The organism is Paenalicyclobacillus ferrooxydans (assembly GCF_001399675.1).
GTDB classification, from domain to species: Bacteria; Bacillota; Bacilli; order Alicyclobacillales; family Alicyclobacillaceae; genus Alicyclobacillus_B; species Alicyclobacillus_B ferrooxydans.
The window spans coordinates 1-96,587 of sequence record NZ_LJCO01000046.1; the positions used below are offsets into that span (position 1 = coordinate 1).

General features: G+C 52.0%; 89 protein-coding genes, 4 tRNA genes and 1 riboswitch. Of the genes, 30 read left to right on the forward strand and 63 right to left on the reverse strand.

What is annotated here, in order from left to right:
• Positions 1-146: 146 nt before the first annotated feature.
• The 9 genes from sdhB to gltX all read right to left on the reverse strand — a co-directional run bounded on the left by sdhB (position 147) and on the right by gltX (position 9,380).
• The gene (gene sdhB / locus AN477_RS10815; protein WP_054969180.1) at positions 147-917 is read right to left on the reverse strand and encodes a succinate dehydrogenase iron-sulfur subunit; all 771 of its coding nucleotides are present in this window, start codon (positions 915-917) and stop codon (positions 147-149) included.
• Positions 914-2,671: a succinate dehydrogenase flavoprotein subunit gene (sdhA, locus tag AN477_RS10820; RefSeq protein WP_054969181.1), complete on the reverse strand. Its 1,758-nt coding sequence runs from the start codon at positions 2,669-2,671 to the stop codon at positions 914-916. Before sdhA ends, sdhB begins: the two co-directional genes overlap by 4 nt.
• Positions 2,672-2,684: 13 nt before the next feature.
• On the reverse strand, positions 2,685-3,308 hold the full coding sequence (locus AN477_RS10825; protein WP_054969182.1) for a succinate dehydrogenase cytochrome b558 subunit: 624 nt from the start codon (positions 3,306-3,308) through the stop codon (positions 2,685-2,687).
• A gap of 219 nt (positions 3,309-3,527) precedes the next feature.
• A complete protein-coding gene (gene uvrC, locus AN477_RS10830) occupies positions 3,528-5,303 on the reverse strand; it encodes an excinuclease ABC subunit UvrC (RefSeq protein WP_054969183.1) in 1,776 nt (591 codons plus the stop codon).
• A gap of 59 nt (positions 5,304-5,362) precedes the next feature.
• Complete coding sequence (locus tag AN477_RS10835) at positions 5,363-7,348, reverse strand: RNA polymerase sigma factor (RefSeq protein WP_054969184.1); 1,986 nt, start codon at positions 7,346-7,348, stop codon at positions 5,363-5,365.
• A 200-nt stretch (positions 7,349-7,548) separates the two neighbouring features.
• A tRNA-Lys gene (locus AN477_RS10840) sits at positions 7,549-7,624 on the reverse strand.
• Positions 7,625-7,627: 3 nt separating this feature from the next.
• Positions 7,628-7,702 (reverse strand) — tRNA-Glu (locus AN477_RS10845).
• Between the two features lie 2 nt (positions 7,703-7,704).
• Positions 7,705-7,778: transfer RNA gene (locus AN477_RS10850), tRNA-Gln, on the reverse strand.
• 93 nt (positions 7,779-7,871) lie between these two features.
• Positions 7,872-9,380: a glutamate--tRNA ligase gene (gene gltX, locus AN477_RS10855; RefSeq protein ID WP_054969185.1), complete on the reverse strand. Its 1,509-nt coding sequence runs from the start codon at positions 9,378-9,380 to the stop codon at positions 7,872-7,874.
• Between the two features lie 131 nt (positions 9,381-9,511).
• Between gltX and AN477_RS10860 the strand changes: the two genes are divergently transcribed.
• Positions 9,512-9,868, forward strand: a complete 357-nt coding sequence (locus AN477_RS10860) for a hypothetical protein (RefSeq protein ID WP_054969186.1) — start codon at positions 9,512-9,514, stop codon at positions 9,866-9,868.
• A gap of 216 nt (positions 9,869-10,084) precedes the next feature.
• Here AN477_RS10860 and hisC read toward each other — a convergent pair whose 3' ends face one another.
• From hisC to AN477_RS10885, 5 genes are all read right to left on the reverse strand, one after another.
• Positions 10,085-11,194, reverse strand: coding sequence for a histidinol-phosphate transaminase (hisC, locus tag AN477_RS10865; RefSeq protein ID WP_054969187.1), 1,110 nt, complete (start codon positions 11,192-11,194; stop codon positions 10,085-10,087).
• 160 nt (positions 11,195-11,354) lie between these two features.
• A complete protein-coding gene (locus AN477_RS10870) occupies positions 11,355-11,969 on the reverse strand; it encodes a DUF502 domain-containing protein (protein ID WP_054969188.1) in 615 nt (204 codons plus the stop codon).
• A 14-nt stretch (positions 11,970-11,983) separates the two neighbouring features.
• Complete coding sequence (gene cax / locus AN477_RS10875) at positions 11,984-13,054, reverse strand: calcium/proton exchanger (RefSeq protein WP_083486174.1); 1,071 nt, start codon at positions 13,052-13,054, stop codon at positions 11,984-11,986.
• Positions 13,055-13,079: 25 nt separating this feature from the next.
• The gene (locus AN477_RS10880; RefSeq protein WP_054969190.1) at positions 13,080-13,343 is read right to left on the reverse strand and encodes a hypothetical protein; all 264 of its coding nucleotides are present in this window, start codon (positions 13,341-13,343) and stop codon (positions 13,080-13,082) included.
• Between the two features lie 90 nt (positions 13,344-13,433).
• Positions 13,434-13,658, reverse strand: a complete 225-nt coding sequence (locus AN477_RS10885) for a hypothetical protein (protein WP_054969191.1) — start codon at positions 13,656-13,658, stop codon at positions 13,434-13,436.
• Positions 13,659-13,974: 316 nt separating this feature from the next.
• On the opposite strand from AN477_RS10885, the gene AN477_RS10890 reads away from it, so the two are divergent.
• Positions 13,975-15,180, forward strand: a complete 1,206-nt coding sequence (locus tag AN477_RS10890; protein WP_054969192.1) for an LCP family protein — start codon at positions 13,975-13,977, stop codon at positions 15,178-15,180.
• Between the two features lie 70 nt (positions 15,181-15,250).
• Here the strand turns inward: AN477_RS10890 and AN477_RS10895 are convergent, their stop codons facing one another.
• The 13 genes from AN477_RS10895 to AN477_RS10960 form a co-directional block, all read right to left on the reverse strand.
• Positions 15,251-16,495 (reverse strand): Nramp family divalent metal transporter, encoded by a 1,245-nt coding sequence (locus tag AN477_RS10895; protein WP_054969193.1) that lies wholly within the window; start codon positions 16,493-16,495, stop codon positions 15,251-15,253.
• A gap of 10 nt (positions 16,496-16,505) precedes the next feature.
• Positions 16,506-17,819 carry a magnesium transporter MgtE N-terminal domain-containing protein gene (locus AN477_RS10900; RefSeq protein WP_211265997.1) on the reverse strand — a complete coding sequence of 438 codons (1,314 nt, stop codon included), beginning with the start codon at positions 17,817-17,819 and terminating at the stop codon, positions 16,506-16,508.
• Positions 17,820-18,463: 644 nt separating this feature from the next.
• Positions 18,464-18,868 (reverse strand): hypothetical protein, encoded by a 405-nt coding sequence (locus AN477_RS10910; protein WP_054969195.1) that lies wholly within the window; start codon positions 18,866-18,868, stop codon positions 18,464-18,466.
• 214 nt (positions 18,869-19,082) lie between these two features.
• Positions 19,083-19,349 carry a hypothetical protein gene (locus AN477_RS10915; RefSeq protein ID WP_054969196.1) on the reverse strand — a complete coding sequence of 89 codons (267 nt, stop codon included), beginning with the start codon at positions 19,347-19,349 and terminating at the stop codon, positions 19,083-19,085.
• Between the two features lie 65 nt (positions 19,350-19,414).
• Positions 19,415-19,936 carry a D-glycero-alpha-D-manno-heptose-1,7-bisphosphate 7-phosphatase gene (locus AN477_RS10920; protein WP_054969197.1) on the reverse strand — a complete coding sequence of 174 codons (522 nt, stop codon included), beginning with the start codon at positions 19,934-19,936 and terminating at the stop codon, positions 19,415-19,417.
• Positions 19,933-20,805, reverse strand: coding sequence for an NAD(P)-dependent oxidoreductase (locus tag AN477_RS10925; RefSeq protein WP_054969198.1), 873 nt, complete (start codon positions 20,803-20,805; stop codon positions 19,933-19,935). The genes AN477_RS10920 and AN477_RS10925 overlap by 4 nt, the downstream gene beginning before the upstream one ends.
• A gap of 6 nt (positions 20,806-20,811) precedes the next feature.
• Complete coding sequence (locus AN477_RS10930; RefSeq protein WP_054969199.1) at positions 20,812-21,261, reverse strand: MarR family winged helix-turn-helix transcriptional regulator; 450 nt, start codon at positions 21,259-21,261, stop codon at positions 20,812-20,814.
• Positions 21,262-21,558: 297 nt separating this feature from the next.
• Positions 21,559-22,287 (reverse strand): pseudouridine synthase, encoded by a 729-nt coding sequence (locus tag AN477_RS10935; RefSeq protein WP_054969200.1) that lies wholly within the window; start codon positions 22,285-22,287, stop codon positions 21,559-21,561.
• A gap of 232 nt (positions 22,288-22,519) precedes the next feature.
• On the reverse strand, positions 22,520-22,744 hold the full coding sequence (locus AN477_RS10940) for a YozQ family protein (protein WP_245631790.1): 225 nt from the start codon (positions 22,742-22,744) through the stop codon (positions 22,520-22,522).
• 226 nt (positions 22,745-22,970) lie between these two features.
• On the reverse strand, positions 22,971-26,198 hold the full coding sequence (locus AN477_RS10945) for an adenosylcobalamin-dependent ribonucleoside-diphosphate reductase (RefSeq protein ID WP_157061910.1): 3,228 nt from the start codon (positions 26,196-26,198) through the stop codon (positions 22,971-22,973).
• Positions 26,199-26,223: 25 nt separating this feature from the next.
• Entirely contained in the window at positions 26,224-26,703 is a 480-nt protein-coding gene (nrdR, locus tag AN477_RS10950) for a transcriptional regulator NrdR (RefSeq protein ID WP_054969203.1), read from the reverse strand.
• A 242-nt stretch (positions 26,704-26,945) separates the two neighbouring features.
• Positions 26,946-27,761: an HAD-IIA family hydrolase gene (locus AN477_RS10955; protein WP_054969204.1), complete on the reverse strand. Its 816-nt coding sequence runs from the start codon at positions 27,759-27,761 to the stop codon at positions 26,946-26,948.
• On the reverse strand, positions 27,758-28,348 hold the full coding sequence (locus AN477_RS10960; protein ID WP_054969205.1) for a cob(I)yrinic acid a,c-diamide adenosyltransferase: 591 nt from the start codon (positions 28,346-28,348) through the stop codon (positions 27,758-27,760). The genes AN477_RS10955 and AN477_RS10960 overlap by 4 nt, the downstream gene beginning before the upstream one ends.
• 219 nt (positions 28,349-28,567) lie before the next feature.
• On the opposite strand from AN477_RS10960, the gene AN477_RS10965 reads away from it, so the two are divergent.
• The gene (locus AN477_RS10965) at positions 28,568-29,455 is read left to right on the forward strand and encodes an MBL fold metallo-hydrolase (protein ID WP_054969206.1); all 888 of its coding nucleotides are present in this window, start codon (positions 28,568-28,570) and stop codon (positions 29,453-29,455) included.
• A gap of 63 nt (positions 29,456-29,518) precedes the next feature.
• Here AN477_RS10965 and AN477_RS10970 read toward each other — a convergent pair whose 3' ends face one another.
• Complete coding sequence (locus tag AN477_RS10970; RefSeq protein ID WP_054969207.1) at positions 29,519-30,235, reverse strand: NUDIX hydrolase; 717 nt, start codon at positions 30,233-30,235, stop codon at positions 29,519-29,521.
• A 111-nt stretch (positions 30,236-30,346) separates the two neighbouring features.
• Here AN477_RS10970 and AN477_RS10975 point away from each other — a divergent pair, with 111 nt between their 5' ends.
• Positions 30,347-31,027: a hypothetical protein gene (locus AN477_RS10975; protein ID WP_054969208.1), complete on the forward strand. Its 681-nt coding sequence runs from the start codon at positions 30,347-30,349 to the stop codon at positions 31,025-31,027.
• Between the two features lie 66 nt (positions 31,028-31,093).
• On the opposite strand, the gene dapF is transcribed toward AN477_RS10975, so the two are convergent.
• The gene (gene dapF, locus AN477_RS10980; protein ID WP_211265998.1) at positions 31,094-31,951 is read right to left on the reverse strand and encodes a diaminopimelate epimerase; all 858 of its coding nucleotides are present in this window, start codon (positions 31,949-31,951) and stop codon (positions 31,094-31,096) included.
• Between the two features lie 274 nt (positions 31,952-32,225).
• On the opposite strand from dapF, the gene AN477_RS10985 reads away from it, so the two are divergent.
• Positions 32,226-32,312, forward strand: a tRNA-Leu gene (locus AN477_RS10985).
• Between the two features lie 187 nt (positions 32,313-32,499).
• Here AN477_RS10985 and AN477_RS10990 read toward each other — a convergent pair.
• The gene (locus AN477_RS10990) at positions 32,500-32,946 is read right to left on the reverse strand and encodes a hypothetical protein (protein ID WP_054969209.1); all 447 of its coding nucleotides are present in this window, start codon (positions 32,944-32,946) and stop codon (positions 32,500-32,502) included.
• A gap of 124 nt (positions 32,947-33,070) precedes the next feature.
• Entirely contained in the window at positions 33,071-33,217 is a 147-nt protein-coding gene (locus AN477_RS24475) for a hypothetical protein (RefSeq protein ID WP_157061911.1), read from the reverse strand.
• A gap of 275 nt (positions 33,218-33,492) precedes the next feature.
• Here AN477_RS24475 and AN477_RS10995 point away from each other — a divergent pair, with 275 nt between their 5' ends.
• The 3 genes from AN477_RS10995 (at position 33,493) to AN477_RS24480 (ending at position 34,588) form a co-directional block, all read left to right on the forward strand.
• Positions 33,493-33,906, forward strand: coding sequence for a Fur family transcriptional regulator (locus tag AN477_RS10995; RefSeq protein ID WP_054969210.1), 414 nt, complete (start codon positions 33,493-33,495; stop codon positions 33,904-33,906).
• Positions 33,907-34,001: 95 nt separating this feature from the next.
• Positions 34,002-34,196 (forward strand): hypothetical protein, encoded by a 195-nt coding sequence (locus tag AN477_RS11000; protein ID WP_054969211.1) that lies wholly within the window; start codon positions 34,002-34,004, stop codon positions 34,194-34,196.
• 245 nt (positions 34,197-34,441) lie between these two features.
• The gene (locus tag AN477_RS24480; RefSeq protein WP_157061912.1) at positions 34,442-34,588 is read left to right on the forward strand and encodes a hypothetical protein; all 147 of its coding nucleotides are present in this window, start codon (positions 34,442-34,444) and stop codon (positions 34,586-34,588) included.
• A 138-nt stretch (positions 34,589-34,726) separates the two neighbouring features.
• Here the strand turns inward: AN477_RS24480 and AN477_RS11005 are convergent, their stop codons facing one another.
• Entirely contained in the window at positions 34,727-35,572 is an 846-nt protein-coding gene (locus tag AN477_RS11005) for a C40 family peptidase (protein WP_054969212.1), read from the reverse strand.
• Positions 35,573-35,699, reverse strand: a riboswitch (cyclic di-AMP (ydaO/yuaA leader).
• A gap of 294 nt (positions 35,700-35,993) precedes the next feature.
• Here AN477_RS11005 and AN477_RS11010 point away from each other — a divergent pair.
• The 4 genes from AN477_RS11010 (at position 35,994) to AN477_RS11025 (ending at position 38,990) form a co-directional block, all read left to right on the forward strand.
• The gene (locus tag AN477_RS11010) at positions 35,994-36,692 is read left to right on the forward strand and encodes a CoA transferase subunit A (RefSeq protein WP_054969213.1); all 699 of its coding nucleotides are present in this window, start codon (positions 35,994-35,996) and stop codon (positions 36,690-36,692) included.
• A 77-nt stretch (positions 36,693-36,769) separates the two neighbouring features.
• Complete coding sequence (locus AN477_RS11015) at positions 36,770-37,444, forward strand: CoA transferase subunit B (protein WP_054969214.1); 675 nt, start codon at positions 36,770-36,772, stop codon at positions 37,442-37,444.
• Between the two features lies 1 nt (position 37,445).
• Positions 37,446-38,402 (forward strand): LysO family transporter, encoded by a 957-nt coding sequence (locus tag AN477_RS11020; RefSeq protein WP_054969215.1) that lies wholly within the window; start codon positions 37,446-37,448, stop codon positions 38,400-38,402.
• Between the two features lie 108 nt (positions 38,403-38,510).
• Positions 38,511-38,990: a flavin reductase family protein gene (locus AN477_RS11025; protein ID WP_054969216.1), complete on the forward strand. Its 480-nt coding sequence runs from the start codon at positions 38,511-38,513 to the stop codon at positions 38,988-38,990.
• 156 nt (positions 38,991-39,146) lie between these two features.
• Here AN477_RS11025 and AN477_RS11030 read toward each other — a convergent pair whose 3' ends face one another.
• The 3 genes from AN477_RS11030 to AN477_RS11040 are packed head-to-tail and all read right to left on the reverse strand — an operon-like array spanning position 39,147 to position 42,539.
• Positions 39,147-40,331: a DUF4129 domain-containing protein gene (locus AN477_RS11030; protein ID WP_054969217.1), complete on the reverse strand. Its 1,185-nt coding sequence runs from the start codon at positions 40,329-40,331 to the stop codon at positions 39,147-39,149.
• Positions 40,328-41,497, reverse strand: coding sequence for a DUF58 domain-containing protein (locus AN477_RS11035; RefSeq protein ID WP_054969218.1), 1,170 nt, complete (start codon positions 41,495-41,497; stop codon positions 40,328-40,330). The genes AN477_RS11030 and AN477_RS11035 overlap by 4 nt, the downstream gene beginning before the upstream one ends.
• A gap of 1 nt (position 41,498) precedes the next feature.
• Positions 41,499-42,539: an AAA family ATPase gene (locus AN477_RS11040; protein ID WP_245631791.1), complete on the reverse strand. Its 1,041-nt coding sequence runs from the start codon at positions 42,537-42,539 to the stop codon at positions 41,499-41,501.
• 263 nt (positions 42,540-42,802) lie between these two features.
• Here AN477_RS11040 and AN477_RS24485 point away from each other — a divergent pair, with 263 nt between their 5' ends.
• A complete protein-coding gene (locus AN477_RS24485; RefSeq protein WP_054969219.1) occupies positions 42,803-43,558 on the forward strand; it encodes a M48 family metallopeptidase in 756 nt (251 codons plus the stop codon).
• A 63-nt stretch (positions 43,559-43,621) separates the two neighbouring features.
• On the opposite strand, the gene AN477_RS11050 is transcribed toward AN477_RS24485, so the two are convergent.
• From AN477_RS11050 to menB, 6 genes are all read right to left on the reverse strand, one after another.
• Positions 43,622-44,209: a TlpA family protein disulfide reductase gene (locus tag AN477_RS11050; RefSeq protein ID WP_054969220.1), complete on the reverse strand. Its 588-nt coding sequence runs from the start codon at positions 44,207-44,209 to the stop codon at positions 43,622-43,624.
• Positions 44,210-44,316: 107 nt separating this feature from the next.
• On the reverse strand, positions 44,317-45,258 hold the full coding sequence (menH, locus tag AN477_RS11055; RefSeq protein ID WP_054969221.1) for a 2-succinyl-6-hydroxy-2,4-cyclohexadiene-1-carboxylate synthase: 942 nt from the start codon (positions 45,256-45,258) through the stop codon (positions 44,317-44,319).
• Between the two features lie 16 nt (positions 45,259-45,274).
• Complete coding sequence (menD, locus tag AN477_RS11060; RefSeq protein ID WP_054969222.1) at positions 45,275-47,068, reverse strand: 2-succinyl-5-enolpyruvyl-6-hydroxy-3-cyclohexene-1-carboxylic-acid synthase; 1,794 nt, start codon at positions 47,066-47,068, stop codon at positions 45,275-45,277.
• Positions 47,068-48,693: an isochorismate synthase gene (locus tag AN477_RS11065; protein WP_054969223.1), complete on the reverse strand. Its 1,626-nt coding sequence runs from the start codon at positions 48,691-48,693 to the stop codon at positions 47,068-47,070. The genes menD and AN477_RS11065 overlap by 1 nt, the downstream gene beginning before the upstream one ends.
• Entirely contained in the window at positions 48,675-50,222 is a 1,548-nt protein-coding gene (gene menE, locus AN477_RS11070; protein WP_083486181.1) for an o-succinylbenzoate--CoA ligase, read from the reverse strand. Before menE ends, AN477_RS11065 begins: the two co-directional genes overlap by 19 nt.
• A 216-nt stretch (positions 50,223-50,438) precedes the next feature.
• Positions 50,439-51,257, reverse strand: coding sequence for a 1,4-dihydroxy-2-naphthoyl-CoA synthase (menB, locus tag AN477_RS11075; protein ID WP_054969224.1), 819 nt, complete (start codon positions 51,255-51,257; stop codon positions 50,439-50,441).
• A gap of 379 nt (positions 51,258-51,636) precedes the next feature.
• Here menB and AN477_RS11080 point away from each other — a divergent pair, with 379 nt between their 5' ends.
• A complete protein-coding gene (locus tag AN477_RS11080; RefSeq protein ID WP_083486182.1) occupies positions 51,637-52,548 on the forward strand; it encodes a 1,4-dihydroxy-2-naphthoate polyprenyltransferase in 912 nt (303 codons plus the stop codon).
• A 105-nt stretch (positions 52,549-52,653) separates the two neighbouring features.
• On the opposite strand, the gene AN477_RS11085 is transcribed toward AN477_RS11080, so the two are convergent.
• Entirely contained in the window at positions 52,654-55,461 is a 2,808-nt protein-coding gene (locus tag AN477_RS11085; protein ID WP_054969226.1) for a peptidoglycan-binding protein, read from the reverse strand.
• A gap of 347 nt (positions 55,462-55,808) precedes the next feature.
• A complete protein-coding gene (locus tag AN477_RS11090) occupies positions 55,809-57,917 on the reverse strand; it encodes a thioredoxin domain-containing protein (RefSeq protein ID WP_054969227.1) in 2,109 nt (702 codons plus the stop codon).
• Positions 57,918-58,199: 282 nt separating this feature from the next.
• On the opposite strand from AN477_RS11090, the gene AN477_RS11100 reads away from it, so the two are divergent.
• The gene (locus tag AN477_RS11100; protein WP_054969229.1) at positions 58,200-58,880 is read left to right on the forward strand and encodes a response regulator transcription factor; all 681 of its coding nucleotides are present in this window, start codon (positions 58,200-58,202) and stop codon (positions 58,878-58,880) included.
• Complete coding sequence (locus AN477_RS11105; protein WP_054969230.1) at positions 58,877-60,142, forward strand: sensor histidine kinase; 1,266 nt, start codon at positions 58,877-58,879, stop codon at positions 60,140-60,142. Before AN477_RS11100 ends, AN477_RS11105 begins: the two co-directional genes overlap by 4 nt.
• A 190-nt stretch (positions 60,143-60,332) precedes the next feature.
• Here the strand turns inward: AN477_RS11105 and AN477_RS11110 are convergent, their stop codons facing one another.
• On the reverse strand, positions 60,333-60,890 hold the full coding sequence (locus AN477_RS11110) for a hypothetical protein (protein ID WP_054969231.1): 558 nt from the start codon (positions 60,888-60,890) through the stop codon (positions 60,333-60,335).
• A gap of 336 nt (positions 60,891-61,226) precedes the next feature.
• Here AN477_RS11110 and AN477_RS11115 point away from each other — a divergent pair, with 336 nt between their 5' ends.
• From AN477_RS11115 to AN477_RS11145, 7 genes are all read left to right on the forward strand, one after another.
• The gene (locus tag AN477_RS11115; RefSeq protein WP_054969232.1) at positions 61,227-62,852 is read left to right on the forward strand and encodes a spore germination protein; all 1,626 of its coding nucleotides are present in this window, start codon (positions 61,227-61,229) and stop codon (positions 62,850-62,852) included.
• A gap of 2 nt (positions 62,853-62,854) precedes the next feature.
• A complete protein-coding gene (locus tag AN477_RS11120) occupies positions 62,855-63,952 on the forward strand; it encodes a GerAB/ArcD/ProY family transporter (RefSeq protein ID WP_083486184.1) in 1,098 nt (365 codons plus the stop codon).
• A complete protein-coding gene (locus tag AN477_RS11125) occupies positions 63,949-65,175 on the forward strand; it encodes a Ger(x)C family spore germination protein (protein WP_054969233.1) in 1,227 nt (408 codons plus the stop codon). The genes AN477_RS11120 and AN477_RS11125 overlap by 4 nt, the downstream gene beginning before the upstream one ends.
• 180 nt (positions 65,176-65,355) lie before the next feature.
• Positions 65,356-65,589 (forward strand): CLC_0170 family protein, encoded by a 234-nt coding sequence (locus AN477_RS11130; RefSeq protein WP_054969234.1) that lies wholly within the window; start codon positions 65,356-65,358, stop codon positions 65,587-65,589.
• Between the two features lie 111 nt (positions 65,590-65,700).
• Positions 65,701-67,329: an MATE family efflux transporter gene (locus AN477_RS11135; RefSeq protein WP_054969235.1), complete on the forward strand. Its 1,629-nt coding sequence runs from the start codon at positions 65,701-65,703 to the stop codon at positions 67,327-67,329.
• 232 nt (positions 67,330-67,561) lie between these two features.
• Positions 67,562-68,557 carry a DMT family transporter gene (locus AN477_RS11140; RefSeq protein ID WP_054969236.1) on the forward strand — a complete coding sequence of 332 codons (996 nt, stop codon included), beginning with the start codon at positions 67,562-67,564 and terminating at the stop codon, positions 68,555-68,557.
• 130 nt (positions 68,558-68,687) lie between these two features.
• A complete protein-coding gene (locus tag AN477_RS11145) occupies positions 68,688-68,960 on the forward strand; it encodes a DUF1292 domain-containing protein (protein ID WP_054969237.1) in 273 nt (90 codons plus the stop codon).
• Positions 68,961-69,189: 229 nt separating this feature from the next.
• Here the strand turns inward: AN477_RS11145 and AN477_RS11150 are convergent, their stop codons facing one another.
• Both AN477_RS11150 and cbpB read right to left on the reverse strand, forming a co-directional pair.
• A complete protein-coding gene (locus tag AN477_RS11150) occupies positions 69,190-69,939 on the reverse strand; it encodes an NAD-dependent protein deacylase (RefSeq protein WP_245631792.1) in 750 nt (249 codons plus the stop codon).
• Positions 69,940-70,023: 84 nt separating this feature from the next.
• Positions 70,024-70,479 (reverse strand): cyclic-di-AMP-binding protein CbpB, encoded by a 456-nt coding sequence (gene cbpB / locus AN477_RS11155; protein WP_054969238.1) that lies wholly within the window; start codon positions 70,477-70,479, stop codon positions 70,024-70,026.
• A gap of 127 nt (positions 70,480-70,606) precedes the next feature.
• Between cbpB and AN477_RS11160 the strand changes: the two genes are divergently transcribed.
• From AN477_RS11160 to AN477_RS11175, 4 genes are all read left to right on the forward strand, one after another.
• Complete coding sequence (locus tag AN477_RS11160; RefSeq protein WP_054969239.1) at positions 70,607-72,364, forward strand: ABC transporter ATP-binding protein; 1,758 nt, start codon at positions 70,607-70,609, stop codon at positions 72,362-72,364.
• 17 nt (positions 72,365-72,381) lie between these two features.
• The gene (locus AN477_RS11165) at positions 72,382-74,151 is read left to right on the forward strand and encodes an ABC transporter ATP-binding protein (RefSeq protein WP_054969264.1); all 1,770 of its coding nucleotides are present in this window, start codon (positions 72,382-72,384) and stop codon (positions 74,149-74,151) included.
• A 393-nt stretch (positions 74,152-74,544) separates the two neighbouring features.
• Positions 74,545-76,875: an ATP-dependent Clp protease ATP-binding subunit gene (locus tag AN477_RS11170; RefSeq protein WP_054969240.1), complete on the forward strand. Its 2,331-nt coding sequence runs from the start codon at positions 74,545-74,547 to the stop codon at positions 76,873-76,875.
• An 851-nt stretch (positions 76,876-77,726) separates the two neighbouring features.
• Entirely contained in the window at positions 77,727-78,503 is a 777-nt protein-coding gene (locus tag AN477_RS11175; protein ID WP_054969241.1) for a hypothetical protein, read from the forward strand.
• A gap of 103 nt (positions 78,504-78,606) precedes the next feature.
• On the opposite strand, the gene AN477_RS25015 is transcribed toward AN477_RS11175, so the two are convergent.
• From AN477_RS25015 to ric, 8 genes are all read right to left on the reverse strand, one after another.
• Positions 78,607-78,747 carry a hypothetical protein gene (locus tag AN477_RS25015; protein WP_169787879.1) on the reverse strand — a complete coding sequence of 47 codons (141 nt, stop codon included), beginning with the start codon at positions 78,745-78,747 and terminating at the stop codon, positions 78,607-78,609.
• Between the two features lie 417 nt (positions 78,748-79,164).
• Positions 79,165-79,551: a DUF302 domain-containing protein gene (locus AN477_RS11180; RefSeq protein WP_054969242.1), complete on the reverse strand. Its 387-nt coding sequence runs from the start codon at positions 79,549-79,551 to the stop codon at positions 79,165-79,167.
• A gap of 134 nt (positions 79,552-79,685) precedes the next feature.
• Entirely contained in the window at positions 79,686-80,999 is a 1,314-nt protein-coding gene (locus AN477_RS11185) for an MFS transporter (RefSeq protein ID WP_054969243.1), read from the reverse strand.
• A 92-nt stretch (positions 81,000-81,091) separates the two neighbouring features.
• Positions 81,092-81,217 carry a hypothetical protein gene (locus tag AN477_RS25685; RefSeq protein WP_281176334.1) on the reverse strand — a complete coding sequence of 42 codons (126 nt, stop codon included), beginning with the start codon at positions 81,215-81,217 and terminating at the stop codon, positions 81,092-81,094.
• Between the two features lie 131 nt (positions 81,218-81,348).
• Entirely contained in the window at positions 81,349-82,347 is a 999-nt protein-coding gene (locus AN477_RS11190; protein WP_054969244.1) for an SDR family oxidoreductase, read from the reverse strand.
• A gap of 52 nt (positions 82,348-82,399) precedes the next feature.
• Entirely contained in the window at positions 82,400-83,347 is a 948-nt protein-coding gene (locus tag AN477_RS11195) for a GNAT family N-acetyltransferase (RefSeq protein WP_054969245.1), read from the reverse strand.
• 13 nt (positions 83,348-83,360) lie between these two features.
• A complete protein-coding gene (locus AN477_RS23785) occupies positions 83,361-84,743 on the reverse strand; it encodes a GNAT family N-acetyltransferase (RefSeq protein WP_083486188.1) in 1,383 nt (460 codons plus the stop codon).
• A gap of 183 nt (positions 84,744-84,926) precedes the next feature.
• The gene (gene ric / locus AN477_RS11205) at positions 84,927-85,667 is read right to left on the reverse strand and encodes an iron-sulfur cluster repair di-iron protein (RefSeq protein WP_054969246.1); all 741 of its coding nucleotides are present in this window, start codon (positions 85,665-85,667) and stop codon (positions 84,927-84,929) included.
• 217 nt (positions 85,668-85,884) lie between these two features.
• Between ric and AN477_RS11210 the strand changes: the two genes are divergently transcribed.
• Entirely contained in the window at positions 85,885-86,157 is a 273-nt protein-coding gene (locus tag AN477_RS11210) for a hypothetical protein (protein WP_054969247.1), read from the forward strand.
• On the forward strand, positions 86,123-87,622 hold the full coding sequence (locus AN477_RS11215) for an MFS transporter (RefSeq protein ID WP_157061918.1): 1,500 nt from the start codon (positions 86,123-86,125) through the stop codon (positions 87,620-87,622). Before AN477_RS11210 ends, AN477_RS11215 begins: the two co-directional genes overlap by 35 nt.
• On the opposite strand, the gene AN477_RS11220 is transcribed toward AN477_RS11215, so the two are convergent.
• From AN477_RS11220 to AN477_RS11245, 6 genes are all read right to left on the reverse strand, one after another.
• Positions 87,570-88,034 (reverse strand): GNAT family N-acetyltransferase, encoded by a 465-nt coding sequence (locus AN477_RS11220; RefSeq protein ID WP_245631793.1) that lies wholly within the window; start codon positions 88,032-88,034, stop codon positions 87,570-87,572. The two genes, AN477_RS11215 and AN477_RS11220, sit on opposite strands and share 53 nt — an antisense overlap.
• A 108-nt stretch (positions 88,035-88,142) precedes the next feature.
• Entirely contained in the window at positions 88,143-88,862 is a 720-nt protein-coding gene (locus tag AN477_RS11225) for a Type 1 glutamine amidotransferase-like domain-containing protein (protein ID WP_054969250.1), read from the reverse strand.
• Between the two features lie 127 nt (positions 88,863-88,989).
• Positions 88,990-89,448: a DinB family protein gene (locus tag AN477_RS11230; RefSeq protein WP_054969251.1), complete on the reverse strand. Its 459-nt coding sequence runs from the start codon at positions 89,446-89,448 to the stop codon at positions 88,990-88,992.
• A 126-nt stretch (positions 89,449-89,574) separates the two neighbouring features.
• Positions 89,575-90,840: an MFS transporter gene (locus AN477_RS11235; RefSeq protein ID WP_054969252.1), complete on the reverse strand. Its 1,266-nt coding sequence runs from the start codon at positions 90,838-90,840 to the stop codon at positions 89,575-89,577.
• A 110-nt stretch (positions 90,841-90,950) separates the two neighbouring features.
• Positions 90,951-92,330, reverse strand: coding sequence for a purine-cytosine permease family protein (locus AN477_RS11240; RefSeq protein ID WP_054969266.1), 1,380 nt, complete (start codon positions 92,328-92,330; stop codon positions 90,951-90,953).
• Between the two features lie 133 nt (positions 92,331-92,463).
• Complete coding sequence (locus AN477_RS11245; RefSeq protein ID WP_054969253.1) at positions 92,464-92,997, reverse strand: transcription repressor NadR; 534 nt, start codon at positions 92,995-92,997, stop codon at positions 92,464-92,466.
• Between the two features lie 160 nt (positions 92,998-93,157).
• On the opposite strand from AN477_RS11245, the gene AN477_RS11250 reads away from it, so the two are divergent.
• Positions 93,158-93,412 (forward strand): DUF2164 domain-containing protein, encoded by a 255-nt coding sequence (locus AN477_RS11250; RefSeq protein ID WP_054969254.1) that lies wholly within the window; start codon positions 93,158-93,160, stop codon positions 93,410-93,412.
• A gap of 53 nt (positions 93,413-93,465) precedes the next feature.
• On the opposite strand, the gene AN477_RS25485 is transcribed toward AN477_RS11250, so the two are convergent.
• From AN477_RS25485 to AN477_RS11265, 3 genes are all read right to left on the reverse strand, one after another.
• Positions 93,466-94,575, reverse strand: a complete 1,110-nt coding sequence (locus tag AN477_RS25485; protein ID WP_054969255.1) for a hypothetical protein — start codon at positions 94,573-94,575, stop codon at positions 93,466-93,468.
• Positions 94,576-94,698: 123 nt separating this feature from the next.
• The gene (locus AN477_RS11260; RefSeq protein ID WP_054969256.1) at positions 94,699-95,421 is read right to left on the reverse strand and encodes an alkaline phosphatase family protein; all 723 of its coding nucleotides are present in this window, start codon (positions 95,419-95,421) and stop codon (positions 94,699-94,701) included.
• 137 nt (positions 95,422-95,558) lie between these two features.
• Complete coding sequence (locus AN477_RS11265; protein ID WP_054969257.1) at positions 95,559-96,158, reverse strand: class I SAM-dependent methyltransferase; 600 nt, start codon at positions 96,156-96,158, stop codon at positions 95,559-95,561.
• Positions 96,159-96,587: the final 429 nt, after the last annotated feature.

Sequence of the window (96,587 nt, forward strand, 5' to 3'; positions counted from 1 at the left end):
CCCCCAACCCCCAACCCCCATCCACCCATCCACCCAAGCCCTCGTCGAAAAGCAAAAAAAACAGCCGGGCATGCTGCCCGGCTGATCCACTTTCTCTTTTATATCCAATAGGAGTTGCTCTGTCTGCTCGCAAACTGGGATACTCCTTACTTGCGTAGCCAAGCTCCCATCGCATGATACGTGACCTGACGGTTCATCGCTGCAATCGACGTTGTGAGCGGAATACCCTTTGGGCAAACCTCGACGCAGTTCTGCGCATTGCCGCATTCGTGAATGCCGCCTTCGCCCATCAGGGCTTCGAGGCGCTCTTCGCGGTGCATCTTTCCAGTCGGATGTTCGTTGAATAGACGGGCTTGGGAGATAGCAAATGCGCCGACGAACGACGTGCGCTCATTGACATTCGGACAGGCTTCAACGCATGCTCCGCAGGTAAAGCAACGTGACAGCTCGTACGCCCATTGGCGATCTTTCTCCGCCATGCGTGGTCCTGGTCCCAGATCATAGGTCCCATCAATCGGCACCCATGCCTTGACCTTTTTCAACGCGTCAAACATACGGCTGCGGTCCACGACGAGATCGCGGATAACCGGAAACGTCCTTGCAGGACGCAGGCGAATCGGCTGTTCGAGTTGGTCAACCAGGGCGGTGCACGCCTGACGAGGCTTGCCGTTGATGACCATCATACACGCTCCGCAGATTTCCTCGAGGCAATTCATCTCCCACGTGACAGGAGCCACTGCTTTCCCGTTTTTATCTATTGGGTTGCGCTGAATCTCCATTAAGCAAGCAATCACGTTCATTCCATTCACGTACGGAACGACGAATTCCTGTGTGTATGGCTGACTGTTTGGATTGTCCTGACGCTCGATAATCAGATGGACCGTTTTCTTTGCAACTTCGACTGCTGTTGCACTCACGATACACTCGCCTCCTTAGCGACAGCATAGTTCCGCTTCCGTGGAGGAATCAGTGAGACGTCAACTTCTTCGTACTCGATTTTCGGACCTTCCGGTGTCCAAGATGCCTTTGTCGTCTTCAGGAACCGTTCGTCATCACGTTCCGGAAAATCTGGTTTATAGTGTGCCCCACGACTCTCATCGCGAAGCAACGCGCCGACCGTGATGGCTTCAGCCATTTGAAGCATGTTCCACAGGTGGCGCGTGAACTGTGCCATCTGGTTCTCCCAGCGTGACTTGTCCGCCATGCCGATGTTGTGGTAGCGGTCCATCAACTCTCGAATCTTAACCTGGGTCTCCTTCAAACGGTCGTTGTAACGGACGACAGTGACGTTGTCCGTCATCAACTTACCAAGCTCGCGGTGGAGCTGGTATGGGTTTTCGTTACCTTCCATGCGCAACAGCGCATCAAACTTTTCTTCTTCTTCCTTGACGCGGCCTTCATAAAGCGCGGCCGGGAGGTCGTCACAGGAACGCTTGACACCCTTGATGTAATTGACCGCATTCGGTCCCGCAATCATACCACCGTAAATGCAGGACAAGAGGGAGTTGGCTCCGAGACGGTTTGCCCCGTGGAATTGGAACTCCGCTTCGCCGGCAGCGAAGAGACCCGGGATATTGGTCATCTGGTTCATATCGACCCAGAGACCACCCATGCTGTAGTGCATGCCTGGGAAGATACGCATTGGAACTTTGCGCGGGTCATCACCAACGAACTTCTCGTAAATGTCTAAGATGTTGCCGAGTTTGACATTCAGCACATCCGCCGGCATATGAGACAGATCCAAATAGACCTGGTTCTCACCGTTGACTCCAAGGCCCATTTCCACGCAAACTTTGAAAATCGCTCGAGTCGCGACGTCACGCGGGACCAGGTTGCCGTATTCAGGGTACATCTCTTCGAGGAAGTACCACGGCTTTCCGTCCTTGTATGTCCAGACTCGTCCACCTTCGCCGCGAGCCGATTCGGACATCAAGCGAAGTTTGTCGTCGCCCGGAATCGCCGTCGGGTGAACCTGGATCATCTCAGGGTTTCCGTAATACACGCCTTGTTGATACAGGATCGATGCGGCCGATCCGGTGTTGATCATGGAATTTGTGCTCTTCCCGAAAATCATGCCGATGCCGCCGGTGCAAATGACAACCGCATCTGCACGGAACGATTTAATCTCCATGGAGCGGAGGTCCTGGGCAACAATGCCGCGACACACCCCGTCTTCATCTACGATGGCCCCGAGAAAATCCCAGCCTTCGTACTTTTGTACCAACCCCGACACCTCGTGGCGGCGGACCTGTTCATCTAACGCATAAAGCAATTGCTGACCTGTCGAAGCGCCTGCAAATGCCGTCCTGTGATGCTTTGTTCCACCGAAACGACGGAAGTCAAGGAGTCCTTCGGGTGTGCGGTTGAACATGACACCCATGCGATCAAGCAAGTGAATGATGCCAGGGGCTGCTTCACACATGCCTAGGACTTGTCGTTGGTTTGCAAGAAAGTCCCCACCGTAGATGGTGTCGTCAAAGTGCTCCCACGGTGAATCACCCTCACCCTTGGTGTTGACCGCGCCGTTAATGCCGCCTTGAGCACAGACTGAGTGTGAACGTTTGACTGGGACGAGTGAGAAAAGGTCAACCGAAGTTCCGGCTTCCGCAATTTTGATAGTGGTCATGAGACCGGCTAAGCCGCCTCCGACAACAATGATGCGTTGGCTCATGTGCGTTCCCTCCTCATGCCGCGTGTGTGAATGCGATTAGTGCGTCCACGCCAATGCCGGCCAAAGCAATAAAAACGATCATCGTAACGTACGCAGTCACACGCTGGGCTCTGGCACCCACCGTAATCCCCCAGTGGACGCAGAATGACCAGAGGCCATTGGAAAAGTGGAATGTAGCTGCTACAACACCGACGATCATGAACCAGAAATAGGCAGGATTGCTCACCAATTGGTGAACCATTTCGAATGTTGGTGCCTTACCGGAAAAACGAGTGGTCCACAGGTGGTAAATAATGAACACGAATGTGATGATGCCCGTGATGCGTTGGATCACAAACAACACATTGCGCGTCCAAGAGTACTGCCCCGCGTTATAACCCGATGTGAACGCAACATAAAGGCCGTATACACCGTGATAAATCAGAGGCAAGAAGATAAAAAAGAATTCGATGAAGTGTAGGAGCGGGATATGCTGAATGGTATCAACAGCATTGTTGTATGATACCGCCCCATTTGGTGTTGTCGCCATGGCGTTCGTGAACAAATGCTCCAGAAGAAACAATCCTACTGGAATCACGCCAGCCAAGGTGTGTAAACGGCGTAGCAAAAAATCTGAACTCTGCTGTGCTTGCGCCACGCGTCTGCCTCCCTTCGATATGCCACCTGCTCCGAATGAATTACATATGTAACGGCAGTCGTTGTCCGACTGCCATCCGAGTAGGGACTCGTTTTCCATTACAAATTGTAATGGTTGCATTTCACAGCGTCAAGAAAGGAAACTTGTAACACAAAAGAGCCGCAAGAGCGGCTCCGCTAGAAAGGATAGTTCATCCGGGTAGAATTGTCTATAGTATGTTTAAGCCTTGAGAGAAAGATGCTCCTGAATGGACTTTGCGAGGTTTTCACTGAGACCCAGGTCGCGGAACGCTTCAAGGTCAGCCTCTCGCATCGCTTTCAGAGACCCGAAGTGGCTCAATAGCTTTTTACGCCGGGCAGGGCCAATGCCGGGAATGTCGTCGAGGACGGACGCCAAGCCGGTCTTTTTACGTGTCTGCCGATGAAAGGTAATGGCGTATCTGTGCACTTCATCTTGAACGCGTTCAAGCAAATAGAAGGCTTGCGAATGTCGATCAATAGACACAGGTGTCCCCTCGTGCATGAAAAACAACTGACTGGTCTTGTGTCGTTGGTCCTTGGCAAGCCCGCAGACGGGTACATCGAGATCGAGCTCATTTTCAAGCACGTCGAGTACAGCCTCCAAATGTGCTTTCCCCCCGTCCACGACAACGAGGTCAGGCAATGGAAGTTTGTCGCGAAGAACACGCGTGTAGCGCCGACGTACGACTTCACGCATCGACTCGTAGTCATCAGGGCCCTTCACACCGTTAATCTTGTACTTACGGTATTCAGAACGGGCAGGTTGACCGTCGACAAACGAAATCATAGCAGCAACAGGGTCAGTCCCCTGTATATTGGAGTTATCAAACGCCTCAATACGAGACGGCGCAGGAATTCCAAGAATCTCGCCTAACTGAATCACAGCGCCAAGCGTCCTGTCCATATCCCGTTCCATCAATCGAAGCCGTTCGGTCAGAGCAAGCTTGGCGTTTTCATTCGCCAAATCGACGAGTTGACGTTTGAGTCCTCGTACGGGGTGCAAACACTTGGCCTGCAGCCACTCCTGCAAGGTTTGACTTTCGACGCCTGAGGGCAGCAACACTTCGCGTGGAACATCTGCATGCTGATAATAAAACTGCTCGACATATGACATGAAGTCTTCAGCAGGTTCGCCATAGTGCCGCATGACATTGACGGAACGCTCAATCAGTTTGCCGCCCCTGACATAGAACACCTGGATGCACAGAAGTCCCTTGTTGGCCGCAAATCCGAATACATCTCGGTCGATATCGTCCGTGACAGTGACCTTCTGCTGCTCCATGACGCGTTCGATGTGGTGGATCAAATCTCGCAGCTCTTTGGCCCGTTCGAAATTCAGCCGTTCAGCTTCCTGCTCCATCTGGACCTGCAACTGCTTGACGATTTCCTTATGTCCGCCGCTGAGAAAATGTGAAATTTCCGCAACAATTTCATCGTAGGTCTCCTGTTGCACCGTAAACTCACAGGGCGCCAAGCACTGTCCGATATGGTAATACAAGCAAACCTTCTTTTTCAGCTTTTTGCACTTGCGAAGTGGATAGAGACGCTCGAGCAGTTTTTTCGTCTCACTGGCTGACGTTGCGTTCGGGTATGGCCCAAAATACTTCGCCTTGTCCTTCTTCACTTTTCTTACAATTTCAATTTTCGGGTGAACCTCGTGTGTAATCTTGATATATGGATAAGCCTTATCATCCCGCAGCATGATGTTGTACTGAGGAGTGTGTTGTTTAATCAGATTGCACTCGAGCACAAGAGCTTCAACCACCGTGTCTGTGACGATGTACTCGAAGTCCTGAATATTTGATACGAGCAGTTGTGTTTTTCGGTCATGCGAGCCCGTAAAGTATGACCGCACACGATTTTTCAGCACCTTCGCTTTACCAACATAGATAATGCGGCCGCTTCGGTCTTTCATCATATAGACACCTGGCTGAGCAGGAAGTAAGGATAACTTATTTTTCAACGTCTCATTCATGCAGTCACCCCCTTTTGGGCCACTTTAGCAATCCTATGATGCGATGATTATGGCAGGGATCACTTTACGGACGCAACCACCAGTTGCAGTTGTTTCTGCGTGTCCTGAATCCACGCCACGTGATTGCCGTACCCTCCAAACCAGGCTACCGGTTGCGCTAGATTCAGCGCTGGGGACTGAGCCGCTGTGTCTCCTGTCAGAGGGGACATAAGCACCTGCCATTTAGTGTAAACCGTTGTTCCTACTCCTTGGTTCGGTGTGGTCTCTGCCCACCAGAAATCCGCAGTGTTTCCCGCAAGGGCATAGTGAGCCTGACCGTCCACAGGCGGACCCACAAATCGAGTCAGGTCACCATTCCAGGACATCAGATACCACGTCGTATTGGGTGCATTGGCATCAGAGGGCTGCCCTGCAATGCCCATAAACATAATTCCCGATGAGAACACTGATGGGTCTTGCATGAGACCAAACGGGGCTGGAACTTGAGTTGGCGTTCCCAAGGCGTGCAGGGGTTCTGTACCGGATAACTGGTAGACCTCAACAGGAAGTCCAACCACGCTCTGACCCGAACTCAGGGAGCTTGACGTGCCTCCATTCGAACGTCCGCCCGTACCGTTCCTGTTCCCCGTCCCAGATTTTGCGGACGTGCCGGAGTGGACAGTCGATTCCCCTGGCGGTTGTGTCAGTGAGTTCGTTACTGCTCGCTGAATGATGACACGACCATCTCCAACTGCGGAGACAAAGATCTGAGCCGAACCCGTGGCAGTCGAGCTGCCAAACGTCTTAACAAGGTTTGACTGTCCAGTTGGGAGGTACAACAGGTATAACTGGCCCACTGTCGCTCTTGACTGATCCGACATCCAATTCACCGAAGCGACCGCCCAGTGACCGGTTACGTCAAATCGCCACCCGACGACTTTCCAGTCAGCTGAAGCCCCAGTGCCCTTGCCTGTAGACCGAACGATCGGCGGAACCATGTCAATGGCAGCCACCGGCGCCTTTGTCACTGTCGTGAAATCTTGCCCCTTATCCGCATAGGTCAAGTAGCGAACTTGAATCGAGGGCCACGCATCCACAGACTCTTCCAGCTTCGGGAGATACATGCCTGATCCGGTCAACACAACGTGATCAAGGGACGAAGCCTCTGGTAAGCTCGTCAACTTAAACTGCGCATCTGTTGAGACAGGCAAGCCGGCTAACGCGCTTGGCAGCCCCGTTAAGGTCCCGCTCACGGAAGCTGCGGTCGGAGCTGCAGTGCGCGGCGGGAGTATCCCGCGCACGCCGACGTCCACCGCGAGCAGTGAAGCGAGGCCAGTCAACACAGCAGCATAAGTGAGCCACCTCGGCCCACGATGTCGCCGCTCTGCTTTCATCTCTTGGATTGTTGCTGCAACGATCTTACGGATGCGAGAATACAGTGCTTCAGAGACGCGAAGGTCGGCTGTACATTCCGATAATCTATCATAGACCGACATTAGATCGGATAACTGCACCTGTTTTGGTGCTTGCTCGGCCATCGCAGGATCTATTTCCACAACCGCCGACCGCAGCCGTGACTGCACGACTCGTCGTGGGAGCAAGAGTATTCGGGTGATATCTGCCAGATCAAGTCCAGCGACGGTCGCCAGAAGCAGGGGAATTCGCAAGTCTGCTGGAAGTCGTCGAATGCGATCTGCGATGTGTAGAGCATCTCCGCTGCATGTTCCGGCTTTCAGTTCTTGAGATGGCACTGCCGACGTGTCAGCTCTGACTTCAGCATCGTCGTTTGACGCCCCCGGTGCTGGTTTGTTTTGCGTGATTTGAAACTCGTCACTTCGACAAGCGGTAACAACGCCGCCAAACACAGCATTCTTGTCTGTCAGATACACGTGCGAAATATCCATCCTTCGATAGGTCTGAGCGAAGGAGCGTACAGTTAAACGCTCAGCTTGTTCCATCGAGTTCGTGTACAAAAACGCGTAACGAAGCACGTGTTCTGCATACGTATCAACCCAGGTTGCAATTGTACGGAATCTCTTATCGTCGGTCCGCTGCGTGTGATCCAAGCCTGTCCCTCCGCTGATATGTCGACACTCATCGTTAACTCTATAATCGTTAACTCTATATTAGAAGACAACCACACAAATCGAAACCTCTTCGTTGCAAATGACGTGAATTGTTTTCGATCCGATGCTTAGTTCACCACAGCTACATCGTAAAACACAAAGAGACGGCTTCACCACGAAGCCGTCTCTTTGTTTCACCTTGGTGGGTCATGAAGGAATCGAACCTTCAACCTGCCGATTAAGAGTCGGATGCTCTGCCAATTGAGCTAATGACCCAAATGGTGACCCTACGGGGATTCGAACCCCGATTACCGCCGTGAGAGGGCGGCGTCCTAACCATTAGACGATAGGGCCGCTGGCTGCCGAACTAGGATTCGAACCTAGACTAACTGATTCAGAGTCAGTCGTGCTACCATTACACCATTCGGCATCCCACTGACAATAGGTGATTATACAGGCCAAACAGCTGATTGTCAACGCCTCTTCCCCACCTATTATCAGCAAACACATTATTGTTGTCTGTTTACTTGGTCGTTTCCAGGGCAAAGGCACCCGCTTCGATTTTTCCTGCAGTTTCCCGCAGACGTGCCTGACAAACTTCTCGGCCGAGGAGCGCCATCACATCGAACAACCCCGGCCCAATTGTCACGCCAGTAAGAGCAAGACGTGATGGATGAATCAGTTCCCCGGTCTTCAGCCCCAGTTCATGAATCAACTTGCGGTACACTTCTTCAATCCGAGGTACGATGAACGGATGAACATCCCCAAGCACATCTGCCGCCGTACGCAAATGTGTCGACACATCTTGTCTCGAGAAGTGTTTCCGGACTCCCTTTATATCGAAGTCACGAACCCTATCAAAGTAACAGTTCAAACTCGCCACAAGTTCTTCAAAGGACTTGGACCTTTCTTGCATTGCTCCAGCAAGGGTGCGAACCCAAGTCAATTGCTCTCTCGTCATGGCTTCATGAACCCACCCGCGTGCTTCCAGCAAAGGCCAGATGGAGTCCAATAGGACGTCGAGTGACATATGGCGCAGGTAATGTGCATTTAACCATTCCAACTTTTTGATGTCGTAGACTGCCGCGTGCCTGGCAACCCGCTCCAAATCAAACACCGACACTGCTTCGTCGCGCGTCAGGAGCTCTTTGTCATCCCCTGGTGAAAAGCCGAGCAACAACAGATAGTTAACGAGCGCCTCCGGCAGTATGCCTTGCTGGCGATATTCCTCAACACTCGTGGCACCATGTCTCTTGCTGAGCTTGCTTCTATCCGGTGCAAGAATCATCGGCACATGCGCAAACAGCGGCACAGGAAAGCCGAGGGCTGTAAAAAGCGCCACATGCCTCGGCGTATTCGAAAGGTGTTCCTCAGCGCGAATGACATGGGTAATCGCCATCAGCGCATCGTCGACGCAACTGGCAAAATGATAGGTCGGCGTGTCGTCAGCCTTCCATACAATAAAATCATCGAGCTCAGTATTTTGGAATTCTACATCACCCCGAATGATATCGTGAACGACAGTTGTTCCTGCGGTCGGGGACTGAATGCGATAGGCAGGACGCTCTCCTCGTTCAATCCGGGCACGGCGCTCGTCGTTTGATAGATGCCTGCAACGTCCGGAATACCGCGGGGTCTCCCCTCGTTTCTGTGCATCTTCTCTTTGTGCCGCCAGCTCCTCTTGCGTGCAGAAACACGGATACACCTTGTCTTCTGCAATCAACCTCTCTAATTGTGCCCGATAGATGTGCTGGCGTTCTGACTGGCGGTACGGTCCATACGGACCGCCGATTTCTGGTCCTTCATCCCAGTCGATGTTCAGCCAGCGAAAACTCTCCAAAATTTGCCGATACGAGTCCTCTGTAGATCGCTGTTTATCTGTGTCGTCAATCCTGAGCACAAACACGCCCTGATGCTTTCGTGCAAAGAGCCAGTTAAAATACGCCGTCCGCGCACCGCCAATATGTAAAGAGCCGGTTGGACTCGGTGCGAAGCGCACACGAACCGGTGACTGCACCACTTTATCTGCCATAAGAAATTCTCCCTTCTTGGGACATTTTATCTATCTATGCCTCCGCCCTCAAGGGTCGATAGGGATAGCACGCACAACTCTGTCGAACAATACACCTGCAGTGACTCAACCTGACATGGAGGTGAGCGCCAATGTCATCCGAATCAGACAACCGAAACCACGACATATCCGACACAGGAGGCGAGCACGGTATCTCCAGTGTCAATTCTGGCGGTTATGACCCTGGTCCCATTACTGACGATGGAGAGAACGCTGAGCTTTCATATGTAAAAGCTGCACGCAGCGACATCCTGTTCGAGGAATTCCCCGACGGACCCTATGGTTCGCCGCGGAACGAAAAGCTCGGAAAGTCGACCCCGTGGCAAAAAGGGGATCGAGCGATGTCCGCCTATCGCGATCAGAACCCGGTCGACTCTGACCGAAAAACACCACCAGATGAACCCTCTGCAAATGGCGCACCGCGAGGGACAATTGAAGGTCAAAACTAACCCCATACCCCTGCAGGTGAACCGGTTATCTCTTCATAATGACACTTGTCCTCACATCAAAATCGACGACAGACAACAACACCACAGAGGACTGCCTGGGGATGCCTGGCAGTCCTCTGTTTGATGTCGAATCCCTTTGTGATTTCTAATGACTAGTGGTCTCTCGCGCGCGTTCGCTGCCCCGGACGACGAGTTTAACGTTTATGCAGTTTCCGTTCAGACGCTGGCAAACTCCTTGAGGACAGAACCCAGTTCATTTAGGCAGAACTCGTTTTCCTCCAGGGTTCCGAACGTGATGCGTACATACTCAGCAAGTCCCGCGAAACCTGCCCGTACCATGACACCTCGTTCCATTAGTCGCCTAGTGGTCTCTACACCATCTCCCGTTCGGAGCAATACAAAGTTTGCTTCTGTCGGAATCGCGACTAGACCCTCTACGTCAGCAAAACGCGAGAACTGCTCGCGGCTTGCCTGCACTAACTGACGGGACGCTTCGACGTGTGCCGAGTCCTTCAGTGCCGCTGCGGCTGCCCGCTGGGCAACGCGGTTGACGTTAAATGGTTCCCGCACCCTGTGCACGTATCCCCACAAATCCGCGCTCGCGAGTCCGTAGCCGACACGAAGCCCCGCCAGTCCGTACATCTTCGAAAATGTGTGTAAGGCGACAACACGTGGGTCAGACAGCAACTCAGCGTTATCAACGACCCGGTCTCGGCGTTCAGTGAAGTCGTTGTACGCAAGGTCAACAACCACAATGACATGTTCCGGCAGTTGACGAAGCAACCATAATGCATCGGAGTGTCTTAGATATGTCCCTGTCGGATTATTCGGTGAACACAGGTACAATAACTTGGTGCGCGGTGTCACTGCCTCAGCGAGGGCCTTCACGTCGTATTCAAACCCAGGACCGAGTGGAACCTCTTTGACTTGTGCCTGCATAATGAACGCACCAAACTGGTACTGGGAAAACGAAGGTGCGGGTACAACAACCTCGTCGCCTGGATTCAGAAACGTCTCAGAAATGAGCTTGATGATGTCATCCGACCCGTTCCCGACCAGCACCTGACTGGCGTCTACGCTGTGAAACCCTGCAATCTCATCACGAAGAAACTGACTTCCTCCGTCCGGATAGTGGTGCAACTGTCCCAACTCACGCTGAATGGCTTCAAGTGCAAGCGGTGATGGACCCAGTGCGTTCTCATTCGCGTTCAGTTTGATGACACGTTTTAATCCGTATCGGCGTCTTAACTCATCATCTGTAAGTCCCGGAACGTATGGCTGAATACGGTCAATACCAGGACGAACCTGATTTTGAAATGTGGTCACGACCTTCCCCCCCCGGGCTTCACGTTCCCTGCTCAACTCTGCTTCACCATACCAGGACGAATGTCCCATTGGCGGTACAACTATACCGTGGATTCTACCATAATCAGGAGGGGGCAACAATGGGCAGACACACCAACTTCCTTCACACAACCTGCACGACTTATGAGTCGGAGGATTGATCTTTTACCTTCGCGTTCCGACCATTTCCAAGACCAGCCGAGAGCGAGAACTTGATGGCCTCCTCGACCGTAAGGCCGCACGGACGAACCTGATCTCTGCGTACAATCGCCGTGATGCCCGCAAATTGAAACGCATTTGGAATGTAAACGGCGATGTGGTCCCCATCGGGATCGACTTGTGGAGACAAGTTCTCGGTAGTCACAAAGCCGAGCATCAACGCCCGGTCGTCTGGCCACGCCACCAAGACAGTCTGTCGAAATCCGCGCCGGTGCCCGAGAAGGTTGTTCACAATCTCCTTAAACATCGAATACAAGGATTTGACGATGGGAATTCGTTCAAACAACGCGTCCATCATCACAAACAGTTGGTGGCTTATGTACAACTTCGTGAGAAAACCGACCAAAGTAATGGCGATAACCACCAGCAAAAATCCCGCACCAGGCAGATTCGCCCCTACAAGATGATCAAACTCCGGGCCAAACCAGCTGTCGACAATGTTGAAAACGGATACAACAACCCAAATGACGAGAGCAAACGGCAGAACCGTAACGAGCCCAATTCCGAAATGCTTAGCAATCTGCCGTAAGAACGCCATGTACTCCCCTCCCTTTACGTTAAACCCTTCAACATGAAAAACCCGACAGCCATCACAAAATACGCTCCTAATGCAAGCGCGCCTTCGAGCCAATTGGACTCCCCATCCAGCATTAACACCACAACGAGCAAGACGGCTGCGCCCATGCTCATCAACTCTGGCCAAGAAAACAAAAGTGACATTGGTTGCCCGATCGCGTAACTCACGAGCAGCAGCACGGGGGCAACAAACATTGCCACTTGAAGCGTACTGCCAACCGCGATTTCCGTCGACAGTTCCATCTTGTTTTTCCATGCCATCCAAACCGCCGAGGCGTGTTCCGCAGCGTTACCAACAATGGCAATCACAATCACGCCCATAAAGACGTCCGACCAACCTAGCCGATGACCGACGACCTTCACCGCCCCCACCAGCCATTCACTCTCGAAAGCAACCATCACGGTTGTAATCACTAAAGACACAACAGCAACCCATAAGCTGAGTGGGGGTTGTTCGTGCCCTTCGCCTGCATCGTGAACCGTTTCAAACAGATACCGGTGTGTATACAGGGAGAATAACAGCCCGGACAAGTACAACACCAGAGCCACAACAGCTGCAACAAAGGAGACTACCTTTCCCACGGACGGATCCGTTTTAGCCGATGCTGCAAACGCCGCCGGCAAAACAAATGTGACTCCGACACTCAACCACAACATCGCAGATTGACTCCGGGCTGCCTTCACATTGAAACGCTGAATCGGGTGCCGAATGCCACCAATGAGAAAACTGATACCAAGGACAAACAACAGGTTGCCGAGAATCGAGCCCGTTATGGACGCTTTAACCAGAGTCTGTAATCCCTCTCGCAGCGCGATGATTCCGATAATGAGTTCAACGGCATTTCCAAATGTGGCGGATAGCAATCCTCCCACGCGCGGACCTGCGTAAATCGCCAAGGTTTCAGTTGCTTGACCCATCCACCCGGCCACTGGGATAATGGCGATGCCCGTAAGAAAAAAAGAAAAGACGGGCGGTAAATGAGTCAAATCACCCACGAGGCTGCCGGCGAAGAAGACGACACTTAAAGGAACAAACCATTTCAGCAACCTGCAACCCTCCATGACTTAGGGTCTACCGCGTAAACAAGGAGTACCCACGTTTGCGCAGACTTCGAACAGCATACCCAGACAAGAGAGCTCCAATCAGCCCAACGAAGAACAATATCCACTCCGGCCATGTCATCCTGGCAGCGGCTCTGATCATCAGGTAGATTGAAAATACGATATATATCACAGGAGAAACCCATCCTCGTCGGAAAACCATGTTAATCGCAACACCGAACCCGAACGTTGCAACAATCGCAAGGATATCTAACAGCAGCCAGAATGTAACCACCCGTCTTCTCCTCCTCAAACTGCACAAGGCCATAGAAAACAATTGCAAACTACCCTGCTGCCAAATACGCTGGAGAGTTAATTTGCTTCATTAATACTGCTTCCACTCATCAGGGTCGTGAACTTCCGGGGATTTCATCCGCCGCAGCCAACGAGATATATAGCGAACACCAAGCACTAAAGCACAGATTACAATCAACCCAATTGCAATCCATCTCGCCGGAGCCCAGTGCCAGTGTGTGTACACCCAACTCCCCACAGACCATGCTCCAATGGCAAAAGCAGCGAACATCCAATCTGGGAGCAATTGATTCATAACACGCCTCCTACGGTCGGACTGTTCAGCCGTTATCATTACCTGTCTACATCCGTATCATTATACCATTCGGTACGAACGCTGTCCTTGCGACCATTTTCGTTCCATATTCGATTAGATGCAAAATTCCACTAGATGCCGAATTCGACGAGCCGCGCCTTAGATTCTCGTAGATGCCGATTACGCTTTCGATAGAATTGGAAGACATGTACAATCAATGCGTATTCGACTGAATGTGACAGGATTCCACATTGCATCGTATAGTGTCCAATTTTGGAGGAACACTAACGGGACAGTGCTACAGGAGTTGAGCTGTTTGGCAGGACGACACGCACGTAAGCAATCACCCGAATCAATGAGGTTAAAACGGCACAAAGCGGTTCGGATTGGCATCCCCACTACTCTAGGCGCCCTTCTCATTCTCGGGGGGGCCGCTTACTACCGGCTGAATCGACCGCTCACACATGACGTTCAATATCCCGCATACACCACACCATCCAACACAACAACGAATGCCATAACGACACCCGTCGCACCACCGGAGCCCAGTCGGCAGACGGTCCTGGTGATTGGTACAGATACCCGTCCTGGTGAGACCGGTGGAAACACTGACGTCCTGATTTTAGCCAGTATCGATCCAAAGAACAAGCGCATTGAGTTACTCTCCGTCCCTCGCGACACAAAAGTCACGTACCCAAACGGTTCGTCTGCAAAGATCAACGAGGGACTGATGCTCGGTGGACCCACGCTGACTAAGTCCGTGGTTTCACAATTAACCGGGCAGCACATTGACAATTATGCACTTACGCACTTTGGCGGTTTAGTCCAAATCATCAATACAATCGGTGGAATCACCCTGAATGTGCCGGAACGTATGTACTATAATACAGGCGATACGGAATACAACATCATTAACTTGCACCCTGGTGTTCAGACTTTAAATGGTGCTCAGGCACTCGGCTTTGTACGGTTTCGACACGATGCACTCGGCGATATTGGTCGTACCCAACGGCAGCAGGAGTTTTTGCAAGCTTTGTCGGACAAACTGTTGCAGCCGCAAAACATCACGAAACTCCCCACGCTTGTGAGAGAGTTCTGGGGCACGATGGATACAGATATGTCCACGCTGAACGTCTTGCAGTTGGCAGCAAACGCCAACACGTACCGCGGATATCAAATTATCCACGAAACTCTCCCAGGATCTTTTCACAATCCTGACCCAAAAATCAGAAACGACGTAAGTTATTGGATTGTAAACCCGCTCGAAGCAAAATACATGGCAACGCAGTTCTTCGAGAACGGACTGATTCAAAAAAACCCCGTCCAAGACCCGAGTGTCACCGAGAACTGGAAAACGCCGTCAGAACCTGCAAATAAAAGAGTAAATGGTTTGGATAATGGAACCACTAACGGAAACAGCTTCCCATCGGATCCAAAAACACAATCTGCACCCACGGCAGATATAAACGAAGGAAAAAGAGCGAGTATCGGTTGGCAGAAGACCACTGATGCCCGCTCTTGATAGCCGCTCTGGTCAGAATTCTCAAGAGCTCGTCCACGTGCCTGGAACAAACCGGCAATGACCAGTTACCCTACAGAGAAAGGCCAATCAGAACCAGTGACAGCGATACCAATACCACGATGGTGGCCCACCCTATGACGTTCATCCAACGTTTGTTCGTGTACTTACCCATGATTTCTCGGTTGTTCACCAACAACATCATGCTGATCAGAACCACTGGCAACAAAATTCCGTTTACTTGTTGAGACCAAAGTGTAATCGTGATGAGCGGTGCGTGGGGAATGAGGATGATCCCTGCACCAAGAGCCAAAATGACCGTGTATAGTATGTAAAATTGTGGTGCTTCTTTCCACTTCCGTTCAATACCTGCTTCGAATCCAAATGCCTCGCAGACGTAAAAAGCCGTCGCTACAGGCAATATCGTCGCTGAAAACACAGATGCGACAAAGAGTCCGACTGCGAAAATCTGTGATGCCATTGCACCAGCCAGGGGCTTGAGCGCCATTGCGGCGTCCTTGGCATCATGAATAGGGGTTCCATGCCCATGCACAAATAAAGTCGAGCCACATGCAACCATGATAAAAAACGCCACTGCAACGGTTGCAACACAACCGACGACGACGTCAATGAGCGTGTATTTGTAGTCCTCAATCCGAAGTTTTTTCTCGATGACAGCCGATTGCATGTAGAATTGCATCCACGGTGCAATGGTCGTACCGACCAGGCCAATGACTAAGGAAACAGAATTCAGCGTCACAGGAAAGTGCGGATGCACCGTTGCGCTCCCTATGGCACCCCACTGTGGTTTTCCAGCAATAGCTGAGACCACATAGGACAGCAAGGCAGCACTAAAAACAAGAAAGATTTTTTCCGCAACTCCATATGAACCCTTGACGACGAGCAACCATACGGCAAACGCCACAATGGGAATTGAAATATACTTGCTGACGTGGAAAATTTGCATGCTTCCGGCCACGCCAGCAAATTCCGTCATTGTATTGCCAACATCAGCAACCAGTAATCCCACGAAGATGAAAAACGTAATTTTCACTCCGGCGTTCTCCCGAATGAGATCAGCCAGCCCTTTTCCGGTGACAATTCCCATGCGCGCATTCATTTCTTGAACGATTAACAAAACAAAAAACGAGGGAATTAACGTCCAGATCAAGTTGTAGCCATAAGTCGCACCTGCAACGGAGTACGTTGTAATGCCTCCGGCATCGTTGTCCACGCTGCCGGTAATAATACCGGGTCCGACCAGCGCAAAAAAGAACAAGATCCGTCCGATGAACGATCGACGCGTCAATGATGACATAACTTCCCCCCTAGAACCGACCTTTGCGCGTCCGTCTCAAAGTGTGCATCACGTCGTTGACGGTAACCACCCCAACCAACTGTTGCGTTTTATCCACCACCGGCACCGCGAGAAGGTTGTATTTGTCGACAATGTCAAAAAGAACGTCAGTATCGTCTGTGTCGTGCACAAAAATGATGTTTTGATTCGTAAAGCTGCCTAACGTCGCTGTTGGTTCTGCAATAATTAAGTCTCTCAAGGAAACGGTCCCAATCAATCGGTTTGAGTTATCGACGACATAGAGGTAGTACACTCTATCCCCATCCGGTTTCAATTGGCGTAAGGATGAGATTACCTCCTGCGCCTCTACAGTTTCGGAGAAGCACAGGTGGTCGGTTGTCATGATACTCCCAACACTGTCCTCATCATATTGTAGAAGGGTCTGAATCGCATCCGATGATTCCTGATGCATAGCATCAAGGATTTCGCTGGCTCGGGCATTCTCCAATTCGTCAAGAATGTCTGCAGCCTCGTCGGATGGGAGTTTTTCCAGGATGGCTGCAGCTTCGCGGACGGTCATCTGTTCTAAGACAGCGACTTGTGCTTCAGACTCTAATTCTTCTAGAACATTTAATTTGGTTTCTTCATCTAAGGACGTAAACATGTCAAGTTGGGACTTCATATCTAAGTCCTCTAGGATGTCAGCCAAGTCCGAGGGATGCATTGTGGCCAGTTTTGTCAAATCCTTAGACAATCGAATGTCGCGTTGACCAAAGTGAACGGTCTCTATCTCATCCCACAACAACAGATTTGAGGGAATGGACACATCGAACGGCTGCAGCATTCGTTTCACCGGTTTGGCCACGCCCAACCGGCGTAACAGACCTTCAATGCCGACGTCGACTGCGACTACGAATGTTCCTCCGGACAGCATTGCCAAACGTACGTCATTCACTCGAACCAGTTTGCGGCCGTCGATGTCAATGAGCTGTTTGTCCAAAACATGCTTCTTCAGCATAAACGTGCCATCCATTTGCAAGATGACCGGCGAAACATTCTTACACGTGATTCGATATTGAGCGTTCACCTTCTCAATCGTCACAGCATCAAATCCGATTTGCATCGAGTCGTGTCCACGACCAACTTGAACGGCGATGACCTTTGGACGCAGGGCATTTGCGTCCACGACCAAATCCTGCAGTCGCCCAACAGATCTTCCGTTCTCGTCATAGACGCGATTGTGAAGAAGGCGGCTCAGATAAAAGGTGAATATCATCAAGTCTCTCAGCTCTTCCTTGAACTGTCGTCTGACACGAGCCCATGAACCCGCAGTGAACTGGTACAATCACGACTCCAGTCATAAACCGTTCCGATGTCTGGTTACCATTGTTCCACACAAGCAGAGAATTAATTGTAACAAAGGCCTTTAGGGACATACAAATCCCAAGACAGTTGTCGGCATATTTTATACTAGGTACGGATGAAGTGTGTCTTTCGGCGTAGTCGTTGTCAAGTAGCATGACTAATGCAAACCAGTATGAGCCAGGAACTCTCGTTGTTAAGGGGAGTCTGGAACAAATGCAAGGTTCCGTTTATGTTTGAAGAAACATACGTTTCGGGGCATGCAAATCGAATAGGTGGTCTGAACACCGTACTGGTTTTCGACAAAAATACGGTCCTCAGCTATCTCTAGTAAATACAAGTGATTCTGTGTGAGGAAGTCGTGAATCGCATCCTCTCGGCTATCCATAACCATCTCACCATAAATCGTAGTCTCATAGGGGGCAGTAAGTCCGTCAATGATTGAAAAGCGATAGACGGCCACCGGTTCTTAGGTCTCCACACGAAGGATAGACATCGGTAATTTTCCCAACACGGAACGCATCCGCCCCTCCCTGTTCACGAAGCAAGACACGACGTATTATGCCTGAACTGCGTGTTTCTATGCGCTTTGTCAGGGACCACGAAGGATCCGTCTGGTTGCTGCACTCAAGACAAACATGTCTGCAACAGCTGTCTCTCGCTTTCCTTCAGGTGTACATAAACATACCCGCCATCAATCGCTGACCAAGCCGCAACGTTGACATTGGTATCCGTCAATTCGTCTGGATTCGGCGACGCGACGAGGATGATGTCCGTGCCACCGATAATCGAATTCAGAACTTTTGCATCTCTCCTCGTGTCAAACGTTAAGTTCACCGCTCTGGGGTGATGGAAGCCTTCTTCTGTAATCCACACGGTAAGATGACATCTGCCGGCATGTGAGTCATGTTTGACATCAATTGATGTTCGAATGTGTTCAAACAGAGGATTCATCGCTGACACTTCCATCACTCCAAATATCGCAAATAGTTCGCGGTTACCCTCACGAACGAGTTTCATCGAGAATGCCATATTTTCAATCTCCTCTGAATGCGCCCTTGTGCTGACAAGCGTGGGTCTAACAGAAGGACTGCCCAAACTTCTAAATAGTTCACTGAGCGGCCAATGTTTTGATGTTGAACGCATCCATGCGGACGAATGAACGAGGAGGAATGCATCTGTCTGAAGCATCTGTCTGAAGCGCCTGCGTCAGGGGATATACGACAGTTTCGAGGAGCCATGTGGATTACCACCAAAATCCCTGAAAATCTTGCATCGACCAGGCGTCTATCCACTCAGGAGACACGCTAGGAACCGGATAATAGGGGGAAAGTACCGGGTATGCAGACCAGAACCATCCCGGGGCATCCGGATCGGGATGCGACGCCCCGTCTGTCCGATGGATCAGATACCCGGTGTGCTTGGAAGACCCTCCTTGCGGCACGAAATCCAGTACAGTTACGCGGCGCAGACACCAATCCCAGAGTTGGTCTAGATCTCCATCAACTCGCATCGCAAAAATCCCCCTTGTCAATGTCAGACTGGGGCCGTATTCGACCTGATGTATCTTATGAAACCCTACTCTGATGGTGAGTCTGCCTGCAGAATCCAATCCACCACACCCGTCAACGTGGTTGTTTGATAGTCCGCTGACGTGGGTGCAGTACCAATAAATACGGTTTTCATGCCAACACGCTTTCCAGCTTCAATGTCGGTCTCACGGTCTCCAACCATATAACTGTCCGCGAAAGAAAATCCCCAGTGGTCCTGAAGCCTGACCAACATTCCAGGATTGGGTTTACGGCAATCACACCCCGCATCGGGGGCGTGCGTACAAGCCGCTATTTCGTCAACACGAGACCCTTCACTGTTCAGCTTTTTCAGCATGGTCCGGTGAATATCGACAAGCCCTTGTTCCGACAGATATCCGAGACCGACTCCGCCCTGGTTGGTAGCAATGCACACGAGATATCCGGCATCGTTTAAACGTCGGATTGACGCTGCGGCATCGGGAAACAGGATGAGTTGTTCTGGGAGGTTGACAGGCTTTTTGTTGTTGTTAATGACCCCGTCCCGATCAAAAACAACGGCTCTCTTCACGCTTCACTCCCCGCAAGTCTTGACGTCTCCCGAAATACGCCTGCCATGTCCTGCTCCGCAAGGTCATTCGCAAGAGCAGACAGGTAGACCTGCAGTGTGTTCGACAGTGTCGGCGTTGCAGCGGAAATCGAGCGTGCGAATTGGCTGGTAAGCCCCATGTCCTTTGCCATGTGTTTGAGTGCAAACGACTGTGGGAACTCATTGTCACGCCACATCGGCGTTTTCGCAGCCAAGATGGGGGCCCACATTCCTGTTTGCTTTAAAACTTCCAGATATTTCATACGATCTAGACCGGACTTGTCAGCGATGGCCATGCATTCGCTGACTGCCTCCACGACCGTACCGAGATAAGCATTGACGAGTAACTTCATACCTGCCCCACTGCTGACAGGACCTAAATAAAACGCCTCTTTACCCATGGCTAGGAACAAAGGCTTGAGCCGTTCGTACGTGCTCTCCATCCCACCTACCATGAACACCAATGTTCCGTCTCGAGCCGGCCCAACCGATCCCGACACCGGAGCATCAACCCACTCCAGCCCCAAGTCAGCCAAACGGAGCGCGAAGTTTTTCGTTTCCTCGACCCCAATCGTGCTCATGTTTACTACAACTGTACCCCGGTCTACTTGAGCAGCAACGTTGCCGCTCCCAAACAGCACATCTTCCACCGCTGCGCCGTCCGATACCATGATACATACCACAGTTGCGCCCTCAACTGTCGTTGCGACGGAATCTGCCACCTTTGCAGCACCTACGTCCGGCAATTTTGGCGTTCGATTATATGCGGTAACGTGAAAGCCCTTCTCGGCAGCGTTTCGAGCCATCGGTACGCCCATGGTACCAAGACCAATCCAAGCAATTTTCTCCACAGTTCTTCACCTCTGTCCATCCATTTCAAGTTCTACGATGTCCACAACTCTGCCAATGATGCGCACGAACTCCTTTGCATCGTGATCTCCGAGGCGTGTCAGGATCAACTTGATTTTGTCACTGCGGGTTTGCCGTATTTTTTGGAAGACAGCGCGCCCTTCATCGGTGATTTGGATATGCACCACGCGTCTGTCGTCCTGCGATCTGGTTCTCTGTACCAACCCTTCCTTGACCAGTTCATCACATACTTGCGTTACAGCACCCGGACTCAGCCCTGACGCTCGAGCGATATCTGATGCCTTTGCCTGCTCTGAATGCATAAGAAGACGCAGGATAAACAGTTGACTTGCAGTGAGTCCGGAGTCCTTCCCAGGATAGTGCATTTTCATGATTTGCTGTAGACGTGACATAACTTCTTCAAATGACTCAAATTGTTCATTCATTGAAGACTCCATACGCCCCACCTCCTCTGTGAGTATTCTAGGAGTCATTTTAGCAATTTAAACATTTTTGCGCCATACAGGCCCTGATAAGAGTACAGCTTGTCCATGAAAAGTCACGAACCATCATTCCCCGAAAAATAAGATTATTCCCGTCGTTTAGACAAGCCAATCAGAAATTCGACATCAAAGCAGAGTTTTTCGTCAAGTTCTGACGGGCGAAGTCTACACAAATCAAACAAATACATACAATTGTCGATTGTCGTTCGCGACTCGATGTTTCCTCATTGAACTTAGCCTGCGCAGATGTACCTAGCGTTGCCGCAGCAACTGCAGTTCTTCGTCGGTCAGTTCACGGTACGTTCCTGTCGGAAGGTCGTTGTCTAACTCCAAGGCCCCCATACGAATTCGCTGAAGGTAAATCACCTTTTTCCCGACAGCTTCGAACATGCGCTTTACCTGATGGAACTTCCCTTCAAAGATAGTTAACTCAATCTGACTATATGGTTCGTCTCTTTGGAGAATCGTAAGCTCACCTGGCAAGCATTCATACCCATCATCCAGTGTAACTCCCTCCGAAAATGCCTCCACGTCAGAATCGTTTACCTCGCCGAGGACCTTGGCATAATAGGTCTTTGGAACATGACGCTTCGGAGATAGGAGCTCATGCGTCAGTTGACCGTCATTAGTCAAGATCAGGAGTCCCTCGGTATCCTTGTCCAGTCTGCCAACCGGAAACGGGTTAAATGCCTGGTCTTCCGGTTCAAGCAACGAGACCACGGTCTCCTCCCTTGCATCCTCTGTAGCCGAGACAAGACCTGCCGGCTTGTTCATCATCAGATAGATGTGTTCGCGGTAAACCACCCGCTCCCCGTCTACCTCTACAAGGTCGGTCGATGGAGTAACGTGTATACTCGTATCGCGGACCGGCGTTCCGTTGACAAAAACTCTCCCTTGGCGCGCCATTTCCTTAATGTCTTTCCGCGTTCCGAGCCCCATGTTACCAAGCAATCGGTCCAGCCGCATTGATTTTTCGCTCATCTGCTCCGCCTCATTTCAATTCGATTCTGCATTCCACGCTACGGTGAACTTCGAACTATTTTACACGGTCGAACTCATCTCGTCAGCTTTATCATATATGGAATCCAAGAAGTATAGTTGAGAGCCATGAGGCGATCATGATTTTTTAGAGAGCCGGGTCAACCACATTCGGTTGACCCGGCCTCGTGTCCATCGAAGCTTGAGTGTTGGGACGCCTGTCACTATCTGCTTGTTATGGCTTCGTTCGATCCGATGCCTGTCGGCGATTCATCGAGTTCTCTCTGACAGCACCGTTCTCTAAAAAGGTGATACCATCACTGGTCCCTGCCATGTAAACGTCGCTCACCTGCTCATGCGTAGTCGCCAAGGCTTCGGACAAATCCTTATCGTCTTCATAGTTACTAGGGTGAAACATCGCGTCTGCCAATTCCGACGTATCTGGGTTCAGGGAATCCATCTTTTGCACCTCCACGAGTGACAACCTGAATGGGAGCATCGATCCCATTCCTACCCCGTAAGGTGTCCTGTCCGGTGAGTTATGATTCTAGCTCCTTGTCTGCTCAACGTCTGACCCGCAGATAAAATTCGGCTATGTACATCTGTACATAGCCGAATAACTTAAAACGAAACATTTCTTTCGTGTAGACCGTCACCTTCGAGCGACGAAATTCAAAGTACCCGGACTAACACTTGCTGTATCCACATGCCTCACATTCGTAACATCCACCCGTGTGAACCAGAGACAGTTGATGACAGTTCGGACAGAGGTCCTTCGCAAGAGTGAAGGTCCGCAGTACCGGGGTCTCCCGCGGCTTCTCATCTACCTTGGCCACCGTTGCGGTCTCCTGACCGGATGCCCACTCTTGAAACGCACTCTTTCTCATCGGGAACGTCTCCGAATGTTCAATCAGAGCCTTGGCGATAGCGTCAGGCACGGACGTGATACGTTGTGCGCCAAATCCCACTGAACTTGACCCGCCGATCCCAGAGAAGTGACGTACAAGCTCGGCTTCCTTGTTCGGATTGCGAGAGTCTCGCAGATAGAGCGTAATCGCGCGGCCGAGCGCTTCATTGGACGCATACACGTCACTTCCGGCTTTGCCGATGTTGACGAACATCTCAAGCGCTACGTGCTCGTCAGGGTCATCGTTGATGGTGATGTACGCTTTTCCAAGCGGCGTGTTCTTACGGTATGTCGCTCCGTACAGCACATCCGGACGATCGCGCTTGATATACCCACCTTCTGCACGAGCAGCCGTTTCGAGCACACTGTTGACCGCGCTCACCTCGTTCACTACGGGTTCTGCCTCTGCAACTGTCTTCCCCTTCTCCTCAGTCTCCTCGCTCTCCTGTTTCAAAGAGAGTACCTGTTCTGAGCGAGACCCGTCGCGGTAGATGGTGACGCCCTTACATCCGAGTTCGTAAGCGAGGTCGTACAGTTCTTTGGTGTTCTCTACGGTGTATGAATTTGGTGCGTTACAGGTCTTCGAGATCGAGCTGTCGATCCACCTCTGCAATGCCCCTTGGACGCGAACGTGATCTTCCGGCGACAGTTCCATTGCGGTCACAAAGTACTCAGGGAGAGCAACACCCTCATGTGTATCAAGGTATTCCTGGACAATCGTCGCGTTCTCTTCAAACATACCAAGCCGGCTGTTTCGGAAATAGGACCAAGCATAGTACGGTTCACAACCCGTCGAGCAGCCGACCATCGTCCCCGTCGTGCCGGTTGGTGCAATGGTCATCGTCGTCACGTTGCGCACGCCGTGAGCCGCAATTGCCTCAGTCACGTGCGGACGGACAGCGGCCATTTGACGCATATAACCGGACTGCAAGAACTTATCGGCTTCAAACCTCGGGAACGGACCGTTCTCTTTGGCCAGTTCGACAGATTCCAAGTAGCTCCACTCTGCCATCATACCCATCAGCACATCAATGAGTTTCACACTGTCTTCTGAACCATAACGAATCCCACAGTAGAGAAGGAGATCATGGAGTCCCATGATGCCCAGACCAACACGACGTTCGCTCATCTGATTGATGCGGTTTTCTTCAAATGGATAATAGGTCGCATCAATGACCGCGTCCTGAAAACGAATGCCGCTGCGTGTGGTTTCCTCCAGCTCTTCCCACTTGATGTGGTGCAGCAGAAACTCTGCCTGCTCAGCATCAAATTTGTCTGTGAGCAACTGACGAATGTAATTCTCTTTGTCAGGGTCCGCAAATTGCAGCGTATCTGTACTGTCTGCGAATCCAACCGCGAAACGGCTCAACACGACTGCACCCAGGTTGCAGATTCCGTTTGCAGGAAGCGGCTGTTCACCGCATGGATTGGTAGCAACAAGTGGATTAAAATAATATGAGTTCGACATCTGGTTGGCTCGTCCAAGGAATACAACCCCTGGTTCTGCCGATTTCCAGGCAGACAAAACGAGTTCATCCCAAAGCACAGATGCAGGCAATTCCTCCGTCACTGTGAACGGTTCATCAGCGGCCGTCCACGCGTCAAAATCTCCATGAAACTCGGCGATTTTATGTTCTGGAACAAATCCAATTGACCAGTTCTCATCATTTTGTTTCGCTTCCATAAAACGTTCCGATACACCCACCGAGATGTTCGCACCGGTAATTACGCCATCCACTTGCTTGCAGCGGATGAACTTGAGGATATCTGCATGACGGTCGTTCAAAATCAACATCAACGCGCCGCGGCGTGAGCCCCCTTGCAACGTCAGTTGGCAACCGACACTCATGATTTCTCCAACACCGACTGGCCCAAAACCATCGCCAAACACCTGATTGCCTTTGTCGTACAACAATCCCCATGAATACGCTCCCGAGCTTCGTCCATTGACACCACGTACATAGCTGTAGCGCGGGCGAAGTGACGACAGCACCATGGACACCCGCTTGCCCTCACGCATGCGTTCCCACATATCCCCGAGAGTCGTCGCGATAGTACTCCGTTGGTCTCCTGGGTAAAGTACAGGTCCGACGATATCTGTTAACACGATAGCTCCGCTGCTTAAAATCTGGTCGTAGATCGTCCGGGCTGAAACCGGATCGGACCATACAACGGGCAAACCGGACTCCATCCAGTTCTCAATCTGACCATTCCACACTTCGTCATATTTTTCAGTAGACGTATCCGGGAATGCAAAGCGCCAGTCCGCTTCCTCTTCGACAGCACGCAGGAACGACTGCGACATCCGCACGACCTTTGTACTGTGAGGATAATCAGTAGCGAGAAAATCAACCAGGTCAGCATGCCATACGTCAAGAACCAAGTGCAGTGCTGTCTTCCGATTTTCATCAGAAGCCGGAATATAGGTTCCTTGTGGCGGAATCCGCGACAAGTTCATACCAACGCCGCCGCTGCGCGCCTGAATTTCCAAGGTTTGTCCAAACGAATCTGCATAATCCCTCAGAGAGGGACCAACGCTTGGAATCACAAAACAGTTGTAACTCGTCGTCTGCATTCCCGTTCCCATAGAGGCATTGATTCTTCCGCCCGGGACATAGCGCCAATGACTTTGAAGTTCGTAGAATCGGTCTTCCCAAAGTGCCGGATTGTGTGTGACGGTCGCAGCTCCTCTTGCAACACGTTTCCACATCTCACGCGGACTCGTTTCGAGAAGGACGTCAATTTGTGTAAAGGGCAGCGTCTCTTCTGTCCCGTCTTTTAACTGTACAATCGCCGTTTGGTTTTCCGGAGATAATTGCACAATCCTTGCAAGCTCATGATATGCCCGCTTTTTGTCTAACACGGCAACGACCAGGGAGCCAACCTGAAGAGACTCTTTCTTCACGTCTTTCAGCAGATACCTGTCGGCGACGATGCGCTCTCCAGTCGCTCCTAAAAAGTCTTCTTCAGTAAACGGGAGCATACTCTCATGAAGTGTTTGTTCCATCCACAACGCCTCACTTATGTAGGACTTACGCCGAGCCTTTGTCAGACGTTTCAGTCAACAAGGACAAGACCTCTTTTGCCAAAGTCTCAACGTCCCGGAATTCCCGGTATACACTTGCAAACCGCACATAAGCAACCCCATCGAGCTCGCGCAGGGCGTCCATCACCAGTTCCCCAATGATCGAAGAAGGTACTTCCTGCTCAAAGTCGATTCTCAGTCTCTGCGCAATCCCCTCGACTACTCGCTCGACTTGTTCCGTGGAGATGGGCCTTTTCTCACAAGCCTTCATCACACCTCGGTACAACTTATCATAGGAAAACTCTTCCCTCTTGGCATCCTTCTTGATGACCATCAGGGGACGCTGCTCTACCCGTTCGTAGGTCGTAAAGCGCCGCTGGCATGCCTCATTGACACACTCACGCCGCCTCCGAATGGTTGTCCCGTCTTCACTGGTCCTAGATTCCATGACACGTGAATTATCCGTGTGACAATATGGACAATACAAGCCGATTCACTCCCGCCGCGACCCGAATAACTATATTTAGTGTGCTGTGTGGTTGCATGGACGATTATACACACTATATATATGGCTATCAACCCTTTTGAAGATTGCTAGAAAAGCCCTCATTTCGCCCCAAATGGCAATCACAGCAAGGGTTTTCAGACAACTTCTGAGTAGATTCGACAGCGGTAAATATTATTCGACACAACCTTATTTTTGGAAAACACAGGATTGTAAATTGGGCGTCACAGGAACAGGTCCTCCACAGAATTGACGGCCTCGTCCGGCTCTTCCATCGGGCTGTCCGATTGGGCTAGCCTTCTGTTGGCAGCTACCCCTGTCTCCACCAAAATGGTATAAACGCCAAACTGACGTCCGCAGCGAATATCCGTGTCTGGATTGTCTCCGACCAAAAAGGCATCCTCGCGTGAAATCCCGAAGCGTTCCAGTGCGTAACCAACAAAGTCCGGATTCGGTTTACCGGCCACGTAAGGATGCACTCTCGAGGCAGCCTCAACAAACACACCCAAAGCACCGTTACCGGGCATAAATCCGTCTTCGGTTGGAAGTTGGACATCCCCGTTTGTCAGGATAAAGGAACCCAATTCCGCGGTTTTTTGACTGAACAATGCGAACTCACGATAGGTCACGTCAGGATCAAGTCCGACGATCGCAGCCTTGACGAGACCCAATCGGTCCCTGACCTTCGGGTGCCGCACTGAAAGAGGGCGATGCCCTGCCTCACGCAGCGCTTCGTGAAGTCCTTCCTGTCCAATGTACAGAACATAAGAATCCCCATCTGGTGCCCCAACCCGATTGGCAGCTGCTTGAGCAGAAGTCACGACTTCGTGAGGCATAGCCGTGATGCCCAGCCTCTCTAAATGCTTGACGACCGCCACAGGAGTTCGCGTTGCATTGTTCGTAAAGAAAACCGGTTGGATGTCTTCGTCGCGCAGTCGCGCTACGAACTCTGGTGCACCAGGAATGACCCTCGAGCCTCGATAAAGGGTGCCATCGAGATCGATCAGGGCAAGTTTCCAGTCTATATCGCGGTGGTTCATAACTCCGTTGCTCCTCCCCACGGATCCGGCTTCACGCCCGCAAAGTCTACAGTGTCCTCAGGTGTCGCTGTACGAAAATTGACAGTTCTTGCCGCGACGAACAAAAAGTCAGAGAGGCGATTGAGGTACTTTGATGCAACAGGTGCCCCGTGTTGGGTATCCTGCAGGGTAACCAGACTTCGTTCAGCACGTCGAGTGACCGTTCTTGCAAAATGGAAGGTTGCACCTGCTGCGTGGCCTCCAGGAAGGATAAACTGTGTAAGCGGCGGGTTGTCTTTATCCAACGTGTCAATCATCGACTCCAGCAACGTAACATCGTCATCAGTGACATAAAAGGTGTCCCGCTTGTCTTCTGGGGTCGCAAGGTCTCGGCCGACATCAAACAGGTCTCTTTGGATGCGGCGGCACATGCGGCGCAAGTCTTCAAAGCGTTCACCTTCAGGCAATGCAGCAACTGCAAGACCGATACAAGAGTTTGCTTCATCGACGTTCCCATAAGCTTCAACCTTTGGGTCATCCTTACGAATTCTGCGCCCATAAATCAGACTCGTTTGGCCTTGGTCTCCACCTCGTGTATAGATACGCACGCGTTCCCCACTCCTTTGTTCTCAAAGCTTGCAAATAGACTAGCTGTACGCAGATCTCCAGTACGAAGAGCTCCAGCGAAAAGATGTCCTCCGTTCGTGATTAAACTGTCCATCCATCTTACGCACTGGAAGATTTACACACGCAAAGATGTGCGTGGTACGATAGATATAATCCGTTGAGTCGGTCTCTCGGATGGCAATGGATAGGGAGGTATTGTCATGAATGATCCGTTAACGGTTCACATGCATCGACTGAGCGACCATGTTGTGCAACTCCGGATCCCGACCCCAACCTTGCCCCCAAGCTTTGAGACAAATACTTACATCATCCATAGCGGTTCGCAAGCGATTTGGGTTGACGCTGGCACCACAGATACCAATCTGCTTCAACAGGCTCTCACCATCCTCATCCAACTCGGCAATCCGCGAGTTGTCGCTATCGCGGCGACACACTATCACCGCGATCATACGCATGGTTTGCCGTATATTCAAGCACATACAAAGGCACCCATTTATGTTCATGAAGCGGATTATAAAGCGCTTCGGGCGGAACTGAGAGCCGTCACCAACCAGGAACTTGAAATCGCAACCATCCCGGCGGCGTTCCAATTAGAGGGGCTTCGCGTTGAGGTCGATCACGTTCCGGGTCATACCAGAGGCCACATCCATCTGCGCATTCCGACAGACGGTGTCATCCTCGTTGGAGACCATCTTGCTGGTGACGGTTCCGTGTGGATTGGCCCGCCAGACGGCAACATGGACGACTATTACGAAGCCTTGGACCAGATTCGCAGCAGCAACTGCTCCATTGCAGGTCCGGGACATGGGCAAGCCTTAAACGACGCATCGGAGGCGGCGCTGCAACTCAAACAACGCCGTCTTGGCCGTGAAGAACAGATTGTTCAACTCCTTGCCAAGGGACCGAAAGACGTCGATGGACTCGTTAAGGACATCTATCAAGATACTCTGCCTGCTGCGGCCAAATGGGTGGCAGACCGCACCGTCATTGCACACCTCGAACGGCTCGTGCGGCTCGGCAGAATCCTTGAAGACAAAAGCAATCTGTCTGAAGCCCCGCGTTACAAGGCCGCGGGAGAGTTTTCCTGACAAAAACCGGGTCGTTTGTCAGTGTTGGCTCCCAAATTCATAGCACACAGTTCAAGTGCCGTATTACAACGCTGGAGGCCCCGGTACTTTCAAGTCAGCAAAACACGCATCAACCTTTGGATAGCGACCGAGGCCCTCCAGCATGGCAATGGTCGGTGGTACAGCTGCAAGCTTGCCCTCAGCAATCTGACTGACAACGGACCTTGCCTCGACCCACTGCGCCCAATCATTCTCGTCCAAATTGACGGACGGCGTTAAGCGGGGTTTGTTCATGTGATATAAAAAGAAACGAGTATCGAACCTCGCAGGCATAGCCGGCGGCGTTACCCAGCGGCCCACAAACCGCAGCCGCGACAGATCGAGCTTAAGTCCCTGTTCGTGTAACCAATCTTCATACCTCAGTTCTGATTTCAAAAGCCGTTGTTGGTCGAACAGGGTCAATCTGCGCTCATCAAGTCTCTCGCCGCTCTTACACAACGCGCACGCAAAGCCTACCTCTTCAGCGCACTCGCGCAGTGCCGCAAAGGCATACGCATTGTCATCGGGCTGTTCCTGCGCGATCACGGCAAAACCGTTGCTTGCACCCGCAAACTGCCAGTCTCCCTCGTCCAGAGAGCCTCCTGGAAATGCGATGTGCCCTGGCAAGAAGCGCATCTTCAGTGAGCGTTTCAATGTAAGTACTTCAATGCCCCTTGCCCCATCTCGTACCAACAGCATTGTACCTGCGGGCCGAATGACAACCGGTTTCGTTGTGCGGTTATGAGCATCCTGTGCAGTCAATTTGTGGCCCTCCTCGTAACACTCGTAATAAATCGTTCATGGTCAGCAGACTGTTACCTGTGTCATTCCTCCGGTATAATAAATCGGACATTGACTTGGAGGAATGCAGTAATGCAAGTTGCAGAAAGAACATTCGGACCCTATCAATTTTGGATTGACTTTCTCAGGTTGTGTATGGGTGAACGCGTTATCAAGGACAACCTGGACATCCCGTTTGACAAGGCCGTAGTGCGTTCCAGATACGCTGCCCTGTGGGCGAGCACGCTGACAGCCTATGCTGCTGCCATCACCTATCTGCACCGAGATGGGCTGCCTAAGTGGTTGATGACACAATCCACAAGTCTCCGAGCCGTTCTCTTAGTAATCATCGCTCTAGTGCTCGCGGGAGTTTCAGGGACTGTTGGATATGGAGTGTTACGCCTGTACACGCTGGTGACACACAACCTGACTACCAATCTATTTAAGGTCCGCGGGCAGCGACTGCGACTTCTGTCAGTCGAAACGACATTACTCAGCCTCGTGCTGCCGATAGCAGCCGGGTGGGTCCTTCAGTTATATTCTCTAGTCCTCGGCTGGGCAGTTATGCTTATCGCCATCCTTTACGGACTCATCCTTCTTTCCCGAATCTACAACGTTATCTTCCATATCCATCGCTTGCGCGGTCTGTATGTGCTCGTGGGCGGCACACTCGTGACGTGGTTCGTCCTCTCCATCGGAGCCCTTGCGATTGCCGTCGCGGCGGCTGTCGTCGGGTTCCTGATTCTGCTTGTGCTGCGTGCGTTCCACCACTAGGCATCTCCAATCTCAGTTCAGCCGAAAACATAACAAACCCGCCACAGCGCGCGGGTTTGTTAATACTTAGCCGTGTATTCCATGCCACCTGTAAACGCCAGAGAACACGTGTTTCGCCTCGCCAGTCATCCAGATCTGACTGTCTCGGATCTCGATATCGAGATCGCCACCAAGAAGATGAACCCGAACCGTTTCGTCAAGAAGGCCCTTGTGGACCCCTGCTGCTACACTGGCGCAGGCCCCTGTGCCACACGCATAAGTGATCCCACTGCCACGTTCCCATACCCGAAAGTCTAGTTCACTTCGGCTTATCGGCGTAACGAATTCGACGTTAATCCGTTCAGGAAACCACGGATGGTGTTCAACGACAGGGCCGACAGTTGCAACGTCTGTGTTTTTCGCATCCTCGACAAAGGCAACGAAGTGCGGATTTCCTACAGAGACCACGGTCCCACGCAATACCAAATCGTCTGTCTGAATCTGAACCTCTTCACCTTCAGCGCTCGGACCAGAAAAGGGAATCGTCTTCGTTCCCAAACGGACAGGTCCCATGTTCACAGTAACACGCTCGACCGCTCCCTCCGAATTCGGATAAACTTCAGCAGCAAACACGCCTCCTTTGGTTTCAATCGAAAACGACGGACCAGAAACCAGTTTCTGCTCATACGCGTATTTTGCAACACAGCGTAGCCCATTCCCGCAGTTTTCAGCTTCCGAGCCGTCGGCATTAAACACCCGCATCCGGACGTTTGCGACATTCGACGGCCCAATCAGTATCATCCCGTCCGATCCGATGCCTTTGCGTACGTCACTGATGTCTATCGCCAACTGAGCGAACTGTTCGTGCAGGTCAGCAACTTCCTGCTCCTCTACATAAATATAGTTGTTGCCGAGTGCGTGCATCTTTGTGACACGCAAGTCCATGTGAAGCTCATCCTCTCCAAAACCTTATAAACGGAGTCTACCACAATCGTTCACGTGTTTTTCCAACCATTACGAAGTAAGAAACAGACCATTAAGTAAATGAAGTAAATGAAGTAAGAAACAAACCATTACGAAGTAAGAACGGAATCGTCGCAAGGTAAGAGCGAACCTGCAAATCCAGTTCAACAATGAAGTCCATTTATGTGTTGCACATCTGCGAGCCCCCTGCTATAATGGCTCTTGTCGCCGCACAACGGCACAGCGAACATCATATGCGGTCATGGCGGAATTGGCAGACGCGCAAGATTCAGGTTCTTGTGGGTGCAAGCCCGTGGAGGTTCAAGTCCTCTTGACCGCACCATCGATTTGGTGTAAAGCCCCTCTTTTGAGGGGCTTTCGTCGTCTACAGACGAGTTGAGAAATGACATGTGTTGTGTAGTCTAGCAGTCTCTAGAGCGAAGACCAAGAACGCCCACCGCGGTGCTTCAACGGCAAGGTTTGATCAAAAAAAAACCGCCCCTCTGAGGGACGGTTTTTTTAAACTTCACTCACATTTCCTTTAGAGGAACCAATGCCAGAACAGGGATGGTCGTTGCCGGTGTACCACCTGGGTTTCCGTCGCTCACATAGAGGACGTACTTCTTACCTGTGGTAGAAGTCAGGACTAATCCTGGCTGTTTCGCAGGAGTTGTAAGGTAATACAGCAATGACGTTGTAGAACTTGCCAAGAATGTCGGCTGTTGCTCAACAACGACATGAGAATTCCCTACAACGTCCCGTTGCGCCACAATGTCGCGGCCCGCGCCAATGTCGAGGTTGGCGGACATCACGTTGCCTGCAACAACGTTCTGCCCTGCCGCAACATCGCGAATCGCTGTTACATCGCGACCCGCGCCGACATCCTCTCCTGCCGATACAATTTTACCGGCGACTTCATTTTGAGAGGCAATGACGCTGCCCGTTACCAATAGATCCCCATTTACGGTCTGTGCCATGCAGTATCTCCCCTTTCATAGGTTGTACTACATGACATGTAATTGGGACTAGTTCTGTGATGGACAAGTGGTCCTTTTTGGAGCCTGTTTTTTCGGGCCCCACCATCCTCGCATAAATAAGGCCTTATTGTCCGTACTGCCGGGACGATGATTGTTGTTGTTTTTTTTGTGAGTCAGCAAACATCTTGACAGACCATCCAACGAGACCGCACAAACTGAGAATCGCTGGAAAACTGATGGCAAGCTTCTCTCCACGCGTTGCCTCATCCATAGGTACATCCCTCCTGCTCCTTAGGATGCACCGCAAGCACAAAGATACACTTGGCCCAAACCGCACGGCGCTGCCAATTTGATACAGTATTTGTCCATCCAATGTCCTTACAAAGCGTACTCATCAGTTAGACAAGTGACGGGGACGAGCGTTTTCCGGATCGTCGATGTAACTGGTTGACATTGCACGTGCGCCGTCCTAACCTTTTATAGAGAGCCTTTGTTGTGCGTGCTTGATTCGACGCCTCGGACAACCCCGAGAGGCAGGTGAAATAAATGGATGAACTGTTGCAGCGGCTGCGGAGTGAAGGTTTCCGCATGACCCAAGAACGTCTCGCCCTGTTACAGCAGTTTCGCGACATCGGGAGAATTGTCACCCCGGCAGAGATGCATCAAATTGCACAGGAACGTGGTGTAAGCGTCGGTTTGACCACTGTGTATCGTCTCTTTGAAGCTCTGACCAAAGTTGGTGCGACTGTGCCTTTTCTCGTTGACGGCACAATTTACTATACATTTTGCGATGCTGATCATCATCATCATGTCATCTGCATGCGTTGCCATCGGCTAACAGAGGTACGCGGTTGCCCAACCTATGATGGTCTGCCTGCAAACTGGGAAGTACAGGGGCACCGCGTGGACTGGTTTGGGGTTTGCCCAGAATGCCAGACAGACATGCAACAAGCACACTGACACACGTGTGGTACAAACGGTTAAGGTCGTATAAACCGTATCAATCAGGCCAACCTACGGGATGGAAATGAGCCGGTAAACAAGGGGGCCTGTCAATGAAAAACTCTCACCGTACACCTGGGTATTCTTATCGCCGCAGCGGGATCACCGATTTGAAGGCATCTACAGAGGCAAACATGGAGCAATATGACGTGCATGGGGATGCGTTGAATGGCGCTCCCGACCGCATTCCGAACAAAGAGGATGCAAAGCGCGCCGGAGACTTTCCGAAAAGGTCTCCACTCGGTTAACATATAAAACACGCAGATGGCTGCTGAAAACTGCTTTGGCGCAGGCCGAAGCAGTTCTTTCTTTGAACTCCCACGCTCATCCATAGCTCATTCATCATTTCAGAGACCAGTACGGACAAGTACATGAGAATTTGACACAACCTTCACATTTTCTCCATTCCAGTCACTTCACCGACATGGTAAAATGGGTAGTACAGATGGACTACACGAATAGTCGTGTTGACACTGGAAAAGGAGTGTAAGGAATGAAGGAGAACGTCACAAAGACACCCCGAAATCCCATCGCGACCTTCAACAAGGCATGGCAAATCGCGGAACGCGTTGGAACTGCATTTGCTTTAATTATGGTTGCTGGCACAATCGGATTGGTATCATTGCACGTCTGGGCCTAAATTTTTTTCTACGTATCCTGGCTGATGTAATCGTCGACCTGCCGGTGAAGAAGACACCCACTTTCCGTGTGAATACTTGTCAGGCAAACATAGAATGAGAAAGAGGCCCTGCTGTGGCGGGGCCTCTTTCTCATTGACTCAGATGTGCCTGGCACCGATATAGTGTGCACCCCAATAGGCGGACGAAAGGGAGTCAATTCGAACGCCGCGATCCTCTGCGTTGATAAACTCACCATTTCCAACGTAAATCCCGACATGGGATGCTCCCCCGCCATCCGTGTTAAAGAAGACCAAGTCCCCGATATCCGGATAGCGAGCAGGTGCTGGACCACCTTCATCATACTGTGCGTAACTGGTCCTGCCGATGTGGATCCCAAAGTGGCCGTACACAAACTGCACATAACCCGAGCAATCAAAACCGGAAGTTGACTCTCCGCCCCAACGATAAGGTGTACCAATGAACTCTTTGGCAAAACTGACGATGTTCAAACCAAGCACTTCTTGGCCAATGCCTGCTGCAGAACTGACACCGCGCGAACTGTGGGTACCCACGTATCCGGCAAACACTTTTAGTTTTTGACCAATGTGCAGGATACTTCTTGATGTGAGTCCGTTCAATTTCAGTGTCTCTGCGACAGAAGCATTATAGCGGCTTGCAATGCCAGAGATGGTATCGCCAGACTTTACCGTGACCACAACGATTCGCCGGGAAGATCGGGAAGATGTCGAATACAGTGCAGTTGACGATTTTCGGTGTTCTGAAGTTGATGTTCCAGGAATCTGTAACTTTTCCCCCACTCGAATCGTCGAACTATGTAGACCGTTGACTTGCTCCAAAGAGTTGACGCTGACGTGGTATGTCTCTGCAATCCCCCACAGGGTATCCCCAGACTTGACCTGCGCCGTGGTGGATGCAAAGGCAACCGTTGGTACGAACATGCACACAGCGAGAGAGACGGCAGCAAGTCCAATATAGGATTTCACACCATTGCCCCTTTGTTCCTGCGGGGTTAGTTGACGGGCTAGGGATTGGGCTCTCCCATCTGAAATTCAGATTCGCCCCAAAAATGCGTCCCCCGCCTCCATTTCTGGAGTTCGGAATTTTTGTCCAGTACAACCAACATTATAAAAGACCCCCTTTTTCGACAGCAACCCCTATCTAGTAATATTGTGTCTATTTTTCATATAATATGTCGACGAAACCTTCTTGCGATTCTATCAAAATACTCCGCCTATTTTCGATAACACACGTCGCCGCCTGCAAGTCCAGAAAACGCTTGCAATGCATTCATATTTTGTGCAGTAATGAGTTTGTAGTCATACAGATGTACACACCTCTCACCTGCTCTATTGCAGTCGCGGCGCAGGTCTACGGAGAATCAAAATTGCACAGGGAGGGAGTTAGATGAACAAGGTTTACCCATCAGCAGCAGAGGCCGTCCGCGATATCGCAGACGGATCGACCCTATTGGTCGGCGGGTTCGGTCTTGTTGGTATTCCTGAAAACCTGATTGCGGCGATACAGGCACGAGGTACGAAGAACCTCACTTGTGTCAGTAACAACTGTGGCGTGGACGATTGGGGTCTCGGCTTACTTTTGCAAAATCACCAAATTCGAAAAATGGTTTCGTCTTATGTCGGCGAGAATAAGAACTTTGAGCGTCAATACTTAAGCGGCGAGCTTGAGGTTGAGTTGGTCCCGCAAGGCACGCTCGCAGAACGCATCCGCGCTGGCGGTGCTGGTATTGGCGGATTCTATACTCCTGCAGGCGTTGGTACCCCAATTGCAGAAGGAAAAGAAGTCCGAACCTTTGACGGCCGCGAGTACCTGCTTGAACTGCCCATCCGAGGAGATTTCTCCCTTATCAAAGGCTGGAAAGCAGACACGCTTGGCAACGTCATCTACCGGAAAACAGCCCGAAACTTCAATCCGATGATAGCCGCTGCCGGAAAGGTTACGATTGTCGAAGTGGAAGAGATTGTTGAGCCCGGCATGCTCGATGCAGATCAGATTCATACCCCCGGTATCTACGTACAGCGCGTCGTGTTAGGGACACAGTACCAAAAGCGGATCGAGCGCAGGACAACCCGAAAGCGTACGTAAAACACTTCACCCGTACGATGACTCATACACGTAAGGCAAGTCACGCAACGAGACTCATATGGAAGGGAGCGAGTCAGATGCCACTTTCACGCGAACAGATTGTGCAGCGTGCAGCGCTTGAAATTCAGGATGGGATGTACGTCAACCTTGGCATTGGCATGCCCACGCTCGTCGCAAATTATATCCCGGAAGATGTACACATTATGTTGCATTCGGAGAACGGATTGCTCGGTACTGGACCGTACCCGTACGATGGTGAAGAAGACCCGGACCTCATTAATGCGGGTAAAGAAACGGTTACAGTCCTCCCGGGTGCTGCCTTCTTTGACAGTGCTGAATCTTTCGCCATGATCCGCGGCGGCCATATTGATATCGCCATCCTTGGGGCAATGGAAGTTGCACAAAATGGCGATCTTGCCAACTGGATGATCCCAGGAAAAATGGTTAAGGGCATGGGCGGCGCAATGGACCTGGTACACGGTGCAAAACGCGTCATCGTAACGATGGAACATGTGAACAAGCAAAAAGAACCGAAGATCCTGGAGACTTGCTCCCTGCCTCTGACTGGCAAACAGGTAGTCAATCGCATCATTACTGACTACGCCGTGATGGATGTCACGAACGAGGGCCTTGTTATCCGCGAAATTGCAGACGGTCATACACTCGAAGAGGTTCGCGAACTGACGGGAGCTCAGCTCATTGTTCCGGAGTCTGGTGTGCGTACAATCGCCACGCGACGCGAAGACGTCTGATATGTGGTGGTTTGTTTTAACCTTCATTGGAGGTTTGGCCGTCGGCAGACGCAACTGGTTGCCGACGGCTTTGTTGCGTCGCACGCATTGGCTGGTTTCCTCCTGTCTGGCAGTGCTTGTCTTCGTGCTTGGCTACGACCTCGGTTCCAACCGCCACTTAGTCGCGGCCCTGCCGGTTCTCGGCTATCGAGCCTGTATCATTGCCGTCTTATCGATGGCAGGTTCTGTTTTGTTTGGCATGCTCACAGCTCGCTGGCTATGGCAAGACAGCGCAGACACACACCAGGTCCAAAGTGTGGACCCTGTCGCCAATTTAGAAGCGGATCCTCCAGTCACACCCAGGGTTACAGCTGCGATTCTGCGGCTTCCTGGCCTCATTATCGGCATGCTGATTATTGGTGCGCTCTTAGGTTTTCGGACCGATGGTTCGATCCGGATCCCAAATGGATGGCAAAATGCCGTCTTTGCACTGATGCTGCTTGGAATCGGCCTTGAAATCGGAACCGATCCGCGGTTTTGGACACATATTCAAAAGGCGAGTTGGCGAATGTTCATCTTTCCCGTAAATGCTGTCTTCGGCAGCCTGCTCGGAGGTCTCCTCGCAACGGTACTGGTTCACGGCCGCCTACTGGACAACCTTGCTGCGGCAGCGGGTCTCGGCTGGTACTCGCTCGCCGCCGTGCTAGTCAATCAACTGTCAGGTCCAGAGTCAGGCACCATCGCTTTTCTCTCCAATGTCATTCGAGAGGTACTAGGGTTCCTCGCGATCCCGCTCTTAAACCGATGGATGTGGACACCAGGCGCCATAGCTCTCGGTGCAGCAACCACGATGGACACGACTCTGCCGCTGTTTCGCAGGGCTGGAGCGTCTACTGCAGGAGTTGTGTACGCTTTTGTCAACGGTGTGTTGGTTTCTGCACTGGTGCCGCTCTTAATCCCTTTGGTACTGAAGCTCTAGTGTACCAACTGCGTGGGTGAAGACGTTCATTTTCTGTTACAATAGATTTTGATTTGCTGAGGCGTGTGACCCAGACTGGAGACAACACGCGTTAAAGGAGGTCACGGCATGCCCGTAACTGAAGAACAATTTCGCCATGCACTGGGACGATTCGCCAGCGGCGTCACGATTGTAACAACAGCCTATAAAGATCAACTGAATGGTCTAACCGTATCCGCATTTTGTTCAGTCTCGTTGAACCCGCCTTATATTCTGATTTGCGTCGATAAAGGGTCTTCAGCAAACCCTGCGATTCAAGGGGCGAAAGCCTTTGCCGTGAATATCCTTACCGATGCACAAAGCCATCTCTCGAATCATTTTGCACGAAGAACTGACGATAAGTTCAGCGGGGTCTCTTACCGTCTCGGCCAACTCGGGATGCCCTTGTTGGATGATACCCTTGGCTATTTGGAATGTACGATTGCACAGCAAGTGGATGCCGGAGACCACTATATCTACATCGGGCAAGTCGAGCACGCAAGCGTAGATTCGTCTGCAGTTCCACTCATGTATTACAATGGAAGCTACCGCCAACTCACAGAGAAATAACACCGGCCTCGGCGTTATTAAACTGAAGGTTGTTGCACAACTGACGGTTATCGTAAACAAACGGCGCCCGGGTTTCATCCCTCGGCGCCGCTTTACAATTTAGTATCGCATGACCTTGTCAACGCATGATTTGATTCCCACACTTGACGAGTTCCTTCACGATTCGCTGTTTCTGTCACTTGACCTCCCGTAGCGAACGCGCTCGTAGGCACGGGTCAGTCCGCCCTTCCATCGCGTGGAATGCCCCTCCCGCGCTAACTTCTCCAGCCTTTCTTCGAACTCAGCAGGTGTCTCGCTGAGTTCAATCGGGTGCCCTGCTTTATCCTCCATATCAAGCCACTGCTGATACTCTCGTCGCACTGGATTGTCCGTTTCAACAAAACTGCGGTGTGGCGTGGAATGAAGCCGCCCTCGTCGGATCGTCACTGTACCATCGGTGGTTTTGTCGTCCACCTGGTCAAGCTGCTTTCTCGACAAGCGCCAGACAAGCACGACTGCAGCCACAAAGGCAATGACGTAGAACACCTTGAGAATCCAGGCAAATGAATGTCCGGATGCAGTGGGATGTTGCTGATGGGCGAGAGAGTTAAGCAATTGGCTCTTCCGATTCTGCTGTTGCAGTCCCTTAGCCAGTAAATGTTTCGGCAACAGCGCATTGAGAAGGTAGAGAAACGGCAGGCTGATGACTGCCCCGCCGCCAGCGAGTGCCAAAAGCAACCAATACCGCAACCTCGGGCCAAACCACAGTGCTGCAATTGTCCCGGCCAAGATGATGGCAAAGTTCCCTTTGGCACCTTGCGAGTTTGTTTCTGCGCGCTCTGCCTTCCACATCGCATAAATCCGCATCGCCAGCCCGACAATCATCACAAAAACGAGCCACTCACGGATGCCGCCGTTCATCCGCACCATCAGCATGAAGAGTGTGGAAATCGCAATCCCTATCAGCTCAAACACAAACGACGAACGGTTCTCCTCGATGAGGGACACGGCACTGACCAAGCGGTGCAACCGGTACACGATGCTGAGGATCAACAACGGGTAGGCCCACAAGTCCGCCGGATGGGCTGAGTCGGTCAGCCAGGGCACTTCAGCGACCGACGTACAGACCAGTGCGGTCACATAAACGAACCGCACGCCGACTCCCCGGTCCACCAGCAACCCAAGGATAAGTAAAGTGATGAGCACAAACACAAACGGCAATAACCAACCGGACGGGCTGGTCTGGCTTGTGTCTAAAACCGTAGTGTAGAGGACATATGGGACGGGAATGACGAGCAACATCAGAAGCCAACGCTGCCGTCTCGATGCCATTTGGCGATAGGTCTGCGTCGGTGCACTCATACCCCTGTCACTTCCCTCTGCTGATGAAACCATTCACCATTCGGTGAAATCGCTGCTCCTGCGGCTGACCGGAGGGTATCGTCAGAATGACTCGTAAACAGGCTGCGCTGGACGCCCCCAAGTGCTGGCAGGGTTGCGTTGGCTGGGGCCACCACGTACAGATGACGTTCCTTCGCGACCCTGGCAAGGAGGCTCCCTTGAGCCTCTGTTAGAAATGCGGTAAAAATGACGAGAGGTGCGTCCTTTGGCATGTAAGCCAAACACTGCTTAAACATTCCTTCGAAGTCCCCGTTGGTATACGGAAGCATTGCGCCTGTAATGTACTTGATAGCCCCTGCGTGCTGCCTTCCATACCACTGTTTCTTTGAGCTTCCAGGGTGAATGGCATTGGACGCAAAGTACATGGGCACCCTGTCGCGTTCATTTTCTTCCGTAAATACCCTCAACACAGCGCATAATTCATCAAATAACTCGGTCTTTGTTCCAAGCCAGTGTGGACTGATAAACTGGCCATCCAGGATAATGCCTACGGATATGTCCGTTGAAGATGAGAACTGTTTTGTCATCCACGATCCGGTGCGTGCGCTCGCTTGCCAGGCGATGTGTTTAAATGCGTCTCCTGGCGCGTAAGACCGTATGCCGCGCAGTAATACTTCATCAGGCAGTAACCAACGGACCCGCTCAATCTCTCCGTTCAAATCCCGCATCGCTTGTGTCGACTGACTCCCCGACAAACGTTCTGGAAAGACAATCACCGCACCGTGAATTTCGCGTCGGACGAACAGCTCTTTCAGCCCAAATCCCTCGTTCAGGCGCAGTACAACCTCCCGATGATGCAAATCCTGGAGACCTCGGCTCCAGCCGTAGCAATGTACATCAAAGGTCACTTCCTGCCGCATCAGCAAAAAGGTCGACCTAGTGATGCCATACACCTTCCGGTTTGCCTCTGCAGATAAGCCAACCGGTAATTCAAGCGAGAGCGACACATTCGGACAAGGCAGCCACGATCGATTCAGAACCCTTACGTGAATCAAAACAGGTTCCCCAATTTCGAGTGCATTCTTAGCCAGGGTCACATCGACTTCAATCCGGCTGTGCACGACACGAAACCAAATGGCAGGCCAGAACCACACGACTAACGCCAGGATGAGGGGAAAGTACAGCATCTCACTCGTGTGCCCCGTATTCGATTTCGGTCGGCACGGCGACGTAATGTAAAACATCATTCAAAATGTCATCAACCTGCGACCCGTTCACGCCATCGTCCGCATTCCAACCTGAACGGAGCACCATCCGGTGCCGCATGACTGGAAGCCAGGCTTCTTTGACATCGTCAGGAAGGATATAGTCACGTCCGGATAAAAGGGCAAGTGCCTGACAAAACGAAGTTAAATACAGCACTGACCTAGGGCTTGCCCCAAGTGCAATCTCATCATGTACCCGGGAAGCCCTGCACAACTCCACAATGTAGTGAATCAGATCTTCCGCAACGTAGATATTTCGGGTCACCGTTCGAGCCTCTAAAACCTTTTGAACGTTTAGCACGGCTTTTGGATCAATCGGCAACCGCAATCGAATTCTCCGGACCATTTCCAGCTCATCTTCGAGGCTCACATAACCGAGTCTCAATTGGACTAGAAAGCGGTCAAGCTGTGCCTCCGGTAAGGGAAATACCCCTTGCGACTCAAGCGGGTTTGCCGTCGCCATCACGAAAAAAGGTGCGTCGAGCCTGCGTGTTACGCCATCGACCGTCACCTGCTGCTCACTCATCGCTTCAAGCAATGCAGACTGAGTTCGAGGTGTCGCACGATTGACTTCGTCCATCAGTAAAACTTGTGTGAAAACCGGTCCTGCTCGAAATTCAAATTCAGCCTTGTCGGGACGAAACACCATCGTGCCCACAAGCTCACTGGGAAGCAAATCTGGTGTCCCCTGTACGCGTGTAAAATGCAGACCCATCACCTTTGCCATCGTAGCCGCCAAGGTGGTCTTTCCTGTACCTGGCACGTCCTCAAAAAGTACATGCCCTCCAGCCAAACAGGCCGCTAGAGCGTGCCTCAACACTTTGTCCTGGCCAACGATAATCCGCTGCATTTCTTCAATCGCTGCTGTCAGGCCGTCAATGACGTCCGCTGTCTTTAATGCGCTGCTCATGGTCTCCAACCGATTCCCTCCAACCACGTCACCTGTCACGTCTTCTTGTTTCACACCGCGTCGTCTATGTATCCTTGCCTTCGGCCAAGTACGAACAGTGTACCACGTGTCCCTGTCCCGAGGGGGTTACCACACGGAAGCATCAGCCAGAAATTCAGAATAAACTGATTCACCTCAGAACCCGTCGATTCGGATATGATGTAAAACAGGGTAGTCCCCTCCCCCCAAGGCAGACAAATAACGGTTACCGTCAACGTTCAGCAGGAGTCCGTTACTATTTTTGTCTAGTTTACCAAATTTTTGTGGAGTTGAGCGCATTGTTCGACAGAATTCCGAAAGACGTCCGAATTAAAGACATCCCGGTCGCTATCGAGATCATACCGAGTACCCGTCGAAAGAAGACGGTTTCCATGGAAGTCTACCCGTCTCGAGTGATTCTGCGCGTGCCCCATTCTCTATCGAAGACCGCTATCTATGAATTCGTAGAGAAACGCCAAAAATGGCTCGTCCAAAAGTGGCAAGAGATTCAACACCGTACGACCAGTGAAATGCCAAGTGGTGGTGTACGGAGATTACCGCCAAGACAGGTCTTTGTACATGGCCGAGGATACGAGCTGAGCCACGTCACCAACACAGAATCAAACCGCATCCGCGTCCAACAGAACGGCAGCGTCATTGAGATTACACAGCCTGCGGCAATCCCCGGTGAGGACCTGACCAGTCAGACGCGAATGACCATCATTACCTGGCTGAAGCAAGAAGCAAGGCGCGATTTCCTTGACCGCTTGCAACGATGGTCACGCACGATGGGTGTGTCGTATCAGGATTTTCGACTCAAGGACCAAAAGACACGATGGGGTAGTTGCAGTTCGGCGGGGAATATCAATTTAAACTGGCGACTGATTCAGGCTCCTGAGTGGGTCATTGACTACGTCGTCATCCACGAACTTGCCCATCTCACTGAGTTAAATCACTCGCCTGCGTTCTGGCGAATCGTCAGGAATTTCTGCCCAAACTATGAGGACGCAAAGATGTGGTTGAAGTCCAATGCCGCGAATCTCCTGGCGTGGTGAAGCCAGCACGTGCGGCCGCCGCCCCTCCCCCTTTCTGATTCGCGACTGACTTACGGGACACAGCTACACGCCTTTGGTCTGGACAGCTTGTTGAAACAGACTCTGCATCTGAGATTTTGTCAGGATGCCAACATGCACGGCTTCAATCTTACCCGCCGGGCTGATGAGAAAGGTGGTTGGAAAACCGACGAGTTGGTATTGGGACAGGAATGCCCCCTGTTTGTCCAACAAAATAGGAAACGTCAGATGATAGTCCGAAACAAACTGTTTGGCCCCGGATACACTGTCTTCTGCTGTCATATCAATCCCGATGACACTCACCTTACCCTCATATTGTTTGGCAAGTGATGCAAGATCGGGGGCTTCTTGCTTACAAGGCCCACACCAAGAGGCAAACGCATTTAGGATAATCGGCTTTGACCCGAGCAGGTCCTTCAGTGAAACTGTTGCTTGTCCGTTCAGCTTAGTCAATGAGAAATCAGGTGCATCAGCGCCGACAGATATGCCCGTGGTCGTTGCAGTATCTCCGGAGGTCTGATTTGCCGCTTTGAGCGTAGATGCATTTGCGGCGTTCCCATGCGTACCGCAACCGGTAGCCAGGAGTATTGCCAGTCCAACTCCGGTCCAAGACAGATAGAGCTTTTTCGTCACCTTGTCACCCACCTTAGTAATCACATACTGTCGCATGTTCCCCACTCGCCAGACGATGTCTCATGGTTCAGGGACAATCACATACCGCTTCTGTGCCTATCACATGCCTATTGCTCGCCGTCATCACCGAACATGGTGCCATGAGTTGAAAAGTGCGAGTCCTCTTCTCGATCAGTATGCGCATCTAGAAACGTAAGTACAATTTCCAGATATGCAGTCGGTTGTTCCAAGTGGACGTCATGGCCGGCGTCTGGAACCTCCTGATGCTCTCCGGACGGCAGAAGCGACAGCATTCGACGAGCCAGCGCTTGAAACTTCGGGTCATCTTGACCTGTGATGAGTAATGTTGGCAGCCGCATCTCCGGTAACTCTCTCCACACCGGCGCCTGAGCTCCAGTTCCCATATGGCGAAGGCTCGCGCAAAGCCCAGATGCCGAGTGTGAGAAGCGGATGTTCCGTTGCTTTTTCCGAACTTCCTCGGGTAGTCGTTGTTGCGTCGCAAACAAGGGCATGGTACTCCACTCATGCACAAAGGCAGTCAAGCCAACTGCTTCGATATGGTCAGCGAGCGCATTGTCGGCTTCGGCCCGACTCGTCCGCTCATCAGGGTTCTCAAGCCCCGGCGATCCGCTTTCCACAATCAACGTATCAAGCCTGGCAGAGGCTTTGGCCGCCATGGTAAGGGCAACTCGCGCACCCATCGAATACCCAATCACAGAGAACGTCGGAAATCCCAACTCGCGCATCATCCGGAACAAGCTGAAAGCGACTGTGTCCATGGACCACGATTGACTCTTGCCGACAACGGACGCACCGTGCCCGGGCAAGTCTGGTCGAACAACCGTGTACCTTTGCCGCAGCCACTTTGCTGCCTCATCCCAGCTCTGATGGCTGCCTGTAAACCCGTGTAATAAGAGCACAGGGGGACCTGCTCCTTCGATGCGCACGTAATAGCCAAGGCGCCCGGTCATAATGCGGCCCGTGACCACATCTTCGTTCCGCTGATCGTTTGCGACGAGCAACTGTTTCGGTTCCCCATACCTGGCCAAAGCTGCACCTCCTACCCTACATCTCGATCTCCCGCACAAGTTGCCGAATCCATCTCCTGCGTCGCGTACTTTCGTGTGCGGACGTTCGAAGTTCCACGACAGCGACACCCTCCGTTTGCATGGCCGCAAACAGATGGTTGGAAAATGTCGTCCAATCTGATGCCGTGAGGAACAGTCCGTCGTACATCTCCACCGCTGATCTGAAATCTAGACCGTGCGGAGTTTGGAAGTAATCAAACGTCTCTCTTACCTCGGCCTGTGGCAGTCCCGTAAAAATGCCTCCACCGTCATTGTGAACTAAAATAATAGACAGGGGAAGTTTTTCTCTCATGACGGCCAATAGTCCGTTCAGATCATGGTAAAACGACACGTCACCGAGAACAAGGATGGTCCTTTCTCGATAGGCTGCGGCCGTTCCGGCAGCACTCGAGACAATGCCGTCGATGCCGCTCACACCTCGATTGCCAAACACGCGCAGCTGACACTTCGCACCACATCGAGCTAGGAAAAAACCATCCATGTCGCGAATGGGCATACTGTTTCCGACAAAGACATTGGCCCCTGCAACCAGGTGCGGTGCGAGCTCCAACCACAGTCTCCCCTCAAACGGCAACGAGGCCTGCTGCTCCGTTGCATCACCGTCGAAGAAGGATGCGTTGGCTGCTTCCTGCACCAATGCGCGCACACGCTGATTGTAAGTCTCCCAGCGTTGCAACCACCCGCCGTCGAAAGCGTTTTGGGTTGGTTGTTCCAACAACCGGTCGATCAACCGTGTCGGGTCCGAAATCACCACATCGGTTGCACTGACGCTGGCATCCATCCACTCTGGACCCTCTGAGCACACCACCTGTCGGGCTTCAACGAGTGAACCGAGGTACTGCAGCAACCCCTTACTCGTCGGCGTCCTGCCAAACCGAAGAATCAAATCGGGTTGTGGCAACGCGTTAAAATCTGGTCCGATAAACCAGTCATACGTATCCACAATCTCCACCCTGTCCGAGGCTGAGAGATGTGTGCGTACCTGAGACAGCGGATCGGCAAGAATCGGCGCTTGGATTTTCGATGCCAATCGCAGAACAGCCCCTGCCACATCCACTCCCTCTTGCGGTCCTGCGACGATGAGCGGACGCTTGGCGGCATCAATTAGACTGGCAATGCCTAAAACGACGGAGGCTGCGGGCTCAAGTTCTGCAACCCCAAGTAAAGACAGCCCGAGAGGGCCTCTTTGCAGTTTATCCGCGCCTGCTGTTTCCTGATTGTTCGGTATCCGCGCACTCGGAATCAAGGGTTCTCGAAACGGCCAGTTTATATGAACGGGCCCTTGCGGCTGTGACATCGCCACAGCCGCAGCCCTCCAAGCCGTCGCCGCTGCGTGCCTGTGGATGGTCTTCGTGTCTTCCGGAACGGGCATCTGGACAGACCACTTCACATGCGTGCCAAACATCTCTATCTGCGGCACAGTTTGATTTGCCCCTACGTGGTACAGCTCGGGCGGTCGATCCGATGTCAACACCAACAATGGGACCCGGCTCTGCAAGGCTTCCATCACGGCCGGATGATAATTGGCTGCCGCAGTGCCTGACGTACATACCAGCAACACAGGCTGAGCCAACCGTCGTGCCAAGCCGAGGGCGAAGAACGCGGATGAGCGTTCATCGAGAAGTGTGTGCAACTGAAAACCGCCATGGGTTGCGGCGGAGATGGTGACAGGCGTAGAACGTGATCCCGGTGAGATACAGATGTGTCGGACGCCGAACTGCCACAACTCATCAATAAACGTGTGAACAACAGAAAGGTTCGCATTCTCCATCAGTCGAGTCCCTCCTCAAAGGGAGTGTTACCTACGCTAGCGCGGTCTGAGGAGGTAAGCGCACCCTCCATGGGGCGCAGCTTCAACTCAGTTTCCCGCCACTCTGACGCCGGGTTCGAATCGCCCATGATCCCCGCTCCGGCGTACAACGTCGCCGCCCTTCCGACAATCAGTGCAGACCGAATCGCCACGCACATCTCTCCGTCTCCATTTCCTTGCAGAATCCCTAGGCATCCGGCGTACCACCCCCGATCCATAAGCTCTCGTTCACGTATCAGAGAGATTGCCGTGTCTCGGGGAGTCCCGGCGACGGCGGGTGTCGGGTGCAGTTTGGCAGCAAGATCGAGCATGGTGACACCAGAATCAAGCACGGCCTCGATTGGGGTATGCAGGTGTTGTACGTTCGCCAGTTTGCGGATCTGCGGTTGATTTGGATGCGTGATTTCTGAACTGAAATCCGACAGCCGCTGTTCAATCCACTCCAACACAACTTGGTGTTCCTTGCGGTCTTTCGAACTTTGCAACAACGCGTCTGCCAATTTTGCATCCTCCTGGTCAGATGCACCACGCGCCGTCGTGCCGGCAAGGCAGTCGACATTTGCCACATGATTCTCGACCCGAACCAAGCGCTCAGGGCTGGCTCCTACAAAACACGAGGAATTGAAACAGACCGCAAACACAAAACTGTCAGGATAGTGAACCATCAGTTCTCGAATGACTCGACCAGGCTGATAAACGCGCGACGCATGGACCGTTCGATGCCGCGCCAAGACAAGCTTGTGGTACGCGCCGCTCTGGATTTCCGCAGCAGTTTGCGCTACCGCATCCCGATACCAAGACTCAATCCGGATGTCGGCACCGTCCTCCCCATCAAGATCAGCTTGACGTAGCTTTGCATCTGCAGTCTCGTTTGGATGACCATCAGCTTTGCCAAACCACCTGAGAAACCTCTGCAGAACTTCCTTCACCTGGTGGCCGTCATCGTTCGCTACAGGTGAAAGCATACGTACCAAAAGACGAATGGTTGCACCGTCTTCCACCAGCTCAAACTCAGGTACATAGAAAAAGGCCGATGGCCACCCTGTCCATGGCCCCTCCGGCTTATCATCGTTAAACGCGCCCCCACCGTACCATGGTATGTCTGCAACAGACCCTGGTTCAAAAGTTTCTTCATTGAGTACAATCTCGTCTTGCGTCTCACTGACTTCAAGCTCACCCCGGACATGCATCACCTGCGAAAGGGCCTGATGCTCACTTTCCCAGTGTTGCCGGAGAGACGTCCATCTGTCTTTGCCTTGGGCGTGAATTTCCATGACGGATCCCGCTGCAAGCCTGCTTCCGCGACCCTCTGGCTCCCGCCAGTACGTTTTTGTATCGCCATCTGTAAATCGATCCAGTGCTGACTCCGCAGAGACTAGGCCGCTGTCATACCAACCCTGTCGAGAGAGTTGTATTTCGGCGCAGAAGAGGACGCTTAGCTGCTGAGAGCCGGCCTCTCTGTTTGCGGCACCGAAAGCCCCGTCGAGGCGCGCAATTCCGTCTTCAATGATGGTCTCTAGGGCTTTACCTATTCCCCTTGCAGACAAAGACCACCCTCTGGATAGTGTCATGACTCGTTCAACCATTGGACCAGTTGCCTCCGTAACAGTTTGCCTGATGCATTCCTCGGTAAGCTGGTCACAAACCACCATCGCTTGGGGATTTTGTAACCGGCAATTTTCGTCCTGCAAAATGCTTCAAGTTGTTCAAAAGACGTATCATATCCTGGTTGGATGACAACGTAAGCACCAGGAACCTGCCCCCATTCATCATCCGGAACAGGGATGACACCCGCCTCCAAGACGGCCTCATGGAGCTCAATCGCACGCTCTACCTCAACTGGATAGACGTTCTCACCGCCCGACACAATCAGGTCCTTGCGCCTATCGAGGACATACAGATACCCTTCTTCATCGAGATATCCAATATCACCCGTGCGCAGCCACCCATCAACAAACGTCTCGGCGTTGGCGTCGGGTCGATTCCAGTAACCAGGGGTCACCGTCAAGCTGTGAACCCAAATTTCACCCCGAACCCCCGCCGGCACGTCTCCGTTGTCATCAACAATCCGGACGTCACTTGCGAACAAAGGCTGACCCGATGACCCGATTTTTCGCAGTGCATCGTCAGGTCTCAGTGTAGCGACTTGAGAGTTTGCTTCACTGAGTCCATAACTCTGTGCAACTGGCAAGCCTTCCTCTTGGCAACGACGAAGCAACCATTCTGATGCTCCGCTCCCTCCCAACAGAATACAGCGCAGTCGCTGACTCGGTGGTCGACGGCGTTCGTCTGCAAGCATCCGGTACAGCATGGTCGGAACCACGGATACGAGTGTAATGTCGTCGTCAGACAAGGCGTCGTTCACGGTCTGTGCATCGAAGTTGTCGTAGAGCACGGCTGTTGTCCCGTATATCAGGCTGCGCATTAAAACTGCCAGTCCGCCAACGTGAAACAACGGCATCGGAACCAACCAGCGCTCGTTTTGGTCCAAACCAAGTTGCAACGCAGACGACGTAGCGGACCAGTAATGATTTTGATAGGTAATCTGGACGCCCTTCGGGTTTCCCGTTGTACCCGAGGTATGAACAATCGCATGAACGTCTGCCAACCGGAATGATTTCACTTCTGACAGTGTCATGAGCGCGCCGAAATCTCTCGCAGTCAGCGTTGAACGGATATCAGAAAGCTCCACGGTCCAGAGCAGGGCCCCTTGGCGCTGTTGGCCATCGGCTGATGCGGCGAGTTCTTCGTTAGCCGGGTCACATATCAACAATTTCGCACCTACATTATTGAGCTGCCAACTGATTTCGCCTGCCGTTAAGCGTGTATTGAGCGGTACCAGAATGCCCCCAGCTTGCATCACAGCATGTACCGCGACGGCGTAAATCAGACCATGTCGTGCAAGCACCCCGACCCTGTCTCCATGTGTCACGCCTGCTTCTGCAATGCGCTTTGCAAATCGGCGCGCCAAAGCAAACAGTTCTTCATAAGTCAGCGTCCCATCCACGTGCACCAGCGCACTTGCATGGGGTCGCGTTAGAGCCTGTCTCTGTAACCAGTTCGGGACCCACTCGGTCCCACGGTTCATCTCTTTATCGATTACGGTCTGAGGCATATCACCGCTCCTTACATCGTTCCCATTCCATCATTTTGAGCCCTGCTTCTCACAGGAACACAAAGCACCCCACCTTTGACAGGGTGGGGCTCTGTGCTGATGGCAACAATCACTGCTATCATGTACGTCAGCCAACATGCCGTACATGAGTTTGTCGTAAACGGCAAGCGGCATGGCTGAGCCGAGCGCAAGCGTTCGATTCAGGCCTTCGCCAGCCTACGGCAGTCGCGGAAACTTGTCGAAGTCAGGTTTGCGCTTCTCGAGGAACGCATTTTTGCCTTCTCGTGCCTCTTCCGTCATGTAATACAGCATCGTGGCATCCCCAGCAAGTTGCTGCAGACCCGCTGCTCCGTCCGTATCTGCATTAAATGCCATCTTCAAGAAGCGAAGCGCAATCGGGCTCTTCTCCAAAATTTCCTTCGCCCAGATGATGGACTCTTCTTCCAACCGTTCAATAGGAACGACGGTGTTGACGAGACCCATGTCCAAAGCTTCCTGGGCTGAATACTGTCTGCACAGGTACCAAATTTCCTTCGCCTTCTTAATCCCGACAGTCCTTGCCAAGAGTGATGCACCATAACCGGCGTCAAAACTCCCAACCTTTGGTCCTGTCTGCCCGAATCGAGCGTTGTCCGCCGCAATGGTCAAATCACAAACCAGATGCAACACGTGGCCGCCGCCAATTGCGTACCCAGCCACAACGGCAATCACAGGTTTCGGCAACGCACGAATTTGGCGTTGCAGGTCCAGCACGTTCAGACGCGGTACTTGATCTCCGCCAACGTACCCACCATGGCCTCGTACCCGTTGATCGCCGCCAGAGCAGAACGCCTTTTCACCTTTACCTGTAAACAAAACGACACCGGTTTCGGGATCATCCCTTACCAAAGTAAAGGCGTCTATCATTTCCTGAACCGTTTCCGGTCGAAAAGCATTATGTACTTCCGGACGGTTAATTGTGATTCTCGCAATCCCGTCAGCTTTTTCATAGATAATATCCTGGTAATCTTTGACGATTTGCCAGTCTAAGGTCATTCTTCTCAACCTCCGCCATGACAGATTCAAATCTCATGTTCCAATCCAGAGCGTAGACCAATTCATTTACCAAAACAAGTATAGCAGAGTCTGCGATTGAAGTCGTACACTCCGTTCGACCTGATAGACCAACAGACGCATCGGCACCATATACCAGGTGTCGGAACGATGTCCTCTCAAAGCTTTCGAACGCACACCTATCGGCTTGCACCAAAAGAGGGAAATCCTACGTTGTCGATTCGCCTGCGATTTTGCTATGATTCCATAGGATTGAACCATCACCAACGAAGATTTCGCGGCGTGAGACAAAAATTGAAGTTCGTACTCTCGCCTTGAACTTTAAAATTCTATTTGTACTGTTGGTCAGGAGGATGAAACCGTGACTTTCCGCCAAAGACTGGGATTGGTGTGGCGTCTGCTGCGGCCTTTTACGCTCACCGCATCCATTGTGCCGGTATTGATTGGCTCGTCGCTTGCGTTTGGACAGGGCCACTTCAGAACGAGCCTATTCTTCGCATTTTTAATTGCATCCATTCTGATTCAGTCGGCAACAAACATGTTCAATGAGTATTTCGATCACCGCCGCGGGCTCGACACAAAAGAGATGGTCGGGATTGCAGGAACAATTGTTCATGATGGTGTCTCACCGAAGAAGGTACTCGCTGCCGCGTGGACTTTTATCTTGATTGCCGTGTTGCTTGGGGTTTACATCTGCGCTATGTCGAGCTGGTGGATTGCACTCGTCGGCGTACTTTGTCTCGCCGTTGCCTATTTCTATTCCGGTGGGCCAAAGCCGCTCGCCTATACCCCTTTTGGCGAGATCGCTGCATCGATTGCAATGGGCCCTGTGATTGTGCTGCTTGCGTACTACATTCAAGAGAGTGACATCACGACAAGGGCTGTGATGGTCTCAGTTCCAATCGGACTCTTAATCGGCGCCATTTTACTTGGAAACAACATTCGAGACATGGAACAGGACCGAATTGGAGGACGGCGAACCGTTCCGATTCTGTTCGGAAGAGAACGCGGACGGCGTTTGTTTGCCGGGGTCTTTATTCTTTCGTATGTTTTGGTTCTTGGACTGATTGCAACACGGGAATTGACCCTGTGGGCACTGCTCGTACTTTTGACAATCCCGTCCGCTGTATATGTAGTGCGGCTGTATTACCGATTCTCAGAACCCAAGCAGTTGCACCCTGCCGTCAAGGGTACATCCCAATTGCTGTTTCGCTTTGGAGCCCTGCTGTTTGTGGCAATGCTGATTGGAAGCTTTGTCCCGCTCAACGTCTAAGTTCTCATCACTCAAACCGTCAAACAGTCAACGTCAAGAACAAACGAAAAACAGGCTGCCTCGGACCTTGTCGTCCAGGGCAGCCTGTTTTCACATGGACTATCTTCAACCACCCGTACTCGTCGATGTCGATGTCGTGGTTGTCGAGTTTGCTGGTGGCGTGAGAGGTGTCAACTGAACGGTCGATGCATTCATGTATCCAACACTGGCTTGCCCCGTTTGTTGGTTCACCCACTGTATCGGAATGAAACCTTGCGAATCAGGGGCTACGGCAGTGTTTACGGGTACGAGTGAGTTCAACACAACTTCATCGCCGCTATGGTACGTTGCAACCGGGGTGCCGGTGCCCGTTTCATCCGCATATACAGGAACGGTGTACCCGGAAGTCGGCGTAACTCGGAAAATGTTCGAGACAACCTGTCCGTTCTGCGTCTCCTGCGGAGACACATACTGTGAGTCCACCCAACCGCTGACACCATTCGCTGCCATCACGTGATACCAGAGGATCACGAGGTTTCCAACCAGGCCTTGTCTCATCTGGTCGATGGTCACCGTTGTTCCCTCAGGAATTGAAGTTGATGGCGCCGGGAAGAGGCTCAACCATGTGTTAAAATCGCAAATCCCGGTAACGGGCAATCCGTGCGACTGTTGCCACTGCTCGACAGCCGATTGAGTCAGAGGGCCGAACTGTCCGTCAGGTTGCAAGTCAGAGTTGATGAGCGCTTCCTGCAGAAGCTGTACTCCCCGGCCCGAATCGCCATACTGCAAAACCCCCGGAAACATCTGTTGACTTCCTGTTGCAGGATTAGACCACACAGGCAATGCACCGTTCGGATACTGAGGCGTTATGTATGGGTTCTGCATAATAGACCCTTGCGCTCCATGCACGAGAAAGACAGGTTCCTGTTGAACAGCCGGGATAGGTGGAGTATTGCTGTAACTGAACTGAGTATATTGTGATGCGCTACCGCCTGTCGTTGCTACGTACTGGCTCATGATGTTTGCTATGTTCTGAGCCCAGAGCGGGTCGGTGGCGTAATTTACGTTCATCCCGTTCAGCGTGGGACCGGAGTAATAAGAGCCGGTCGGCTCAAGGTAATTGTAACGAACCACCCACGCTTCAAACCGAATGGCATAGTCGTTCGTAGGGAACATGCCAGCATCATCAGCAGGATTGGTGTCGTACGCACCGTATCCGAACAAATTGTTCTTGGCCTGTGCGATGGAGCTCTTTCCCCACCCCGTTTCGAGGATGGAATGGGCGACGAGATAGGTGGCGTCAACCCCATATGTGTTCTGTGCGGAAATAAACGACTGTCCTAGACCTGCAAGCGGTGAACCGTTACTTTGCAGGAACTGGTCGATTTGTTGTCCCGTGACCGTTGTGGGTGCAGGGAATCGAAGGTCCACAGTCTGGAACGGATTTTGAGAATTGGTCGATGTGCTGCTGACTGCTTGTCCAACATAAGTTCCATCTGCCTTTTCAATCAGATAGAACTGTGGTGACGACGACGTAGAGGTGTTGACGGACACATATTTGTCACCAGGCTGTGCAAATGAAGGTGCCGGCCCAATACTCCCGGTTTGGCTGTTCTGCCAGTTCCCTGACGAGTCGAGATAGTCATAGCTGACAGGCCCGTAAACGACTCTGTTTTGCGAGACATCTACGACATACCCGATGTTGCTTGAGGATACCATGGAGATTGCCTGGTTCAGTGTCGTATAGTCAGTGGGCGTACTCGTGGGCGTGACGAACGCCTTGAAATCCTGGACGGTATAGACAATCTTGCCCGTACTGTCCTCCACAAAAGCACCCGGCACGGCAGCCACTGCAGCTTCAGCAGCTGCAAGCGTTGTGAAGTCTTCGGGCTGACTCGACGGACTGGTAAACGCTTGATATTCAGCAGCGGTATAAACAACCTTGCCCGTACTGTCTTTCACCGTACCCCCAGGAACATTTACTAGAGCCGCCTCGGCTGCGGCAAGTGTCGTATAATCTCCGATGGTCGTGCCGTTTGCACTGTACGCTGTGAAGTCGGGTTCGGTAAACTCCACGGTGCCTGAATCATCGCGCACTGTTCCCCCAGGCACATTCGCCAACTGCGCCTGTGCATCCGCTTCAGTCTGATACGGGCCGGCAATTTCTTTTCCGGTTTTGTCATAGGCATAATAGACTGAGGTGTTTGCAAGCTGCCAGGTCACTCCATCCCAACTCGCGGTCTTGAACTGTAAGCGGCTCAGGGCCTGCATGATGTACCAGATGGGCATGTATGTGGTGTCCACGTTCGAAGCGGGATCGGGAAAGACAATGCTGTTTACGTAAGCAACAGGCGTCCCGTTCAGCAAAATCTCCTGCTGGCCGGGCTTCAGCTGATTCAATGGCAACCCGCTGACGTTGGTTGTTTGTGTAGATGGAGCAGTCAGTGACCACTGTTTGCCATTCCAACTGCTCTGAACGTGGATGGTATTGAGCAGTTGCATGACGTAGTAGATAGGCATATATGTCGTATTATTCCACGCAAAGGCCTTTGGGGACGTAACGAGATGACCGTTAAAATAGATGGCCGAGTCGTGCAAGTCAGACGCGTTCGGACCCATCGCAGACGTTAAGGCTTGCCATGTTGCAGGCCCAACGACGCCATCAACACCTAGTTGATGATCACGTTGAAATTTTTCCACGCCACTCTGGGTAGCGGGACCAAAGATACCATCCGGGGTTCCGACGGAGTAGCCTGCCAGATTCAAATCCGTTTGAAGTGTTTTGACGGCGGCACCTTGGTCGCCAAGTTGCAGTACGGGTTGACTAGTCGATGTGGTCGCGGCCAGTACGGGAGACGACGGCAGCGAAGACGCGCCGATCCACACGAATGTGCTCGCGGCAGTACATAAGGCGATCCAAGCTTTGCGGTTCACAAGCGAGCCTCCTCCAAGGTGTTCATAAAAATACCGGAAAATACTGATAGTAAATGAGGGCGAAGCTGGGTTCTCGTTGCTGTCGAGATGCCAACCCATTTGGTGCACCGATAAAATTCGATAGAAAAGATATTTTGTCGACCGCAAGCCGCCAGATACACCAGAATTCGACGGCGGTAGATACTTCTAATACTAATCTAAGGAAAGAGCGCGTGGCTAGACCCAATTCGGACAAATTCGGGGTGAATTGGAACGGAGCGCCACCGTCCATATCGATGTAAAGGGGTTTTGGGGAGCGTTACGGATAGATCAGGCAGTGAAGTGAGTGTTTACTGAGGCTCAAGAGATTACTCCTCAACAACGTGGAAGTTCAATTGCTCTGTCAATATCCCGATGTCAGTTGTCGGGGCTTGACAAGCAAACTGCTCGCAAACATATGCGGCAGCCTGATGATTTACCATCTGGTAGTCGTCGAGAAACGCTAGTAATTCATCGTCGCCTCTGCCCTTCTCACTTCTCTCATCGACGTGTTGCACTAGCCAGACCGTATTCGGCAGAAAACGAGATTGAACAAGACGCCTCATTTGATTCAAATTGTCGTTCGCAGATTGTCCGACAAGCACCACCTCGCGTGAAGGAAGGACAGCGTACATGAGAGCCATCAGGTAGTGCGTGAAACCAGAGGGATAACGTTTCACCTGATTTGCGAAGGCAGAAAGGCAGTCCTCCGCGGCAGATTCAAACTCCGCATGATTGGTGAGCCGAGCTAAACGGAACAAATTGTGTGCAGCAACGCTGTTCCCTGATGGAAGTGCTCCATCATAGACCTCTTTGGGCCGCGCAATCACCTCTTCGGAATCATACCCCGAAAGAAAAAGCCCACCGTCAGCAGGATCACGGAATAATTCAAGCATTTGAGAAGACAGTTTGACCGCTTCTTGCAGATAGCGCTCGTCGAATCCGGCCTCGTAAAGTTCAATCAATCCCCACGACAAAAAAGCGTAATCATCGAGGTATCCGAGAATGGCAGCGTCCCCGTCACGGTACCGAGCCAGTAAACGGCCATCTTGTCGCCGCATTTCTGTCAATATAAATTCTGCGGCTTTGACTGCCCGATCGACGTACTTTGTTTCACCGAGCACTTGGCCGGCTTTTGCCAGGGCAGCTATCATCAGTCCATTCCACCCTGTGAGGATCTTATCGTCCTTGTGCGGATGGACTCTTCTCTCACGGACCTCAAACAGAAGTTGACGACACTTCTCAAGTGTGCGCCGAAGTTCATCTGCCGTCACACCCTTGTCTTCGCAAAAATCGTTGTCATCGCGATGAATTGTATGAAGGATATTTCTCCCCTCAAAGTTCCCGTAATCCGTTATATTGTAGTACTCACAAAAGAGGGCAACCGTGGCCTCATCCAACGTTTTTGATAGTACAGCGCGCACCTCGTCGGCATCCCATGCGTAAAACTTCCCCTCTTCCCCTTCCGAGTCCGCGTCAAGGGCAGAATAGAACCCCCCTGCCTTGTCTGCCATCTCTCGCTCGACATATGTAAAAATCTGCTCGGCCGTATCTGCGTACGCCTGTTTCCCAGTCACCTGATATGCCTCAAGATACAAAATGCCGAGCAGCGCATTATCATACAACATCTTTTCGAAGTGCGGAATCAACCACCGTCTATCGACAGAATAGCGCGCAAACCCATAGCCGACATGATCCCAAATGCCCCCCTCACGCATAGTATCTATTGTTCTAGTGACCATCTCAAGTGCCTCAGGATTGCCTGTAAACCGGTGGTACCTGAGTAAAAATGACAAGTTGTGCGGTGTTGGAAACTTCGGTGCATCCCCGAATCCTCCATACTCAGCGTCAAATTGCTGGAGAAAACTTTCGAAGGCTGCTGTCAAGAATGCTTTGGAGAACGTTCCTTGGCCATCTTTCGCCCGATACTGTGCAGCAACAGCTTCTACAATCTGACTGCCTGTGGACTCTACCTTCTCTCGATTATGTTGCCACTCGTAATTTAAACGCTCGAGTAACTCCATCAGTCCGATACGGCCGTATTTCTTCGTCTTTGGAAAATATGTCCCAGCAAAAAAAGGCCTTTTATCAGGGGTCATCACGACTGTTAAAGGCCATCCCCCTTGACCGGTCAAGGCCTGGCACACACTCATGTAGATACTATCGACATCAGGTCGCTCTTCACGGTCTACCTTGATAGAGACAAAATGTTGATTCAGCATGCCAGCAACTTCATCATCCTCAAACGACTCGTGGGCCATCACATGACACCAATGACAGGTGCTGTACCCTATAGAGAGAAATACAGGTTTATTCTCATGCTCTGCTTTTTGAAAGGCTTCTTCGCCCCACGGGTACCAGTCAACCGGATTGGCGGCGTGTTGAAGGAGATAGGGCGATTTTTCAGCCATCAATCGGTTCGGGTGTTGCACATCCATAACTCCACTCCCTCAGAGGCTCGATTTGGAACGCGAAAAACGTCATAAATCATGGTAAATGATATATGCCTTTGACAAAGATATTCTTCACCACCGGGTGTGTACTATAACTCCGCTGTCCGGCTTCTTAAAGAATAACTTAACTTTCTTTGGTAGTCTGTATTCCCACGTGCCGACGAAGAAAAAGGATTCCATGACCCCTTTTGCCTTGATGACCCCTTCATCAAACTCGGTCATATTGGTAATATTCGAGTAGACAACCAACCGGATGAAGGTGCCCAAATGCGTATTCTTGTTGTAGAAGACGACAGTGCAATTCGAAATGTCATCAAAGAAGCTTATCTGGAGGAAGGCTATGAAACAGATGTCGCCAGTGATGGAGCAACGGCACTGTGGATGGCAGAACAAGACATTTATGACCTTGTTGTCCTCGATATCATGCTCCCAGGAACGGATGGGCTGACGATACTTCAACAACTTCGTTCGAAAGGAAAACGGGTGCACGTTTTGCTGGTTACGGCCAAAGACAGCATTACGGACAGAGTGCGCGGGTTGGATCTGGGGGCCGATGATTACCTCGTCAAACCATTCGCCCTGTCGGAATTACTAGCCCGTACCAGAGCATTATTGCGCCGCGGCAACTCTGTGGATGCAAATCATGCCTTGCATTGTGGAGCACTGGTTTTGGACCTTGAAAAAAACCAGGCTTTTGCTGAGAATCTGCCCTTACAGCTCACGCATAAAGAGTATGAAATCCTCGAGTTTTTGATCCGCAATCAAGGGCGAATCCTCACCCGAGACCAAATTTTTCAAAGGGTCTGGGGATTTGATTCAGATGCTGGTGAATCCGTCGTCGACGTTTACATCCACTATCTGCGAAAAAAATTAGCGGGTACAGCTTGTGCGCAATACATTGAGACCAAACGAGGGATTGGATTTATGCTGAAGGCTGAACGAAAATGATAAATCGTCTGCGTTTCCGATTGGCGCTTGTCAACGCATCGCTCATCTTTGTCGTATTGATTGTGCTTGGCGGCGTACTTTACCTGTTCACCGAACACCGATTGTACACACAATTTGATCAGGACATGGCTTCGCAGGCAGCCCCGGTCATTAAGCGCGTGGAGTCAGGTCTATCCGTCCCAAAGGTCTATCGAGGAGCTATCTTGGTAAACCCCAATAGTACAGAGGCACTCAAACTGCCGACTGCTTTATTTGTATGGTCAAATACCGGACAACTTCTATCGAGCAAGCCAACATTTATTGCATCGAGCGATTTAGCCACGCTCCAGAGTCACCGGTCGCCTTCACGCGTTACCATATCCATCGGCGCACACCACTTTCGACTGCTCAATCGCAACATCGTAACCCCGAACGGACAAGTGACGATTCAGTTGGTGCGCTTGGCAGACCAAGTCGTCGGGACACTGTACACACTTCTCATGATCCTCCTCATCGGTTCCATTATAGGGGCCCTCGGTTCCATGGCGGTCGGTTTTCTCATTGCAGACCGGTCCATTGTACCCATTCGGAAAGCATGGGAACGACAGACACAGTTTGTTTCCGATGCATCTCACGAGCTCAAGACCCCGCTGATGGCGATTTCTGCACACGTAGAGATGTTGCTTCGCAATCCAGAACACACGATTGAACAGGAATCGGATAAGATTGGCAGCATCTATTCGGAGTCAAAGCGTGTGTCGAGGTTGGTCGAGAACCTGCTGTTGCTCTCTCGAAGTGACGCCGAGCAGATGATGCTCCAGCGTCGGATGGTTGACATCGAACCCATTCTCGAGTCGACCGTCAACAATTTTCTTCCGCTCTGCGAGATGAAACAAATTCAACTGACGAAGGAATGCCCGAAGCCATTCATGCTGGTGGTTGACGAGGAGCGTTTTACGCAGTTGCTCTACATCGTTCTCGACAACGCATTAAAGTATACTGGAGACGGTGGCACCATCCACGTTTCAGCCGTTGCACGGCACCGCGCCATGGAACTTTCGGTGAGAGATACGGGGATTGGCATCGCTGCAGAAGACATTCCGCATATCTTTGAGCGGTTCTATCGGGCGGACAAGGCTCGGTCTCGAGGAGGCGGGGCTGGTCTCGGTCTGTCCATCGCAAAATGGATTGTTGAAGGTCACGGCGGCCACGTCAGTGTTCTGAGTGAGCAAGGGCGCGACACGAAATTCACGTTCCTGTTCCCTTTTACCCCAAACATGTAAAGGCTATGCCGAAATCAGCCAATGCGGTCGTTGCCTCGGTTCGCTTCCGAATATCGTCATGCCGGCAGTGAATCATGTACCCTGCTGTTGAGCGGGTGCGGACCTTCAGGACCCCTAATAAAAAAGGAGCCTCCCATAAAGGCGGCTCACAATCAAAGGCGGCTCACAATGATGACGTCCGATTCAGTTGTTATTTTGATGCGGCTCCGTACCTGTGTGCACGAGGGTGGAGGGGCCGAACCAGATGCAGCTTTGGTTTCTGACGCAATGACATCAAGCTCCACACCGCGACCGCCAGGTTTGCCAGGACCAGTATGAATCCAATCGAAATTCCTTCGTTATATGGATTGGAAAGGCTCACAAAGAACGCGCCACCTTGATAGAAAAACAAGTTTAGGCTTGCAAAAGCAGCGATGATTCCGAGCGCAATTCCGGTCCGATAGAGGTTCCTGCTCATCTTCCCAAGGAAGGTGTACACCGCGAGCACAAAGAAGACGACGCCAAGCGTCAATTCAGCGATTTCTACGCTGTAACCCATCAACTCACTGTGTGGGATAAAAAGGTTGTTCACAATCCGAACGTAGAAAGCATAGTGAATATTCGATACGGCGTCCGACAACTGCTGTTGGAGACCAGCTACGAATCCTCCGTTTAAGATTTTGTCGAGTCCCGATACGAGCCACTCGTACCCGAGTACAGCCAGTATAAGTCCGGAAAACAGTCGGTGCGGGTCCTTCAGAGAAACCATTTGCCCTACCCCCTGCGCATCAATTCATTCCCTCATCTCGCGCCGAGATGGAATGCTGCCGAGATGGAATGCTTATGTAACAAAGGATAACGGATCTCAGGTTTTGCTCACAGTTTCCTACAGACCATCACCAAAACCATTTGAACCATCTTGAACGTAGTCCATCAGGACCCCCGATGGCTTTCTAACTGCGATGGGATTCTGTGCTGGTACACCCTCAGAACGAGTCACCCTCGGTGCATGCTGGATGGCTTATGTGCGTCCTTCCTAACGGTGCATATTTCACCATCACTCGGTCACCCTACACCTATGGTTGGGACGAAAGGGAGATTCAGTATGCCGTTTTGGAGACGTGTGCAGAGAACCAACACAACGAACACGCCTTTTCCCCCTAGTCAGCAACTTGAACGCCTTGGTACACGAAAAGTCACACAACATAATCAACTGACACTCAATGTACTGCGCAGTATGTTCGACAAAAACGACGATCTGACCACACGTACCATCGACATTCTCGGACACTACGAAGTAACCGTCCTCTACTTGTCGAATTTTGTCAACAATGAACGGGTGAACCAAGATATCCTCAAGCCTTTGATGGAAACGAACAACTCGAACCTGTTCGTGAAACGCGGACAGGTCGTTCAGTTCCTCCTCAAGCAGGTGTTGAACTTTGGCGAGGCCTACGCAGAGAGCATGTTGACCAAACTGGCAGAGGCCTTGTTTCGAGGCAATACCGTCATTTTGGTTGAGTCTCTGAACGAGGCCATTGTTGTCTCCACACGTTCCGTTGACCACCGGACACCATCGCAACCAGAGACAGAACAAGCAATCCGGGGTGCTCGCGACGGCTTTATCGAGTCCATCGGTGTCAACATGTCGCTGATCCGTTATCGACTTCAAACCCCCGACCTGCGAATGGAATCGATGGAGATCGGGCGTCTCACAAAAACCAAAATTGCAGTCTGCTATATCGAAGGCATAGCCGATCCCGATGTCGTCAAAAGAGTCCGCGAACGGCTGAACAAAATCGACATTGACAGTGTGCTTGACGCCGGAACACTGGAACAGTACATCGAGGACAACCACTGGAGTCCGTTTCCACAGCTTCAAAACACAGAGCGCCCAGATAAGTCATGTGCCGCAATGCTCGAGGGTCGTGTCGTGATTTTGACAGACGGCACCCCTTTTGCCCTCATTGCTCCGACAACGTTCGTACAGTTCTATCAAGTCATCGACGACTATAGTGAGCGCTGGGTGATGGGTACCTTAGTTCGGGCTGTACGCCTCGTCTCACTGATTTTTTCGCTGGTCCTTCCATCGCTTTACGTCGCAGTCATCTCGTTCAACCCGGAGTTAATTCCGACGAAGTTCGCCGTTGCCGTGGCCAGCGGTCGTGCGGGTGTTCCATTTCCGGCGGTGATCGAGGTTCTGGTGATGGAGGTGTCTATGGAGGTCTTGCGCGAAGCTACGCTGCGTCTCCCGCAGCAAGTCGGTGGTGCACTGTCAATTGTCGGCGTCCTCGTCGTTGGGCAAGCTGCGGTATCAGCCGGATTTGTGAGTCCGATTACGGTGGTTGTTGTGGCACTCACAACGATTGGGTCATTCGCGACTCCCGCCTACAATGCAGCCATTGCCCTGCGCATATTAAGGTTTCTGTTGATTTTGCTCGCAGGCACGTTCGGGCTGTACGGCATCGTCGTCGGGTTGATTCTCATCCTAAATCACATGCTCGCGCTCCGTTCCTTTGGAGTTCCGTTTTGGAGCCCGTACGCACCTTTCAAAGCGGAGGGCATGAAAGACGCGCCGATTCGTGCACCACTATGGACTATGTATCTGAGGCCAAAGGAAATGTCCCCGGAAAATGACCGACGCGTCAGCGAAGAAACCGTGCAATATGCAAAGTCCCCGCCGAAGAGACAGCGGCGTTCACTGCAACGAGGACCTCGGAGAGGAGGCTGATTATGGTTCGCAGTATCACGATTCTCGAAGTTGTCGCAATCCTGTTTGGCAGCATGGTAGGTGTCGGTGTTCTCGCCGCCCCCCGACTCGCTGTGGAAGCTGGCGGAACAGCGGGGCCGCTCGTCAGCTTGATGGGCGTCTTGGTGGTCTTTGTCGGTGCCAGCGTTGTGGCCGCACTCGGCATGCGTTTCCCGAAGGAATCGATTATTTCCTATGCCGCACACTTAATTGGCAAATGGCCGGCACGACTGATAAGTATCTGTATCGTTTTGTACTTCGCCACCTTAACCGCACTCGCGGCCAGAGAATTTGGCAAAGTGGCTGTCGTCACCGTGCTGCCGAAGACCCCTAGCGAAGTCACGACATTTGTCATGATAGCGCTTGTCGCGATTGCCTCACGAAACAGCATGAGCACCTTTGCATACATTCATCTGTTTTACTTCCCGCTGATTGCGGCTCCGATTGCCCTCATCAGTGTCCTTAGCCTAAAAAACGCAAACCTCTTGTACTTGCAGCCGCTTGTCGGAACAGGCTCTCTAGGCTCCATGACACAGGGTGCTTTCGTGATTGCCGCGTTGCTTCAAGGCGGGTTTGTGCTCACCATCGTCATACCAGCGATGAGAAGAACGCAAAAGGCGATGAAGGCGACTTGGATAGGCATTGCCTTGGCCGCGGCGGTCTACCTGTTCACCGTCATCGCTGCTCTATCTGTCTTGGGTCCAAGAGAGATTGCGTCCATTTACTGGCCAACACTTGAACTGGCCAAGACAACCATGTTGCCTGGTGAGGTGCTTGAGCGACTTGACGCAGTCTTTTTGTCAGTTTGGGTCATCGCCGTCTTTACGACCACGTACTCAACGTATTTTCTGACCCTTGAGTCCGTGCGTCAACTGACCAAACTGAATGATTCCCGCATGCTGTCCCTGCCGTTTGCTGTACTCGTTTTTTTCATTGCCATGTTGCCCCCGAACATTGTTCAGTTGTATCGCGTGATTACGGTTGTCGGCAAATACGGTTTGATTTTGACCGTGGGTTATCCTGTCATTCTGTGGCTTGTCGCCGTCTTCCGAAGGATTCGGGGAGTTGAGACGACACAATGAAACATGTTTTGGTCAAAACACGAGCCATCCTTCTTGTCCTCTTGTTAACGCTTCCGCTCATAACGGGATGTTGGGACCGAGTTGAGATCGAACAACGAGCGACCGTTCTCGGGCTTGGCATTGACGTACCCGACGACGGTGTGTCACACAGCCCGCTCGACGTCACCCATCCGCCAGGCCAGGACAAGGTCCAACCCAAAGTGCTCTTAACGGCACACATTGCTGTGCCCGGGCGAATTCCCCTTGGTCCAGGCGGCGGAGATGGCGGCGGAGGCGGAGGTTCCGGTGAAAAAGCCGTCTGGACCGTTCAGGCCGCTGGGGAAGACATCAGCGATGCCCTAACAAACATGCAACAGCAGGTCGCAGAACGGATATTTCTGGGACACCTGCGCATCATCGTCGTATCTGAGGCGTACGCACGCAAAGGCCTTCGCACCATCGACGACTATTTTCGCAGAGACCCGCAGATTCGGCGAACGACTTGGCTGGCGGTTTCGAAAGGCAAGGCAGCAGACGTCATGAACATGTCTCCACCGCTCGAGCGCGTGCCTACACTCTATCTGCTTGCCACAATGGACCGCGCAAAAGATTCCGGAAAACTGCCAAACGCCTTTGTCGGGCGGTTTTGGACACTCGAATCCAGCGACGGCCAGGAAGGGTTTCTCCCGTATGTCTCTATCAAGCAGGAAAACAACCTCAAGATCGACGGTTTGGCCTACTTCCAGCAGGACAGAATGGTTGGGGCGACAACGCCGTTTCAAATTGTTCCCTTTATGGAGATTGCAGGTGAAAATCCAGCAGGGTACAGTATTCCGTTGACTGTTGACGGCAAGACAGTCGTGGTAACAGCCTTCCGCCGGCTCGCACGGATACATACTGACGTTGTCAATGGCCAGCCGGTAGCACGGGTTGTGATGCACGTAGACACGAACCTGTCAGAGAAGGACAGCGAAAGCCTGAACCTTCAAGACCCGAAGACCATTGCGGACATCAGACAAGCGATTAAGTCTAACCTAGAACAAGGTTGTCTGCAGTTAATCCAGCAGACACAGGCTACCCACTCGGATATCTTTGGTTTTGGTGAAAGCTTCCGAGGCACGCATCCAGGCTATTGGAAGCGCACAATCAAAAGTAAACAAGGATGGGAGAGGGTCTATCCCACGCTGAAGGTCCAGCTGGAAACCACCTCACGGGTGCATCGAATGGGGATGAAGGACAAGTAACTGCAGTATGACCTGCTCGCAGACCGAACCAGACCGAACCAGACCGAAGGCAGAGCAGAAAACAGAGCAGAAAAAAGTGCAGAAAAAAGTGCAGAAAAAAGTGCAGAACCAGAAATATGGCAGCAGAAGTGAAGCAAACATGCAGCAGTACAGTGGCACCCAGTACTAGGAGGGATAGGATTGCACGGAGAAAACAACGTGGCTTATCTGGACTTTACGCAGATATATCCAACGGTCACTGCCGGGATGCTGATTCTGACAGGACTCTACGCATTCCTCGTAGACCGGCGCGAATATCAGCGCGACAGCCTGTTCCGCGAAGCACGCTGGGCCAGAACCATCGGGATCACCTGGATAATCACAGGATGCGGGCTCTTTCTTGCCGGGTGGGTGTGGCGTAACTTCATCTGGTAGTGTGCCGTATTCTACTGAAGGCGGTCGACTATTCGGACAGGTCTTGGCGTACATATAGGAAATGTCGGACAACACAGCACACCGTCATCAACCATCCAGAGGGGGGTCCGTATGAGTATTCCGTTTCCGTTTGGAAAGTCCTCTCTGTTCAGCCTAGCTGAATTTGTCTCGCGTCTGCTCGGTTTATTCTTTCTCGCCCACTTTATGGAATCTTTCGGACTTGATGCGGGAGGCGTGTTCCGTACCGCATTGCCGCTTGTCATCCTCGCCTCCGCGATCGGCAGCGTCGGGCTTCCGACAGCCCTCACCCGTTGGCTGGCGGTGGACGGTACTAAAACCAAGCTTAAGGCTCAGCAGGTATGGACCATCTCTATCGCCACATTGTCAGCCATGTTTCTCACTTTGCTGACGCTGAATGCAGTCCTCAGACTCTCATGGATCCCTGTCCTTGGGATTGGGCCCGTGGACAGCCTGCTTCGATTCTCCGTGCCACTGGTTCTCATCATGCCGATTGGCGGGAGTCTCCGGGGCCTCATGATTGGGCGAGGGCGGAATCTCTGGCCGGCGATTGCGCAAGCGGCAGGTTCCATCGCGCAAGTTGCATTTGTCAACCCCTATACGGTTCATTTCGTCGAGTATATGAACTGGAATGGCGGACAGGCAGGCATCGCCATCATTACGGGAGCCGAGACAGTTGGTGTCCTCGTCCTCGTATTCGGGATGTTCGCGGATGGCTTTGCTCGACGACCTAACCTCAAGTTCCGTCACCGATCCTCCGCTAGTCAACCCTTTACTGCAACGCAGACTGAGCAGTCATTTCAGGTCAAAGGTGTATTTCGCGAACTTCGGACGATCTTTCGTTTAACAGCCACACCAACGCTTCAAACTCTATTGGAAACCCTGGGTTTTGGGCTCGAGTTGCCGATGGCCGAACACCTTCTAACACTGCAGTTTGGGCAAGCCATGGCCGAGCAATGGATGGCTGAATACGCCGCAGTCGCAATTCCCCTGTTGCACTTCCCCATGTTTGCGGCGGACGGGCTGGCCACGGCACTCCTCCCAACCTTGACAGCAGGACGAGCTGCAGAAGGCATTAAGGCGCTCGGTCCTTCGTTGCAGCAGGTGGTTCGAGCCCTATTTTTGCTCTCAATTCCTTCGAGCATAGTACTGTTTGTGTTTGCTCCTGTCTTTTCCAGCTGGCTCGACGCCCCTCAGGCAGCAAACCTGCTTCGCGTGATGGCTCCCCTGGCCCTGTTCGCGTATGCCCAGTCTCCATTAAGTTCCGTCGTCCAAGCACAAGGACGGAGTCGTGCCATGCTGTACGCAGGTTTTCTCGGCGATGTAAGTCGGCTGTCTACCCTCTTTATCTCGATGACCGTATGGCATCTCGGGGTCTGGGGACTTGTGACTGCATTTGCAATGGGGGTCAGCGTAGAATCCCTTGTCCTGTATTACTTTGCCTGGAGGCTCACCCCAATTACGATTCCGTGGCGCAGCCTCCTGTTCGCCACACTCGCCGGTGTTCAGGTCTGCACCATACTTATCCTAGGCAATCATGCATCCGGCATGTACAACTTCATGCGCGATCCGTTTGCCTGGTTCACGGCAGCGCTGATGGTCGGTGCTGTGTTTTTAATCCTCTCCCATGAAATCCCGCCTGAAGCCCTCAAACCGATACCGGTTTTTGGTGCTAGCCTGAACCGACTTGCAAAGCGCGTGGCAGGTCACGAGCGACTTTAATACTCGATGGCCTTGATGGGCGGCACTGTCAACGTGCATGGCCCCCACGGTTGTGGGTTGTCCGAAACGAAGAGCCTCAAACCTGTCTCCAGGTCGTGACGCATCAGCCGGAGCCTGCTATACTGGGCAAAACGCGACATCGCAACAACGACACGGCTCATCACTCCGAGGGGCCAGACTAAAGGGTACAAGGTCGTCGTTTCGCGAAGACTCGCTCGACCGTGAGGGACACATGCCAAACCGTTTTGCATTTACCGCCGTTCACATCAACAAGGGCCGTTCCACCGTATGGTTCCCCGGGACACCATTGCTTCTCGGTGTTGTCGCAGTTTCCTTTTCCTCCATCTTTATTAAGTTGTGTCAGGCCCCAGCAGTGGCTATTGGCATGTACCGTCTTCTGCTGACAGTCATCCTGCTCAGCCCTTTTACGCTGGCTTCTCCCAAGCAACGACAGGCTTTAAAGTCGCTGAACCTCCGAGACAGAATTGCACTGCTTGCCTCCGGGCTTCTACTCGGGTTTCACTTTTTATTCTGGATTGCCTCGCTCAAACAGACCAGTGTTGCAAGCTCCATGATCATCACAACACTGCAGCCTGGATTTGTTGGCTTAGCCGCATACTTCCTCTTTGGTGAACGGCTGTCAAAACGCCAAACTGCGAGTCTCATCTCTGCCGCGGTAGGTACGGCCGTGATTGCCTTTGGCGATCACGCTTTTGGGGCCTCGACATTTCACACTCATTCAGGAATGACTCATCCAGGCCTTCTCGCAGCACTGTTTGAAGGTCCGACATCCGCACTGCGCGGAGATGCACTGTCTCTTATTGGCACCATCGCCATGAGTGGGTATATGCTCGTTGGCGGGCGTGTCCGCGCTCGGCTCGATTCGACTTCTTACAACTGGGCCGTCTTTCTCACCGCTGGGTTAATGCTGCTCATATGGGCCGTGGCCACGCACACACCGCTCTCTGGATACCGTCATCAGGACTGGTTGTGGCTGGCTTTACTGGCCCTTGTACCCACGTTGTTTGGCCATGCGCTCTTCAACTGGCTCCTCCGGTACGTGAACGCGACGACAATTTCCGTCACCATCCTCGGCGAGCCCATCGGCGCCATTTTACTCTCTGCCTGGCTCCTCCATGCCTCTATCGAGTTTTATCAGATTGTTGGCGGCCTGATTACACTTGGGGGCATCTGGCTGTATTTGCGTCGACCCTCTGTCGTCCGATAGTGCTATAATGAGCCCTGGACACAGATCTGAAATGCAAAGATCTGAATGAAACGATGTAAATGAAACGATCTGGATGAAATGCCCACCATCCTAAGGATGAGCAATCACCGCGGCAAAGGAGACAGAGAACATGGCATGTTCTTGCGGAAAGGACACGTGCGGGTGCTCCACAACACCCGTCGTGCACTTAGTGGACGAGATGGGGACTCCCCACCCGTTTTTTGTGACAGACAAAATTATGGTGGAGACACGCGAATATGCGCTTCTGTCAGGCACGGAAGACGCAGACATGGTCGCCCTTCTTCGTGTGGAAAAGCAAGCTGACGGCACCGTTCGCTACGTGAACATTGAGTCCGAAGCAGAGTGGACAATGCTCCACGAGGTACTGTTTCAAGAAAACTGATTGGCTAAAGAGTCAAGTAATACACAACAGTCGTCCAACATGCCAGTCAAGCAACATGACACTCAGGCAACATAACATGACAGTCAAGCAAGACAGGCAACACAACGGTCAGGCTACACAATAGTTTCACGCTGCTGGCCTGTTATCTCAAAGGAGTTGGGACTTCCCGGCTCCCTTTTTTTCGACCACTCGACTCCTCAAACTCCTCTGAAATTACAGTCTTTCGCAGTTACAAAACGTCCGGCAGAATTTCCCCAGCCTTTCCGTGAAGAACGAGATCGACCGATCCATCAAGGTCGGTAGGTTCGAGATTCACGAGGGCCACTTTCGCCCGGCCTTGCTTTGCAAACCGCGGCAGGTCAGCGGCTGGGTAAACCGTCAGGGATGATCCCACGATGAGCACCAAGTCTGACTCCATCATGGAAAACGCGGCCTGTTGAAAATGGCGAACCTCCTGGCCAAACAAAACGGTATCTGGATGCAAGATATGGTTGCAGTCTGTACCTTTGACATCATAAGCTCGACAGTATGGGACTTCCTCAGCCAGGATGTAATCGAGTCCGTAAGACCTGTGGCAGACCGGACAACGTGCCTTCCGAACGCTGCCATGCATTTCATATACATGTCGGCTGCCCGCTTTCTGGTGCAGTCCATCGACGTTTTGCGTGTACACACTGACTTTTTTCCCCTGCTCTTCAAGCCAGGCCAAGGCAAGATGAGCAGCATTCGGTTGTGCTTGCAACAACCCGTCGCCTAAAAATGCAAACTTGTACTTCACCCAAAAGTCCTCTGGACTGGATTCAAGATATACATCAGACATTGCATCCATTAACTGTTCATCCGCCCAAACCCCGTTTGGAGAACGAAAATCCGGAATCCCAGATTCCGTACTCATGCCGGCGCCAGACAATACCGTGATGGTGTGACTCTGATTCACCCACTCGCGAAGCGTTGTCACGTCGTCTCTAAAGTCTGCCACTGTACTCCCTCCTTTGAACGAACATTGATTGAACCCGGTGAACGAACATATATTGAACCCGGCATGAATCGTTGCCAAGGACACCTAGTGCGATGAAGGCCGAGTGGTCGCGTGCATTTCCATTTTGACGTATCTATGAATTCTTTGAAGCATGGCGCTGCGTGTCAGGATTCCGACAAACCGTCCGGCATCGTCCTCCACACAGAGAAACGGAGCATTTACAGCCAATTCCAAGGCTCTGACGAAACTCTCGCCCAACTGAATCGTCGTGACGTCTGTGTTCATCGAATCTTTGACCTTTCGATCGGCCAGGTGTTCGAATTCGATCCGCTCGAGTCCCAAAATCGAATCCAAAATCAGCGTCTTACTGATAGTCCCTTGCACCATCCCGTTGCGACTTAACACGGGTATTGCTGAGTAGCCGGACTTGACGAGAACCAGCAGAGCATGTTCGAGTGAATTATCCGGATCGACACAAGCAACGCGATTGACATCTGTCATCAAATCTGAAATTGAAATGTCTATCAGTTCTTGAACCATGAACAGGTTTCCCCACTTTCAGCAGTCACTCAGTCGTAACCCGTTTTGTGTCAAAGAGAAGTGAAATTCGGTCGAAATATCGTATATGATAGAGCTTAGGCCCAGCAAATTGGAAAGGACGAGTTCCGTGCGCGTATTTCTAGACCTCATGTGGTACTTCAAAGCACATAAATGGCGATATTTATCTGGCATTTTAGTGTTAATCGCGATTTCTGTCATTATGCTGATCCCACCGCAAATCGTGGGGATGCTCGTTGACAGAGTCAGTCATAAGACCCTGACAACCGCCTTGCTCATTCGGTATGGTGTCGTGATTCTCACCATCGCCGTCATTCTTTATATTCTCCGTTACATCTGGCGCATCCTTTTATTTGGTGCTGCCGTGCGCCTGGCAACGCAATTACGCAATCAACTCTATGACCATTTTACACGAATGTCACCAGAGTTTTATCACGAACGTCGAATTGGTGACTTGATGGCACACTCGACGAACGACATTCAGGCAGTCGAACAGACGGCGATGCAGGGCATTATGACGTTTGTGGACTCTATCGCAACCGGCGTCGCCGTGATTATCACGATGGCCGTCAGCCTAGACTGGAAACTGACCATCATCGCGCTCTTGCCTTTGCCTCTCGTTGCCTGGTCGTCGAGCTATTATGGCAGTCTCATGCATCATCGCTTCGGAAAAGCCCAAGCGGCGTTTTCTGACCTGAACGACAGGGTCCAGGAAAATATCTCCGGGGTTCGTGTCATTAAAGCTTTTGGCCAAGAACAGGTTGAAGAAGTCAATTTCCGTCATCTGTCGCAGGACGTCGTTGACAAAAACATGGCCGTTGCCAAAATAGATGCTTTGTTCGACCCGACCATCTCACTTGTTACGGGCATCTCCTTCTTTCTGACCATTGCCGTCGGTGCGGTCTTTGTTGTGCATGGTCATCTCACCCTTGGACAGTTGACTGCCTTTACCATGTATCTAGGCCAGTTGGTGTGGCCAATGTTGGCGTTTGGCTGGTTGTTTAACATCGTCGAGCGGGGGCACGCATCTTATGACCGGATCCGCGTCCTTCTCGCCACACCGGCCGCCATCACAGACCACAGCGACGCCGTTGATGCAGTGCCCGAAGGGCAGATCGAATTTCACATGGATGCCTTTCAGTACCCGAGCCAAGCTGCTCCCCTCTTGAAGGATCTCCACCTCTCCGTCGAGGCCGGACAAACACTCGGGATTGTTGGCCGCACAGGCAGCGGCAAAACGACTTTGTTTAAGCTCCTGTTGCGCGAGTTCGACGCAGCAGAAGGATCCATCCGAATCGGCGGACGCCCGATTACAAAGTACAAACTGAACAGTCTTCGCAAAGGCATGTCGTATGTTCCGCAGGACCACTTCCTGTTCTCGGCTTCGATTGCTGAGAATATCGCTTTTGCGAAACCGACTGCAAGCTTTGAGGAGATTCAAATGGCAGCAAAGATCGCAGCCATTCACGACGACATCGTGCGGTTTCCCGCAGGCTATGGCACCATCGTAGGTGAGCGCGGCGTGACGCTCTCAGGTGGTCAGAAACAGCGTATCTCGATTGCCAGAGCCATTCTCGTAGATGCTGACATCCTGATTCTTGACGATTGCCTGTCAGCGGTTGACGCCAAGACAGAGCAGGCCATTCTTGAATCTCTCAAAGCGAATCGCAGCGCACGGACAACGCTCATTGCCACACACCGACTCAGTACGATTGAACACGCCGACTACATCATCGTCCTCGACGATGGATGCATCGTCGAACAAGGAACACACGAACAACTGGTTTTACAAAACGGCTGGTACAAGGACATGTACCAACGTCAGCAACTCGAATCGCTGGTTGAACAAGGAGGGACAGCAGGGTGATCAATCAAGTCGATCAAATGGCCGAAGTCACACCCACCAAAGGTGTCTTCAGACGCCTGCTCGGATATTTGCGCCCGCACCGGACCCTCCTGTTTGGAGCGTTCATCTTGCTTGCAGTTGCAACGACGGCCGATGTACTCGGACCCATCCTCATCCAGCAGTTTATTGACAAATACCTTACACCCCGTCACTTTCCCACTGAACCACTTGTTATCCTCGGCGGTGTATACCTGTTCTTACAGGTGATGAAGTCCGGCTTCAACTTTTTGCAGCTCGTCGGTTTTCAAAACGCTGCACTGAAGATGATTCAAGCCTTGCGAATCGAAGTGTTCGGTAAGGTTCAGCGTCTCGGACTCACCTTCTTTGACCGGACACCGACAGGGGTGCTTGTTTCAAGAATCACGAACGATACTGAGGCGATTAAAGACTTCTACGTCACGGTGCTCTCGACCTATGTGAAAAACGCACTGTTGTTGATTGGCATTTTCGTATCGATGTTCTTTCTCGATTTTCGTCTCGCGCTGTTTTGTGTGATTCTCGCACCCGTCATCGTCTACATTATGATGATGTATCGCAAAATAAGTGGACGCGTTTTCCATGAAGCTCGCCGGAAACTCAGCCAACTGAACGCAAAGTTGAATGAGTCCCTGCAAGGCATGTACCTCATCCAGGCAATGCGGCAACAGGAACGGCTGCGAAGCGAATTTGGCGAGGTAAACGGTGACTATCAAAAAGCCAGGCTCCGGAACATTAGAATCAACAGCCTGATGCTTCGTCCGCTCATGGACGTTCTGTACTTGGCAGTGCTTGTCGTCATCATGAGCTTCTTTGGGATCCGTTCCTTCCACAGCGTGATCGACATTGGCGTCCTCTATGCCTTCGTCAATTACCTCGAGCGCTTCTTTGAGCCTGTTAATGAGATGATGCAGCAGTTAAATGTCTTCCAGCAGGCTATGGTCGCAGGTGAGCGCGTATTCCAGCTGCTCGATCAAACGCTGTATGCACCGACCCAAATCGGATCGGCAAACCCAGAGATTGCACGTGGCAAAGTCACTTTTGATGATGTCACCTTCTCCTACGATGGAGAAACCGACGTGCTCAAAAACATTTCCTTTACCGCCTATCCTGGACAAACCGTTGCACTTGTCGGGCACACGGGCAGTGGTAAGAGCTCCATCGTAAACCTGTTGATGCGTTTCTACCCCGTCGTTAAGGGACGTATCATGGTCGACGACGTCCCACTCGACGCCTATAGCGACATTGAACTGCGCAACAAGATTGGTCTTGTCCTTCAAGATCCGTTTCTTTTTGTCGGGGACATCGCACAAAACATCCGACTCGGTAACGAACACGTGACCGACGCAGAGGTCGTCGAAGCCGCTCGCTTTGTTCAAGCCGACTCGTTCATTGAACGACTTGTCGGCGGGTACCAAGAACCGGTCCGCGAGAGGGGATCGACGTTGTCTGCGGGACAGCGTCAACTCGTCTCCTTCGCCCGAACGATGGCCATCGAGCCAAAGATACTGGTGCTCGACGAAGCAACGGCCAGCGTAGATACGGAAACAGAGGAAGCAATTCAGACCGCACTTCTAAAAATGCGGAGAGGACGAACGACCATCGCTATCGCCCACCGCCTCTCCACCATCCAAGACGCAGACTTGATTCTTGTCTTGCACCACGGTGAGATTGTGGAACGCGGCACGCATCAGGAGTTGCTCGCCCACAGAGGGCTCTATCACAAGATGTATCTGCTCCAGCAAGGCGGGCGTGAAGCGGTGCAATTGTAACCCGCACGTCATGCGAACAGTGGCCCATGTACCTTTCCGAGCGGCAATGGCCAAGATACAATTCCGAGATACAATCGCGAACAAACAGAGGGTCTCATGCCCTCTGTTGTGCTGTTTTTCTCATTTTTGACTTAGGGACTTGAAAGTCAAACAAGGTCAAAGTATAATCAAGACATCAAAAGGTCAAAGTAAGTCAAAGTCAATTGACGATTTTCAAGGATGGCGCGCTAAAGACGCATTACAGAAAGCTCATTATCAAATCGGACCAAATGATAGGGTATCGACGTTTGATCACAGCGGATCGGATGGTCCATTAGGCAATTCTTGAAACCTACTTCTACTGAGATATCTAAGAAAACGATGACCTATAAAATCTGCAAGGAGGATACAGACATGAAGTGTGATCGTTGTGAAGTTCGCCCAGCCAGCATTATTTTGCGCCTAAACTACAACGGCGATGAGCGTCAACTGAGCCTCTGCCCCACTTGCTATCGTGAGTTCTATGCGGAAGTCCTGCAAGGGGCGGGTGGTCCGTCTCTGCCTGGCGGCATCCCGTTCGGTGGAACATCTCAGTCTGGCAACCAGGCTGGTGGTATGAACGGCCACAATTCATTTTTCTTCAACGGAGGGCCGTTGAATCAAGGCTCCTGGAACCAAGGACCTTGGAATGGATCTCCAGCGTCTGGCCAGAACCGGATCAAACAACACGTACAAGATGGGCAACAACCGGGACTGCTCGAGCAATTGGGCCGTAATCTCACAGATGCAGCACGATCCGGTAAGATTGACCCAGTGATCGGCCGAGATAAAGAGGTTGAACGGATCATTGAAATCCTCAACCGTCGGAACAAAAACAACCCTGTGCTGATTGGTGAACCGGGTGTCGGAAAGACGGCTGTGGTCGAAGGACTCGCTTTGCGGATTAGCGAAGGCAAGGTACCTGCAAAACTTCGGAATCAACAGATTTTCGTCCTTGATGTCGCTTCTCTCGTCGCTGACACAGGTATCCGTGGTCAGTTCGAGGAGCGCATGCAGCAATTGATTGCCGAGTTGCAGGCACGGGACGACGTTATCTTATTTATCGACGAGATGCACCTGTTGGTCGGCGCGGGATCTGCTCAAGGTTCCATGGACGCGGGCAACATCCTGAAACCTGCACTTGCTCGTGGCGATATTCAAGTTATCGGGGCAACGACACTGAAAGAGTACCGGCAGATTGAGAAGGACGCAGCACTCGAACGTCGGTTCCAGCCTGTGATGGTGGAGGAGCCGTCCGTCGAGGACACCATCGCCATTCTCGAGGGCCTTGTGTCCAGGTACGAAGACTTCCATCAGGTCAAATACACCCCGGAAGCCATCCGTGCAGCGGCAGAGCTGTCTCACCGCTACTTACGCGACCGTAGACTGCCAGACAAGGCCATCGACCTGATGGACGAGGCTGGATCGAAGGCAAACCTGCGACAGAGTGCGGATGACGCAAACACCGAGACCAGGCTGGCGGAGATTGCTGCGGCAAAGGCCGAAGCCGCAAAGGCAGAAGACTACGAACGCGCCGCAAAGCTCCGTGACGAAGAACAGGCCCTGTTGGCCCTCGTGCAAGACACGAAGAAACAGCGAGAGGGTGCAACTGGCCCAGACAGTGCAAATCGGACAGGCAGCTCACAAGGACAAGGCAGTTCAAAAGTACAAGGCAGTTCGAATCAGCCAGGCAGTGGTGATGCAAAGGTCGTGAGCGTCGAGGACATCCGGCGAATTCTCGAGGACAAAACGGGTATCCCTGTGACGAAGCTTCAAGCAGGAGACCAGCAGAGGTTAAAGGACCTTGAAGGACACCTGACGGGACGGGTCATCGGACAAGCGAACGCTGTGCGACAAGTAGCCAAGGCAATTCGCAGAAGCCGCGCAGGTCTGAAGCCGAAGCACAGGCCAATTGGATCGTTTTTGTTTGTTGGTCCGACCGGCGTCGGTAAGACGGAACTTGCTCGTGCGCTGACAAATGAGCTATTTGGCACCGACGAAGCCATGATCCGGCTCGACATGAGCGAGTATATGGAGCGGCATTCGGTTTCGAAGATCATCGGATCGCCGCCGGGATATGTCGGACATGACGAAGCTGGCCAACTGACCGAGCAGGTTCGCCGTCATCCGTATAGTCTTATTTTGTTGGACGAGATTGAAAAAGCCCATCCGGACGTACTCAACCTGTTGCTGCAAATCCTTGAAGACGGTCGTCTGACGGACAGCCAAGGACGGACAGTTCATTTTGAAGACAGTGTCATTATCATGACGAGTAACGCTGGTGTCTCAGAGAAAAAGCGAGCGTCGCTTGGATTCCGAGCGGACCAAGATGCTGTCATCGACAGTGACATCATGGGCGAACTGAGCAGCCATTTCAAACCTGAATTTTTAAATCGGCTGGATGCCATCATTCGGTTTAACGCCCTTGACAACGAAGACTTAGAGCAGATTGTACGCCTGATGCTGAACGAACTGGCAGAGCAACTCAGCGCAAATGGCATTTCGGCTGCATTTGACAACGATGTCGTTCAGTGGGTTGCTGTCCACGGTCGCGATGCACGGTTCGGTGCCCGCCCGCTGCGCCGCGTCATCCAGCAAGCGATTGAGGACCCTGTCGCAGATTTTCTGCTCGATCACGCGAATAGTTCACCGACATCCCTTCGCGTCTTTCTTCGCGACGATGCACCCGTCGTGGAACAGGTCTAAGTGAGAACATTTATGTCGAGGATTGGAACACGCTTGCGTGCGGAACACACGTGCGTGGAACGGATTTCAATACGGAACTTAACTCGAGTTTGTCCAACACAGAGACAGGGCAGGAAACCACTGCCCTGTCTCTGTCGCACTGTTGACAAAGCCCCCGTTTCGGGGGCTTTGTCAACGTTTCTCATAGGCTCGCTCGGGCGATTCCGGAGCAAGCGGGACCAAGCGGGAGCAGCAATCGGGCAGCAATCGGGCACGCTTAGTCGCTCCCACCGACTTAACCGCGCTCTTGGCGATCCGTTAAGTCGCTCCAAGCGACTTAACTCCTCATTTCTGGCCACTTAAGTCGGTGTCGCCGACTAAGCCGGGGCCACTCGGGCAGCAATCGGGCACGCTTAGTCGCTCCCACCGACTTAACCCCTCATTTCTGGCCACTTAAGTCGGTGTCGCCGACTAAGCCCGGGCCACTCGGGACCAATCGGGCACGCTTAGTCGCTCCCACCGACTTTGCCGCCGTCTTGGCGATCCGTTAAGTCGCTCCAAGCGACTTAACTCCTCATTTTTGGCCACTTAAGTCGGTGCCGCCGACTAAGACAGGGCCACTCGGGACCAATTGGGCACGCTTAGTCGCGCCCACCGACTTTGCCGCCGTCTTGGCGATCCGTTAAGTTCTGAAGGTACATGATAGCTAAGCGTTGACCCACAGAGACAATGCAGGAAAACACTGCTCTATCCCTCGGGGTCTGGCGATCCACATAGGCCCAACCGTGCAGGGCAAGCTAGTTACCATGCACCAAAAGTGTTGCGCCATCAGGTATGTCCAGAATTCACTCATCCGTAAGGGAGAGAATGGAATGCCAAACAAAATGGTTAGAACCTTGGCTCTCATGAGCGTTGCACTGTTGCTGCCAGCATGCGGAACCGTTCAAAACGCGGCAAACCACATTGGTAATGCGGCCGGCAGTGCAGCAGGCAGTGTTGCCGGCTTCGTCAATCAAGCTGTAGACTCGTTGCCCACGCCGAACGCTCTACATCAAGGTGCGACAACACCCGCCAACCCCAGACTCTCGGCAATGGGTCGCAACAATCAAGGCGTTCCGAATCAAGTCGGACCGCTCAGCTATGGGACACTCGGCGGGAACTCAACCATCCAGGTCGACAGCCGAGCAAAGACAGTTACGATTGTCTACACCGCACGAACGTCGACAAGTTCCGTGAGCGCACAGGACGCAGCATCTGGGCTACGCTACCCTAGAAGCCAGCCAGACAATCAACGACTTTCCAGTATGTCCCTCCCCCTTGGTTGGACCTTACATGCAAAAATGAGGATGAACGCAGGAGCAGGAACCCGAGGCACTGACGCGACTTTAGCCATCACGTCATACCAAGGGCAGACCGTACACAGCCAGCACAATCAAGCTAGTCAAAATCATGCTGTCCAGAACCGGACTCATGGGATTCCAGGTGTGACACGCTCGGGCGTCGGCCCACAATACACAATCAGCTTTGCCGCAAGGCAGCAGGGGACCTATGCAGTCGTCATGAACCATGTTGGTATGGCTCCCATTGTGATGACAGTGGTAGCGGTCACACCCACCATCGATCTCCCGGTTATCTCCTTCCCAGCCTAACTAAAAGAGGCCGTCGGGGTACCCGACGGCCTCTTCGCCGGCTCGCCCGGCGGTTCTCGTCCCCTGATGGATGATATTAAGTCACCGAGCTTTCCGCGGTGACTCAGTAGGCTACGCCAGCTCCGGCTGCTCCCGCTGCTGGTGCCGCTACGGCCCCTTCATAAGGGACGAAGAGCACAAACAGAACGAAAATAATTAGGAATACCACAGCCCAACGCGTGTAACCTCCAAAAACACCATACATAACGAAGAACCTCCTTTATTGTTCTGCTCTACACTATGAATCCGGATGAGGGCGAAGGGACGGTGCCCGCCTAAAATATCGTCGGAATGGCGCCCATTTTTCGGGCTGTGTCGGGGGAGTAGCCGGCACACATCCTCCCGTGAGAATGAGATGAGCCTCGAGAAAGGGAACACCGCCCCGTTGGGTGGTTCTGACCCCGGTTGGGGGGTTTCTCCTACTGATCTTAGAACCCCGTTCCTTTAAAAAAGTCGAGGAAGCCACCGTTTGTTGGGGGTTCCTCGACTCCTTTAGTGTCCTTAGATCGTTTATTCCCTGTCGGCTGTATCACGTCACACGCGTGGGTGACCATCGGTCACCGGGTTCGGAGCCACGCAGGGAGATCTATAGTACCTGAGCTGCTCCTGTAGCGTCCCAGTCTTACCTTGCCGCGTCGATGGCTTCCTTCAGTGTTTTCTCAATGTCCGTCGCAATTGCTGATAGTTTCTCGTCCCCGACGAGGCTCATCAGGGCAGTCGGATTGGTCAGTCCAATCTGGTTGGATCCGTTTTTGTCCGTGTAAACGACAATCTTACATGGCAGGAAATACCCCGCCAGATCGTTGTGTTCAAGTACTTCCTTTGCAACCTTCGGGTTACAAACCTCAAGTACGCGGAACGAACCGTTGTAATCTACACCTTTTTCGTGCAGCTTGGAAGCCATGTCAAGCTCCCAAAGCACGCCAAAACTGCGCTCCTTTAAGGCTCCTCCGAGTGCTGCAATGGCTTCATCCAGAGATTTTGTGGTGGAAACTGTATAGTGAAACATGTAAGTCCCTCCCTATCTAGAACAGTGAGCTAGGTATGTGTACATCATACCACATATACCCCTCACCGTATAACTCAACTTGTTAAACCTCTCCTCCAGTGAACGCACGCAAACATGGACCAGTACGTTTCTCGTCACTCTTGACTCCCTGCCAGCTGTGTCGACGACGACTGTCCGAGCCACAGTGATGCGAGTCCGATCGCGCTTACGCCAACCAGACTCCCCACTTCAGCCGCGCGGGTCAGTCCCACGCGACTCGCAAGCAGTCCAAACAGTGGAAACACAATTACCATGAACAGCGAAAACGAGGTTGAGTTGGCAGATAACAGCGTTGCGCGCTGACGGGACGGCACCAGGTGATTCAACTCCTTGTCAATCAAAGGATCGGCCAGATTTCCCGCAGCCGATCCGATGAGATAACCCTTCCCCGATGACAGCCCTGGCACGAACGCGAATAAGGTCAACCCGAGGCCACCCAGCACGGCCGTCATCCACGTTGTGCGCCGTGATCCCGACACGCGTGTTATGGTATCAGACAGAAGTGCCATTGCAGCACCAAAGCCGTTCTCGAATCCGCTTAAAATGCCCATTCCGAGCAAGGACCAGCCATTGTGGATTAACAGCGATTGTCCGTAAAACGAAAACGTGGCAAGAAAGCCCGATAGTGTGGCACTAAAGAGAATCCATTTCAGGAACAACGGCGAGGTTTTTGCAAAGCGAACTGCATCTCTGGCTATAGTCAGTACCGAGTCTGGCACTACACCTTCTACACCTTCAGCGTAACTAAATTCCCCAAGTTGAGCCAACTCTCGTTTCTCACCGTACATCGGGCTGGCGGTACGCGGTTCTTGCATGTAGAGCACAACGACCATACTTACTGCGTTCGATACTGCGAAAGCGATATACACAGCATTCCACGTCACGGTAGCCAGTGCGCCGCCCGCGCTCTCAGCAAGCGCCATCGCAATCAGAGAGACGGCCATGAGTCGCCCGGAGATGGCCTGATAACGCTCAGTGAGGCCGGCAATGCGTGCAGATTCATAGGCGATCGCGGTATCGCTGCCATTGGTCAAGGTCACCTGTACACCGCGCACTGCAAAAGCCGCTGCTCCCCACCAGAAATTACTCCCTGCGAGGGACACCCCGCAGTAAAGCACGCCGAAAGCTCCGCTCAGAAACAGCGACAGCTTCCAACCATACCGATCGGCAAACACACCGATCGGCACGTCAACAAGCAAGCAGACCAAATGAAGGATGGCTTCCAGAATACCGACTTCAAAAAGTGAGATACCTCGATGTTGCCAATACAATAGCCACAAACTGCCATCAAACCAGAGTCGCGAAGAAGCCGTAAAGCCGTACAATGCAAAGAGATTACGCCGCCCACGGCGTGTCCATCGGCTGGTTTCCCGATGGTCTTCTATCAAGTTTCGATCGCTATTTTCCAAAGTGGTTTCCTCCGTTCTGTCTCCCACAACAAAAAAGCCGTTCGGGTCTCCCCAAACGGCGACAGAACGTTGTAAGCAGTCGTTTCCGACGGTTACCCGTGATGAGATTGGGTAACGTTCAGATAATCCGCATGCATGAACATCGAGTCGCCGAATTTGGGCAGGCCTATCCCGTTCATGGCTCCTGCGGGTCCAAATTGGACGATGCGAATGGTCATCTGACGTCACCTCCTCAGCGGGAATCTACTCACTGTACTCACTGTACCCATAGCGTACCCACAGCGTACTCACAGTGTACTCACAGTGTACTCACAGTGTACTCACAGACTATTGGAAACAGACAGAGCTGTCAAGAACTTTGACTGGCTCGCCAGGCATTTAGGAGTTCACGTTCCTTCTCAGGCCGCAGCCCAGCCTTCCATTCCCGGTCTCCTCTGCCTGTTTTCACCCACGAGAGCGTATCACGAACGGTCTCTAAGGTCGATCTGCATGTGAGACCCCGTTCCAGTGCCTTCGCAACACTGACCTCCATGAATCCCGGCCAGTTTGCAGCAGGCCCGATCCACAGCGGCAGCTCCATCCACGGCTGCACGTCTGTGCCCTCGAGGAAAGACTCCTCTACCCAGACCGGGGCGGCCGCGTGTACGGACGCAGCTTGGCAGGCTTCGACGAGCTCTGCCATACTGACAGGAAGGCCCGTAGCGTGATAGACGCCTCCAGCCCCCTGTTCAACGAGTGCAAGCGTGAACGAAGCGAGATCGCGAACATCGATAAATTGAATGAGCCGCTCTGCGTCTCCTGGAACAAGTGCATCTCCTCCCTGGTCGAACCGGGCAGGCCAGTAAGTGAATCTGTCCGTCGGGTCGTTCGGACCGACAATGAGTCCAGGCCGGACAATGAGTGCACGTTCCCCAAATCCGCGTGTGACTTCGTACTCACAGAGAGCCTTCAAGGGGCCGTAATACTTCGAGACATCTTCGCTGTCTGCGTCATCTTCCGGTAAAACGTCAACCGGGGTGGTTTCATCCATGCCGGCTTCAGGAAAATCCTTGTAAACCGAAATGCTCGAGATAAATGTGTAGTTCGCGGTTGTACCTGCGAGCGCCTCAACCGACTGCCTCACAACGCGCGGTACATACCCACAGGTGTCCACGACCGCGTCCCATTCGCGTCCCTTCAGGCGGTCCGTTCCTCCGTCTCGATCACCAAGAATTTCCTCGACATCGTCAAACAAACCGACGTTGGTTTGTCCTCTGTGAAACACTGTTACTTCATGGTTGTTCTTCAAGGCAGCCTCAACAAAATGACGCCCGAGGAAACGTGTACCGCCAATCACGAGAATCTTCATGAAACAACTCCTCTCTACTCCTCATCTCGCATCTTCCCAACAGGCAACCTCGTTAGCCTAGTGCCGCATCCATAATCCCATACAGCCACTGGCGGCGACCAGGAAACGTTATGCCGCCGTGCAGCATCATCGGCGACACGTGCGTATCAACAAGTCCCCACTCCTCCAACTGACGCATCCACGCCGTTTGATTCGAGGGTACGTCAAGACGCACCTCGCCATCAGCATGTTTCATCAAGTACACCGCCAGTTGTCGAGCAGCCTCCATGTCCACCGCCTGAAGCGGTCCAATGATGAGTAAATCGCCGACCTTTGTGGCCATCCCATATCCGCACAATCTCGCATCAGATCCACGCGCGATGGCAGTGTATGAGACTGTCTGAACAAAATGGCGATATGTAACGCTGCGATCGGCCCCTGAAACCTCAGTATCGAAGGCCAGCATCTCCGGCCAATCCTGTTCATCTACCTGTGTGATGGACAACGCTGTCGGAGCCATGGATAACGTTGACCGGGCGTATTGCTCCGGATCGGCCAGGGCTGATCGCGTGGTTGTGTGAAATTCAGAGTCTTGTTGGCTCACCCATATCGGTTTTCCGACAAATCGGTGAGCCTTGTCCGCAGTCACGAATCCCAGCTTCTGATACAACGGATAACCTGCATCGGTGGCAAGGAGTCCAACGGAGTGAATACCGAGATCGGCAGCACGGTCCAGGCATTTGCGGACAACAACATTCCCGAGGCCCTGCCTCTGACGTTCGGGATGGACAATGACCATGCCTAGAAACGCCAAGTTCGGTCCAAACGGGAAGAGAATGCTGGTCGCAACAAGCTGCCCGTTTGCAAAATGCCCAACACCTTCGCCCATCTCCAGCATCATCCGAAGACGCCCCTTTGGCACACCCCATCCAACTTCAGCGACAAGGCGTTCAAACTGCGGTTCGTCATTCGGTGTCAGCACTGTCAATTCAAGAGATGCATCCTGTAGGTCGTTCGTCAATCGGGTCGCTCCTTTACGCCTGATTGGTGACGGAACCTTTTGAGTACGACACCTGCTTTTCGCAGAGCGCCATCCATTCAAGCCCTTTAAAAGACCTGTCAGTACCATCTTCACTTGCTTCACTTGTCACATCGAAAAACTCGCGCGCCGCAGAAGATGCGCTTTTCAGCCATGCGACAACCGTTCCATACTGCTCTTCCGATGTCACCATTCGCCGTGCCCACGTTTCAAACTCAAAAGTCTTCCATGAAGGCTCCTCAGTGATCATCGTCAACCCTGCACCTTCCATCCAGGACTTCCATTCCGAAGTGGGCATACATCGAACATGGCTCGGATCGCGCAAACGCTCGAGCGTATTGTACCAGTCGGCTAGTCCTTCGTCTTCTGGGACAATGTTGTCAACCAACAGGAACCGTCCGCCCGGCTTTAAGACTCTGACTGCTTCGGTTACAAATCTTTGTGGATGGACAAAGTGGTGTGGAGCGATGCGGCACGTCACCGCATCGAACGTTTCATCGAGAAAGGGCAGAGCTTCAGCGTCTCCAACCACATAAGACACGTTGTGCAGCCCGGCATCATCGCGGATGTGCTTTCGTGCTGCAGAGAGCATCTCTGGCGTAAGATCAGAGGCCACAACATGTTGTACCGCCTGCGCCAACGCCCGTGCCACATGTCCCCCACCCGTCGCGACATCAAGGACGGTCCAATCCTCCGAAGGGTCTAAGGTACACACAACCTTGGCAAGCGCAGTCCCGTTTCCGTGCGAGACACTCTTCACGTAGGCATTTGCAGTTCGAGAGAACTGTGCTTTCACCAATTCTTTTTGTGCTCTTTCTGGGCTGACACCGAGTTCTGTTGTCAGTTGACGGAGCGGCAGATCGAGCATGAGCTGTTCAGACAACGTCTCCCAAACATACAGCCATTCTGAGACAGATTCACCACCGATATTGACGCGTCTTTCAACGAGCGGAACTGCCCCTAAGGCTTCATACACAGCTCGAGCCCGTGCATTTTCGGTAAAAACAACCACGACTGCACTGTGAAATCCACGTTGTTTCAGCTCAGTCATCGCAGCGGCCACCAACGCTTTTCCAACACCTTGACCATGGTACGCAGGCATGAGATACAGTCCGTATAACTCACCATCTACGTCAGGCGCCAGAGAGCGCTCTCTCGATGCACCAGCGTGAATGTATCCCACGATGCTTTCTTCTACTTCTGCAACCATGAGGAATGACGGTTGATTCGCATTGGATATCATTTGTGAAAACCGAGCTGTGGATTTCTCGTACGACAATCTATCTAAAAACTCATTTGAAAAGAGACCTGTATAGGTTTGACGCCAAACATCCACGTTGACTCGACCGATTTGCGCCAAATCCACCTCTGATGCCATCCGAATTCTCAGTTCATCGCACCTGCTTCCTGCCAAAATGACGTGTTTACATTCTCATCTTATCAAAATCATCTGCATTCGCCGATAAAAAAAGAAACGACCAGAGCCACGTCCGGTCGCCAAATGAAACCTATATGTGTGAGGCACAGGCTGCTCAGAGGCTGGCCGCCTCGATGACATCTGTCATATCAATGATCTCGAAACAAGTTCGTGCTCGCCGATGGCCTGAAGGCGTGGAAACATCACGTTGTTTTCCAAGTGCACATGCCGGAACATATCTTCCTCGACCTCGGCCAGCTTTTGAAACGTATAGCTATAAGTCCCGCACGCGTCCGCTGGCACGTCATAATCATTGGTTATGGCCCGCATCGTCTTCAGAAGGTCCCCCGCCTCGGTATGCTCTGCCTCGAGCTCGTCAATGTTCGACAAAAGCCGCGCGAGAACATCCACATCGCCGGTTTTCTCAAACTCAATGACCAGCGGAAACAGGCTCGCCTCTTCCTTAATCATGTGTTGTTCAAGATCCATCTTGAAGAGGTGAAAATTGCGATGCAGCGGACCCAGTGTGTCTGCGTGATTCGGACCGTGAACCCGCAGGATCTTCGTCGTCAATTCACCGAGAATCGGGAGTGTCTTCTGCAGATACGCATGATGCGTGTTCACGACGTAGGTGACAAGGTCGCTCAGTGGTGCTGTGGTCCAGTCAACTTCCTTCTGCGCTTCCTTCAGGTAGCTGTTGTACTCTGTATTTATCTCTTCAAGCAATGCGCCGCTCGTTGCATCGTCTGCAGCTGTTGCCTCTGCCAACGTTCTGTCTCCGCCACAGCAATAGTCGATCTTATGGGCTTTAAAGATAGACCCTGCTTTTGGAAAGGTTGCAACGATTTCGCCGAGCGTGCTGTCGTGATTGAACACCTTAGTCATCCCCATTCGCTTCTTGTGATTGCACCCTTGCAGGCCGTACCCAAACGGTCTCTGATTTGGGGCAGTATCCCGAACTGCCCTGCCTCGGTGCCTCTAGTTGAAAGGTACCATGCGAAGTTGCAACAGAGCGTGACCGACGTCACACCTGCAGACAACTTCTGCGAATTGGTGTTTTACTCCATGGAAGGTGGTACAGTGGAATCGGAGGTCGATCACGATGAAGCTGAGGGAACACTTTCTGCTTGGCACGAACCATGCAACCATTTCTTGTACGGCAAAAGGCGACGAAGACCGGCACAGTCTATTCGTATATTCCATGACGGCGATTTTGGCTCGCTATGAAGAGGAATTTGGAAAAGAAGCCGCCTTGACACTGATTGAAGCACTGCGGACACCCGTCGAAGACGGGTCTGGCTCGACGACTTGGCGCCTGCGCGACGAGGACTCTTGTTGGAGTGAAGCCAAGCGCCAACTTGAGAGCGAAAAATGAAGCCCGAGACAAACAAACAGCCCCGGGTCAGTCCGGGGCTGCAGTTGTTCCCTTTTCCTGTTTTGATGAACAAACCGATTTTGATGAACAAACCGAAACAAAGCAAAACTCAACTTACGGAGGGGTTCTACTGAATCACAAACTTCGACTCCAAATCGGCGTGTATGTATCGTCCCGCGGTATCTCGCGCATCGGAGATTTTATGCTGCTCATCGGCATCAACCTGTCTGTCCTGAACGCGACCCATTCGCCGACAGCCGTGTCCATCTTGTGGATCATCCCTGCCATCGCTCAATTGATTGTCAGTCCTTGGGCAGGGAGCATCACGGATCGGATGGACAAGCGTACTACGATGATGACCATCGATATCATACGAGCTTTTATCATCGCCGCAATGGCACTGTTCTCAAATATCTGGGTCCTTTATATTGCACTGTTTCTGGTCAACAGCGTTGGGACCTTTTTCCCTGCAGCCGCAATGCCCTACATGACCTACCTCGTCCCGAAGGAGCATCGCAAGCGAGTGAACGGGATCAACGGTTCGTTGACGTCAGGCGCAATTGTGATAGGTCCGGCAATAACCGGCATGATTGTCCACATCACGGGCAGCGTTACGCTTGCCATTTGGCTTGACGCATTGTCCTTTCTTCTCTCAGCGCTCGCAATGTTCATACTGCCCAGCTTGAAAAGTAATACCAACGCAAACGCACCTAAAACAAAAACGAAGAACGCCTCTCCTGAAACGTCAGACTCGGGTCAGTCCGTGTTACAAACAAAGGGCATTCGCATCTGGACACGGGACCTCGCCGATGCCCTCCGAATCTTAAGCGATCGCCCGGTATTCACCATCCTCTTTGTACTGACCGCCCTGTCTGGAGCCTTCGGGGCTGCCACCGACTCACAAGAGGTCGTCTTTGCCCGGAGTGCCCTGCACCTATCTTCCGGCGCGTACGGGTTGCTTGTCGCCATTGCAGGTCTCGGTTACGTCCTTGGAGCACTGCTGGTCACCTTCTTTGCTAAGAAGTTGTCCCTGCAGCTCTTGATTGGCCTTGGGTCTATCGTGTCAAGCATCGGATTCGTCGTCTATGCATTTTCCCACTCGTTCCTTTTGGCCGCCTTGGGATTTGTCATCCTCGGTGTCTTTCTGTCTCTGTCAGGTGCCGGACAAGCAACCTTTAATCAGTCTGCGCTGCCCGCCGAGTTCATGGGGCGCGTGTCGAATGTCATCAGTCCGATACGCCAATTACTGATTATCCTGCTAACGGTAGGTGCTGGACTTGTCGCAAGCCTGATTGGCGTTCGACATATGACCATCGGTTCCACATCCATCATGCTGCTGTTGAGTCTTGTGACCGCCGCCGTCGTCGCCTCGCCACTAACGAAAAGGGTTCTCCGAGCAGCCGACACAGAACTTATTGAGGCGGCCTACCCGAGAAGCGGATCTCGTACACAATCAGGTCGCTAACGTCGCCGCCCATTTTATCGTACAAGCTCCGGGCGACAACATTGTCTTTCGTTGTCTCCCACTGCAGGAACGCAACGTCTTGGTCCTGAGCGAACTCTAGGCAGTGCTTGAACAAGGCCTCACCGAGTCCTTGTCCGCGTGCCTGTTGGGACAGAAACAGGTCATTCAATATGGCGATCCGTTGCAACCGCAGTGTGCTGTAACTGTAGTATAACGTGGCAAACCCTAGCAGGTCTCCGTTTTCCTCAATCACGAACTGAATGCCTTCACGTGGGTGCTCGAGAATGTATTCAATGTGTTTCTCTATCGCAGAACGTTCTTGATCTTCTTGACGGTAAAAGCCGACAATATAGTTAAACATCAAATCGGTCAATGAAGCGATATCACCGCGTGAAGCCGGTCGGATTGTCATGGTACCGTTCATCCCTTCAGCATCGAAAAATCAAGTTTCCTGTGAGGATTTTATGGACTTGGTTTTCATAGTGTGATTCCCGTGGACGCAAAGACTGCGGTTTCCACGTCAGCGGATCGTTACATTCGGTCCCTTGAGTAGATACATAGGGTCAATCGCGCGTTCAATGAGGGACTCGCCTTCCGTCGTCACATAGTAGGCCTTGGCATTTGGACGAGAACTGACTACTTTGTGCAACTCCTGATCGATAAAATGGAGGCCCACTCCGTCGTCCGCTGCGTAACCTGGCATCAAATGTCCTGATTTGATGTATTTCTGATAGGCCGGTCTGCGTTCCGATTCACCATCGTAATGAGGAGAATGACTGCCTTTCAGAAATCCCAGTGCACTTAGAGGCATTAACTCATGGCCGTAGGAATCGGTGAGCCCCTCCTCAAACCAGCAAATAGCTCCAGCACTCAGTCCTGCGAGCACGATCCCTTGTTCCCACGCCTTGCGGAGGATGACGTCGAGTCCCCACTCCCGCCATAGACAGAGCATACTTTTGGTGTTGCCTCCACCCACATAGATGACATCTTTTTCGAGTATAAAGCTCTCCAGATCCTGTGTATCTACACGAAATAAAGACAGATGGGAAGGTTCGCAATCGTACGCACCAAATGAATGGTAGAAGTTCGAGATATATCCTTCCGCATCTCCACTTGCCGTCGGCAAAAAAACGACTCTCGGTTTTTTCTGTCCGCTTTGCTGCAAGACATACAAGTCTAACAGTGGATTGTCAGGTTCCATGGAGAACCCCCCGCCGCCCATGGCGATGATTTGCTTCATGTTGGCTTTTTCCTCCTTTAATCGCTCGAGAATCGCTCGAGTGCAGAAAAAACAACGCACCAACGAAGAAGTTGGTGCGCTGATAGTCCACAACATTGAACCCAGTGTCGCGGATACGAGGCTCTTGTTATATATCGCGTTGGATGAAGAATGGCATCTCTTCGACACCAGCCATCCGCGCATACACAAACATTTGTCCCTTATGGTGAATTTCGTGATCCCGCATGCTGCCAAGCCAAACTTTACCCGGAGCGTCCATGCCAAAGATATGCTTGGCTTCCACCATACCTTCAACTTGTTCGTCGCTCAAAGAATCCAGCGTGGCTTTTGTCTTCTCCGTGTATTCGTCGACAACGCGACGAAGGTCGGACATTGAACTTACTTCCACTTTTTCGGGACGGCCGAATTGTCCGTTCTTTACAGATTCAGCGAACCAATCTGCGCTTGTGACCATATGTACAGCGAGATCACTCAATGACAGTGCGTTCGGCCACGGCTTCATATCTACCTGGTCCTCAGGTACTCGACTCAAAATATCCTGCAACACGGCTCGGTGCATCATCAACTGGCTTGAAAGGTTGCTCATTGTTCATCACTCCATCTCTTGAATAGGCTTTTACATCTCTATTGTGCGCATGAATAGAGTCGCAATCAAGTACCTGTGCAAACTCTGCGTTTGCACATAGAGTGTGTCCAATAGTTCACTTCACAGTCAGGTGCCATCGCTGTTCACTCCATGGTTCACGTCGGGCCAACGCGCAGGGATTGAAACCCTCAAGGTACGGTGTATCACAAACAGACCTGCACCTATCGCGGTGGCAATGGTCGAGACGAGCAGAATGGGTGTTACGCCATAGAGGTCAAAGAGGACTCCGTAGAGCGGTGGTCCTACGAGTCGCCCTATGCTGCCCACACCGCCTACGAGACCCAGATAAAACGGAGCGGATCGTCCAGTCGTCTGCGAGACAATGGCAGGTATCGACGGGTTTAACAGCATCTCCCCGAACGTACATACAATCATCCCTGCAATCAGGTCCATGTAGCTGGCATGTAAAATCCACATAAACGCGAAGCCTACCCCGTAGAAAACCGCGCTTGATATCAGACGCGTATAGAGTGTTCGGGTGATGCGTTTGTTTAAAAACGAAGTGAAAGGTTGACCCACCACGATAACGATCCCGTTGATGGTCCACAGAAAACTGTAAACATCCGGACTCAGACCTTTGCTGTTCAGGTACGGGGCGACACCGGTATTCCATGCCGAGGTGGACATCATGACCAGCATGGAACCGAGAGACAGAAACAGATAGAGGCGATAGTTTTTCAGCAAGCGAGGCAGACTCGATTCTGCAGCCTGCCGGGGAATCCCTACCTCCATGCGACTATGCTTGCCGATGTGGATGCGGTTTAGAAACAAAAGAAAGAACAGACCAAACCCGGCAGTTGAGAAACCGTCAATGAGAAACGTAAGGTTAAATGAGATGGCTGCAAGTACGCCGGCTAAACTCGTCCCGATGGCCACGCCCATGTTATTAAACACATAAATACTGTTGAACAGACGGGCGGAGTGTTCTGGCCAGCGTAGGCCAACGAATGCATTCACGGCAGGCATCGTAATAGACACGAGCAGCCCATTCAAAACCATCACGCAGATGTACGGCACCCATGCCTTCGCAAAGACCAGACTTAATTGAGCCAGTCCAGTCAGCAGCAACGAGGAGACAATCAGCCGCTTTGGACCCAACCGATGATACAAGCCACCGCCGATGAACTGACCTAAGATGCCCGCAGAGGACTGCAGCAGCAAAACTAGGCCCGCTTCAGCATACGAGCGATGCAGATCATTGTGTACATAAATCGTGATGAGGGGCCACAACATTGCGTTGCCAATTGCATTGAGCAGGCTCGCAACGATAAATACGTAGGATTCTTTGGGATATCCAGTGAGAAAAGACCGTATAAAGGTAGGTTTGCCCATACATGCCGCTCCCGTTGTTGTGCATCGATGTCATGTTCGCATCTGATTGTACAACAACGGGGCGGCCACGAGGGAATCGAATCTGGCGTTTGCAGAAGTTGGAGAAGTTCTCAGGCCAAGCCATTACGCTGAAGATGGGTACCGCGACTGAGAATGAGATAGCAGAGCGCTGCTACTATAAAACCGACGTAAAAAGTCAGGTCAGCCCCACCCAAGTGCTTGGCAATGGGTCCTTCGTACATCGACCCAGCCATAAACGGGATCGACACGATGAAACCGACGAGGAAACTGAGCAAGCCTGGCCACTGAACGCGGGTCTGTGGCCGGACATCAGATGACGCCGCGCGGAAGCGCCGAAGCAGATAAAAGTCCGTAAACAATACGCCGAGCCAGGGCATAAACCAGTAACCGAGCATCAGCAAGAAGTTTTCATAGTTCTGTTCAAATTGACCCGACCCGTACAGGCTGAGTGCAAGACCAATCACACCGGCCACGACAGCCAAAGTCCATCTGGGTAAGCGAATATCCATCGCTCCCGCAGCAAGGGAATTAGAATACAAGTTCAGGGCATCAGCTGCTGTACCACCAAGGATGATAGCGATGACAGCAACAGCACCGAATCCCCCCATTACCTGATGCAGATCCGAAATCGGGTTTCCTCCTTTCACCCCGAGCGCCAGTACCGCAACGGCCGCACCTACGAGTTCCAGCCAAGCTGACGCAATAAAAGAACCCAGAAATGCAAATCCCCAGACCTCTCGTTTGCTCGTCGACGGTCGCAGGTACCGACTGTAGTCCGATGCATAAGGTCCCCAACTGCCGATATAGGAAAACGCCGCAGCGACCATTACGGCAAACAATACCCATGGCTTACTCATCGTTGGGTGATACGCAGCTAAGGTTGTGTGATGAAAGAGCGCAATCGCTGTGACCACAAGAAACAGAATGCCGAGAACGACAGACATAATGCGCTCGTAGGTATGAATCAGGTTATGTCCATATACCGCAAGCAGGCCCTGTATGATAACGAGCAGCAACGCCCCCTGCCAAAAAGCGAGACGCGGCATAAGAACCTGTAAGCCATAGGTTCCGAGAATGTTATTGACCGCAAACCACCCAATCGTGCTCACGTAGTTAAGCAAAGCCGGGAGGTATCCCCCGATGCGCCCAAACGTAAAGCGACCAATCACAAGCTGCGGAGAACCATAGGCAGGTCCCATCGCTGCGCATCCAGCCAGAACCGCCGCCCCTAACACGTTGCCAATAAGAATTGAAGCGATGCTCCATCCCCATGACATCCCGAGAGAGACGGGTAAAAATCCCAATGCAAAGTCTGCAATGGTCAGGTTTGAGCCAAGCCAAAGCGTAAACTGCATTTTCGACGTTCCATGCCGCTCCGCGTTAGATACCTTTTCGGCCCCGTAGGGCTCGACCTGGAACACTTTTGATCCATATCGGACACGCGATCGATCCTCTGCGCCGGAGGTCATGCTCACGATAAATCCCCCTATCAACATTTATACTGAATACACTAGTGTATATACACCAGTATGGACAGAATAGCAACCAGGTTCTTTCAAACCCGGTCTACTCTGCTGGTGAGCATCTAATCGTACCCCAAGCTCAGATGGATTCACTGCCGTCATCAAACACTTGAATTCCATTCTTTCGGAGTACTTGAATGGCTTCTTTGAGACGTCCAGGCATCGGACAGGAGACCGTGTGCAAGTGAAAACCATCCGTTAATGACGACAGTAAGACAGCGTCTGAGGACTGAACTTTATCTAAGAAGAGATCTACATCCCGGCGCGACGCCAACTGCAAAGCCCCTCTCAAGTCACCGTAAAGGGGATGTTCAACAACGACGTCCATAACGACAATACCAAAGTCGACCAGCGTCATGAGTTCTATTTTTGTCAGTTCAGGGGGATGACACACAGATAAGATCTGCGTGTGCAAGAGTGGAGTCACTTGCACCTGGTATCCACGCGGTGTAGATATGATATCGATGCCGGCAGCCCTTAAAATCGCCACATCGTGAACCACGACCTGCCTTGTTACACCACACCGCTCCGCCAGTTCGGCACCCGTTAAGGGGCGTTCAGAAGCAGTCAACTCGGCGAGCAATCGGTCCTGGCGTGTTGTTCGATCCGTCAAATTCATCCCTCTTTTCAGCACTCACGTTCGGAATACTCGAGCAGACCCACTCGGTAAGGGTACAATGCTTATGTTGGACGTAATAGAATTGTACCTGAAAAATGAAGAAGTACGAGCATTGGAAAGGCTCATCGTATCACGAACCCAGGAGGAATGGAGCATGAAGCCAATTCGGATCCCGCGCGAGGAAAAGCAAGACCTCATCCAGCAGCTCGAGGACTACATCATTGACCAAACTGGCGAGGCCTTCGGAAACATCGCCGCCGAAGGTTTATTCGATCACGTTCTGAGTCTCGTCACCCCCTACGTGTATAACCAAGCCATCACAGACGCCAGAACCGTCGTGTCCGAAGAGTGGTCGCGGCTTGAGGACGAGTTGAATGTTCTCGAGCGCCCTATCAACCGTCGAAGGTAATGAAGAACTATGTGAACGACACCAGAATCGACGCCACCGTTGTAGCATGTTCGTTAACCTGCGAATCCGGTAACGGCGTTAATTTCGCGATCTAGTTTTGCATTTCCTTGTAGTGTCACCTGACTGTGGTCAACCGTCACATCCCGTACACCGCATGGAATACTGAACAGAACCGGAATTGTCTTGCCGTTCTGTAACACAAACTGTGCCTGAACCACACCTTGGTACTTGGGTTTTACCCCCGCGGCCGTCCCTAGTGCGGGGCAGTTTGTGATACCGGGAGAGGCTACACTAAGTGCATTCATCTCTTGAACGACCGTTTGTATCCAATTTGAATCAGTCACTGTAAACGACTGAGCGCCGCCGGACAGAATCACCTTGACCACGTTTTTTGGAAGAAGCGTGTTCGCCGGACGACTCGGCAAGGCGATGTAGTCCACCTTCAACTTGAATACGGTAGTCGAGCCTCCGGTTGCAAAACCGAGATCGACCTGGGGAAATGGCGTAGGATTCCCAAGCTGCCCCGTCTTTGAAAATGAGACAAAAGTAGAGGTTGTTTTTCCGTACCGACCGGTACTGCCGCTGCCGTCAACTGTATAGCCGAGCTTGGCAAACTGTTGCTTATACCAGTTTTCAATCTTAGCCGCCCCCTCAGAACTCGAAAAATACAGGGTTCCATCTAACAGGTCCGCGCTCATCGGTGTCCCCATATCACCGATTTGAGGGTACTTTGCCACTTGCTTTGCACCTGGGTAGACTGGCAAATATACCTCCACTTTGGCTCGAGAAGCCGGAATGTCAGGCATCGATTTTTGCACCATCGGGTCCGGGGCCAAAGTGATTCCAACCCGCGGTCCCGCAATGCTTTGAAAGAACGTCTTTTTCGGTGTCTGCCTGACTGGTGTCTGCCTGACTGGTGTCTGCCTGACTGGTGTCTGCCTGACTGGTGTCTGCCTGACTGGTGCCTGCCTGACTGGTGTCTGCCTGACTGGTGCCTGCCTGACTGGTGTCTGCCTGACTGGTGTTCCTCCGAGTGTGGTCTGAGCAACTGGCGAATTGGTGTTTATACCAACGGAATGCGGTGCCGCCGCATAAATCACTGCGCCGGCTGCCATTATCCCAAGAACCCCAACTGCCAACGTACGCATACCCTTCACGCCCATGGCAAGACCCCCTCTTTACCACGATTAGACGCGCGGTTCGCCTCGTCGGTCACATGCGTTGGAACATTTTTTGTGGATACGTGATTCCATCTTAGGCCTTGGTCCAAATGCCCTGAAGAGACGTTACATCCGCACTGTGCCCCAGGTAGGGCAAATTGTACAAATCCTCAATTGTGCGCAGGACTTTGGGATAACAAAAGATACAGTCGGAAGATCATTGAAGTTACCAGGAAAGTCTGACCACGGAACATTTTCGGAGGCAGTGATGTTTGTGAAATTCACCCATGGGCTATGCTTGCGTGCATATGTACCCCTTGAAAGGAACGAAGCGTTGGAGCACCCTGTATACCCGACCTTTGGCAGGCTCTCTGAGTACCCTGTGAACGTCAAATGCGCGGCAGTCAATTCGGTGGCCAGATTCGGTTCGCTTAAGGTATTCGGGCATGCATCACTGGTAATACCTTGATTTGAGCCGGAAAACAGATCAAGATAGTTTGGCTGACTCGGGTGCTCAACACCGTGAGCATTCGTCATATTTGCACCGCTTTGCATCAAGGAGTTGATATAGGGCGCATGAGGGTTTCCAGTAATCTCGGCGTATGAATGGTTCTCTTCAATCACCACGACCGTGTGCAACGGGGCAGAAAAGCCGAGTTTGCTCACAAGCGATGAAACTTTCTGCGATGAGTTGTTTTGAGTCGTTGACGGCTCCGAAGCGAGATTATTTGATTCATTATTTGCGCCGGCGCCGCCGGTTTGGTTGCCGTTCTGTGGGGCTTGTCCACAGCCTGCAAGAAGCCCTATTGTAAAGCCAGCCATCATGAGACCCGCCACGAATTTGTTCATCCTCTGCTCACCACCCCTTCTGGGATATTCTTCCTTAAAGCAGGTTTAGCCCGCATTAGAACATCGAAAGATTGCCCATCGTACCCGCACAGCACTCGATCCACCTATTTCCTCAAGTCTCTGCGACCCGTATGCAACTACCTACTCCCCTTTACCGCTCTGCCAGCTATGATGGGAATAAAAAAGTTTGGTTTTACGATAGAGTACTCAAGAACCTCCAAGGGAGAATGAGACAGTGAGCGCCGAATATCGCGGTTCAGGTGACAACCACCTCCAACTCGTTTCCATAGCGGGTTCACTGTGCTTTGAAGCAAACTGGGGACAATTGCTTCGTGTTTGACATGCTCCATAAACAGGTATTGACCGGTGGGCTTCAGAACACGGTAAATTTCTCTGAGTGTATCATCTACCCTGTCGACGCTGCATAGGACCAAGCTTGTAATGACCGTATCAAATTCTCCGTCCCCCACATTCATCGCTTCAGCAGGACTGGCAATTATCCGAAGGTGAGCGTAGTTGTTCCTTAAGAAACTCAGCATCGTATGGTCCGGTTCAAGAAGTACAACCTGTGTAACAGCCGGTCCCAGTTGCGAAATATCTGAACCCGTTCCAGCGCCGACTATCAACGTCGCACCGGAAGCCCTTTGATTTTGCTCCTTCCGTATATCTCCGACCATTCTTTCAATGAGGTCTTGCCCCCAAATATAAGCTTGGGCAAACCGGGGATGGTCTCGCACAGTCCCCACACCCTTCGATATCGCACGAAAGTGCAAAGAATTTTCATTACTATCAGGCAGCCATTTACTATGGAAGATGCTTCGTATCATGCCAGCTACTTAAGCGTCTAGATGGGGCATACAATCCGAGAATAATTGGCGAACGGTTTGAAGCTCTTGTTCCAATGCTTCTCGCGGGAACCGCTGTGTCTGCATATCCTGAAGAATTACCGCTGCCACCAAAACACCATAACACGCAGCGTACCGATGATACCATTTGATAAAGGTTTTCAAATCGCAAAGCAATAAGTCCTTTTGCGCTTCCCAATAACATTCCTGTATACGTTAGTGAATAGGGTTTGTAGAAATAATAGAGCCTCGCTACGATGAGTGTGTGCCGGGTCATTGCCCTAAAGAACTCATGTAGGAGGCGCTAATATGAAGTCTAGA

What these genes read in the sequence shown, in the direction of transcription:
- AN477_RS11010 (WP_054969213.1), top strand. Translation starts at nt 35,994, where the DNA reads ATGAACAAGGTTTACCCATCAGCAGCAGAGGCCGTCCGCGATATCGCA.
- AN477_RS11120 (WP_083486184.1), top strand. Translation starts at nt 62,855, where the DNA reads ATGGTTCGCAGTATCACGATTCTCGAAGTTGTCGCAATCCTGTTTGGC.
- AN477_RS11065 (WP_054969223.1), bottom strand. Translation starts at nt 48,693, where the DNA reads ATGGTTGAACGAGTCATGACACTATCCAGAGGGTGGTCTTTGTCTGCA.
- AN477_RS11175 (WP_054969241.1), top strand. Translation starts at nt 77,727, where the DNA reads ATGCCAAACAAAATGGTTAGAACCTTGGCTCTCATGAGCGTTGCACTG.
- AN477_RS10990 (WP_054969209.1), bottom strand. Translation starts at nt 32,946, where the DNA reads ATGGCACAGACCGTAAATGGGGATCTATTGGTAACGGGCAGCGTCATT.
- AN477_RS10860 (WP_054969186.1), top strand. Translation starts at nt 9,512, where the DNA reads ATGTCATCCGAATCAGACAACCGAAACCACGACATATCCGACACAGGA.
- dapF (WP_211265998.1), bottom strand. Translation starts at nt 31,951, where the DNA reads ATGGACTTGCGTGTCACAAAGATGCACGCACTCGGCAACAACTATATT.
- AN477_RS11035 (WP_054969218.1), bottom strand. Translation starts at nt 41,497, where the DNA reads ATGCTGTACTTTCCCCTCATCCTGGCGTTAGTCGTGTGGTTCTGGCCT.
- menD (WP_054969222.1), bottom strand. Translation starts at nt 47,068, where the DNA reads ATGGAGAATGCGAACCTTTCTGTTGTTCACACGTTTATTGATGAGTTG.
- AN477_RS24475 (WP_157061911.1), bottom strand. Translation starts at nt 33,217, where the DNA reads ATGGATGAGGCAACGCGTGGAGAGAAGCTTGCCATCAGTTTTCCAGCG.
- AN477_RS25015 (WP_169787879.1), bottom strand. Translation starts at nt 78,747, where the DNA reads ATGTATGGTGTTTTTGGAGGTTACACGCGTTGGGCTGTGGTATTCCTA.
- AN477_RS11230 (WP_054969251.1), bottom strand. Translation starts at nt 89,448, where the DNA reads ATGAGCAACCTTTCAAGCCAGTTGATGATGCACCGAGCCGTGTTGCAG.
- AN477_RS11225 (WP_054969250.1), bottom strand. Translation starts at nt 88,862, where the DNA reads ATGAAGCAAATCATCGCCATGGGCGGCGGGGGGTTCTCCATGGAACCT.
- AN477_RS11030 (WP_054969217.1), bottom strand. Translation starts at nt 40,331, where the DNA reads ATGAGTGCACCGACGCAGACCTATCGCCAAATGGCATCGAGACGGCAG.
- AN477_RS10955 (WP_054969204.1), bottom strand. Translation starts at nt 27,761, where the DNA reads ATGAACCACCGCGATATAGACTGGAAACTTGCCCTGATCGATCTCGAT.
- AN477_RS11020 (WP_054969215.1), top strand. Translation starts at nt 37,446, where the DNA reads ATGTGGTGGTTTGTTTTAACCTTCATTGGAGGTTTGGCCGTCGGCAGA.
- AN477_RS23785 (WP_083486188.1), bottom strand. Translation starts at nt 84,743, where the DNA reads ATGGCATCAGAGGTGGATTTGGCGCAAATCGGTCGAGTCAACGTGGAT.
- AN477_RS11110 (WP_054969231.1), bottom strand. Translation starts at nt 60,890, where the DNA reads ATGGTTTCTCTGAAGGACCCGCACCGACTGTTTTCCGGACTTATACTG.
- AN477_RS10945 (WP_157061910.1), bottom strand. Translation starts at nt 26,198, where the DNA reads ATGGAACAAACACTTCATGAGAGTATGCTCCCGTTTACTGAAGAAGAC.
- AN477_RS24480 (WP_157061912.1), top strand. Translation starts at nt 34,442, where the DNA reads ATGAAGGAGAACGTCACAAAGACACCCCGAAATCCCATCGCGACCTTC.
- sdhA (WP_054969181.1), bottom strand. Translation starts at nt 2,671, where the DNA reads ATGAGCCAACGCATCATTGTTGTCGGAGGCGGCTTAGCCGGTCTCATG.
- AN477_RS11220 (WP_245631793.1), bottom strand. Translation starts at nt 88,034, where the DNA reads ATGACAATCCGACCGGCTTCACGCGGTGATATCGCTTCATTGACCGAT.
- AN477_RS10935 (WP_054969200.1), bottom strand. Translation starts at nt 22,287, where the DNA reads ATGAGCGAAAAATCAATGCGGCTGGACCGATTGCTTGGTAACATGGGG.
- AN477_RS10965 (WP_054969206.1), top strand. Translation starts at nt 28,568, where the DNA reads ATGAATGATCCGTTAACGGTTCACATGCATCGACTGAGCGACCATGTT.
- menB (WP_054969224.1), bottom strand. Translation starts at nt 51,257, where the DNA reads ATGACCTTAGACTGGCAAATCGTCAAAGATTACCAGGATATTATCTAT.
- AN477_RS11240 (WP_054969266.1), bottom strand. Translation starts at nt 92,330, where the DNA reads ATGACCTCCGGCGCAGAGGATCGATCGCGTGTCCGATATGGATCAAAA.
- AN477_RS10930 (WP_054969199.1), bottom strand. Translation starts at nt 21,261, where the DNA reads ATGGAGTCTTCAATGAATGAACAATTTGAGTCATTTGAAGAAGTTATG.
- AN477_RS11000 (WP_054969211.1), top strand. Translation starts at nt 34,002, where the DNA reads ATGAAAAACTCTCACCGTACACCTGGGTATTCTTATCGCCGCAGCGGG.
- AN477_RS11115 (WP_054969232.1), top strand. Translation starts at nt 61,227, where the DNA reads ATGCCGTTTTGGAGACGTGTGCAGAGAACCAACACAACGAACACGCCT.
- AN477_RS10870 (WP_054969188.1), bottom strand. Translation starts at nt 11,969, where the DNA reads ATGGCGTTCTTACGGCAGATTGCTAAGCATTTCGGAATTGGGCTCGTT.
- AN477_RS11210 (WP_054969247.1), top strand. Translation starts at nt 85,885, where the DNA reads ATGAAGCTGAGGGAACACTTTCTGCTTGGCACGAACCATGCAACCATT.
- AN477_RS10885 (WP_054969191.1), bottom strand. Translation starts at nt 13,658, where the DNA reads ATGAATCAATTGCTCCCAGATTGGATGTTCGCTGCTTTTGCCATTGGA.
- ric (WP_054969246.1), bottom strand. Translation starts at nt 85,667, where the DNA reads ATGACTAAGGTGTTCAATCACGACAGCACGCTCGGCGAAATCGTTGCA.
- AN477_RS10895 (WP_054969193.1), bottom strand. Translation starts at nt 16,495, where the DNA reads ATGTCATCATTGACGCGTCGATCGTTCATCGGACGGATCTTGTTCTTT.
- AN477_RS11260 (WP_054969256.1), bottom strand. Translation starts at nt 95,421, where the DNA reads ATGAACAAATTCGTGGCGGGTCTCATGATGGCTGGCTTTACAATAGGG.
- AN477_RS11170 (WP_054969240.1), top strand. Translation starts at nt 74,545, where the DNA reads ATGAAGTGTGATCGTTGTGAAGTTCGCCCAGCCAGCATTATTTTGCGC.
- AN477_RS11165 (WP_054969264.1), top strand. Translation starts at nt 72,382, where the DNA reads ATGGCCGAAGTCACACCCACCAAAGGTGTCTTCAGACGCCTGCTCGGA.
- cbpB (WP_054969238.1), bottom strand. Translation starts at nt 70,479, where the DNA reads ATGGTTCAAGAACTGATAGACATTTCAATTTCAGATTTGATGACAGAT.
- menE (WP_083486181.1), bottom strand. Translation starts at nt 50,222, where the DNA reads ATGCCTCAGACCGTAATCGATAAAGAGATGAACCGTGGGACCGAGTGG.
- AN477_RS25685 (WP_281176334.1), bottom strand. Translation starts at nt 81,217, where the DNA reads ATGACCATTCGCATCGTCCAATTTGGACCCGCAGGAGCCATGAACGGG.
- AN477_RS11145 (WP_054969237.1), top strand. Translation starts at nt 68,688, where the DNA reads ATGGCATGTTCTTGCGGAAAGGACACGTGCGGGTGCTCCACAACACCC.
- uvrC (WP_054969183.1), bottom strand. Translation starts at nt 5,303, where the DNA reads ATGAATGAGACGTTGAAAAATAAGTTATCCTTACTTCCTGCTCAGCCA.
- AN477_RS10915 (WP_054969196.1), bottom strand. Translation starts at nt 19,349, where the DNA reads ATGCGAGTTGATGGAGATCTAGACCAACTCTGGGATTGGTGTCTGCGC.
- AN477_RS11015 (WP_054969214.1), top strand. Translation starts at nt 36,770, where the DNA reads ATGCCACTTTCACGCGAACAGATTGTGCAGCGTGCAGCGCTTGAAATT.
- AN477_RS11125 (WP_054969233.1), top strand. Translation starts at nt 63,949, where the DNA reads ATGAAACATGTTTTGGTCAAAACACGAGCCATCCTTCTTGTCCTCTTG.
- gltX (WP_054969185.1), bottom strand. Translation starts at nt 9,380, where the DNA reads ATGGCAGATAAAGTGGTGCAGTCACCGGTTCGTGTGCGCTTCGCACCG.
- AN477_RS11250 (WP_054969254.1), top strand. Translation starts at nt 93,158, where the DNA reads ATGAAGCCAATTCGGATCCCGCGCGAGGAAAAGCAAGACCTCATCCAG.
- AN477_RS10910 (WP_054969195.1), bottom strand. Translation starts at nt 18,868, where the DNA reads ATGGCATTCTCGATGAAACTCGTTCGTGAGGGTAACCGCGAACTATTT.
- AN477_RS11140 (WP_054969236.1), top strand. Translation starts at nt 67,562, where the DNA reads ATGCCAAACCGTTTTGCATTTACCGCCGTTCACATCAACAAGGGCCGT.
- AN477_RS10940 (WP_245631790.1), bottom strand. Translation starts at nt 22,744, where the DNA reads ATGGATTCCCTGAACCCAGATACGTCGGAATTGGCAGACGCGATGTTT.
- AN477_RS11100 (WP_054969229.1), top strand. Translation starts at nt 58,200, where the DNA reads ATGCGTATTCTTGTTGTAGAAGACGACAGTGCAATTCGAAATGTCATC.
- AN477_RS11025 (WP_054969216.1), top strand. Translation starts at nt 38,511, where the DNA reads ATGCCCGTAACTGAAGAACAATTTCGCCATGCACTGGGACGATTCGCC.
- AN477_RS11190 (WP_054969244.1), bottom strand. Translation starts at nt 82,347, where the DNA reads ATGAAGATTCTCGTGATTGGCGGTACACGTTTCCTCGGGCGTCATTTT.
- AN477_RS11135 (WP_054969235.1), top strand. Translation starts at nt 65,701, where the DNA reads ATGAGTATTCCGTTTCCGTTTGGAAAGTCCTCTCTGTTCAGCCTAGCT.
- AN477_RS25485 (WP_054969255.1), bottom strand. Translation starts at nt 94,575, where the DNA reads ATGGGCGTGAAGGGTATGCGTACGTTGGCAGTTGGGGTTCTTGGGATA.
- AN477_RS10975 (WP_054969208.1), top strand. Translation starts at nt 30,347, where the DNA reads ATGCAAGTTGCAGAAAGAACATTCGGACCCTATCAATTTTGGATTGAC.
- AN477_RS10995 (WP_054969210.1), top strand. Translation starts at nt 33,493, where the DNA reads ATGGATGAACTGTTGCAGCGGCTGCGGAGTGAAGGTTTCCGCATGACC.
- AN477_RS11105 (WP_054969230.1), top strand. Translation starts at nt 58,877, where the DNA reads ATGATAAATCGTCTGCGTTTCCGATTGGCGCTTGTCAACGCATCGCTC.
- AN477_RS11090 (WP_054969227.1), bottom strand. Translation starts at nt 57,917, where the DNA reads ATGGATGTGCAACACCCGAACCGATTGATGGCTGAAAAATCGCCCTAT.
- AN477_RS11235 (WP_054969252.1), bottom strand. Translation starts at nt 90,840, where the DNA reads ATGGGCAAACCTACCTTTATACGGTCTTTTCTCACTGGATATCCCAAA.
- AN477_RS11180 (WP_054969242.1), bottom strand. Translation starts at nt 79,551, where the DNA reads ATGTTTCACTATACAGTTTCCACCACAAAATCTCTGGATGAAGCCATT.